The following is a 93,650-nucleotide window of genomic DNA, read 5'->3' as shown; positions in this document are numbered from 1 at the left end:
GGCCCAGATGGGCCGCCCGCTTTGGCATTTGTATGATTGGAAAAGCTGTGCTCTTATCTTGTAGAGAATGTGAGGACGAACATTGTTTGCCCGCGGACGTTGGCCGTATGCAGGGTGGAATATGTGGCAAGACCCGTCATGCGGGACGATGACGAGCATCGTCCCCTACAAATCATTTGCAGCGTTTATCACCATCGGCAAAGTTTTCCACAGTGCGCACACCCCTGCAGGCGTTCCATTAAACCACATCCCGTGTAATGATGGATTGCAAATTTGAAGTGAGAACACTTCCTTTGCGGGCATCTTACACAGAAAACAGGAATGGGCGCACACTGTGCGCCCCTACGGAACGCCTATCCGCGCTCAGTGGTTGAATTTATTCTGCGCTTCGCCCAGCTTGCCGGCCATCAACAGGCGGCAGGCGGCTTCCACGTCGGTGTGGCGGCCGGTCACAAGCTTGGCGTCATCGGGCGGGAACTTGCCCAGCACCCAGTCAGCCAGATCATAATCCGGGCGCGGCTTGGCGCCAACGCCAATGCGGATGCGGTAAAAATCCTCGCCGCCGGTGGAAGCGATAATGCTCTTTAGCCCGTTGTGCCCGCCAGCAGAACCGGAGGGCCGGATGCGGATGTGCCCCGGCTCCTGTGCAATGTCATCGCACAACACAATAATGTGGTTGCGCGGGATCTTGTAAAATGCCGCGGCGGGGGCGATGCTCTGGCCGCTCAGGTTCATGTAGGTCAGCGGCTTTAGCAGCATCACTTTGCGGCCGTCCACCTGGGCAATGCCGTAAAGGCCCTGCCATTTGCTTTTGTTGATCTCGCACCCCCAGGCTTCGGCCAACGCATCCAGCGCGGCAAAACCGGTGTTGTGGCGGGTGCCGTCATATTTCGGCTCAGGGTTGCCCAGACCGGCAATCAGCCAGTCTGCCCCGGAACCACCTCCAAATAGTCCCATAGTAAAAATCCTTATAGTAATTTTGTGATTTTAGTGTGCACCAGGGGCAAAGCGTTCCACTGTGTCCCGGATGGTATCCAGGAAGGATTCTGCACCTAAGGTGTTGACCTTGAAAAACACAGCCTGGCTGCCGCCGGATGTGATGGCGGAAAGCCGGATCTGCCCGTCAGCTTCCAGCAGGGTCAGGTTCATGGTAACACGGCCATTGCCAATGGCGCTGTAGCGTTCGTATACCCGCACGGCACAGCGGCCGGTGCTGAAGTTGAAATCACTGGAACCTTCCAGCGTGGCCGAAACACTTTGTTTTACAACAGCGTCCAGCTCGGTCAGGATGGTGGTAAAATCCCCGGTCAGGGTGCGTTCCAAAATGGCCATGGCAGCAATCCTCCTTGCAGCAGGTCAGGGGGCATCAGTCGTTTTTCTTTTCGGCTTCCAGCTTCTGTTTTTTGGCAACGTATTTTTCCAGCTTCTTGGCGCCCCAGGCGGCAACTTCGGTCTGCTTGGCGCGCTCAATGCCCAGGGCACCGTCCGGCACATCGTGGCCGATGGTGGAACCGGCAGCGGTAAAGGCGCGGCTGCCCACCTTGACCGGCGCCACCAGGTTGGTGTTGCAGCCGATGAACGCATAATCGCCGATGGTGGTGCGGTACTTGCCCTCGCCGTCATAGTTGCAGGTTACGGTGCCGCAGCCAAAGTTGCAGTACTTGCCCACATCGGCATCGCCAATGTAAGTCAGGTGGCTGACAGTGTTGCCCTCGGCAAAGTTGGCGTTCTTGGTTTCCACATAAGCGCCCAGGTGCACGCCCTCATCCGTCACGGTGCCGGTGCGCACATGGGTAAAGGGGCCAATCTTGTTGTTGGGGCCCAGATGGCTGTCATAACACTGGCTGGCGTTCACGGTGGAACCGGCCTCAACAATGGTGTTCTCCAATAAGGTATTGGGGCCGATGACGCAGTTTGCCCCGATGACGGTTTTGCCGCGCAGGATGCAGCCCGGCAGGATCACTGCGCCGGGTGCAATCTCAACTTCGGGGTCAATAAAAACCTGGTCGCTGATGAACTCCACACCGTTCTGCAGGTGCTTTTCAAAAGTTTCTTCAAAGGCCGCTTTGGCGGCAAGGTATTTGGCTTTCGCTTCGGACATAAAAATACCCCTTTCTGTTTTGGGCCAAAAGAGTATACGGCCCTACAAAAAAGCCCCGGAACAGGGCTGAAGCCTGCCGGGGCGGGATGAATTGAAAAAAGTGTTGCAGGATGTAATAAAATAAAGTTTCTCAGCTTCTCACCCATTATAATTTACCGCATTTTTGGTCAAATTGCAAGAGCCTGACCCCAAAACTTTGTGAGATTTTCGGCGAAAATATTCGCCATTTATTTAACAATGTACTGGAAATTCCGGGCTGAGTCTGTTATAATGGACTTTGCAAGAGAGAAGATTCTTATTTTGCGGGTGTGCGCGGCACACCGGGAAGAAACCGTAATTTTGTTGGAGGTAACCTATGAGCAAGAAGTTTTTGTATTTGTTCAAAGAGGGCCATGACGCATTTGGCGGCGACCAGACGACCATGAAGAACATTCTGGGCGGCAAGGGCGCTGGTCTGGCAGAAATGACCCATGCCGGCATGCCGGTTCCTCAGGGCTTCACCATCACCACCGAAGCCTGCACCCAGTACTATGCTGACAACCGTGAGATCAACGATGAGATCAAGGCTGACATCTTCAAGTACATGGGAATCCTGGAAGAGCAGACTGGCAAGAAGTTCGGCGATATCGAGAACCCGCTGCTGGTTTCCGTTCGTTCCGGTGCACGTCAGTCTATGCCCGGCATGATGGATACCATCCTGAACCTGGGCTTGAACGACCAGGCTGTTGAAGGTCTGGCAAAGAAGACTTCTAACCCCCGTTTTGCATATGACTGCTACCGCCGCTTCATCCAGATGTACTCTGACGTTGTCATGGAGCTGGGCAAGAGCTTCTTTGAAGAGCGTATCGACGCTATGAAGGAGCGCAAGGGCGTTAAGCAGGATATCGAGCTGGACGCTGAGGACCTGAAGGAACTCGTCAAGGAGTTCAAGGCCATCTACCTGGAGAAGCAGGGCGAAGAGTTCCCGCAGGATCCGAAAGAACAGCTGATCGGCGCTGTCAAGGCCGTCTTCCGTTCTTGGGATAACCCGCGCGCCAACGTTTACCGCAAGATGAACGAAATCCCCTACGAGTGGGGCACTGCTGTCAACGTTCAGCAGATGGCTTTCGGTAACTCCGGCATGCGTTCCGGCACCGGCGTTGCTTTCACCCGTAACCCCGCTACCGGCGAAAAGAAGCTGATGGGCGAGTACCTGATCAATGCTCAGGGCGAAGATGTCGTTGCCGGCATCCGTACTCCTTCCCCGATCAGCAAGCTGCACGAGGAAATGCCTGAGGTTTACGATCAGTTCGTTGAGATCGCAACCCGCCTGGAAAACTACTACAAGGATATGCAGGACATGGAGTTCACCATCGAAGATGGCAAGCTCTTTATGCTGCAGACCCGTAACGGCAAGCGCACCGCACAGGCTGCTCTGCAGATCGCCTGCGACCTCGTTGATGAGGGCGTTATCGATCAGCGCACCGCTGTACTGCGCGTTGAGCCCAAGCAGCTGGATACCCTGCTGCACCCGCAGTTTGACGCTGCTGCCCTGAAGGCTGCTGAAGCAATCGGCAAGGGCCTGGCCGCTTCTCCGGGATCTGCCTGCGGTCGCGTTGTCTTCAGCGCTGAAGATGCTGAAGAGAAGGTCAAGGACGAAGCTTGGAAGAAGGTCGTTCTGGTCCGTCTGGAAACCAGCCCCGAAGATATCGTCGGCATGCAGGTTTCTCAGGGCATCCTGACCGTCCGCGGCGGCATGACCAGCCACGCAGCTGTTGTTGCACGTGGCATGGGTACCTGCTGTGTTTCCGGCTGCGGCAATGATAACGATGTTGCTATCGATTACGATGCAAAGGTTATCACCATTAACGGCCACACCTTCCATGAGGGCGACTGGATGAGCATTGATGGCTCTACCGGCAACATCTACGAAGGCCAGATCGCTACCGTCGCTTCCACCGAGAACGCTAACTTCAAGCGCTTTATGAGCTGGGCTGACGAAGCACGCCAGATGAAGGTTATGACCAACGCCGATAACCCGCGCGATGCACAGAACGCTGTCGATATGGGCGCTGAAGGCATTGGCCTGTGCCGTACCGAGCATATGTTCTTCGCTGAGGATCGTATTGCTGCTGTGCGTGAGATGATCTGCGCACGTACCGTTGAAGAGCGCAAGGTTGCCTTGGCTAAGGTTGAGCCGTTCCAGGAAGCTGACTTTACCGCTATGTACCGCATCATGGGCGATCGTCCGATGACCATCCGTTATCTGGACCCGCCTCTGCATGAGTTCCTGCCCACCAAGGCTGAGGATATCGAAGCCCTGGCAAAGGATATGGGCATGACCACCGAAGAGCTGAACAACGTTGTTGTCAGCCTGCATGAGTTCAACCCCATGATGGGCCATCGTGGCTGCCGTCTGGCCGTTACCTATCCGGAAATTGCCGAGATGCAGACCAATGCTGTGATCAAGGCTGCCATCAAGGTTTCTGCTGAGACCGGCAAGATGATCACCCCGCACATCATGGTGCCCCTGGTTGGCGAAGTGAAGGAGCTGAAGTACGTCAAGGACGTCATCGTCAAGACTGCTGACAAGCTGATCGCTGACGCTGGCGTTGACATGAAGTACCAAGTTGGCACCATGATCGAGATCCCGCGTGCCGCCCTGACCGCAGGTGAGATCGCTAAGGAAGCTGACTTCTTCAGCTTCGGTACCAACGACCTGACCCAGATGACCTTCGGCTTCAGCCGTGACGATGCTGCTAAGTTCCTGACCGCTTACTATGATACCAAGATCTACGAGAGCGATCCGTTCCAGCATCTGGACCAGATCGGTGTTGGCAAGCTGGTTAAGATGGCTGCCCATGACGGCCGCGCAACCAACCCCAACTTGGGTCTGGGCATCTGCGGCGAGCACGGTGGCGACCCCTCCAGCGTTGAGTTCTGCCACAACGTTGGCCTGGATTACGTTTCCTGCTCTCCGTACCGCGTTCCCATCGCACGTCTGGCCGCTGCTCAGGCTGCTATTAAAAATCCGAGAGCATAAGGCTTTTATAGCGAACTATCGTTAAAAAACGAGCATAAAATAAGGCTCACCGTCAATTTTGGCGGTGGGCCTTATTTGTTTGCTCATGTATGAGATGAATTGCGTTTAAAACGGAGCTGCTTTCCAGAACCATCACAGATACACCTCCACGGTCAGGTCGGTTCACGCTGCACGGCGGAACTGGTGGGGCAGCTTGTTGGCTTCACGGTAACGCTTGGCGGTTTCAAAGTCGATTGCCTTAAATTTTTCTTAAAAGCAAAGATTATATCTTACGCTCAGCGTGTCGAAAAAATCTCCCTCTGCGAGACAGACTCCCCCGATACGGGAGAGGTGGCGCTTGCGCCAGAGGGGGAGCGGTGTCTCGAAGGGGCGGAGGGAGAGAACCTTGTCATAGCCCGAAATATTTCGGGCAGCCGCACAGTTCTCTCCCCCACCGCCTGCGGGCGGAGCCCTTCGGGCCCGGGCCCCTCTGCCGCTGGCGCGACATCTCCCCACACCGTGGGGAGTCACCCTCGCAGAGGGGGCCAAGGGGTGAGCACACCTTTTTCGACAGTTTACATCTTACGCTATTTCTTTTTCCATTGCCTTGTAGCCGATTAATACGGTCCACACGTATGCACAGGTTTTTGGAATCATCAGCATGCCGATCATCGGAATTACATCAGCCCACAGTACAACTGGAATATAGAATGCAAAGCTCAGGACGATTGTCAGCCACATCCAACGGAAAGCGCTATCATTATTTTCTTTTGCGCTTTTATAGAACAAAGCGATGATAATCAATCCCATCAGTGCAAACGGAATATTCCGATAGATTCCCCAGGAAAGCGGGGCGGCTGCACTGAGCCAGGCATTCTGGGGCATCATACACAGAACAATCCTTAACCCTGCAAGACCATAAATGGCTGCTGTAGTTGCTTTACAGCCTTTGATCTGATAACGCTCACGCCATATATGATAGAGTACGACATAAAAAATAGTCATAGTGATAGAGGTAATCCACTTGCCTAACCCCAGCTGTACGGTAAAGTTCTCAAGACCGGTTGTACAAAGCGCTACTGCACGAGGAACCAGATGGAATGCATCTCCGCTTCCTAAAAGAACTGCCATGATTCCAAACATGGTAAACTGACGGTTTCCTTTGCTTTTACGGATCATTAAAATCCCGATCGTGATTACCGAAAACAAATATACGGTATCAAATAAAGTTTCTACAATTGCCTGCATAATAAGCATCCTTTCTTATTCTGAAATTTTATATTGAACTATGTCTTGCTGCTAAAGCAGCTTTCACATAATTACAACCGGGTACAGCTTTAAACGCATAAGTGAACGCTGTTCACTTTGCTTAAAAAATTTCCCACAATCAAATGTGGGAGAATTTTAGGCAATACCGCACAATTCTAAGTGCCGATACGGCGAGCGAGGTGCGGCAGCTGCTAAGCCAAAAGCGCAGATAATACTTTGTGTATTATCGAGCATTTTGGCAACGCAGATGCCGTGCCGCAGCCGCCGAAGCGGTGCTTAAGCCGTAAGGCGGGAATTGTGCGGTGTTGCCTTTAATATAATGTCTTATTGATCAACATCAATATCGCAGACGGATCATAATCCTGACGAATCATTGATACTAATATTAAAGAAAATAATATATCTGCAAACTGCTTTTCTGTGAATTGCTGATCAAATACATCTGAACGAATCTTGGGATCATTCTTTAATATAACACACAATTCATGAAGAATATGTCCCCATGTCTGCAGCATTTTCTTCTTTCCATCCGTTTTTTCATCCTTCATAAATCCAAACGAATGCAGAGAAAAGAAGCCGGGGAATTGCTCATTTCCATATTCCAGTCTTTTATAAATCCATGAGATACAGGCAGCAACATCTTTAAAGACCTGCTCATCTTCAGAGCGGAAAAAGATTTCATGCCAAATACTCTCAATTGTATCCCCAAGCAAATCGGCCTTGGATTCATAGTAATTGTAGATTGTCCCAGCCGAAACAGAACATCGGGATGCAACAGCACGTATGCTTACAGCGGTCCATCCGCTTTCTTTGATTAGCTCTCTGCTTGCAGCTAATATGTCTTCTTTTGAGGTTGCAAGATGATTCACGAATTCACGCCTTTCCAATGTGCTGGCAGGTAGTTGCTTTGATAAATGAATGCTGTTCATGTTTAAAATATACATCGTTCATTTTGATGTGTCAATACCCTTTTTTCTATTTTTTACTGTGAAACATTTTGCATAAAGCGATAGCTATGTTAAATTATCAAGGCGTCAGTGGTTTGTATTTTCACTGTAGCTCTTTCGATTTCAACATAAGATTGTATAATATCACGCTATGTGTTCAAAGTACAAATTATGGGACAGGCCATGATTTATAATAGAAGTATCGAAGGGAACGGTTCCCTTCCCAAGTAGAAAAGAGGTAACTACTATGCTGAAGGATATGGATTTCGGGGTCTACGGTAAGGGCATTGACGGATATGTTCACTATTCTCTGGCAATAGATCGTATCCGGGAAGAAGAGGAAAACCGTAAGGCGCTCATGGATGAGTTCGATAACGATGAGGACAACTTCGATTCGGACGACCTTGATTCTGATGACTTTAGTTCAGACGACTTTGGTTCGGATGATTTCGGCGGTGATGATTTCTGACGGAAAACGTCACCGGTAAAATATCGTACATGACAGAAAGGACTTTACCATGAAAAAGACTATTTGGAAAAGAATTCTTTGCGCAGTGCTCGTTACGTTGACCGCCTGCGTCCTGTGCACCGGCGCATTCGCTGCCAAGTATACCTGTATCAAGAGTGGCTGCACCAGAGAGGCGGCTAAGGGCTTTGCCTATTGCTGGGTACATAAACCTACTAAGAGCAATTCCAGCGTCTCCGGCAGCGGCTCCAGACCGTCCAGCAGCAGCTCCAGCACAAAACATAAATACACCTGCATCAAGGACGGCTGCACGAGAGAAGCGGATAAGGACTCAGCTTACTGCTGGGTACATCGCCCTTCCAAATCTTCCACCAAGAGCAGCGCTTCTTACAGCTCCAAATCTTCGTACAGCAGTTCTTACACAAGCAACAAAAAATCCTACAAGACGTATGATTCCTATGACGATGGCTACGATGCCATCTATGATGATGACGACTACGATGAGGATCGCTACGACAGCGACCCGGACTACGCAGCAGGCGTAGATGACGCTATGGACGAGTTGGATTGGTAACACAACAGTTTATGCAAATGACAGGAGGTTCCCTATGAAAGCATTTATCACGATCACCGGATTGAAGTTCCATTTTGGCAGCAAGCCTTTTGAGGTCGGGCAAAAGGTCAAGCTGGTCAAAGAGCCTGACAATGAATATGACAGCGAAGCAATCAAGGCAGAGTTGTCGGGGCTTGGTTGCGCAGGTTAATCTGTTCATAAGATAATGATTCCCCAGCCGTGGGCAACGGCGGCAGGAAAATTTTTATGCCCGAACGATGGAAATACCGCGCTCCGATAAAATCACAAAACAAAAAGTGCCCACCCCACATGCGGCGGATGACATACCGTTGTGGGATGGGCACTTTTTGATTGTTGGCAAATGTTCTGAGGGAAAGGTGAGAAATGTGAAAAAATATTTTATTCATGCACCCGCTTGGAATGGCGGGCCTTTTCAAGAGCTTCCTGGCGGAGCTATTCTTAGGGCAACACCGCACAATTCCCGCCTTACGGCTTAAGCACCGCTCCGGCGGCTGCGGCACGGCATCTGCGTTGCCAAAATGCTCGATAATGTCGGGTTGCGGTACCCGCATCGTGCTTCGGGGGCAAAAGCCCCTCGCACTCTGCGACCGCTGCCCCTGCTTCGGTTCGCTGCATCCGCCACTGGCGGCGCTCACCTTTGCAGCATCCAGTATTATCTGCGCTTTTGGCTTAGCAGCTGCCGCACCTCGCTCGCCGTATCGGCACTTAGAATTATGCGGTATTGCCTTAAATCATCACATCGCCCACCAGCATAGAGCCGGAAGGTTCGATGGCGTAAACGGTGTACTTGCGCGGTTCTGCGCGGGTACCCGGCGGCGGGGGAACGGCCAGCCGGATACAGCCCTGTTCCGGGGTGACATAGTGGAACTGGCGGTGCGCAGTGGTGGCATGGGGGTGCTCATCCAATGTGGACCACGCCAGAATGCCGCCATGTACCGGTGCTGCCTGGGAGGCAGTCTCCTGCGGAACGGGGATTTCGGCCGGGGAATCTGGAGTATCCGGTGCATCGGTGGGGGCGGCATCTTCTGCCGGAGCTTCTTCCGGCGCGGCGGGTGCAGCTGGGGCAGGCAGTGCAGCGCAGAAATCATCCGGCAGAACGTGCTGGGTGCTGCCGATGTACATGGCAAACAGATCCGGTGCAACCTTGGGCACCCGGCGCAGCCAGGCGGAGGTGCGGGCAGGGCAGCCGGGCAGGGCACCGTCCGGGTCACGCTTGCGCATGCACAGGGCGGTGTTGTTCCAGGCAACCAAAAAGTCATCCAGCAAAAGCTCGGTTTCGGTGTCAAAATCTTCCGCTGCGGCATAAGGATCCACCAACAGGGCGGCAGGCTGTGCCCCCCGGCGAAATCCCCTTAGTGCCGCATAGCGCAGCGGCGGCATTCCAGCGGCCTGCTGTGCGGGGGTGGATTCCAGCCCCACGATCACGCCGTACCCAGCGCGTACCTCACTGCGCAGCAAGGCAAGGTTGCCCCAGCAGGCCCAGCAGGGGAACCCCCAGCACCCGGCGGCGGCGGCGGCAAAGCTTAAATTACGCTCAGCGTCAGTACTGCGGCAGTCTCGCATGGCAAGGGCAAATTCTTCGGGCAGGATATCTGCGCCCCAGCGGTTGGTCAGGCTGGCCAGGCAGATGGCAAGGTCCATAACGGGCTGCAGCGCCGGGGCGCGCCGCGCAACGGCATAGGGCATCAGGTGCAGGCGTGCGTTGATGGGCCGCCCGCCCGCGGGGATCACATCTACCGCTCGCACGCTGACCCCCACCAGGCTGACGGAAGGGGTGGTGTGTTCGTCTTTGGTATACAGGTAGATGCGCAGCTGGGCCTGGGTGGCGGTTTTGCTGTCCAGCACAAGGCTGTCCGGCAGCAGGTTTACAGCGCCTTTGGTCACGGGGGCTGCGCCTTCGCGCTCCAGATAGGGGCTCCAGCGGCCAAAGCTGGACCAGCTGGTCCAGTTGCCGTCCACCATCACGCGGGCCTGGGCTTCCACGGCGGTTCCCGGCGGGGTGCCGGCGTTCCAGCTCACGCGCAGGGCGTCAAAGGTGGGCAGCGGTACGGCGGGGCTGGTGTAGCACCCATAGGGCACATACCCGCCGGAGACAAGGTCCAATACAATGCGCCCGTGGGCAACGGTAACGTTATCCAGCTCGCCCCGCATAAACGCTTCGGTTTCATGCAGGATAAAAGTGTTCTTATTTTCCATAGGTTTGCCGCCTTATCTGGTTGGTATTAAACGGAAGTGTGCCCGTGCTGCTCCATCAGGTCGTTGATCTCATCCTCGCGCCGGGCGGTGATGGTCTTTTCCAGGTGGAACGCTTTATCCAGTGCCGGATAGATGATCTGCAAAGCGAGGGTGCAGGGCAGCCAGAAACCCAGAATCAACACCACCGGGATGGTGTAGGGCATCCAGGCAAGCATCACGCCCCAATAGATGCAGAGCACTGCCCCGGCTGCCAGGGTGCGCGGCAAAAATCCGATCATGAACAGCGCGGCGTTTTTCAGCCGCTCCGCCTGGGACACGCTGACCAGAACCACCTGCGCAAACAGATACAGGCAGAACACCAGCAAAAAGAAGATGCCAAGCACCATGCAGATCCATACCGAGATAGGCACGTTTTCCAGATCAGGCAGGGCGTACAGCAAAAAGGCCCACAGCCCAAGGCAAAACCCCGCCCCGGCACCGGGCAGCAGACTTTCGCGCCAGTTCTGCTTCCAGGCCATGCGGTAGGTGTGCCACCAGTAGCCGGGTTCATCGCGCAGAGCGCGCAGGATGGTATCCAGCATGCCGCAAAAAACAGGTGCGGCAATCAGCCCGCCTACAGCGCCGGACAGCAGGCACAGCGGCAGGCTGGCGGCCATAGCGCTGAACAAAACAGCGGCATAGCCGGGGGCGAAGCCCAGCACGCACAAAATACTGGCTTTATAAAACGGCCACAAATCGCGCCCCAGCAGCTCAAAAAAGCGGGCCGCGCCAACTTTGCGTCCGCGGGTTTCGGCCGCCTCCACAGCATCGGGCTGCACGGGGGTATTTTTGTCTTCCATTGCCATATTCAAAAATGACCTTTCTGTGTCTTTAAGGCAATACCGCATAATTCTAAGTGCCGATACGGCGAGCGAGGTGCGGCAGATGCCAAGCCAAAAGCGCAGATAATACTGGATGCTGCAAAGGTGAGCGCCGCCAGTGGCGGAAACAGCGAACCGAAGCAGGGGCAGCGGTCGCAGAGTGCGAGGGGCTTTTGCCCCCGAAGCACGATGCGGGTACCGCAACCCGACATTATCGAGCATTTTGGCAACGCAGATGCCGTGCCGCAGCTGCCGGAGCGGTGCTTAAGCCGCAAGGCGGGAATTGTGCGGTGTTGCCTTAATTGGGGGTAAGCGGACTGGGCGGCAGTGCGCTGCCGCAGCTTTTGCAGCCCTGCTTACAATATTACAAGTTTATCATAGCGTTTTTTAGCGGGTTATGCAAGGCAGCGGGCACGGGATGGTCAAAATAATTTTACAATTCCAACATGAATTTATGGTATAATATCACTTACGTTAAAAAGATTAGGAGAGTTTTTAAGATGGCATGGGTCACAAAAGACAGCGTTGAACAGTATGAAACGCCCGAATCGAAAAAAGAATATACCAAACAGGAAAAAGCTGCCAACTGGTGGTATTACCACAAGCTGTACGTTGGCATTGCGGTCATCGCCGTGGTGCTGGTGGTGTGGATGGTGCACGATGTTGTTACCCGGGTGCGGCCGGACTACCGCGTTGGCTATGTGGGCAGCAGCAACTTGCCGACAGATACGGTAACGGCCCTGGAAAACACGCTGGCCGCCTACTGTGATGACCGCAATGGCGACGGCAAGGTGGTAGTGGAGCTGGTGCAGTATAACCTGGATTTTGATTCCGAGAGCGAAAACACCGATGCATACACCCAGATGGCTGATGTGACCCGGCTTTCGGCGGATTTATCCAGTGAGGATGGGCCTTACATCTTTATCATGCAGGATACCGATTACGCGCAGCAGTTTGCGGAAACCACCGGCGATTTGCAGTACCTGGACGGCACCATGCCCGACACGGAGAATGTGGATGAAAATGATAATGTGATCGTGGACTGGACCAAGATGTTTTACCGCTGGACGGACTGCCCGGCTCTGACCGGTCTGGATTTGGGCACCTACACCGGCCTGACGATGGTGGATGACCTCCAGGGCGAAAACCAGGACATCATGAAAAACACCTACATAGGCCGCCGCGCGTATTATACCGACAAAACCGCGCTGGAAAGCGAAACCTATGATGCCCTGTGGAACATCTTGACCGCGGGTGCCGTTTCCACCGTGGGGCAGCAGTGATGCGCTACCGCCCAGTAAAAAAGCCGGCCCCCATGCCGGAAAACCCCTACCACCGCATCTTTACCCCCATGCCAAGCTTTGAGGATCTGGTGCGGAAGGCGAGGGAAGAGGAAAAGAAATTAAAAAGTAATAAAGAATAAAGAAAAATGAAGGTGTGCCTGCGGCACGGATTGAGATATTAGGCTGCGGGCACGCATAAAAGAATGGCAGGAAGCTTATGTTTTCTGAGCGGCGTTGCGCGCCGCGGTCCACCAAAATTATTCATTATTCTTTATTCACTATTCTTTCAATCAAAAAGCAGGGCTTCGGCCCTGCTTTTTTGCTTTTTTTGATGGTGCCCTATTGCGATACAGACCGTTTTATAGTATAGTAAAATATGAATAACCATGGAATGTGAGGAACCTGTCTATGGATCAGTTGCAGCAGGCCCGTGCGCAGATTGACGAGATCGACGCAAAGATGGCCGCATTGTTTGAACAGCGTATGCAGGCAGTGGGCCAGGTGGCACAGTACAAGGCGCGCACCGGCAAACAGGTGTTTGACCCGGCACGCGAAGCCCTTGTGCTGGAAAAGAATACCGCCCGCGTGCAGAACCCGGAACTTCAGCCCTATTACCGCGAATTTTTGAAAAAAGCGCTGGCGGTTTCCCGCGCGTACCAGCATGTTCTGATCGGGCAGGATGTTGCCGCCTACCAGGGGGTGGAGGGCGCGTGGTCCCACATTGCGCTGCGTCAGCTGTTCCCCTTTGCCAAGGCACAGGCGTACTCCACCTGGAACGAGGTGGTGGAAGCCGTGGAGCGGGGCGATGCTTACTGCGGCGTTCTGCCGTTTGAAAATTCCAACGCGGGCGATGTTTCCGCTGTGCTGGACCTGCTGTATGCCCACCCCGGCCTGAAAGTAGCCCGCATGTGCGACCTGCCCATCCGGCAGGACCTGCTGGCGCTGCCGGGCGCGCAGCTGAGCGAGATCAAAACGGTCATCAGCCACCAGCAGGCGCTGGCGCAGAGTGGGCCATTCTTGAAACTGCACCACTTTGCCACCAAAGCCTGGGGCAACACAGCGGATGCCGCCCGCTATGTGGCGGAACAGGGAGACCAAACCCTGGCAGCTATCGCTTCCGCCGAAACAGCCAAGCTGTACGGGCTGCAGATTTTGGCCGAGGGCGTGAACGAGGACGGCGACAACACCACCCGCTTTATCGTGATTGAAAAAGAGGGCGCCCAGCGGCAGCCGATCGCCGCCGCACCGGGGCAGCGGCTTTCGATGCTGTTTACGGTGGACCACAAGCCGGGGCGGCTGGCGCGGGTGATCCAGATCATCGGCGAGCGCGGCTTTAACATGGAAACCATCAAAAGCCGTCCGCTGCCCCATGTTCAGTTTGAATATTATTTTTATGTTCAGCTTGTCTGCCCGGCCAATGCTGCAACGGACGATTGCGCCAAGCTGGTGCATGAGCTGGAAAACGTGTGCCGCACGGTGCGGATACTGGGTGTATTTGACCTGTAAATGACGGAAAAACACGGGAGGAATTGTTATGAAATTGACCATGCAGCTTGGCAGCCGCAGCTATGATATCATCCTGAAAAGCGGGTGCCTGGCCAACCTGTACCAGTTTGCCAATGTTGCCAACCGCAAGGTGTTTATCCTGACGGATTCCGGCGTACCGGAGCAGTATGCCCAGACCGTGCTGGCCCAGTGCCCCAATGGAATGGTGTACACTGTGCCCCAGGGCGAAGCCAGCAAAAGCCTGAAAGTGTATGGCCAGGTGCTGCAGGCCATGCTGGAGTTCAACATGACCCGCAAGGACCTGCTGGTGGCCGTCGGCGGCGGCGTTGTGGGGGATTTGGGCGGGTTCTGCGCGGCATCTTATATGCGCGGCATTGATTTTGTCAACTGCCCCACCACCACCCTTTCCCAGATCGATTCCTCCATTGGCGGCAAAACCGCCATTGACCTGGGCGAAACCAAAAACATTGTTGGCGCTTTCTGGCAGCCCAAGGTGGTGCTGGTGGATTTTGATGCCCTGGCAACGCTGCCCCGCCGCCACTTTGTCAACGGCCTGGCGGAGGCCATCAAGGCGGGTCTGATTGCTGACCCGGAGCTGTTTGCCCTGTTTGAGTGTGAACACCCCGAAGAAAACATTGAGCGCATCATCTACCGTTCCCTGCGCGTGAAGAAGAACGTGGTGGAAAACGATGAGCACGAGCAGGGCCAGCGCGCCTGCCTGAACTTTGGCCATACCATCGGCCATGGCATTGAGGCTGTCAAGGGGGTGCGCGGCCGCCGCACCAACGGCCTGTTCCATGGCGAGTGCGTGGCGCTTGGCATGCTGCCTATGATCGAGGATAAATCCCTTGTGCGCCGCACCCGCGCCATCTACCGCACTTTGGGGCTGCCCACCCGCACGGGTGTGGACAAAAATAAGGTGCTGAGCTATATGCAGCACGACAAAAAGAGCGCGGGCAGCACCATTACCGTCATCAAGGTGCCCGGCCTGGGCTGCTGGCGCGCCGATAAGATCCCCATGACCGAACTGCCCGCCCTGCTTGGCATCAAGGAAAACGAGGACTGAGCCGATGAAAAATACCTTTGGCAATGCATTGGGCCTGACCATTTTTGGCGAAAGCCACGGTGCCGCCGTCGGCGCTGTGCTGGACGGCCTGGCCGCGGGGTTGCCGGTGGATGAAGCGTACATCGCCGAGCGGATGGACCGCCGCCGCGCCCGCGGAGATGGGCTTTCCACCGCCCGCACCGAGCCGGATGTGGTGGAGTTTTTGAGCGGTGTGGTCAACGGCCATACCACCGGCACCCCCATCACCATGATGATCCGCAACACCAACACCCGCAGCGGAGATTATGCAAAAACGGCGGATCTGCTGCGCCCCGGCCACGCGGATTACACGGCATATGCCAAATATGAAGGCTGGCAGGATGCCCGCGGCGGCGGCCACTTTTCCGGTCGCATCACCGCAGCCAGCGTGGCTGCGGGTTCGATCTGTGAGCACATTCTGGCACAGCGCGGTATTAAGGTGTATACCCACATTGCCCGCTGTGCCGGGGTGGAGGATGCTCCGCTTTCCAGCTCTGCCGGTTTGATTATGGCGGAACCACAGCCGGGCCATTTTGCCCTGTTGGACCCCGAAAAAGAAGCCCCCATGCAGGCAGCCATCCGCACAGCCGGGGCCGAGGGCGACAGCGTGGGCGGTATTCTGGAAACTGTCATTACCGGGGTGCCCGCGGGCATCGGCGAACCGTTCTTTGACAGTGTGGAAAGTGAGATCGCCCACCTGGCGTTTGCCATCCCCGCTGTCAAAGGCATTGAGTTTGGTGCGGGCTTTGCCTTTGCGGACCTGCGCGGCTCCCAGGCAAACGACCCGTTTACCATGCGGGACGGCAAAGTGGTAACGGCCACCAACAAAAATGGCGGCATCAACGGCGGCATTGCCAACGGCATGCCCATTGTGTTCCGCACGGCGGTAAAGCCCACCCCCAGCATTTATAAAGAACAGGATACCGTGGATTATATCGCCAAGGCAGATGCAAAACTGCAGATCAAGGGCCGGCACGACCCCTGCATTGTGCCCCGTGCTGCTGTGGTGCAGAACACCCTGGCAGCATTTGCCGTGCTGGACCTGCTGACCGTGCGTTACGGTACGCTGGGGCAAAAGTAATACAGCTGAAGCAAACAGAAAGGAAGCGCAACATGGAATACGGTCTGATCGGAGCCAAACTGGGCCACAGCTATTCCAAAATCATCCATGAGGCCGTGTGCGGCTATTCCTATGAGCTGCATCCGCTGCCCACGGAGGAAGAAGCCCATGCCTTTATGCAGGCAAAGGCGTTCAAAGCCATCAATGTTACCATCCCGTACAAAAAGCTGGTCATCCCATATTGCGATGAGGTGGAACCACGTGCGGCGGCCATCGGCGCAGTGAACACCGTGGTCAACCGGGATGGCAAGCTGTATGGCTATAATACGGATTATACCGGCTTTGCCTACCTGGCCCGCTGCCACGGCGTGAAGTTTGCCGGGGCTGTGGTGCTGGTGCTGGGCACCGGCGGCACCCACAACACCGTCACGGCTGTCTGCCAGGACGCCGGAGCCAAACAGGTGCTGACCGCCAGCCGCACCGGCAAGGACGGTGCCCTGACCTATGAGAAAGCCCAGCAGCACCCGGAAATCAATATCATTATCAACACCACCCCGGCGGGCATGTACCCCAACAACGGCAGCTGCCTGCTGGACCTGCATGCCTTCCCCAAGCTGGAAGCCGTGCTGGACTGCGTTTATAACCCGTTCCGCACCGAACTTTTGCTCCGTGCGGAGGAACTTGGCGTGCCCGCCTACTGTGGGTTCGAGATGCTGGTGGCGCAGGCAGTGTACGCGGCGGAGCACTTTACCGGCCAAAAGCTGCCGGAAGCTGTGATCGCTGACACCCACCGCAAGCTCAAGCGAGATCTTTCCAACGTGGCCATCATCGGAATGCCGGGCTGCGGCAAGTCCACCATCGGGCGTGCCCTGGCCAAAACACTGGGCAAAACCTATGTGGATCTGGATGAAGTGATCGAGAAAAACACCGGAATGCCCATCCCGGATATCTTTGCGCGTGAAGGCGAGGCATCGTTCCGCAAGTACGAATCTCAGGCTGTGGCGGAGATCAGCAAGCAGACACGGCAGGTCATCGCCTGCGGCGGCGGGGTGATCAAAACACCGGGCAACGCCCGCGCCCTGCGCCAGAACGGCCCTGTGCTGTGGGTGCAGCGCCCGGTCGAACGGCTGGCAACCGGCGGGCGGCCGCTTTCCACCGGGCTGGACGCCCTGCGCAAGATGGAAGCCGAGCGGATGCCGCTTTACCGCGCAGCATCCGATGCCGCGGTGGATAACACCGGCCGCCTGGAAAACACAGTAGAAACCGCCGTGCAGGCGTTTGAAACAACATTTGATGCCTGAACGGCACGAAAGAAGGGAACACCGTGGAAGCAACCGTTGCAGCCATTGAACCGGGCCGCCTGGCCGGAACCGCTGCCGTGCCGCCCAGCAAAAGCGCGGCACACCGCGCTGTGGTGTGCGCGGCCCTGGCCGCCGGTACCAGCCACATTGGCAATGTGGAATTTTCGCAGGATATTCTGGCCACGTTGGGGGCTGCCCAGCAGCTGGGGGCCAAGGTGGAGCGGGGCGAGCATGAGCTGACCATTACCGGCCGCGGCAATGCGGACGGTTTTGCCACCATTACCCGCCCGGTGTTCTGCAACGAAAGCGGCAGCACACTGCGGTTTATCCTGCCGCTGTTCAGCCTGACGGCCCAAAAAGTGCGCTTTACCGGCGCAGGCCGCCTGATGCAGCGCCCGCAGGAAATTTATGCCCAGCTGTTTGAGCGCCAGGGGCTGCGTTTTGAACAGAACGAACAGGGCATTACGATTTTTGGCCGCCTGTGCCCCGGTACCTTTACGCTGCCGGGCAATGTGTCCAGCCAGTTCATCAGCGGGCTGCTGTTTGCCACCCCGTTGATGGAAGCCCCTAGCACCATTGAGGTGCGCGCTCCCTTTGAAAGCCGCAGCTATGTGGACCTGACCACAGACGCGATGCAGAAATTTGGCGTTAAAGTTTCGGTCCGCGCCCGCAAGGATGGCTCCGCCACCTACAAAGTGGCAGCGCCGCAGCATTATGCGGCAGCAGACATGGATGTTGAAGGCGATTACAGCCAGGCGGCGTTTTTGGCCGTGCTGGGCAGCACTGTGGGCGGCATTACGATAACGGGTCTGCCCTCCGGTTCCCACCAGGGAGACCGGGTGATCCTGGATATCTTAAAGCAGTGCGGCGCAAAGTTTGAGCGCAGCGGCAGCCATGTGACCTTCCATCGCAGCCTGCTGAAGGCGGTGGAGATCGACCTGGCCGATTGCCCAGACCTTGGTCCGGTGCTCATCGCACTGGGGTGCTTCTGCAGCGGCACCACCATCATCCGCAACGCCGGGCGGCTGCGAATTAAAGAGTGTGACCGCATTGCCGCTATGCAGGAAGAGCTTGCCAAGATGGGCGGCACGGTAAAAGCGGACGGCGATACCCTGACAATTGAGGGCTGCGCCCTGCACAAGCCCACGGCGCCGCTGAACGGCCATAACGACCACCGCATTGTAATGGCAATGGCCGTTGCTGCCCTGGCCGCAGGCCAGCCGGCGGTCATCGAGGGGGCCAATGCGGTCAACAAAAGCTGGCCGGATTTCTTTGAGGTCATCAAGGGCCTGGGGGCCCATGTAACAAATCAGGGGTGAAAGCAAAATGGACGGGATGGATAAAAGCAAAACGTTTTTAATTGTGGGCCTGGGCCTGCTGGGCGGCAAATATGCCCAGGTGCTCAGCCAGAAAGGCTACCGCGTGACCGGCATTACCCACAGCCAGAGCACGCTGGATTATGCACTGGAACACGCCTATATCTGCGAGGGCCGCAACGAAAACTTTGACGACCTGGTGCAGAACGCGGATTACATCATCTTTGGCCTGTACCCCACTGTGCTGCTGGAATGGGTCAGGCAGTACGGCCACCTGGTCCGCCCCGGCACGCTGATAACTGATGTTTCCGGCGTAAAGCGCGGCGTGGTGGAGCCGGTGCAGCAGATGCTGCCGGAGGGCGTGGAGTTCATTGCCAGCCACCCCATGGCCGGCCGTGAGACCAGCGGCGTGGCCCACAGTGCCGAGGTAAACTTTGCCCCGGCAAACTTTATCATTACCCCCACCGAAAAAAACACCCCGGAAGCCATTGAATGGTGCCGTACCCTGGCCCGGACACTGGGCTTTGCCCGCATTAGCGTGCTCAGCCCGGCAGAGCATGACCACATGATCGGCTATGTCAGCCAGCTGTGCCATGCCATTGCCGTCAGCCTGATGTGCGCCAGCGATAACACCGAGCTTGCCAAGTATACCGGGGACTCTTTCCGCGACCTGACCCGCATTGCGCGCATCAACGATAAAATGTGGGCGGAGCTGTTCTTGTGGAACAAGGATAACCTGATTAGTGAGATCGATATGTTCAGTGATGCACTTGCCACCATGCGCCAGAAACTGGTGGATGACGACCGCGAAGGGCTGGAAAAAATGTTCCGCCTTTCCACCGAGCGCCGCAAGGCATTTGATAAAAAATAACTAGGAAGCCGGTCTGTTTTGCCGGAAGGGAGGCGGCCTTTATGCCCCGTAAAGAAGGACAGAAATTAAAGCTGCTTACGTTGTTGGAAATTTTTGTGCGGGAAACCGACGAAAAGCACCCCATCAGTGTGCCGCGCATGGTAGAACTGCTGAAAGAGCGCGGCATTGTGGCAGAGCGCAAAAGCGTGTATGACGATATCCAGACCCTGAACGAAATGCCGGATACCCCCTTTGAAATCGTGCAGCAGCGCGGCCGCGGGGGCGGGTATTATATGGTGGATACCCCGTTTGAACTGGCGGAGCTGAAACTGCTGGTGGACGCTGTGTATGCCAGCAAGTTCATCACCGCGCGCAAAAGCAAGGTGCTGATCGAAAAGCTGGGACGGTTCACCTCCCGCTACCGCCAGGAGGAGCTGGACCGCAAGGTGCTGGTTTCCGGCCGGGTGAAAAGCCAGGAGGAAAAGATCCTTTACAGCGTGGATACCCTGCACAGCGCCATCACCGCGGGCAACCAGGTGCGGTTCAAATACTGTGACTGGGACCTGCAAAAGCAGATGGTGCCCCGTCATGAAGGCCAGCTGTACACCGTCAGCCCCTGGGTGATGGTGTGGGAAAACGGAAACTATTATATGATCGCCTATACCGAAGGCCGTCTGAAGCACTACCGCGTGGATAAAATGCGCAAGGTGGAGCTGCTGCCGGATACCGAACGTGAAGGCGCTGAGGAATACGCCGAATTTGACGTAAACCAGTATATGCAGCAGATGTTTGATATGTTCAACGGCCCGGTGCGCAAAGTGACCATGCGGTGCGAAAACCGCCTGGCCGGGGCGATGATCGACCGGTTTGGCACGGGGGTTACCCTGGTGCGCAACCCGGATGGCGACCACTTTAATGTGGTGGTAAATGTGCAGGTCAGCCCCCGGTTTTACGGCTGGGTGGCCGGCTTTGGCACAGGGATCGAAATTCTGGACCCGCCCAGCGTGCGTGCAGAAATGAAGAAAAAGCTGGATGAGCTGGAGGGCCTTTACCGCTGATGCAGACAGCAAAACAAAAGCTCAAACGCGCAGCACCGTGGTTGTTTTTGCTGCTGGTGCTGGCCGGGCTTGCCGCAGTGCGCGGTCTTGCCGCCAATTATGAGATCGGGTACGAGATCATGAACGGTGACTTCCAGAATTATAACCCGGTGCGCCACCTGCTGGCCGGGCAGGTACCTTATCGTGATTTTACCGTCTACCTTGGTGCGGGCGAGCTGTACAGCGTGGGCGGTTTGCTGCTGGTGCTGGGCAACAGCTTTGGCCGCAGCATGTTTGCCACAAACTTTTGCACCTGGTTCTATTTTGAGCTGCTGGTGCTGGCGGTCTGCCTGGTGGTCATCGGCACTGCCCGTGCGGCCCGCGCGGCAGCGCTGGCGCTGTGCAGCGTGTTTTTTGCCTATGTGCAGGGGGCAAACCTGCCGTTTGCCGGTCAGGTGAACACCCTGCTGAGCTATGCCGCCGCCAACGGCAACAGCGCCCGCATGATGCGCTCCGCCGCTTTAACACTGGCGGTACTGGTCATCCTGCTGGGACTGCATTTCTGGCAGCAGGATACAAGCAGGCGGCTGTTGGCCCCGGCGGTGCTGGTGCCCTTTGCCGCAGGCCTTTTTGTGCCTTGGAGCAATGATATGGGCGGCGCTGCCTATATTTCCATTGCGCTGGGGTATGGGCTGTATCTCATCCGGCTGTATCGCAGTTCCATCGGTAAAATTGTGGTGCAGACACTGCGCTACATCGTTACCAGTGTGGTGGGGCTTGGCGTTTCGGTGCTGCTCATCAGCTGGGGGCACCCGCTGGCTTGGCTGCGCCAGACCCGCGGAACCAGCGCTTACCAGACTTGGTATTATGGCAATACCCTCAGCGACCGGGTGTGCAGCGTGGCAGACCTGCACTGGCCGGGCGCGGCAGTGTTCTGCCTTGCGGCGGCACTGGCGTTTGCCATCGGTATTTTTGTCTGCCGCAGCAAACGCTCTGCTGTGTTGGCGGCCGGGGGCTTTGCCCTGACACTGGGCATGGTGCTGTGGAACCTGCTGTACGGCATGGTCAGTGCCTCCAACAATGGGCCCACGGGCGGCGCGGCGGCACTGGCTGCCGTACTGGCCCCGGCGTGTATCATCAAAGCGGTGCTGCTGGTTTGCCAAAAGGTAAGCTTTCCGCAGGTTGCAGCGCGCATTGTGCCCGCAGGCTGTGCGGTGCTGGGGGCCGCTGTGCTGGCCGTCGGCATGGCCGGGCAGGTGCAGACCCGCATTGGCGGGCACGAGGGCTATACCTTTGTGCCGGAGCTGGGCGGCTGGATCGGCGACCAGGCCGAAAAGCTGGCAACCGAAAAGGAACTGACGGCGGGCAAGCGGCTGTTTGGCACCTATTCCAGCGCGCTGGAAGCCATGACTGGCCAGCTGCAGCCCACCGGCACGGATTACATCATCCATGCCCTGGGGGATCGCCAACGCCTGGCGTACCTGCAAACCTTCCAGCAGGGGGATTTTGACATTGTCGTGACCCCCAGCCCCAAGGTGGCCCCGCCGGAGCGGTGGAGCCGCAACGCCAACTGGTGGTTCTACCGGGAACTGTACCGTTACTGGCAGCCGGTGGCAAACACCTTCCAGTCCGGCGGCATGCACCTTTTCTGGGAGCGCACCGGAACCGATAACAATCTGAACGTGGAAACCACGACCGCTGCCACCCTGCAGGGAGATGGCACGGTGCTGGTGACCGTAACGGCGGCGGACGCGGATTTTTGCGGTGTGGCGGATGTAACGCTGCACTATGGGCTGGTCAGCTCTGACAGCATGGACCACCCGTTTGACCGGCAGTTCCTGCATGTGACCTGTGTGACGGAAAACGAACTCTGCGCCGCCGCGGAACGCGACACCAACCAGGGCGATTTCTACCTGCCCACCGACCGCGACAGTTACGAGGTGCCTATCACCATTTCCAACGGTGTGGGGCAAATTCTGCTGACGGCAAAATCCGGCAGCGGCACCGTGTACCCGCAGGTAAACGCAGTTGAAGTGAATGCGACGTATCAGGATTGGGAGTACTTCTTCGAGTAACGCGGAAAAAACTGCAGGTCCGGTAGCGGGAGTGGAAAGTTGTAAAATCTGCTTCAGCGCCGCAGCAAAACCGCCGTTGGTTGAAACCGGATGGATTTTATGATATACTAAAATGATTGAAATATGGCGTACAGAGAGGGGGCAGCAGGATTGCTCAGTGAAAATCAGCGTATCAGGGGCTTGATCAGCAGTGTGATTGATATTGTGCTGCTGATTGCCGCATACCTGCTGGCCAATTTCCTGCGCTTTAACTGGCTGCCTTTTTTTGAGGAGGGCGGCGCCGGCCCGGCACTGGATATTGCCCGCAGCCCTATGGTTGCCCTGGGGTGGGCGGGCTACGCCGTGGTGATGGTGCTGCTCTATTGGAGCCGCGGGCTGTATAACCCCTCCCGCCTGCGGGGGCTGTGGCAGCGCAGCACCACCATTGCGTTCGGCAACGCGCTGGGCGTGGTGGGCTTTATGGCGCTGCTCTTCGTTTTCCGCCTGCAAAACTTCTCCCGCGGGGTCATGCTGCTGCTGTACGGGTTCAGCACCGGCTTTTTGATCTTCAAGCGGATGATCAAGCGCTGGTATGACCGTGCCCGCAACCGGAAAGGGGAGGACCTGCGCCATATCTTGCTGGTCGGCGGCGGCGATATGGCTGCCAAGTACCTGCTGGCACTCGAACATAACCCGTATTATGGCTTCCATGTGGATGGCTACCTGGCGCCTTATGCCAACCCGGACCTGGATGTGCGCTACCTGGGCGGATATGACAAAATGGAAGTCACGCTGGATGAACCCGGCATTGACGAGGTGGTGGTGGCCCTGGATGCCGCCGAGATGCACATGCTGACCCGCGCCTTTGCCGCCTGCGATAAGCACGGCACCCGCATTACCATGGTGCCGTTTTATAACGATTACCTGCCCGCCCGCCCCACCATTGATGTGCTGGGCGATTGTAAGCTCATCAACATCCGGCAGACGCCGTTTGATAATATCCTGAACGCCTTTATCAAGCGCGCCATGGATGTGGTGGGCAGCCTGGTGCTGATCGTGCTCACCAGCCCCATCATGCTGGGGGTAGCCATTGGCGTCAAGCTGTCCAGCCCTGGGCCGATCATCTTTAAGCAGGAGCGCGTGGGGCTGAACAAACGCCCCTTTATGATGTATAAGTTCCGCTCCATGCGGGTGAACGCCGCCGAGGATTCGGCCTGGAGCACCAACAGCGACCCGCGCAAAACGCGGTTCGGCAGCATTATCCGCAAATTCAGCCTGGATGAACTGCCGCAGTTTTTCAATGTATTAAAAGGGGATATGAGCCTGGTTGGCCCGCGGCCAGAGATCCCGTTCCATGTAGAGCATTTTAAGGAAGAAATTCCCCGTTACCTGGTGCGCCAGCAGGTGCGCCCCGGCCTGACCGGCTGGGCGCAGATCAACGGCCTGCGCGGTGACACTGATATTGCGGAGCGTATCCGTTATGATATCTGGTACATCGAAAACTGGACCGTTGCACTGGATATCAAAATTTTGTTCCGCACCGTGTTTGGCGGCAAAATGGTCAACGATGAAAAGATCCAGTAACCAACCAAAGGAGGGCTGAGGATGAAAAACGGCAAGCCGAAGGTAGCCATTGTGCATGACTGGCTGGTGGCATACGCCGGTGCAGACCGCGTGGTGGACTGTATGCACCATGTTTTCCCTGATGCACCCATCTATACCCTCGTCTATGACGAAAACAACATGCCTGCGTGGTTCAAGGATTATGATATCCGCACCACCTATCTCCAAAAGCTGCCTTTTGCCACCAAGCTGTACCGTGCCATGCTGCCGTGGATGCCCCGCGCGTTTGAAGCACTGGATCTTTCGGAATACGATATGGTCATTTCGTCCTGCTCTTCCTGCAGCAAGGGCGTGATCACCCGGCCGGACGCCGTGCATATCTGCTACTGCCATACGCCCACCCGCTATGTCTGGGATTTTTATTATACCTACCGCAACAATGCCAACGCGCTGGTGCGGGCGGTCATGCCCGGCCAGATGCTCAAGCTGCGCCAGTGGGATAAGTGCGCCGCGGACCGGGTGGACTATTTTATCGCCAACTCGCATTATATTGCCAAGCGCATCAAAAAATATTACCGGCGCGACAGTGATGTGATCTACCCCTGCGTGCATATCAACGAAGAACCCTTTGTGCCCAAAGAGGATTTTTACCTTGTGGTGGGCCGCTTTACCTGGTACAAGCGGATTGACCTGGCTGTGGCAGCCTGCACCAAGCTGAACAAGCCGCTGATCGTGATCGGCGGCGGCGGCGAGGGCGACAAGCTGCGCGCCATGGCTGGCCCGACCATCCGCTTTTTGGGCGGCGGCCTGAGCGACGAAGAGGTGCGCGGCTATTATCTGCGCGCCAAGGCGTTCCTGTTCCCCGGCGAGGAGGATTTTGGCATTACCCCTGTGGAAGCCCAGAGCGCAGGCACCCCGGTGCTGGCCTTTGGCCGCGGCGGCGCCTGTGAGACTGTGCTGGACGGCAAAACCGGCCTGCTGTTTGACGAGCAGACACCCGAAAGCCTGGAAGCCTGCATCCAGAAGTTTGAGACCGAAGGCGTGGCTTATCCCCCACAGCAGATCCGGGAACACAGCCGCAGCTTCAGCGAGCAGCGCTTTGAGGACGAGCTGCGGGATTACTGCACCCGCCGCTATGCGGACTGGCAGCGTGAGCTGGAAGCCTGCTCTCACCACGAAACCGCCAAGGAGGCCGAAGAGTGAACCCCATTGTGATCAATGGCACAGTGCTGTGTGACCCCATCACGGGCATTCCGCGCTTTGTGTATGAAGTTGTGACCCGGCTGGACCCCCTGCTGGAGGGCACCGGCCTGGATGTGCGGCTGTGCTACCGGGACGATGGCCGCCCGCTGCACCTGCCCGAACTGAAAAACATCAAAATTGTTCCGCTCAAGGCCATTAAGTATAGTTACAATCTGGTGGTGCTGCCGCGCTACCTGCGCAAACACCACGCCTTTTACGTTGGCCTTGCCAGCGATATGCTCATGACCCGCCGCAGCGTGGTGGTGCTGCATGATATCCGCCCCCTGGTAATGAAAACCGACCGTGCGTTTTTCCGCTTCAAGTTCTGGTTCCACTGCCTTTCCACCAAATGGTTTGCCCGGCGGGTGTTCACCGTCAGTGATAACCAGCGCCACCTGATCAGCGAGCGGTTGGGTATCCCACTGGATAAGATCGGTGTGACCTATAACGGCTGGGAGCATCTGCAGAACGTCCAGCCGGACATGACGGTGTTTGACAAGCTGCCTGGCGTGAAGAAAAAAGAATACTATTACGCACTGGGAAGCCTGGCCGGGCACAAAAACTTTAAGTGGGTGCGCGAGGTTGCCGCCCGCAACCCGGATAAAACCTTTGTTGTGGCCGGCGGCAAGGACCTTGCTGCCTTTGGCAGCGCCGAAGCAGATGCTGCCCAAAACACCAGCAATATCTTTTACCCCGGCTATGTGACGGACGGCCAGAACAAAGCGCTGATGCAGAACTGCAAGGGCTTTTTGCACCCCGCTGTGTTTGAAGGGTTCGGCATTCCGCCGCTGGAAGCGCTCAGCCTGGGGGCACCCATCGCCCTGGCCCGTGCCAGCTGCCTGCCGGAGCTGTATGGCGATACCGCCCGCTACTTTGATCCCTATGACTATGATGTGGACCTTGACGCGCTGTTTGCCAAGCCTGCGGCCCCGCCGGACAAAGTGCTGGCCAAGTACAGCTGGGAGAAAACCGCACGGTTCTGGCTGGACGAGATCAAAAAGTGCGCGGAAGCGTAAGAGCAGTTGGGACAGCCCCCGAAAAATAGAAGCACATAACGGTTCGGCAGGGTGGGGCTGCCTCGCCCTGCAGGATAGGAAAATACCTCTTACGCAGGGGGACATGCGGTGCGCCCACGCTGTGCACAGATGTTACGTGCATCAAGCTGTATAACCCACCCCGCTGCATACCCCAAAATCACGCACCTGAAACACAAAAATCTACCCGCAAAAGGGAAGTGAATATCATTGGATAAAATAGCAGTTCTTATCCCCTGTTATAACGAATCTCAGACAGTACAAAAGGTTGTGATGGATTTCCGCCGCGTTCTGCCGGAAGCTACGATCTATGTGTACGATAACAACTCTACCGATGGCACGGCAGAGCTGGCCCGCACAGCCGGTGCCGTGGTGCGCCACGAATACCAGCAGGGCAAAGGCAACGTCATCCGCCGCATGTTCCGCGAAATTGACGCCGAAGCCTATATCATGGTGGACGGCGACGATACCTACCCGGCGGAAGCGGCCCCGGAAATGGTCAAAGCCGTCACCGAACACCAGGCTGATATGGTGGTGGGGGATCGGCTTTCCTCCACCTATTACACCCAGAACAAACGCCCGTTCCACAATTTTGGCAACGACCTGGTGCGGTTTTTTACCAACAACCTCTTCGGCGGCCAGATCAAGGATATCATGACGGGCTACCGTGCGTTCAGCTACCAGTTTGTCAAAACCTACCCGGTGCTGAGCCGCGGCTTTGAAATCGAGACCGAAATGACCATCCACGCCCTGCACCGCAACATGCAGGTGGAGAATGTGATCATTGACTATCGTGACCGCCCCGCAGGCAGCGAAAGTAAGCTGAATACCTATTCGGACGGCTTCCGCGTGCTGCGCACCATTGCACGGCTGTATAAAAACTACCGCCCGTTCGGCTTTTTCAGCACCCTGGCTGCGGTGCTTGGCATTATCAGCCTGTGCTTTTTGGCCCCTGTTCTGGGCGAATATTTTGCCACCGGCCTTGTGCCGCGCTTCCCTACGCTGATCGTGTGTGCCTGCGTACTGGTGGCGGCGCTTTTGCTGTTTATTTCCGGCGTGATCCTTTCCAGCCAGCTGACAAAGGATGACCGCGATTTTGAATTCCACCTGCAGCAGGTGCAGCAGTGGAAAAACCGTTCCGCTGATCCGTTCAGCCATTCTGCCAAATAACAAGGAGGTTCCCCATGAAACAGTATGATTACCTGATCGTCGGCGCTGGTCTGTTTGGCGCAGTGTTTGCACAGCAGGCTACCAAGGCAGGCAAAAGCTGCCTGGTGATCGATAAGCGCGACCACATTGCCGGCAATATCTACACCGAAAATGTTGAGGGCATCAATGTCCACCGCTATGGCGCACATATCTTCCATACCAACAATAAAGAAGTGTGGGACTATGTGAACCAGTTCGCTGTGTTCAACCGCTATACCAACTCTCCGGTGGCAAACTATAAGGGCGAACTGTACAACCTGCCGTTCAACATGAACACCTTCAACAAGATGTGGGGCGTTGTGACTCCCGCCGAGGCCGAGGCAAAGATCGAGGAGCAGCGCGCTGCCCACTTTACCGCCGAGCCCAAAAACCTGGAGGAGCAGGCCATCAACCTGGTCGGCACCGATATTTACGAAAAGCTGGTCAAGCACTATACCGAAAAGCAGTGGGGCCGCCCCTGCACTGAGCTGCCGGCGTTCATCATCAAGCGCCTGCCGGTGCGCCTGATTTTTGATAACAACTACTTCAATGCGCTGTATCAGGGTATTCCCAACGGCGGCTACACCCAGATGGTGGCCAACATGCTGCAGGGTGTGGAAGTTCGCCTGGGTGTGAACTACCTGGCTAACAAGGCTGAACTGGATGCTCTGGCTGACCGTGTGATCTACACCGGCCCCATTGACGCTTATTTTGATTATTCCCTGGGCACCTTGCAGTACCGCAGCGTTCGCTTTGAAACCGAAACGCTGGCCTGCCCCAACTATCAGGGCAACGCTGTCATCAACTACACCGATGCCGAAACCCCGTACACCCGCATCATTGAGCACAAGCACTTTGAGTTCGGCTCCACCGAGCCGGGCACCAAGACGGTCATCAGCCGCGAATACTCCGCTGAGTGGAAGCCGGGCGACGAGCCGTACTACCCGGTCAACGATGACAAGAACAGCGCCCTGTACGCCAAGTACAAGGCACTGGCCGATGCCGAGCCGCACGTTGTGTTTGGCGGTCGCCTGGGCGAGTATAAGTACTATGATATGGACAAGGTAATTGAAAGCGCGCTGGCCTGCGTTGCTGTGCAGATGGATAAGATCAACCAGTACAAAGCATAAGGCAGGCGTAAATCAGGATTTATAGCAAAACCGCATGATTCCAAATACCGCTGCGGCGGGAATGATGCTGTGCAATTTGAGATAAAGGACAAAGCAATGACGGAATTGAGTGTTTCCATCCTGTCTGCCGATCTGGCCAACCTTGCCGCCGAAACGGCCGATTCTATGGTGTGCGGTGCAGACATGGTGCATTTTGATGTGATGGACGGCCACTTTGTACCCAACATCACCTATGGCGCGCCGGTGCTGAAATGCCTGAAAAAGGCCGTGCCGGAAGCATTTTATGATGTTCACCTGATGATCTCCGACCCTGCACGCTATGCACAGGATTTTGCGGCAGCAGGGGCAAACCTGATCAATTTCCACATTGAAGCTGTGCCCAACCATGTGGGGCAGACCATTGCCGCTGTGCGGGAGACTGGGTGCCTGGTGGGCCTGACCATCAGCCCGTCTACCCCGCCGCAGGCAGTGTTCCCCTACCTGGATGAACTGGACCTGGTGCTGGTCATGGGGGTGGAGCCCGGCTTTGGCGGGCAGAAGTTCATCCCCACAACCGTCAGCCGTGTGGCAGCCATCAAGGCAGAGTGCAACCGGCGCGGTGTTTCCCCCCGCATTGAGGTGGACGGCGGCATTAACACCGAAACCGCCTCCCTGTGCGCCCAGGCCGGAGCCAGTGTGCTGGTCATGGGCAGCGCGTTCTTTAAGGCGCAGGACCGTGCCGCGCTGGCCAAACAGGTTCGGGCGCTGTAACCCCCAAAGGAGTATCCATGCCAAAACGTCATGATAGGATCACCAAAAGTGTAAACTATGATTATTATTGGGACATTTTGTTTTGCACTGTCCCGCTTTTGGCGGTCAGTTGTTTTTATTACGGGGCGCGCCCGCTGCTGATGATGGCGGCCGGGCTGCTGACTGCGTATGTGGCGGACTGTGTTGTTACCCCGCTGCATGCGGCGGGGTACCGCGCACATGAGCCTTCCAGCGAAGCTTTTGCTGCACTGATTGTGCTGATGATGCCGGCTTCGGCCCCGTATTATATGGTGGTCACGGCAACGATCATTGCCGTGCTTGTCAAAGAAGCGTTCGGCGGAGAGGGGCACTATCCCTTCCACCCGGCGGCGGTGGGATTGGTGGCGGCAACGCTGGCATGGCCGCGAGTCATGTCGTCCTACCCGGCACCGGGTACAGTGCTGGCACTTTTCAGCAGCACCGGAGTGGTGCTGACCCAAGGCAACAACACCACCCTGTCTGCCGGCGGCCTGCCGTCTGACAGTACCATCAACCTGTTGACCGGTAATGTGGCTGGGCCGCTGGGCTGCTGCGCTATTCTGGTCATTGTGGCCTGTGGGCTGTACCTGCTGGTGCGCGGCCACATGCAGCTTTCTACCTTTGTGCCGTACCTTGCGGTATGCGTACTGGTGCCCTGGCTGCTGCCCAACCTGAACGAACTTCCAGCCCTGAGTGCCCCATGGGAATATGTGCGCCAGCGCATCTACCTGGAAAAGTATATCCTGCTTTCCGGCAGCATGCTGTTTGGCGGGATATTCCTGGCGTGCGAGCCGGTGGTGCAGCCCAACCGCTGGAGCAGCCGTTTGATTTACGGCCTGTTCCTGGGCGCAATGGCAACGGCGTTCCGCTATTACAGCGTATACGAAACCGGCGTATGCTTCGCCATTGTATTGGCTGGTGCTTTCCCCGAATGGCTGGACCGCCTGGCCCAGCGCGCAGAAAGGATCAGATTCATGCGGAAGGAGGAAAAGCGCCTTGCCCAACACAGAGAACCGTAAGAACAGCAACAAAAAGCCGACCCTGCAGGAACATTCCCAAACCGTTATCATCCCCCAGCTGACCCCCGAAATGCTGGAACAGGCGCGCCGCGCCGCAGAGCAGGGCAAAACCGCCGAGCAGATCGAGCAGGAAGCCCTGGCCGCCGCCCAGGCGGAGCAGAAAGCGGTAGAAAGCAAGCAGGAAGCACCTACGGCCGAAAAGCCCAAAACGGTCCAGCCCGCCAATAAGCCCAAGACCCGCAAAGAGGCCGAGGAAGAGCTGGCCCAGAATATCCATGATGACCACCTGTGGCTGAATAACCCCGTTATGGTGCGCGGTCTGGGGCTGGCACCCATTGTGGCGGCTGCTGTAAGCGGCCAGAATGCCTGGATGCTGTGCGCTGCCGCCATTCTGCTTGTAACGGCAACCCGTATGTTGGCTGTGGCAATCTGCCACCTGACCGGCAACCGCTTCCGCGGTGTGGTATACTCTTACGCTGCCGCTATTGTGTATATCCCGGCTTATATCATTTTGTACAACCTGTTTGGGGCGGATCTTTCGCTGCTGGGGATCTATCTGCCCATGCTGGTAGTGGAGCCCGCCGTGATCAAACGTATGGAATCCAACGACCTGGAAACGGTGGGCGAGGCGTTCCGCCGCGGCATCAACAATACCATTGGTATCTGCTTTTCGGTGCTGCTGGTGGGGGCTGTGCGTGAACTGCTGGCGGAAGGCACCGTGTTCGGCAACGTGGTATTTCCCGTGGCGCCGCTGCCGCTGGCCGACCAGCCGGGCACCGGGTTTATCATCATTGGCCTGATTGCCGCCGTGTGGACCGCCATCGGCGGTGCCTATGTGCATTATAAGATCGAGGAGGTGCGTCATCTGTATGGCAATAAACGCAAGCGCTGAGCTTTCCGTTTTGCAGGCTGTGGCGCAGTTTCTGACCTACGCCGTCATGGCTGTGTTTGCGGAGAATGCAGTGTTCTTCCGCGCGCTGGGCGTTTCCCGACTGAACAAGCTGGTCAACGACCCCAAAATCAGCACATGGCAGTACTGCATTCCCATCATTCTGGTACAGACCATCAGCGCCCCCATGGGTTGGGCTGCCCAAAGCTTAGCGCTGCCCGCTTTGGCAAAGGTGCTGCCCGGCTGGCTGCCGGTCAACGCCCTGCGCCCGCTGGTGTTTTTGAACTGCTCACTGATCGCTATGGGCATTGTGTGGCTGCTGTTGGGCCTGTTCCCCAAAAGCCGCGATGCCTGCCGCGAACAGCTGCCCGGCGCAACCTTCAACTGTTGCGTGCTGGGCACCCTGCTGGTTGCAGCCAGCCAGAACTATAACCTGCTGCAGTCCATCGGCTTCGGCTTTGGCAGCGGCGTGGGCTACCTGGTCGCCGTGCTGGTGGTGGATGAAGGCCGCCGCCGGCTGCGCAGCAAAGATATCCCACATATATTCCGCGGCCTGCCCAGTGTGCTGATTTATATCGGCATTCTCTCGCTGGCAATTTACGGGCTGGTTGGCACTGTGGATTGAGCCGCGCCCGGACGTAAAAAACGGCATCCGTGAAAGAGGAGTGATTACCATGCAGAATTGTTTTATCCCTGCTGATATCCTGCTGCCCGGTGCAGCGACCCCGCTGGACCCGTGGGCCTGCATTGCGGTGGATCAGTTTACCTCCCAGCCGGAATACTGGCAGAAAGCGGAGGAACTGGCAAAGGGGAAACCCAGCACCCTGCACATTGTTCTGCCGGAAGCTTACCTTGGAACCCCGCAGGAAGAATCGCGCCTTGCGGCGATCCGTGCGGCCATGCAGGATTACCGCGATAACCTGCTGACCCGCTGTGTACATGGCTATGTGTATGTGGAGCGCACCCAGATGGACGGTACCATCCGCCAGGGTCTGGTGGGTGCTGTGGACCTGGAACAGTACAGCTTTAAAAAAGGCAGCAAGCCCGCCATCCGCCCCAGCGAGAGCACAGTGGTGGCGCGCATCCCGCCCCGGCTCAAGATCCGCCGCGGGGCCCAGCTGGAAACCCCGCATGTGATGATGTTGGCCGACGATGAAGCCTGTACCCTGATTGAACCCATTGCCGCCCATAAGGCGGAGCTGCCGCTGCTGTATGATGGCGCGCTGATGCTGAACGGCGGCCACCTGGCCGGTTGGGCCGTGGAGGACCCCGCGCTGGTGGAGCAGATCAACACTGCGCTGGCAAACCTTGGCGATGCCGCTGCTTTTGCCGCACGCTGGCCTGCCGCAGCCGGCCAGCCCCCCATGACGCTGGCGGTTGGTGATGGCAACCATTCCCTTGCCACAGCAAAAGCCTATTGGGAAGAACTGAAACCCACCCTGCCGCCGGAACAGCAGCAGACCCACCCGGCGCGCTGGTGCCTGGCGGAAGTGTGCAACGTGCATTCCCCGGCGATTGAGATTGAGCCCATCCACCGTGTGCTGTTTGGCGTGGACGCCAACACCGTTGCCGCAGACTTTGGCAGCTGGTTGGAACAGCACGGCGCAGCCCTCCAGGGCGGCGACCAGCATATCGTGCTGGCCGGTGCCGGTGCAGAGATCACCTTTGACGCTGCCAACACCCCGGACCCGCTGGCCGTGGGCACCACGGAACATTTTATTGGGGATTATCTGGCCCAGAACCCCGGCGTGACGGTGGATTACATCCACGGTGCCGCGGCTGCCCGCGCCATGGCTGCAGACCCCGCCAAACCGGCCACAGCCCTGCTGATGCCGGACTTTGCCAAAGCAGACCTGTTCAAAGGTGTTGTGCTGGGCGGCGTGCTGCCGCGCAAGACTTTTAGCATGGGCCATGCCGAGGAAAAACGTTACTATAATGAATGCCGCAGTCTGACCATGCCGGACTGACGATACAGGGAGCCAATTATGCCGAACAACGAAAAAAACGCTGAGCCCGCCGTGCGCGATGCTCAGTCCACAGCAGCGCGCCGCCGTCGCCGCCGCCACACCCCCCATGGGGATGCCCCGGCCCAGAACCCCGCCCCACGGGCCCCACAGCCCAAAGATGCATCCCGCCCCTGCCCGCCCCGGCAGGCAGCCCCGAATAACCGCAGCAATGCGGCAAAGCCCGCTGCCCTCAAACCGGCCCAGCGCCCTGCACGCCCCAATAACGCCAATCAGGCCCGCCCTGCGGCTCCGCAGCTGAACGGCCAACCCCCGCGCGGGCAGCAAAAGCCCCAGCCCACCCCCCAGCCGCCGCGCCGCCGCCCGCCGCAGGAACCTGTTGTGCAGCCCCCGCAGCGCAATGCTGCCCGCCGTGCCCCCGCGGCCCCTGCACCGGAACCGCCGCGCCCACCGCGGCGCGCCCCGCAGCCAGCCCCCCGCAGCCGGGTGAACCGTGAACCGCGAGAGGAAGATCCGGGCCTGGAGATGATTTCCCGCCGCCCGCCCAAACAGAAGTTTGCCAACTTTGAAGAGTATATGGCCGCCCACGGCGGAGCTACCGCCCCCATTGCGGGCGAAGGTCCGCTGCCGGAGCTGGTGCCAGAGTTCCACTTGCTGTCCGTTCCGGCGGAAAATCTGGTTCCGGCGGAGGATGACGAATGACCCCGCAGGCGGCAGCGGCCCTGCGCTGCCCGGTGTGCGGCGGCGCATTGATGCCGCTGGGAACCTCGCTGCGCTGCCCCCAGGGCCACAGCTATGATATGGCCAAGGAAGGGTATGTCAACCTGCTGGCCATCCAGAGGCGCCATGCGGCGGACCCCGGTGACGGCAAAGCCATGGTGCGCGCCCGCCGTGCCTTTTTGCAGGCGGGGTATTATGCCCCGTTCCAGAAAGCGCTGGCCGAGCTCTGCCTGGAATACGCACCCGAATGCGGTGAGACCCACCTGCTGGATGCCGGCTGCGGCGAAGGCAGTTATGACCGCGTGGTGTATGATGCCTTTGCCGCCCAGGGCCGTCCCTGCGTACTGGCCGGGTTCGACCTTTCCAAGGATGCCATCCGCCTTGCGGCAAAGCTACTGCCGGAAGCCGCTTTTGCGGTGGGCGGCAGCTTCAGCGCCCCGGTGCGGGATAGCTGGGCGGATGTTCTGCTGAACATCTTTTCACCCTTTGCCGGGCAGGAGTTCTGCCGGGTGCTGCGCAGCGGCGGTGTGCTGCTGTACGCAGTGCCAACGGCACGGCATTTGTACGGGTTGAAAGAAGTTCTGTACGATGAGCCGTATGAAAACGCAGAACAGCAGACAGAATACTCTGGCTTTACCCTGATCGGAGAGCGCACCGTGACGGATACCATCACGGTGGAGGGCGACCAGATCCGCAACCTGTTTGCCATGACCCCCTATTTCTGGAAAACCCCGCACGTCGGGGCACTCCGCCTTGCGGCAAAGCAGAGCCTGACGACCGAAATCGGCTTCCGCTTCCTTGCTTACCGCCGGGTATAATGGAACAAAAAGTAAAAACAACAGGCACAACCTTACGCGCCGCAATGCGGCAAAAGGCTGTGCCTGTTATTTTATGCGTGGTTACAGGTCGTCCTGGTCCTGGGTCGGCATTTCGTCCGCCTGGTCGGGAACGCCGGTCCAACTGCCAAGCGGGTCGTTGTGGCTGGCAAGGTTTTCGTCGTCAATGGTCTGCCGGTCCTGGTGGGCATCGGCAGGGGTATAAGGTTCCTGGGCGCTGCGAAGCACCGGGTTGACAATGCCGGGCTCCGGCAAAAAGTCGCTGTTCCGCGTTAGGTCGGTCCAAAATTCGGGGTCTTCACTTTCCGCGCCGCGTGGGCCGTAAGGGCGATGAAGCATGGGCAAACACTCCTTTGTTTTGCGTTGGGTTTAAGCTGCGTTCCGGCGGCCTAAACTGTAATTACAGTATGCGGCAAAGGAGTATGTTTTATGCGGATACGGTTATTTTTCAGCGCGTTGGCGCTTACCCTGCTGCTGTTGCTGCCCATGATTGGGCTGGTGGAGTATTTTGCCATGCAGCGCCAGATGCAGGAGCGCGTGCGCCGCGCCAATGCGGCGGGCACGGCAGTGCAGGTAGACCCGGCGTCCCGCTATATGGGCAGCCTGTTGTTGGCGGTGCAGAAAGAGGAACCCGAATTTATCCTGCTGCGCATGGATGCCCCTGCCGCCACGCTGACTCTGTGCGGCTTGCCCGGCAACATGCAGCTTGCCGCCCCCAGCGGCACCACAACGCTGGCCGCAGCTTATCTGGCGGCTGGCCCGGCACGGGCAGCTCAGCTGCTGGGGGATACCCTTGGTACCGCCCCACAACACTACCTTGCGGCCACGCCCAGCTGCTATGCCAGCTTTTGGGAGCAGGGCACCACCGTGCGGCTGGATATGGCCGCGTTGCAGGAGGATACAGACCCCCACCAGAACTTTGTGGCAGAAATCGAGGCTGCCACTGCCGAAACCGCTCTGCGTGATTTGGGGGCAGGGCAGACTGATGCCGGAGCAGCCCGGCTGTTGGCAGCTTACACCGCGGCCTTATTCCGCCAAAACCCCCAGCAGCTTGCCGCCCTGCCAGGCCAGGCACGGCAGGCCAGTGCCCGCATTTTAACGGATTTTCAGGCGCAGGACTGGAACACGCTGGAAAGTGTATTCAACTATTTCAGCACCGTCCCCGCGCTGGTAGTGGAAACCGCCCTGCCCAGCTTCACCAGCCGCCCCGAAGGGGAGCTTGCCCTGACAGAAAACGGGCAGCAGACGGTGCAGGAGGTGCTGAGGATGGGGGCAGGGGAATAACGCCGCAAATTGCCCGGTAGGGCGGGGTCACCTGACCCCGCCGTAGCTTGGCTGTATTGCCCGTGCAAAATTTATGATGTGCGAATAAATATTTGTAGGGGTCGGCGTCCCCGGACGGGCCTACATTGTATCGTGCCTATTAAATGATGGAGTGTGACATTTGCCGCCATGCCCGGCCCAACGCGGCCGCCGCGGCGGGAATGTCCTCCGCCTGCAGGCCGGAATAGCCCGCCACCACAGTATCGGGGCGGCAATGAGCGGCATCCTGCATATAATATTCGCTCAAGCCTTTCAGCCGCACCCCTTGTTTGGCCGCGGCCTGCACCATGGCCTGTTCGCCGCCCGCGCCCGGTAATGTGAGCAAAAAATGCAGACCGGAGTGTGCCCCCGCCAGCGTCAAATCCGGGTCCAGCCCGGCGTGCAGGGCGGCGGCAAAGGCTTCCATCCGGCGCTTGTAGGTCAGGCGCATCCGGGCAATATGGCGGGCAAAATAACCGTTGGCCATGAACTCACACAGTGTTTGCTGCTCATATCGGCTGACGGTGTTGGCGTACATGGAAAAATCGCTCTGGTAGCGTTCCAGTAGCCCCTGCGGCAGCACCATGCAGGCAATGCGCATGCCGGGGGCAAGGCTTTTGGAAAAGGTGGTCAGGTACACCACCGGCCCGTTGGCGCCGGACATGCCCTGTAAGCTGGGCAGTGGGCGGGTGGCAAAGCGGAACTCTGAGTCATAGTCGTCTTCTAGGATAAAGCGCCCCGGTTTGGCGGCGGCCCAGGCTAACAGCTGCGCGCGCCGGGGGGCCGGCATGGTAACGCCGGTGGGAAAGTGGTGGCTGGGGGTAACATAGCACAGGTTGGCTCCGCTTTGCTCTAGCGCGCGGATCGGCAGACCGCTTTCGTCAATTTCCACTGGTACGCAGGGGATGCCGTTGTTTTCCAGTACGGCGCGGGTGCGGCTGTAGCCGGGGTTTTCCACCGCGGCGGTGCTGCCCGCAAACAGGTGTGCCAGGCAGCCCAGCAGGTACTCCACCCCGGCCCCGACCACGACCTGATCCGCTGTGCAGTCCACGCCGCGGTATTCGCCAAGGTAGGCGGCAATCTGGGCGCGCAGGTTTTCATCCCCCTGCATATCACCCCGCTGCAGCAGCTCCGGCCGCTGGTACATCAGTTCCTTTTGGATGCGCCCCCAGCTGCGGGCAGGAAAGAGGGAAGTATCTATACTGCCGGTTGACAAATCGTATAAAATATCGTCTTGATTGCTGACTGTATTTTTTGGCGTGGCTTTTGGGGCGGGAACCACGCTGTGCTGCGGGCGGGTGTGCAGCATGCCGCCGGTTTCCTGAACAAAAAAGCCGCTGCGGGGCCGGGTGACAGCCAGCCCTTCCGCCGCAAGCATCTGGTAGGCAGTATCCACTGTGTTGGTGCTGATGCCAAGCTGGGCCGCCATGGTGCGCCGCCCCGGCAAAGCCTTGCCTGGCTGCAAGGCACCGGAGCGGATATCCTGCGCAAGTGCGTTATAGAGCTGCTCATACAGCGGCATTTTTTTTTCAGGATGCAGTTCAATCATGACGGTTCCCCCTTACGTTTTATAATCTGGCACCATAAAAAATAAATTTACTGGCTATTTATATCATGCCAGATAAGACTATAATAGAGCATATCCCAAGCGGTTTCCTTTGTCAAGTAAATAGACTACAAAGGAACGGGGAAAATAGCAAAATGAGGGGAAGTATCATCCATGTCTACTGCTGTTATGTGGCTCCTGCTGTTCGTTGTTGTGGCGCTCGGTATCCTGATCGCTGCACTCAGCAAAACCAAATTCACCACCCAAAAAATTGCAACCATCGGTATTATGGCTGCGCTCAGCTTTGTTGCGTATGAGTTTTTCCGCATTCCCAACGTGTTGGGCACCGGTTCTTCTTTCCACCTGGGCAACACCTTTACCGCACTGACCGCCCTGATGCTGGACGGCGTTTCCGGTGGCCTGGCTGGTGCCATCGGCCTTGCTTTGGCCGATATCATGGCCGGTGATCCGGGCTATGCCATCACCACCTTTATCCTTAAATTCATCATCGGCATTGTCTGCGGCGTGTTTGCTCACAAGGTGTTCAAGCTGCAGGATCTCAGCGCAGCGGACGGCGTTAAGTATTACGTTGCCGTTATCGGCTCTGCATTCAGTGGCCTGCTGGTCAATGTGTTCACCGACCCGTTCCTGGGCTACTTCCGTAACCGCTATATCTTTGGTCAAGAGGCTGACCTGGCTTCCACCGTGGCTAAGATCACCAGCGGCGTTACCCTGATCAACTCTCTGCTGTCCACCGTGTGCGCTGTGGTGCTGTTCCTGGCGCTGGTGCCCGCTCTGCGCAAAGCAAACCTGCTGCCCGCAGCCGATAAACCAGAATAAACGCAACCATGGAAAATAAGCGATAAAATATATTACCTGAATGGCACCTGCCGCAAATGGCAGGTGCCATTTTTGTGCAAAATATGAAAAAAACGGAAACCACTGGTGCTGAAGCGCAAAATGGTGTAAAATAGAACCTATGTATTGAGGTCAGAAAATACAAGGGCAATACCGCATAATTCTAAGTGCCGATACGGCGAGCGAGGTGCGGCAGATGCTAAGCCAAAAGCGCAGATAATACTGGATGTCTTATCGAGCATTTTGGCAACGCAGATGCCGTGCCGCAGCCGCCGGAGCGGTGCTTAAGCCGTAAGGCGGGAATTGTGCGGTGTTGCCACAAGGGCATTACACCCCTGATAGATACCAGGCAACCCTGCCAGGAACGGAAAGGAAATATCATGGCAAAACAAACGACCCGTGCCGGGATGGATGTAAAAGAAAAAATGTATCTGGTGTTGGTGCTGTGCTTTGCAGCGGTGCTCATCACCGTGGGGGCAGCGTTCTTTATTGTGCGCGGCTTGGGCAGCACCACACGGCAGAATGATAACACAGCGGATTCCGCCGCCACCCAGGAACCCCTTGTGGCGGACAGTAGCTATGATAAAAACCAGAATACGATCGATACCAACAAGTACAGCTCCACCATTCTGGAAGAAAGCGCCGATGCGGGCCAGAGCTATGTGGACGAAACACTCTTCCTTGGCGATTCCAACACCGCCCGCATGTACCGCATTTTCAATTATTGCAGTTATGATAATGCCATTGGCTCGGTGGGTATGTCCGGCAAATCCCTGGCAACGTATGCCTGCGTGCAGTTCCAGGGCTACAGCGGCTACAAGACGATGCCGGAAGCGGTTGCCCTGATGCAGCCCCGCCGCGTGATTCTGACCTTTGGCACCAACGATTTAAGCTCCAGCTACAGCGCTTCCAGCTTTGCCAGCGATTACGCCAAGGGCATCAAGGCTGTGCAGGATGCTTACCCCAGTGTGGATATCATTGTGAACGCTATTCCGCCGCTGGGCCAGCAGCATTCCAACCAGAACCTGACCCAGACCCAGGTAGATGAATACAACAAAGCCCTGGTGCAGATGTGCCAGGATAACGGCTGGAAGTTCCTGAACAGCGCCGAGGTGCTGAAGGACAGCTCCACTGGCTATGCCAAAAGCGGCTATGTGCTGAGCAGTGATGGTATCCACCTGACCGAGCAGGCCATGGATGCGCTGTTTACTTACATCCGCACCCACAGTTACATTACCGAGGATACCCGCCCGGCCCTGACCGCCGTGCCTACCCATACGGGGGATAAGGATGTTTCGGTTGGGAGCAACATTGTGTCCAGCACCACCGCTGCCATAGCGCCCGAAACCACTGAAGCTCCCGATGAAGATGCCAGCGACAGCAGTTCTTCCAATGGACCCGACTGGGCAGACGGCACCAGCGGCAGCTATGCCACCGCGACCCCGGACCCGGAATACACCTATTGGAGTGAGATCATCGCCCCCACCTGCACGGAGCAGGGCTACACCTACTACCACTGCAATGAGGATTCCAGCAAGGATTATAAGAGCGAGTATGTGAATGCCCTGGGGCATGACTTCCAGAACGGCTACTGCACCCGCTGCGGCGCACAGGACCCCAATGCTGCAACGCAGGAACCGACCCAGGAACCGACCCAGGAACCCACCGCAACGGAAGCTCCGGCCCCTGATGCGCCTGCAGATTCCGGCACCAGCGGATCGGGAGATACCCCCGACTGGGCATCCGAAAACAGCGATAGCACCCCCGAAGCATAATGCCGGAAAAACAAAGGCAATACCGCATAATTCTAAGTGCCGATACGGCGAGCGAGGTGCGGCAGATGCCGTGCCGCAGCCGCCGGAGCGGTGCTTAAGCCGCAAGGCGGGAATTGTGCGGTGTTGCCCAAAAGAACAGGAAATAACAAGAGCGCACGTACCTGTAATGATAGCAGGTACGTGCGCTTTCTCTTTATCATGTGCCTTAATGGGAAAGATATTCGCTGCTGAGCTTTTCCAGCGTGGCGCTGTCAATATACTGGTTAATGACCTGGTTCAGCCCTTCCCAAAAGCCCAGGGTCTCGCACTGGGCGCGGTGGGGGCAGCTTTCTGCGGAAGTGGCAAGGCAGGGAACGGGGACAATCTCGCCCTCCACCGCGCGCAGGATATCGCCCGCAGTGATCTGGGCGGCAGGGCGGCTGAGCCGGTAGCCGCCCTGGCTGCCGCGGCCGCTTTCTACAAGGCCGGCTTTGCTTAACGGGGCAACGATCTGCTCCAGATATTTTACGCTGATGCCCTGATTATCGCTGACTGCTTTAAGGGGCAGATACTCCCCCGGGGTGGCGCTGGCCAGTTCCACCATCAAAAGCAGTGCATAGCGGTCCTTGGTTGAAAACTTCACGGTGTTAATGCCTCCTGATGTCTGATGCCTTTATCATAGCAGATTTTTGCCCGTGCGGCAAGCCTTTGGCGCTGCCAGGCGGGGCGGGCCGCGGCGATTTTCTGACATATTGCAGATTTTACACTCTATAAACCTGCTAAACTTATAGGAAAATGCTGAAATGTACAAATACGCTTGACAACCGCGCCAAATGGGGCTATACTTGCGCCATAGCGAAAAACAAATGTGCCGCACCACAAAGGTGCTGGTTCAGCAGGGAAAGGAAGTGCTGTCAGAATGAAAACCACAGAACGCCGTGATGGTATGATGATGTGCATGTGCAGTTTGCTCCGGCAGCCTGTACCTGTTTTCCCTGCGCGCATTTAACAGCAGGGGTGCAGCGGCGGCGTGCCGGGAACGGTACGCCGCCGCTTTTGCTTTATATAAGGCAACACCGCACAATTCCCGCCTTACGGCTTAAGCACCGCTTCGGCGGCTGCGGCACGGCATCTGCGTTGCCAAAATGCTCGATAATACACAAAGTATTATCTGCGCTTTTGGCTTAGCATCTGCCGCACCTCGCTCGCCGTATCGGCACTTAGAATTATGCGGCATTGCCATAAATATTTTATCCCCGCGTTTATCTGGATAGAAAGGGTGGGTTACCAATGAAATACAGTCCCCGCTGTAAGCAGCCCGGTGTGCGAATGTGTTGCGCTGTTTGAGGGAACACCACAACATAACTTAAAACAAACACAAACCGGAAAAATAACCGTAACAAAAAGGAGATAACAACCATGAAAAAGCTGATTTCTACTGTTCTGGCCGCAGCCCTTACACTCAGCCTGGCCGCTTGCGGTTCTACTGCCGCTTCTTCCACCTCTGAGGCCGCTTCCGGCAGCGAAGCCGCCAGCACTGCTTCCAGCGAAACTGCATCGGATGCCTCCGATGCCGTCGATTTTACCGGTGATGGCTATGATGCTGCCGTTGACTATGCTTCACTGGCTGGCACCACCATCAAGGTGGCTGCTTCCCCCGTGCCGCATGCCGAGATTCTGAAAGTGGCTGGCGATATCCTGGCAAAGGCAGATATCACCCTGGATGTGGTTGAATATACCGACTATGTGCAGCCCAACCTGGTAACCGAGTCTGGCGAAGTGGATGCCAACTACTTCCAGCACGGCCCCTACCTGGAGGACTTTAACAAGGAGAACAACACCCACCTGGTAAGCGTTGCTGCCATCCATTACGAGCCGCTTGGCCTGTACCCGGGCAAGACCAAGAGCCTGAACGACCTGGCTGACGGTGCCAAGATTGCAGTTCCCAACGATACTACCAACGAAGCCCGTGCCCTGCAGCTGCTGGCTACCCAGGGCATCATTACCCTGAAAGAGGATGCTGGCCTGGCCGCCACCAAGAACGATGTTGTGGATAACCCCCACAACATTGAGCTGGTAGAGATGGAAGCTGCCCAGCTGCCCCGTACCCTGTCCGACGTTGACTTTGCTGTTATCAACGGCAACTATGCTGCCACGGCTGGCTTCTCTGCCAGCAAGGACGCCCTGGCCGTTGAGGATGAAACCTCTGAAGCTGCCCAGACCTACACCAACCTGCTGGTTGTAGAAGAAGGCAACGAGAACGAGCCCGCCATCAAGGCACTGGTTGCTGCCCTGACCAGCCAGACCGTGAAGGATTACATCGATTCCACCTATGACGGTGCGGTGGTTGCCGTTTTCTAAGGCAACACCGCACAATTCCCGCCTGACGGCTTAAGCACCGCTCCGGCGGCTGCGGCACGGCATCTGCGTTGCCAAAATGCTCGATAATACACAAAGTATTATCTGCGCTTTTGGCTTAGCATCTGCCGCACCTCGCTCGCCGTATCGGCACTTAGAATTATGCGGTATTGCCCTAAATAAAAAGTAAACTCTCATTATCCCCTGTGCCCACCTCTGGACACAGGGAATTTTGGGATTAAGGAGCCAGAAATTATGATCCAGATCCAACACCTGACAAAGCGGTTTGCCGCAGCGGGCGCAACGGTGGTTGCCCTGAACGACATCAACCTGGAAATTCAGGACGGCGATATTTACGGTATTATCGGCATGTCCGGCGCAGGCAAGTCCACGCTGGTGCGGTGCATCAATATGCTGGAACGCCCGGACGAGGGCAAGGTGATCGTGAACGGCCGCGAAATGATGCAGCTGAGCCCCGCAGAGCTGCGCAATGCCCGGCGGGAGATCACGATGATCTTCCAGCAGTTCAACCTGCTGATGCAGCGCACCTGCCTGAAGAACATCTGCTTCCCCATGGAACTGGCCGGTGTGCCCAAAGAGAAAGCCACAGCCCGCGCCAGGGAGCTGCTGGAGCTGGTTGGCCTGCCGGACAAGGCGGACGCTTACCCGGCGCAGCTTTCCGGCGGGCAAAAGCAGCGCATTGCCATTGCGCGTGCCCTGGCCACCAACCCCAAGGTGTTGCTGTGTGACGAAGCCACCAGTGCCCTGGACCCCAACACCACCCACGCCATTTTGCAGCTGATTCAGAAGATCAACCGCGAAATGGGCATTACGGTGGTTATCATTACCCACCAGATGAGCGTGGTGGAGGATGTGTGCAGCCACGTTGCCATTTTGGATAACGGCACCGTGGTAGAGCAGGGCAGTGTGCGGGATATCTTCTCGAACCCGCATTCCGACGCTGCCAAGCGGCTGGTGTTCCCGGCGGGCACGCCGGAGCGCGAGCTGCTGCCCGGCCGCAAAATGGTGCGTGTTGCCTTTAACGGCACCCAGACGACCGATAAGCCGCTGGTAGCCAGCCTTGCCATTGAGTGCGGGGCGCTGGTTTCGATTGTGGCAGCGGACACCCGCGTGGTAAACGGCCAGACGCTGGGCAGCATGCTGCTGGCCCTGCCGGAAGGCGAAGGCGCTGCCAAGGCGCTGGATTACATCAAGAATTATCCCGGCATTACCTACGAGGAGGTGGGCAGCAATGGCTGAATTTTTTGCATCGAAGGACTGGCAGACTTTTTTGGATGTTCTGCCTTCCATCCCGGCAGAAACCTGGGACACTTTTTACTCTACCGTGGTGGCCACCCTGTTTGCACTGGTCATCGGCCTGCCGCTTGGTGTGCTGCTGGTAACGGGTGAGCCCGGTGGTGTGCGCCCGCTGCCCCGCTGGGTCATGCGGCTGCTGAACGGCGTAATCAACCTGCTGCGCAGTGTGCCGTTCTTGATCTTGATGATCATTGTCATTCCGCTGTCCCGCTTGATCGTGGGCACTTCTATTGGCACGGTGGCATCCATTGTGCCGCTGGTCATTGCATCCTTCCCGTTTGTGTCCCGTCTGGTGGAAACCAGCATCCGTGAGGTGGATTCCGGCGTGGTGGAAGCAGCCCAGAGCATGGGGGCAACCCCGCTGCAGATCATCACCAAGGTGCTGATCCCCGAAAGCATGCCCAGCCTGATTGCCAACGCAACCATTGCTGCCACAACCATTCTGGGCTATGGCGCTATGGCAGGTGTGATCGGCGGCGGCGGCCTGGGCAAGGTTGCCATCAACTATGGCTACTACCGCTATAACCTGGTGCTGGAAATTTTTGCAACTGCGCTGCTGGTTGTGCTGGTACAGGTGCTGCAAAGCATTGGCACCCGCCTGGCCACCAGGTGCGACAAGCGCGTGCAGAAAACCAAAGGCTAAAATAAAACGATAAAAAGCGAAACGGCTGGCCGTACAGACAAAATCACCTGCACGGCCAGCCGCTTTTTGTGTGCTTTTGGGCTTATTGGCATCGCTTTTGCTTATTCAAAATTTGTTCACCAAATCTTACCAAATCGTTCAGAACTCCTTAACGAGGTTTCCATAATCTGCCCGTATAATAACAGTGTACTCGAAAGAGAGAAACAAAAACGTAAACGACGTTTTAAAACATCCACTGCGTCCTTCGCCATGCCAGACGCCCGCAGCAATCGCAGCGGCCGCCGACGAAGGCCAGACAACCAACAATGCCGGGCAACCGGCTTTACATACATTTCTCCTCCTTCTCCTTCCTTTCCAATTTGTTACGAAAAAAACATGCGCCCTTTGCAGCGGCCAAGGCTTCGCAGCCTGCCCAACGCAAAGGGCGCATCGTTTATTATTTCAGAATATACTTTATCATCACAGACTGGCAATATCCGCCAACAGGGCATCTACGTCCTCGTCACGGGTGGCCCAGCTGGTGCAGAACCGCACGGCAGTGTGCTCGGCGTCCGGCTTGGCGGTCAGGGTCATGGCGTACTTCTCGCTCAGGGCATTGTACCAGCTGTTGGGCAGGATGGGGAACTGCTGGTTGGTGGGGGAATCAAACAGCATGGCGCAGCCCTTTGCTTCAAACGCAGCGCGGATGCGCATGGCCTGGCGGTCTGCCTTAGCGGCCATAGTGTAATAGGGGCTGGAACCGGTGCCGTCCTCGCCGTTCAGCAGGGCAAGGAATTGCAGCCCCAGCAGGCGGCCCTTGGCCAGCATGGCGCCGTGCTGCTTGATGGCGTAGCGGAAATCCTGGTCCAGATCGGGGTTATTGATGACAACAGCTTCGCCAAACAGCGCACCGCACTTGGTTCCACCCAGGTAGAACACATCGCACAGGTTGGCGTAATCCTGCAGGTTCAGGTCATTGGCTTCGCTGGCAAGGCCGTAAGCCATGCGGGCACCATCCACAAACAGGTACAGGCCGCAGTCATAGCAGGTGGCGGAAAGGTCGGTCAGCTCCTCCTTGGTGTACAGGGTGCCGTCCTCAGTGGGGTTGGAGATATACACCATGCCGGGCTGGGCAATGTGCTCGTGGCTGGCATCGGCCCAGTGAGCGTCGTAAGCATCCCTCACCTGCTGGGCGGTAATTTTGCCCTGCACGCTGGGCAGGGCAAGGCACTTGTGGCCGGTGGCTTCCACCGCGCCGGTTTCATGTACATTGATATGCCCGCTGTCGGCACACAGCACGCCCTGCCAGGGTTTTAACAGGGCATCCACCACGGTAAAGTTGGCCTGGGTGGCACCCACAAAAAAGTGGACTCCGGCATCCGGGGCATCGCACAGTTTACGGATCAGGCCGCGGGCCTGATCGCAGTAATCGTCCATGCCGTAACCGGGGGTCTGTTCCAGATTGGTCTTTTGCAGCAGGTCCAGCACCGGCTGGGCGGCACCCTCGCCATAATCACATTCAAAGCGGATCATAAGATCGCTCCTTTCCGTTTTAACCGTTCGCTGCGGGCAGAGTACCCGACAGCATACTTATCCATTATAAAGTCTGTACCGTTTTTTGTAAAGGCAATACCGCATCATTCTAAGTGCCGATACGGCGAGCGAGGTGCGGCAGCTGCTAAGCCAAAAGCGCAGATAATACTGGATGTCTTATCGAGCATTTTGGCAACGCAGATGCCGTGCCGCAGCCGCCGGAGCGGTGCTTAAGCCGTCAGGCGGGAATTGTGCGGTGTTGCCTAAAGAAAGCACTGTGCAGAAAAGCCGCAGCAGCGGCGTACAGGGAGCAAAACAAAAAATCCGGACGCTTTTTGGCAAGCGCCCGGATTTTCAACAAGTTCAGCGGTTATCGTGGATAACTTTGCCCTTTTGCACCACGGCAAGGATGTTCAGGTCATCATCGGCCAGAACCACGTTGCCATAGCGCCCGGCGGCCAAAGAGCCATAATCAGCATCAACGCCAATGCTCCGGGCCGGGTTTTCGGTCGCGGCGCGCACCGCACTTTCCAGCGGAACGCCCATCTCGCACACAGCACGGCGCATGCAGTCATACAGGCAGGTAGCGCTGCCGGCGATGGTATCGGGGTGCTCGGTCAGGGTGGCGCGGGGGCCGCGCACCGTAACGGCCTGGCCGCCCAGGCTATAAGCGCCGTCCGGCAGCCCGCAGGCCATCATGCTGTCCGCAATCAGGATCACATGGTCATCCCCGAAGGTGTTAAAGGTAAAGCGCACCACGGCGGGGTGAATGTGAACATTATCGGTAATCAGCTCCACATCGGCACCGTCTTCCAGCGCGGCAATAATGGGGCCGGGGGCGCGGTGGGTGATGCCGGGCATGGCGTTATACAGGTGGGTCATGTGGCTGGCACCGGCGGCAAACGCAGCCTTGGCGGTATCATAATCCGTGCAGGTGTGGGCAATCGAGATGCACACCTCGTTGTGGCAGTCACGGATAAAATCCAGATTGCCGGGTTCTTCCGGGGCAACGTCCACCAGCTTGATCAACCCGCCGCTGCGTGCCTGCAGCCGGCGGAACATGGCGGCATCGGCCCCCTGCACATACTTGGGGTTCTGTGCGCCGATCTTTTTGGGGCTGATGTAGGGGCCTTCCATGTTGATGCCGACCAGGTCAGCACCCTGGCCGTTCTTGTGGGCGGCGGCCACATCCATAATGCCGTTCAAAATCTCCTCGCTGAACGTCATGGTGGCGGGGCAGATGGCCAACACGCCTTTGCTAGCCTCAAAATCGGCAATGGCCTGCAAACCGGCTTCATCGGCATCGCAGAAATCATGCCCGACAGCACCGTGGAAATGAATATCCACCAAACCGGGCAGAGCATAGGCACCGTTGGCATCCAGAACTTCTTCGCCCTCCAGCGGGGGCGCACCAAAGGCAATGCGGCCATCCCGGATGGTCAGATCCCCTGTTTTGAAGGTATGTTCCGGCGTATAAATTCTTGCATTTTTGATAATCATTGAGAAATTCCCTCTTATCAGTTATGCAGTAAGGGCTTGAGCGATACGCTTAGTCCAGCTTGGAAGCAGCTTCGGCATCCAGCACCAGGGTGAAATCCGGGTGCATCTGCAGGATGGAAGCGGGAACTTCCGGCGTGACGGGGCCGAAGAAAGCTTTCTTAATGATGTCAGCCTTGCCAACGCCGTTGGCAACCATCAGAACCTTGCGGGCCTGCATGATGGTTTTGATGCCCATGGTGTAGGCTTCTTTCGGGACCAGATCTTCGTTGTTGTCAAAGAAGCGCTTGTTGGCCTCAATGGTCTCTTTGGTCAGGTGGACACAGTGGGTGCCAAGCTCAAAAGCGGCACCCGGCTCGTTAAAGCCAATGTGGCCATCGTGGCCAATGCCCAGCAGCTGCAGATCCACGCCGCCCAGATGCTGGATGATTTCATCATAGTGGGAGCACTCGGCAGCAGCATCCATGTTGGTGCCGGCAGGCATATGGATGGCTTCGGGGCGGATGTTGACCAGGTCAAACAGGTTGCGGTGCATGAAGGACCAGTAGCTTTCGGGATGCTCGCGGGGCAGACCGCGGTATTCGTCCAGGTTGACGGTGTTTACTTCCGCAAAATCAAGGTCGCCCTTGTTGTACCATTCAACCAGCTGTTTGTAGGTGCCAACGGGGGTGCCGCCGGTTGCCAGGCCCAGCACGCAGTTGGGCTTCATGATGACCTGTGCCGAGATGATATTGGCCGCTTTGCGGGACATATCATAATAATCTTTTGCACGAATAATTTTCATGGGGAACATCTCCTTATTCTTTTTTTGTGCGCGGACAGCCATTACCTATAGTATAGCACAAACACCACAAAGAAACTAGAGATTGTAGAAAAAAGAGAGAAAAAACAAAGAAATATTTTAGGAAAATATAACAAAAAATCCTGGCTCCGGAAGCCGGAACCAGGATGGGGAACGCTGCCTTACAACAGCTTTTGCAGTTCTTCGTAAACAAAGCGGACCTGCGTGCCAAGAATGACCTGGCAGGCCGTGGGGGTGGAGCGGATCACACCGGAAGCCCCGGCGGATTTGAGTGCCTTTTCATCCACCTTAGCGCCGTCTTTCAGCTGGAAGCGCAGCCGTGTGGCGCAGCAGCTGGCTTTTTGCACATTGGCCTTACCGCCCAGCGCAGCCAGAATGTTGGCGGCGATGCCGGCATGGTCAAGGTCGGCTTTTACCACACCCTCGTTTTCCGCCTCTTTCTTTTTTTGCAGCGCGGCCTTGCTGGTGGAGCGCGCCACAAAGAAGCAGATAACCGCGGCCACAGCCAGCAGCACGGGGATCACGATCCAAACCTTGGGGGCGGCGGGGGCCAGGGCAACGCCGCCGGCAATCACGGCGGCGCACAAAATCAGGGCCAACACCAAAAAAGCAGGCGACCGGCAGATGCGTTGGAATGAGTTCATGTTACAAAGTACCTCCTTGGGTAGTGTATTTTTGCCGCTGCGGCAAACCCGCAGGAGGCATTTATAGTTCTGATTTTAACATAATCAAGCAAGAAAAGAAAGAGTTAAACGCCAGCTTTTGCCCACCAAAACAAAAAAGCCGCAGGCAGGGCCATGGCGGCCAGCCTGCGGCGTGGAACAAAGGAACCAGAACCCTTGCCCTTGCTGTTACTTAAATTACAGCATCTTCTTCAGTTCATCGAACACGAACTGAACCTGAGGCCCGATGACAACCTGGCAGGAAGTCTTGGACGGGCGGATGACACCGGCAGCACCGGCAGCCTTGACAGCCTTTTCATTCACAGCGGAAGAATCTTTCACTTCAAGGCGCAGGCGGGTTGCGCAGTAGTCAGCACCGGTGATGTTCTCCTTGCCGCCGACAGCAGCCAGAACACCGGTAGCAATCGCAGTGTAGTTGTTGTTGGAAAGCTTGATGTTCTTTTCGCTTTCTTCCACATCGTCGTCCTCACGGCCGGGGGTCTTGAGGTCAAACTTGGTGATAGCGAAGTAGAAGACAAAGTAGAACACAAGAAAAGCGGCAATGCCCAGAGGAATGATCATCCAAGTCTTGGCAGCTGCGGGCAGGGAAGCGGAGAAAACCAGGTCCGTTGCGCCTGCGGAGAAGCAGAAGCCAGCGCGGAAACCGGAGTAGTAGGTGATAATGGTGAAAATGCCGTACAGAGCAGCATAAACAACATACAGGGGGAAGCACAGGAACATGAAGCCGAACTCAAACGGTTCGGTAACGCCGCAGACGAAAGCGCAGATAGCGGCGGAAACAACCAGACCGATAGCAGCCTTCTTGTTCTTGGCGGTGCGGACCATAGCCAGTGCAGCGCCGGGGATACCGAACATCATGCAGGGGAAGAAGCCGGACATGTACATGCCAAGGTCCCAGCCCACGTCAGCGCTGGTCTCGCCAGCCCAGAAGTGTTTCAGGTCGCCCAGGCCGATGGTGTCAAACCAGAACACGTTGTTCAAAGCGTGGTGCAGGCCGGTGGGGATGAGCAGACGGTTCAGGAAAGCATAGATACCTGCGCCGATGCCGCTCAAACCGGCAATGCCGTTGCCCAGAGCAACCAGAATGCCGAAGATAACGGGCCAGACGAACAGCAGGATGACGGAAACCACGATGGAAACCAGGGCGGTCATGATAGCAACGCTGCGCTTGCCGCTGAAGAATGCCAGCCAGTCAGGCAGCTTGGTGCTCTTGAACTTGTTGTAGCAGGTGGCGCCGATGACAGCAGCCAGGATGCCGATGAAGGAGTTGCCGGCGATCTTGCTGAAAGCAATGTAATCAACGGTGCCCTCTTCCAAGGTGGAACCAACAGCAGCGCGGATGGTGCCCACAACACCGGGGCTGAGCAGCTGCTGCATCATCAAAAAGCTGACCAGACCAGCCAGACCGGCGGTGCCGTCATGGTCGTCTGCCAGGCCGACAGCTGCGCCGATGGCGAACAGCCAAGCCATGTTATCGATCAGAGCGCCGCCGGCCTTGACCAGCAGGAAGCCGACCGTGTAAGCAGCACCGGTAGTAGAACCTTCAGCACCCATAACGGCGGGAGCCAGAGCGTAGCCAATACCCATCAGAATACCACAGACGGGCAGCGCGGCAACGGGCAGCATCAACGCCTTGCCGAGCTTTTGCAGCCATTTCATCATAAGATACATTCCTCCTAATACGGACGTATTTTGCCGGGGTGAAGCTAATGCCCCCGGTGGGGATTGCAAAACCGCTCTGGTTAGCAAAATTCCCGTTCATGCAGTGGTAAATAGGAACATTGTTTGCGGTGTAACAATCTGTTAAATCTATTTTAACATATTTTCAATAAATTGCAAATGTATTTTGTCAAAATAGCACAATGCCGAAAAAACAAAGGCGACTTTGGTTATATTGCTAAAAATATAACGCATTTTGACCGAAACTTGAAAGAAAGACAGGTGCCCCGGCGCTTTAACGAAACAAAGAGATAGATAAAGATAACATAAAGTGAGCGTTTTTTGCTAAAATATTGCAACAAAAATACATTTGAAAAAACTGTACAAAAACGCATTTCTGTAATAGTTAGCAGCTGAAACGGGCAGCTGCTGGTGCAGGGCAAAAAACGTGCGGTGCGGCTGGCGGGCGGGGCGGAAAATGTGATGTCTGCCATGGTAAAACTTTTGTGCAGCAGGTACGGGCAAATCAAGAAAAAAGGAAATAAAAAATCCTGGGACGCCGTAAAAACGGCACCCCAGGCAAACGGAGTTGAAAATGGCAAAATCAGTTGTTGGCGCTGAACAGCTGGGGCGCAGCCTTGTACAGCAGCACCACGGCGATGGTGGTCATAATACCTTCCGGCAGCATGTAGGAGCCGTTGTAAGTCAGGCTGTAGATCCACGCGGGCAGACCATCGCTCAGGTTGCCCCAGATCAGCACGCCGGACAAAAAGCTGCACAGGAAACGCAGCACGCACACGGCGGCGGAGCCCACGGCCACGCCGACCAGCTTGTTTTTGAACGGCTTGGCAAACACGCAGGCAAGCCCCAGAAAGGAGAAGGCCAGCACATAATCCAGCAGGATCATGCCCACCAAAGGCAGCAGGCCGGGCGCCGGGGGCGCATAAAAGCCCAGCAGCATCTGCAGCAGGCTGTTCACAAAGCCGGTGAACAGGCCCCACTTGACCCCGTGGCGGAAGGATACCAGAATGAACGGCACCATGCTGAACAGCGTGATGGAGCCGCCGTTGGGCAGCTCATAGATTTTGATGTTGGCCAGGATGGTGCCCAGCGCAATCATCAGGGCGCATTCTACCATAATGCGCGTTTTGGTGTAAGAGGATGACATATACATACCACTCCTGAAAAATAGTACATAAAAACAAGAAAAGCGCCCGCAGGTACAGCGGGCGCCAAAAGCGTTGTGAGCAGTATATAACCACAGCAAAACTTCCTACGCCGGCATTACCCGGATCAGGTATAGGGTGCTCAAAACACAGTTGCTTTGATCTCAGCCGGAGATGCCCCCCAGCGCCCCTGTTCTTATGTCCGGTTCCCAGTATAGCAGGAAATGCCGGTTTGTCAAGGCGGAAAACTACTCGATCTGCCAAATTCCGCCGCTTAACGGTGCAAGGTCCAGCGCCAGCCATCCGTTGGCAATGGGGCGGGGAGCATTATCCACCCAGCCCGCGGCAAACAGCGGCAGGGCACAGCTGCCCCAGCCCGGCTTTAGCCCAAACCCCTGTACGGCCTGTGTGCCGGTGTTCAGGGCGCACAAAAGTGTTTCACAGCCGGCCTGCAACGTAAAGCCCAGCACGCCGGTGCCTGCATCCTGCGCGGTCCAGGCAAAGCTTTGGGGCGCATACAGCGCCGGGTGTGCCAGGCAGAAAGCATTCAGCGCCTTACTGTAATCAGCCAGGGCGCGGTGCCCGGCGTCCGCCAGCATAGCCCAGTTCGGCTCCCGGCCATCGGTAAAGGCATCCGGCTGGCCGAACTCCACCCCCGCAAACAGCAGGCTTTTGCCGGGGCGGGCGGCCTGTAATAACAGCAGCAGCCGCATCTGGGCCAGCTTTTCTTCTACATTGCCATACAGGCGGGTGAAAATGCTGGCGGGGTGGTTTTCATCGTGGCTCAGCGCGTTGATGCCCTGCACCGCGCCAAAGGGGCCAAAGCTGCCGCACAACTGCCGGAACAGAGCGCTGCGCCCGCCGAACGGCGCGGCAAAATAGGCCAGCGTATCCTGTGTCCAGCCGATCTCCCACACATAGTCAAAGCCCAGCCCGCCGCTGGCGGCATCGGAGGTGGCGTTCATGGAACCGGCGCTGTCCTCTGCCACCAGCATGCAGCCGGGGAACCGCGCGTGCAGCCCAGCTGTCAGCGTTTTGAAAAACTCTGCTGCCTGCCAGCCGTTGGGGCAGTGGTACAGCGCGTTGCCGATGGCATCCACCCGCAGGCCGTCGCACCGGCACACCTGCAGCCAGAACGCCGCCGAACTGAGCAGAAAGCTGCGCACCGGTGGGCTGGCCAGATCAAAGTTCAGGCTGCCCCAGTCGCTGGGGCCGGATTCAAATAAAGGCGCACCGTCAAAACAGGCCAGGCGGTCGGCATCCGGCGCAAAATGGACCGGCACAAAATCCATCAGCACGGCAATGCCTGCGGCGTGCAGGGCATCCACCAGCGCGGCAAAGCCTGCAAACCCGCCAATGCGCTGGGTGGGGGCAAAATACCCGCACCCCTGGTAGCCCCAGCTGCCGTCAAACGGGTATTCTGCCAGCGGCAAAAACTCCACATGGGTGTAGTGGTGCTCCACAAGATAGGGCACCAGACTTTTTGCCAGCTCCGGCCCGGTGTAATAGCGGCCGTCCCAATGGCGGTGCCAGCTGGCGGCGTGCAGTTCGTAAATCAGAACGGGAGCATCCCGGCGGGCACCGCGCAGCAAGGGAGCGGCGAACGGGTAATTAGGCTCCGCCAGGCGGGAAGCCGTGCCGGGCAGAGCTTCAAACGCAAAGGCAAACGGGTCTGCCCGCAGCTGCCAGCTGCCGTCCGGCCCCTGAATGTTATACTTGTACAGCTGCCCAAGCTGCGCCTGGGGCACCCGCCCGCGCCACAGGCCGTCCTCACAAAAGGTGAGCTCGGCGGCGGAATAGAGATCCCAGCCGTTCCAGTCCCCCAGCAGCTGCACGCGGCGGGCGTGCGGCGCCCACAGGGTAAACAGCCAGCCGCGCCCCGGCCCCACCGGGTGGGAACCCAGCAGGCGGTAAGCGTCAAAGCTGATGCCGCAGAAAAACTCTTCCACATCCGGCCGCATAGCTCTGCCCCCTTACCCTGCAAAATTGAACGTGTGTTAAGGCAATACCGCATAATTCTAAGTGCCGATACGGCGAGCGAGGTGCGGCAGCTGCTAAGCCAAAAGCGCAGATAATACTGGATGTCTTATCGAGCATTTTGGCAACGCAGATGCCGTGCCGCAGCCGCCGGAGCGGTGCTTAAGCCGTAAGGCGGGAATTGTGCGGTATTGCCTTAAATAAACTTATTATAACATAGGCACGGCCCTTGCGCAAACAGGGGGGCGGCCCGTATAATAAAATGGTGTGTCTGAAACGTCGAAAATATCGTCTATTTCTACAAATATGGCGGGATTTTGTGTTAAAAGGTCTTGAAATCCACAAAGGATTTCTGCGGCTCTTTGCCTTACATCCTGCTTGTGTTTGCGAAATATCCGTCATTTTCTTTGTTTTCAGATACACCAGATACACCTTAGAAAAATTATGAGATAAAAGTTGCGATAAATAGGGGAAAACAAGATGCAGAAAAAAGTATCAGCCGCCGTGCGTGCGTTTGGCCGCGCCCACAAAGCCGGGCTGGCCCTGCTGGGCGGTGGGGTGGCGGCACTGGGGGTGTTCTGGGCCGCACGCCGCAGTGCCGCGGCCATGCAGTGGTGGGTGGAGTATGTTTCCATGCCGGTCAAGCGGTTTGTTTCTGCGCTGGTGGAGCCGCTGCCCTTCAGCTTTTGTGAGCTGGCTGCCACGGCGGCCATTCTGATCTGCCTGGTTCGGCTGGTGCAGCGCATTGTGCGGGCTATGCACCGCAAACAGGCAGGCTTTGCCGCCTGGGTGCTGCATGTGGGCACCGCGGCGGTGTGGATCTATGCCGGGGTGTGCGCTTTGTGGGGCACCCAGTATTATGCACCCAGCTTTGCCGCGCAGGCCAACATGCAGGCCCCGGCCCTGAGCGTGGAACAGCTGGCCGCCACCACCGTGTGGTTTGGCGAGCAGGTGAACGCCGCCGCTGATACCGTCCCACGGGACGAAACCGGTCTGTTCGCCGTGAGCAAGGAGAAAATTTTGCTGAACACCGGCCATGTGTATGACGGCATTGTGGCGGAATATCCCTTTTTGGCCGGGCCGCACCGCAGCCCCAAACCGGCGTTTTATTCCAAGCTGATGAGCGCGGCAGGCTTTACCGGCTACCTGTGCCCCCTGTTTGGCGAGAGCACCCTGAATGTGGACTGCCCGGCGGTGTTTTTGCCCGCCACCATTGCGCACGAGTTCAGCCACCAGCGCGGCGTGGCGGCCGAGCAGGAAGCAAACTTTGTGGCGATCCGGGCTTCCACCACCTGTGGTGATGCGGCATATGAATATTCCGGCTGGCTGATGGGTTACCTGTACCTTTCCAACGCCTGGTACAGCGCTGACCCGCAGGCCGCCAGCGAAAATTACCGCACCCTGTGCGATGCTGCCCGCACCGACCTGGCCGACAACAACGCCTATTGGGCCAAGTGGGAAGGCCCGGTCAAAGAGGCAGGCAGCACGGTGTATACCGGTTTTCTGCGCGGGTATGGCCAGACCCTGGGCATGAAAAGCTATGGGGCCTGCGTGGATTTGTTGGTGGAGTATTATTATCCGATGGCGCAGGGGGAATAAGTTTATAGTGCGATAACAGAAAAAGCATATGCCGGGCGCGGAATGCGCGGGCATATGCTTTTTGTGATGATGGAAATTTAAGCGGGCGACGGAGTTTGAGATGGGGGGATTAGACAGGGCCCGACATGCGGGACGATGCAAGCATCGTCCCCTACAAATGGTTTGCATCGTTTGTTGCAATCAGCAAGGTTTCTCCGCGGCAGGATGAGGGCATCCCGCCCTACAGCACATTTATTGGCAGGCAGCACATAATAAAATGCTCTGTAGGGAACGGTCAAGACCGTCTTCTGCGAATGTTGTATCCTGTGCTACAATCAATTACACGGATTCTGCAATTTTGCCGCGGAACCGCCGCGGGTCTGGCCGGAGCCGTGGATGATATATTTGTAGCTGCACAGCTCGGCCAGGCCCATGGGGCCGCGGGCATGCAGCTTTTGGGTGCTGATGCCCATTTCGCACCCCAGGCCAAACTCTCCGCCATCGGTAAAGCGGGTGGAGGCGTTGACATACACGGCGGCGCTGTCCACACAGGTGGTAAAGCGGTCTGCGGCGGTATCGTCCGCCGTGATGATGGCCTCACTGTGGTGGGTGGAATGGCGGGCAATGTGGGCAATGGCAGCATCCACATCATCCACCACGGCAATGGCCAGGATGTAGTTCAAAAATTCAGTGTCAAAATCCTGCTCGCCGGCGGGTGTTCCGGGAATGATGGCGGCGGCGCGCTCATCCAGCCGCAGATCCACCGGAACCAGCCCGGCAGCTGCGCGGGCATCCACCAGGCGGGCTTTCAGCAACGGCAGAAACCCTGCGGCAACATCCTTGTGTACCAGGCACACTTCCTCGGCATTGCACACGCTGGGGCGGCTGGTTTTGGCGTTCTCAATGATATCCACCGCCATGTTCAGGTCGGCGGCTTTGTCCACATATACATGGCAGATGCCGGTCCCGGTCTGGATACAGGGCACCGTGGCGTTTTCCACACAGGCGCGGATCAGCCCGGCACCGCCGCGGGGAATCAGCAGATCCACCAGACCGTTTGCCGTCATCAGCTCGTTGGCGGAAGCGTGGGTAGTGTCCTCAATCAGGCTGACGGCACTTTCCGGCAGGCCGGCACGGGCCAGACCGCAGCGCAGAGCGTTGACAATGGCATGGCAGCTGGCCCAGGCATCGCGCCCGCAGCGCAGCACACAGGCGCTGCCGGCTTTCAGGGCCAGCGCGGCGGCGTCGGAAGTTACGTTGGGGCGGCTTTCATAAATAATGGCGATCACGCCCATGGGCACCGAGGTTTTTTCAATCAGCAGCCCGTTCGGCCGCACAATTTTGCGTAGCACGGCACCCACCGGGTCCGGCAGGGCGGCAACCTCACGCATGCCCTTGGCCATGGCGGCCAGCCGGGCAGGGGTCAGAGCAAGACGGTCCAGCATTACATCGCTGATGCGCCCGCGTGCGGCGGCCAGATCCTGTTTGTTGGCGGCCAGAATTGCATCACTGTTTTCCACCAGGGCAACTGCCATGGCTTCCAACGCAGCGTTTTTGGTATCGGTATCCGCCAGCGCCAGCGGCAGCTTTGCCGCCTGCGCCGCTAACAGAATTTCATGCGTAGTCATAGCAGAACTCCTTTGGTTGTAATTAAGAATGAATAAAGAATAGAGAATAATGGTTGAGTGACGCCCGCGGCGTCACATTTCAATTAGGGCTATTTCTCCGGTAAACCAATATCCTAACCGGAGCTGTCCGCCTATTTTATCCGCGCCGCCGCGGGCGGCGCACCAACATTATTCTTTATTCATTATTATTTATTATTTTTTCCAACAAATCTCGTCCCCACATCCTTGCCGTCCACAATGTCGTACAGCACATTGGCGTTGGCACCGTTGGCGATGACCATGTCAACACCGGCACCGGTGGCAATTTTGGCGGCGGTCAGCTTGGCGGACATGCCGCCGGTGCCAAGGCCGCTGTTGGAGCCGCCGCCCAGTTGCTCAATTTCGGGGGTAACGCTCTCTACCCGGTGGATCAGCGTGGCTTCCGGGTGGGTATGCGGGTCGGCGGTGTACAGGCCGTCAATGTCGCTCAGCAGCACCAGCAGGTCGGCGTGGGTGTATTTGGCAATCAGGGCACCCAGGCGGTCGTTATCGCCCAGGGAGTATTCCTCGGTGGAAATCGGGTCGTTTTCGTTGATGACCGGCACAGCGCCCAGCTGGATCAGGCGCTCCAGCGTGTTTTGCAGGTTGTTCAGCCGGTGGGGATGGTCAAAGTCCTCCCAGGTCACCAGCAGCTGGGCAACGGTGTGGCTGTATTCGGCAAACAGCTTGTCGTAAGTATACATCAGCTCGCACTGGCCCACGGCTGCGGCGGCCTGCTTTGTCACCATATCTTTGGGGCGGGAAATCTGCAGCTTGCCCACGCCAAGGCCGGTTGCGCCGGACGATACAATAATCAGCTCGTGCCCGGCGTTTTTGATGTCGCTCCACACTTTTACCAGTGCTTCGGTGTGGCGGATGTTCAGCCGCCCGCCCGGATGGGCCAGCGTGCTGGTGCCGATCTTGACAACAATGCGCATCAGTTTTTCCCCATTTCCTTTGTTTTGTCATAGGCGGCCAGGACGGCATCGGTCACTGCGCCGCGGAACGCGTGCTCTTCCAGCACGCGCACACCCTGAATGGTGGAACCGCCGGGGCTGCACACAGCATCTTTCAGTACGCCGGGGTGGCTGCCGCTTTCCAGCACCATGCGGGCGCTGCCCAAAAGGGTCTGGGCGGCATATTCCTGGGCTTTGGCGCGGGGCAATCCGGCAGCAACGCCGCCGTCGGCCAATGCTTCAATAAACTGGTATACCCACGCGGGGCCGCAGCCGGAAACACAGCAGGCGGCGTCAATCAAATTTTCCGGGATGGCATCCAGCCGCCCGGCCGGGGCCATGGCACCCAAAAAGGCGAACATCTGGTCATCGCTCACGCCGTCAGCGCAGTACTGGATCATACCGGCCCCCAGCGAAACCGGGGTGTTGGGCATGATGCGGATGATTGGATATGCACCGCCGGCCATCTCGCGCACGCGGGCCATGCTCAGCCCGGCAGCCATAGTAACCAGGACAAAACGCCCGCTGCGCTTTGCCAGAATGGGGGCGATGCCGGCCAGCATATCGGCCATCATCTGCGGCTTTACGCCAAGGAAAATTACATCACAGTCCTGCGCGACCACATCGTTGGTGGCGGCGCGGCAGCCAAGTGCTTCGGCCAGGGCTTCAGCCTTGGCCGGGGTGCGGTTGGCCAGCACAACATTTTCCGGCCCAACGCCGCGGCACACTGCGCGGGCAACCGCACCGCCCATGTTGCCGCAGCCGATAAAACCATAACGCATAGGAATTTCCTCCCTCTACTATAACGTGCGTATCCTTTATAATGTACCAACAAATACCCAATGAATAGTCTAATCCTAACGCACAGCAGGTGTAAAGTCAATAAAAAACTGCCAAAAAACGTGACAAGTAAAGCCTTGCCTGCTATAATAGTGATACTTTGCACAACCGTCCAGGCGGGGCAGGGCACCCCCGCCGCAAAAAGGGAGAATGAAATATGCAGTATGTTGATTTTGGCCGCACCGGGCTGCGGGTTTCGCGCCTGGGTTTTGGCGGCATTCCGGTGCAGCGCATTGATGAACCTGGCACCCGCGCCATGCTGAAAGCCGCGCATGAGGCGGGCATCAATTACATTGATACCGCCCGCGCTTACACCGTCAGCGAGGAGTGGATCGGCCAGGCGCTGGAGGAACTGGGCCTGCGGGATGAATTTATCCTTGCCACCAAGTGCCGTGCGCTGACCAAGGCAGAGATGGAAGCCGAGCTTGCCGCCAGCCTGAAAAACCTGCGCACCGATCACATTGACCTATACCAGTTCCACAACCCCAGCCCGGAGAACCTGGATAAAATCCTGGCCCCCGGCGGCGCCATGGAAGCCCTGCTGGAAGCCAAGGCCAAGGGCGTTGTGGGGCACATTGGCATTACCGCCCACCTGAGCCAGACGTTTGAAAAGGCGCTGAAGGTGGAGGAGATCGAAACCATTATGTTCCCCTATAATATTGTGGAGCAGCAGGGCAAAGAGCTGATCGACCGCTGTGCGGAAAAGGGCAAGGCCTTTATTGATATGAAGCCGCTGGCCGGTGGTGCCATTGAGGATGGACGGCTGGCGCTGCGGTATGTGCTTTCCAACCCGGCAGTCACAGTATCCATCCCCGGCATGGCCGCGCCGGAAGAATTGGAACAGAATGTGGCGGGCAGCGCCAACACCGCCCCGCTGACCCCGGAGGAGAAAGCCGCCTGCCAGAAAGTGCGGGATACCCTTGGCACCCAGTTCTGCCGCCGCTGCAATTACTGTGCCCCCTGCACGGTGGGCATCCAGATTCCCAGCTGTTTCTTGTTCCATGGCTACCTGGAGCGTTATGGCCTTGCGGGCTGGGCGCACGAACGGTACGATACCCTGACGGTGAAAGCCGGTGCCTGCATTGGCTGTGGCAAGTGCGAGACCCGCTGCCCGTATAACTTGCCCATCCGGGATATGCTCAAAAAAGTGGCACAGGATTTCGGCGAATAAAGGCAACACCGCACAATTCCCGCCTTACGGCTTAAGCACCGCTCCGGCGGCTGCGGCACGGCATCTGTGTTGCCAAAATGCTCGATAATGTCGGGTTGCGGTACCCGCATCGTGCTTCGGGGGCAAAAGCCCCTCGCACTCTGCGACCGCTGCCCCTGCTTCGGTTCGCTGTTTCCGCCACTGGCGGCGCTCACCTTTGCAGCATCCAGTATTATCTGCGCTTTTGGCTTGGCATCTGCCGCACCTCGCTCGCCGTATCGGCACTTAGAATTATGCGGTATTGCCTTATATTTTAGAATTAAGGAGTACCCCTGCATGAAACAACAGCCCCCCGAACGCACCAAGCGCCTGGCCGTTATTGCGGCAGCAGCCGTAATTCTGGTTATGGTGCTGCTGATTATTGAAACATTCCGCCTGCTGTTGCCGGGGTTATGGACTGCATTTTCCAGCGGGGACGAACAGGCTCTGAGCGATTATTTGACAAGCGAGGGGCGGCTGCGCAGCTTTTTGACGCTGTGGTTCCTGGCGTTCGTGCAGGTGGTATCGCTGGTAATCCCGGCCATGCCGGTCCAACTGACGGCGGGGATCGCCTATGGGCCGTGGAAAGGCTTTGTGACCAGCTTTTCGGCATCGGTGGCGGCAAATTTTCTGGTGTTTCTGCTGGCGCGCCGCCTGGCAAAAGTCATTGAACTGCTCACAGCGAACAGCCCCAAGGCGAATAAGTTGCTGAACAGCGTGCGCAACAGCAAGAACCCCTGGTTTTATACCATTCTGGCGTTTATCACACCGGGGCTGCCCAACGGCATCATTCCCTATGCCGCCGCTCACGCCAACATGAAGCCGAAACAGTTCTTTGCGGCTGTCTGCATCAGCATGCCGATCCCCACCCTGCTGACCTGCCTGGCAGGCAGCTACCTGGTAACGGGGGACTGGCTGTTTACTGTATTGATCGAGGGCGGTATGTTTGCCGTGGTGGGCCTGCTGTTCCATAAGCGCAGCGCCGTAATCGGCCACGCCCACGAAGTAAAGGACCGGCACACAAGATAACACAAAAGAAGCCTCTCCGGCGTGCGGCCAACCCCGCACGCCTTTTTTGTATGGCGCTACTTGTGTTTTGCGGGTGTGGTGTGTATAATTTACTATGTATTACTATGGAAAAGAGCGAAGAAAAATAATAAAGAAAAAAGAATAATGAATAATGGCTGTGTGATGCCCACGGCATCACATTGAAAACAGGTTCGGCGCTCTGGCAGGGCTGTTGCATGCCAGAGTTTGCTGCCTGTTTTATCTGCGCCGCCGCGGGCGGCGCACAAACATTATTCTTTATTCATTATTCTTTTTTAATTTGATTTAATTTTACGCGTAGCGAAACGAGGCTTTCTCATGCTGTTGGACCCTGAACTGCATTATCTGGATAATGCCGCAACCACCATGGTGGACCCGGAGATTGCGGGTGCCATCCATGAAGCATTATTAAAGGATTGGGCGAACCCTTCCAGCCTGTACGAACCGGCGGTAGAAACCCATGAAGCCCTGACCACGGCCCGCGGGCAGATTGCCCGCACCCTGGGCTGCCAGGCCAAGGATCTGTATTTTACCTCCTGCGGCAGCGAGAGCAACAACCTTGCCGTGCAGGGCCTTGCCATGGCACGCAAAAACTGGGGCAGCAAAATTGTGGTTTCCGGTTTTGAGCACCCCAGCGTGCAGCGGCCCATCCGTGCACTGAAAGACCGCGGCTTTGAGGTGGTGGAAATCCTGCCCGAAGCAGACGGTCACCTGGATGTTGCCAAACTGGCTGCCGAGGTGGATAAAAATACCGTTCTGGTCAGCTGCATGGCGGTCAATAATGAAACCGGCACTTTGCAGGATATTGCCGCTCTTTCCACAGCCGTCAAGGCCAAAAACAGCCGCTGTGCGGTGCATGTGGATGCCGTGCAGGCATGGCTACGCATCCCTATTGACCTGAAAAAGTGGAAGAACGTGGATACTCTCTCGGTATCCGGCCATAAAGTGCATGCCCCCAAGGGAATCGGCGCTTTGTTCATCCGGGACAGCGTGCGCCAGACGCTTTGCCCGCCCTACCTGGGCGGCCATCAGGAGCGCGGCCTGCGCCCCGGCACCGAGAATACCCCTTATATCGTTGGCCTTGGCCTTGCTGCGGCAAAGGGGGCAAAAAACCTGAGCGACCGCAATGCGCATATCCGCGCCCTGAACGCCCAGCTGCGCACCGGGCTGGAAGAGCTGGCCCAGCAGGCACCCATCACCCTGAACTCCCCGGCGGATGCCGTGCCGGAGGTGCTGAACTTTTCCACCAACTGTGTCAACAGCCAGACCTTTATTGAATATTTGAGCGGGCGGCACATTTATATTTCCGGCGGCTCCGCCTGCGATAAGGGCGAGCCGAGCCACACCCTGATGGCGATGGGCGCGCCGGACCTTGCCGTGCGCACGGCGCTGCGCGTCAGCTTTTGCGGGGACAACACCCCCGAAGATGTGCAGGCCCTGCTGGATGGCCTGAAAGACGGCCTAAAAGAGTTGCAGCACATCTGAAAAGATAAGGCAACACCGCACAATTCCCGCCTTGCGGCTTAAGCACCGCTCCGGCAGCTGCGGCACGGCATCTGCGTTGCCAAAATGCTCGATAATGTCGGGTTGCGGTACCCGCATCGTGCTTCGGGGGCAAAAGCCCCTCGCACTCTGCGACCGCTGCCCCTGCTTCGGTTCGCTGTTTCCGCCACTGGCGGCGCTCACCTTTGCAGCATCCAGTATTATCTGCGCTTTTGGCTTGGCATCTGCCGCACCTCGCTCGCCGTATCGGCACTTAGAATTATGCGGTATTGCCATAACGCTATTGAATGAAACCATAACACCAGACACGAAAGGTTTGCCATAAACATGAAAGAAATCATCCTTGCCTATCAGGGCGAAATGACCCTGAAAGGCCTGAACCGCAGCAAATTTGAAGCCCGCCTGGCCAAAAGCATCCGCTACCGACTGGAAGACCTGGGCAAATTCAAGGTGACCCAGGCGCAGTCCACCGTGTTCATTGAGCCACTGGAAGATGACCTGGACATGGACGAAGCGTTCCGCCGTATTTCCAAAATTTTTGGCATTGTCAAAATGAGCCGCGCTGCCTGCTGCAGCAAGGATTTTGACGAGATCTGCGCCACGGCGGAAGCTTATCTTGGCGAAACGCTGCGCGGCATCCGTACCTTTAAGGTGGAAGCCAAGCGCGCGGATAAAACGTTCCCGATGAAAAGCCCGGAGCTGTGCCGCGAACTGGGCGCTTACCTGCTGGGCAAGCACCCCCACCTGCGGGTGAACGTGCATGAGCCGCAGCTGGAAATCATGGTGGAAATCCGCGATAAAGGCGCATATATCCATGGCCCCAAGGTGGAAGCCGCGGGCGGCCTGCCCGTTGGCACCAGCGGCCGTGCGCTGAACCTGCTTTCCGGCGGCATCGACAGCCCGGTAGCAGCTTATTGCATGGCGCGCCGCGGGCTTGCACTGCACCACATCCACTTTGCCAGCCCGCCGTACACCAGCCTGCGTGCCAAACTGAAGGTGCGCGCCCTGGCCCGCGAACTGGCAGAATATACCGGCAACTGCCAGCTGTTTGTGGTGCCCTATACCAAGCCGCAGGAGTATATCCGCGATAATGCGCCTGATGTGTTGTTTACCGTGCTCATGCGCCGTAGCATGCTGCGCATTGCCAAACTGGTGGCCGACCAGAGCGAGATGGAAGCTTTGATTACCGGCGAAAGTCTAGCACAGGTTGCCAGCCAGACCATGCAGGCCATTGCCTGCACCGACGCCGCGCAGAACCTGCCGATTCTGCGCCCGCTGATCGGCATGGATAAGACCGAGATCATTGCTATTTCCCGCAAGATCGGCACCTTTGATACCTCCATTGAGCCGTATGAGGATTGCTGTACCATCTTTACCCCGCCGCACCCCAAAACCAAGCCCAGCCTGGCGGAGATCGAAGCCGCCGAAGCCGGAATGCCCGGCCTGGCAGAGCTGGAACGGATTGCGGCGGAAACTGTGGAGAAAATCCCCATCCGCATCGGGGATGACCCGGAGTTTTAACAGCGCCAGATAAAAATTACCCTTGGATAAAGGACGGAACAAACCATGACTGCGGAGATCATTTGTGTAGGAACCGAGCTGCTGCTTGGCGATATTGTCAATACCAACGCCCAGTTTTTGAGCCGCGAACTGGCGGAACTGGGCATCAGCGTGCTGCACCAGCATGTGATTGGGGATAACCCTGGCCGCCTGCGTGATTTGGTAAAGGAAGCCAAAAGCCGCAGCGATCTGCTGGTGTTTTCCGGCGGGCTTGGCCCCACGGAGGACGACCTGACCAAGGAGACCGTGGCCGAAGCCTTTGGCGATACCCTGCACTTTGATGAAGCAGAATGGCAGAAGATCGTGGACTTTTTTGCCCGTACCGGCCGCGGCGGGCGCACCCCCACGGCCAACAACCGCAAGCAGGCCATGGTGCCCACCAAGGGGCACAAGCTGCCCAACGCCCATGGCACCGCACCCGGTGCCTGGTTCGAGGATGACGGCTGCATTGCCGTGCTGATGCCCGGCGTTCCACGCGAGATGAAAGCCATGTGGGCGGAGGATATCCGCCCGGTACTGCTGCAGCGCCAGAACTGTACCATCCACTCCAAAACGCTGCGGGTGCTGGGGGGCGAAAGCAGCATTGCCAGCAAGGTTTCCCCGCTGTTCGCCAGCGAAAACCCCACGGCAGCCATTTATTGCAAAACCGGCGAGAGCGAGATCCGTGTGACCGCCCGCGCCGCAACCGAGGCGGAAGCCGAAACGGCCTGCGATGCCCGCATTGCGGAGTTCCGCAAGATTTTGGGCCCCAATGCGTATGATGTGGATGTGCCGGGGCTGGAATACACTGTGGTGCACCTGCTGCAGCAAAAAGGGCTGCATGCTGCCACCGCGGAAAGCTGCACTGGCGGCCTTGTGGCAGAAAAAATCACCAATGTGCCCGGCTCCAGCGAGGTGTTCGGCTATGGCTTTGTGACCTATGCCGAAGCCGCCAAGGCAAAGCTGCTGGGTGTTGACCCGACTTTGATTGAACAGTATAACGTGGTTTCCGGCCCGGTGGCCGTGGCGATGGCTTACGGCGCTTTGCGGGCATCGGGGGCAGATCTGGCCGTGGGCATTACCGGCATTGCCGGGCCCGGCGGCGCACTGCCGGGCAAACCGGTAGGTACCGTCTACCTGGCCGGTGCGGATGCCCGCAGCGGCAAAGCCTGGCTGATGCGCCTGGAACTCGGCGGCTATGCCGAGCGCAGCATCATCCGCACCCGCGCCGCCCTGTACGCCCTGGACCTTCTGCGCCGCATGGCCCTTGATATCCCTCCCGAAAACGCCCATCCCGTCCCCTCCAAAGATGTCAAACCCGAAACCCTTGATATTTAAGGCAACACCGCACAATTCCCGCCTTACGGCTTAAGCACCGCTTCGGCGGCTGCGGCACGGCAAAACTCCGAACTCCTCCCTCCTGACTCCTAACTTCAACTTTCCACCAAAGGGGTGTTTTAATGCTGCAAATCCAAATGCGAATCCTGCGTGTGTTTGGGCTTTCCAAAGCGGAGATGAACTCCATCATTGAGAACGCCCAGGCCGAGGGCAGCCCCAGCCTGCGCCTGCAGGAGCGCGATGGTGAATACCTTGTCTGCGTGCAGGCATCAGCCCCCACCCAGGCAATGGCGGATGAATACTGCGAAAAGTGGGTGCAGAAACTGCGCACCCGCTTTGGCGATGCCTGCTATGGCTTTGAGGATACCACCCTGGCCCAGGCCGCGCTGGATGCCCTGCTGAAAAAGCGCCGCCTGCTTGTTGCGGCGGACGAAGCCACCGGCCGCCTGTTGGGCAACGCCCTGCGCGGCCTGCAGCACAGCGAAGCAGCGTTCGATTTTGGCAACCAGACCTACCTGAACTCGGCGAACGCCCGCCGCATTGCCGCGCCGGAAGCTCTGCTCAAAAAGTTCCCCGGCGATATGGTTCAGGCCGCTGCAGGCCGCGCTCAAAGCGCTTTGCTGCTGGCCAATGCGGATTATGCCGCCGTGTATATGCCCGCAACAGTGGGGCAGGCGCCTTTTGTGCTGCTGTGCAGCCGCATCGGCGCGGCAGCCTGTGCCCTGAGCCCCGAAATCTCCGATATGGCAATCGCCAACCATATTCTGGACTTGGCCCGCCGCCGTGCATTGGGGATGCACCTGGGACCTTCCGCTATTACCTTCAAGCCGGGGCGGGAGCGCCCGCTGCTGCTGGTCAGCGGCGAAGGCCAGCCGAGGCCAGGTTTCCGCTTTACGCTGCGCCGCAAGGCTGCCCCGGCCAAACCGGCGGTTAAGCCCAACGCCCCGGACAGCTACGATGCAGAACCGGTCCCCGATTACGATGCGCAGCCCACTGAACCCAAACCGCAGGCTACCCCCACCGGGACCATTACCTTTGAACGCCCCATCGCCCAGCCTGCCGCGCCGCAGCCAACACCGGATCCGCTGGACCTGCGCACCGCAGGCCCGCAGGCCGCCGCCGAAGCGCGCGCCCGCCGCGCCGCAGAAAGCGAGCTGGACCCAGACCTGGAACTGTGTGCCACCCGCACCATCAAAATTTCCCGTGCAGATTTGGAGCAGGCCATGGCGGCCCAGCAGGCAGCAAAGCAGCAGGAGCAGCCCAACCCGGAACTGCCCGCTGCACCGCAGCCGGAACCCCTGCCGGAGCCGGAACCGCCCGCCAACCTGCCGAAACCAAAAGCTTCTATCCTGGATGATGATATCCCGGATTTTTCGGCAGGGTTGGACCCCGCCGCGCTGGAAGCAGCCCGCAAGGCGGACGAAAAAGCCCCGCCGCGCAGCACCGATGAATTCCAGCGCGCCGCCAGCCAGTTGTTTGAAGACGATGAGGATGACGGGGAGGATGACGGGGAGGATGACGGGGAGGACGAAGAGCCCACCATTACCTTCCCTGGCCACAGCAAAGCCAAACCGGCAGTGCCGCGCCCCCTGGCAGCAAAGCAGGAACCCAAACAGGATGCCATCCACAACCGCAGCCTTGCCATGATCGAGCGTGCCGAGCGCCGCCACCGCCGCAAAGCGATTGCCGCAGTGGCTGTTATTGCCCTGCTGGTTCTGGTGGGTGCTGCGGTGCTGCTGGGGCTGACCCGTGGATGCACCGTGAAAGCCCCTGCCTATAAAAATTACGGCACAGAGCAGTTTGATACCCAGGCGCAGGCATATTTGAAATCCGCTGCGGCAGAAAACGAAAAAATTATCGGTTATCTTGCGTTCCCCGGCCAGAACGGCCAGCTGGTGTACAGCGGCTCCCAGCCAGGCGATGGCGCTGCCATCAGCGGCACCAACTACCTGAACGCTTCCATGCCGTCCAACACGGTGCTTTCCTGCGCGGATGCCTCGCTGGCAAGCCTGACGGACCAGACAAACTTCAGCCAGAATGCCGAGTTCACCCTGTACCTGAGTGATGTGACCTACCATTTCCGTGCTGTGGCAGTGTATAATACCGATGCCGCAGGCACCGAGAATGCCTTTACCCCCGCCAGCTATGGGGAACTTTCGGATTATTACAGCTATGCGGAGTTCAGCCAGAGCATTAAGGAACGCAGCCTGTTTGATACCGGCAATACCCCCGGTGATAAGGAAACCTTCCTGACCCTGATGAGCACCGGCGGCACAAACGGCACGTTTGTCTGTGTGACCGCTGTTCTGTTGCCGGATCAGGCCCAGTAAGATTGGATATACCCAGGAATGATTAAGCCCCCGTTCCCGTACATATACTAGGGTGTGGCGGAATAAACCGCTGCAAGCTGGATGGGGAAGGGGGTTTTTGGATTGAAAGAAGAAGCGGCACTGGCCCGTACGGTCATCAAAAAGCGGCTGGCCGGGCAGCCGGCACCGGATATCTGGTTTTTGATCATTTTGATGCTGCTGGTGTGCTATGGTTTGGTGATGCTGTTTTCAGCCGGGTATGCGGTGGCGCTGTACCGGCGCGGGGATGCTTATACCTACATCCGCCCCCAGCTGTTGTTTGCGGCGTTTGGTGCGGTGGCCATGTACGCGGCCAGTCTGGTGGATTACCACATCTGGCACAAACTGGCGTGGCCAATCATGGGGGTATCGCTGGCGTTGCTGGCAATCGTGCTGTTCATGCCGGAATATAACGGCTGCAAGCGGTGGATCGTGCTGCCGGGGCTGGGCACCTTGCAGCCCAGCGAGATCGCCAAGTTTGCGGTAGTGCTGGTGTTTGCCCACATCATCTCCCTCAACCATGACAGGATGCAGACCTTTGCAACCGGGGTGCTGCCCTTTATGGTTATCCTGGGGGCGGTTACGGTGCTGATGCTGCTGGAGCCGCATCTGTCCGGCACGCTACTGATTTTGGGCATCGGCGCGGTGCTGATGTTTGTGGGCGGCACGGGCTTAAAGTGGTTTGCCCTGGCAGGCATTGCCGGGGCCGGGGCCATTGCGGCGGCGGTGGTGCTGCTGCCGGAGCTGGTGCCCTATGCCATGGGGCGGCTGTCCTCCTGGCGGGACCCCTTTGCCGATCCGCTGGGCGAAGGCCACCAGACCATCCAAAGCCTGTACGCCATTGCATCTGGCGGCGCGGCCGGGCTGGGGCTGGGCAACAGCCGCCAGAAATACCTCTATGTGCCGGAACCGCAGAACGACTTTATCTTTTCGATTCTGTGTGAAGAACTTGGCTTTGTGGGCGCGGCTCTGACGGTGGTGCTGTTCCTGCTGCTGTTTTTGCGCGGCATGTCCATTGCAGTGCGCGCGCGGGATAAATTCGGTGCGCTGCTGGCCGTTGGCTTTGTGGTGCAGGTGGTGCTGCAGGCGGTGCTGAACATTGCCGTTGTTACCAACACCATCCCCAACACCGGCATCAGCCTGCCGTTTTTTTCTTCCGGCGGTACCAGTTTGATGATGCTGCTGGGCGAAATGGGCATTGTGCTCTCCGTTTCGCGCCAGGCGGACGCCCGGTAACGGGAATGTGCAAATTTTGTGATGGGGATTTCACAACTTTCGGCAGTTCTGCGCTATTGAAACTGGCGGAATAATACGGTATAATAACCAAAAAAGATTTGTAACTTTTTTGCAATCTTCCCAAAAGAAAAGGAATGCTATGCAGGAAATCAAAACAAACCCAACGGTGCGGCACACCACGCCCCTGCAGCTGCTGGCGGCGTTTGCAGCCACGGTGGCAGTGCTGTTTGTGCTGCTGCTGGGGGCGTGCGCGCTGCCGGCCCAGCCGGTGCTGGAACATGTGTATGATTCAGCCCAAACCATCCAGCAGGAGGGGCTTTACCCTGAATATTTCGGCTTTAAGCTGTTCCAGATGGATAACTATACCGATACCATCATGCTGTTTGAAGCGGCCGCCATGGGCGAGCAGGATCCCTTGACCGCCATGATGACCGCAACGGCCTATAACGTGGATAACTTTGAAACGATGGCCGGTGACCTTGCTGTCTATTGCGAGCGCACCATTCCGCTGGCCACCGGTGCCCAAAAAGCAGTGCAGCTGGTGCCGTTCTCCTATGCGCGGTACTGGCACGGCTACCTGATCTGGCTGCGGCCGCTGCTCTGCGTTATGTCCATCACCGGTGTGCGCGTGGTGCAGTATTTGGTGCTGTTTGCGCTGCTGGCGGTTATTTTGTGGCAGCTGCGGCGGCAGTGTGGGCTGCGGGCCATGGTGTGGTTTGCCGTCAGCCAGCTGGCGGTTACCGTGTTCTGGGTGCCGCATCAGGTGCAGTATTTTACCACTTTCTGTATTGCGTATGCGGGCTGCGCGTGGGTGCTGGCCAGGCCGCGCCGCGCAGCGCAGCTGAGCATTGCCCTGGTGGTGCTGGGTACCTGTACGGCGTTCTGTGATTTGCTGGTCACCCCCATCATCACGCTGGGGCTGCCGGTGGCGGTGTGGCTGTGCTGCCTGCCGCAGCGGGCGGCATCCGGTGCCAGGCAGTGTCTGCCGGTCATCGGCGGCAGCTTGTGCTGGGGGGCAGGCTATGCCATGTGCTGGGGCCTGAAATGGGTGCTGGCCACCCTGATTACCGGGCAGGATATCATCGGCGATGCCATCCACCAGGCCGGGGTGCGCACCACGGCGGATACCTGGCACGGCATGGAGCTGAGCTGGGGGAACATCTTCCGCTTTGTGGGGGATACATTAAGCCAGCGCGGGCTGTTGTGGCCGGTGGTGCTGGTGGTTATTTTGTGCATTGCGGCGTTTTTGCTTTGCCTGCGCAATAAGGAAGCTTTGCTGCGCGCGCTGCCCATTGGCCTTACCGCCCTGATGGCACCGGTGTGGCTGGCGCTGCTGCGCACCCATTCTATCCAGCACGGGTGGTTTACCTGGCGCAGTTTAACGGTCAGCATTTTTGCGGGGCTGGCTTTTCTCTATTATTCCTGTGGGATACGGACGGGCCTGCGGCGTTTGCGCGGCCAAAAACAACAAGGGTGAAAGTAGTTATGAAGGACGAAGAAAACAAGATGCAGTCTGCTGCCCCGGAGCAGCAGGCCCAGCCGGAGCAGACGCAGCCGGAAAGCGAACCGGCCGCGGATGCGGCCCAGCCGGGAACTGAAAACGAACCCAAGGCGGAAACCACAGCACCGGAAACGCCGGACAAAAAGAAACGTCCCCTGTGGCTGAAACTGCTGGCGGTGTTTGCTGCGGCGCTGGCGGTGCTGGTGCTGCTGGCGGTGCTGTACATTAACGGCAAGTTGGATCTGATTCATTACGATGACGGCACGGTGGACAGCGTTGGCACCGTTGATGCCGAGGAGGACCAGGACCTGGATACCACCGGCCTGACCCAGGCCACAAATGACGAAATGGAAATGCCGGAGGGCAGCCCCTTTGCGGACGAAGATGTGCTGAACATCTTGTTGGTCAGCACTGATGAACGCACCGATGCCGTGAACGACTGGGATGCATTTACCCATCTGAACGAGCTGGACGGAACAAAAGCCACCACGGAGTTCAGCTCCGATGCCCGCGCGGACAGTTTAATTCTGTGCTCCCTGAACATCAAGGACGATACCATCAAACTGGTTTCCATTGAGCGCGGCACCGGTGTGCCGATTCTGCTGGATGGGTACGAGGGCCAGTACGACTGGATCACCCACACCTTCCGTTACGGCGGTGTCCGCCTGACGATGGATACGGTGGAAGACTGCTTCAACGTGCAGGTGGACCACTATGTGCGGTTCAATTTTAACTCCTTTGTTCAGATTGTGGATGCCGTGGGCGGCATCGACCTGAACCTGACTGAGGACGAAGCCAAGGCGCTGAACTGGGAGGTTCCCTCCAACTCGATGCTGATCGCCAAGAAAGTGGAACCAGGCTGGAACCACTTTGACGGCTATACCGCATTGCAGTATGCCCGCCTGCGCGCCATTGATGATGACTGGCACCGCGTGGCCCGCCAGCGCACCGTCATCCAGGCGGTGCTGGACCGGATCAAGAGCGCTTCGGTCACCGAGCTGAACGACCTGCTGGACACCGCCCTGCCGGTGGTGCAGACCAACTTTACAAAAACTGAGATCGCTGCCTTGATGGTGCAGCTGCCGAGCTTTTTGGGCGTGACAGCAGACCAGATGACCATGCCGGTGCAGGGCACCTATGGCGTGCGCAACGGCATGGATGACCGCCCCATGATGGATCCTGATTGGGCTGCCAACATTGCGGTTTTGCAGAACTTTTTGTATACTGATATGACGGCAGAGGAAGCCATTGCCGCCGGTACCGCTACCCCGGAAACGGCTGACGGTGAGGAAACCGCTGTGCCCGAAACCGTGGAAGTGCAGAGCAAAAAGAATGACGCCGTCCACACCTACCTGAAAGACAACACAACACCCATTTACTGGGATTATCCGCTGGAAGATGCCGATTTTGGTAATGCGGATTACCGCGTGTTTCTGGCCGGAGAGACCCGCGGACAGCCGCAGAACACTGCCATGCGCAAGGCGCTGTTCCAGTACCTGCACGAACAGCAGGGGGTGAATGTTCAGCTGGTGGAAACCGGCGTGGGCGAAACCCAGGTGCTGGAGCAGTACCTGCGCACGGGCGATGAAAACTGGCTGAACCACTACCTGAAGCTGCAGGGCAGCTGTGCGGATGCGGAAGCCGAATACTGGCGCTGGCTGTACCAGTATAACCGCCAGCAGGGCGGCACTATCCATGTGGCAGGGCTGGGAACCGAGCGCAATACCGTGGTTTCGATGTATGGCCTGCTGGCTTTGGCAGATACGGAGATCGAACCGGCAGAGAGCATTGCGGACTTTGTGCAGGCCCTGCGGGATGAGGATATGACGACTGCTCTGCAGCTGTTCAAGACCGCTATGGAGGAACAGCCCGATGCGATGGCAGACTATTTTGGCGATGCCTATGCCCAGGTACAGCAGCTGTATGCCAACCTGCAGGTGAACACCACCTATAAGGGCAGGCTGGACCGCGACGACCTTGCCATGATGGACAACATGAACTTTGTGCTGCGCCAGTACCCGGACGATAAATTCTTTGGCCAGCTGAGCAACGGCCATGTGACCCAGAGTGCCTGGAAGGACGGCAATTATATTGCCAACTACAGCCGTTTCGGCATGCTGCTGAACGGCGAAGGCTCCCCCGTGCAGGGCGAAGTCTGCTCCATGCTGACGATCTATACCCAGCGCGGCAGCAGCGGCCTGCTGGGCGATGATGCCGAGAACGACTATTACGATCTGAACGCGCTGGCGGAAGCTGCGGGCAAAGAATTTATTGCCACAGGGGCGGATTTGTTCCTGGCGCTGGACAACGAGGACACCCCTTACACCGAGCAGAACGGCCTGATCAAGCCCGAAGTGCAGGCCGAAGAAAAGCCGCTTATGGATTATTACCAAAAACTGATTGTACTTTTTGACACAGAAAATTAAAATTCCCCGTTGACAAGGCCGCGCCTTTGTGCTATAAATACTTTAAACCAATGAAGCGAAAGTAAAACCACAGGCGCACGCACAGAGAGCCCCCGATGCTGGGAACGGGGTGGTAAGCGGAGTGGATAAATGGTTCGCCGAGGGCACGGGGAAAAGCTGGGCTGAGTATCCGTTGACGGAAGCCTCCGTTACAGGGCAGGGGAATGTTAGTTCTCCGCAGAGCGGCTGTGCAGTTTATGGCACAGCAAGCAAGGTGGCACCACAGATTATTTGATTGATCTGCCCTTGCACAGAAAGCTATTTCTGTGCAAGGGCTTTTGTTATACCCGGCACAGACCACAAACAGGAGTAACACCATGAAAAAGCAAAGCATTACCACCATGCGGGAGCGATGGCGCCGGGCAAACTGATTGCCCGCCCCGGCACTGCCGGGAACAAACCGCCGATACACCTTAAATGTGAATGATAAAAAGGAGCTTTTACCATGAAAAAGTTTGTTGCTGTTCTGTCCGCCGCCGCTATGCTCGCCACCCTCGCCGCCTGCGGTTCCACCGCAGCCACCACTTCTACCGCTGCCTCTAGCGCCGATACCGCAGCAGCTTCCAGCAGCGAAGCTGCTGCCGCAGATGATACCGCAAAGTCTTACAAAATTGCGGTGGTCCAGCAGCTGGATCACGCCAGCCTGGATGAGATCCGCACCGCTGTGGAAGCAGAGCTGGACGCCAAAGCCGCCGAAAAGGGCATTACCATTGAGTATAAAGATTTTAACGGCCAGAACGACGCTACCACGCTGAACCAGATCGGCACCCAGGTGGTTTCCGATGGATATGATGCGGTGGTGCCCATTGCCACCCTGGCAGCCCAGTGCATGGCCAATGCCTGCGCCGAAGATCAGATTCCTGTTGTGTACGCCGCTATCAGCGACCCTGCCGCTGCAGACCTCACCGGCCTGGATTATGTCACCGGTACTTCTGACGCGCTGAACACCCAGTTCATCCTGGATATGATGCTGGCAATCAACCCGGATGTCAAGACTGTTGGCTTGCTGTACTCCAATTCCGAAGCCAATTCCACCACCCCCATTGCCGAAGCAAAGGCTTACCTGGATGAAAAGGGCATTGCTTATGTGGAAGGCACCGGCAACACCAACGATGAAATCATGAGCGCCGCCGCCAATATGGTGGGCAAGGCTGACGCTGTGTTTACCCCGACCGATAACGTGGTTATGGCCGCCGCAGCTGCTGTTTCCGAGACGCTGACCGAAGCGGGTATCCCGTTCTACACCGGTGCCGACAGCTTTGTTACCGCCGGTGCCTTTGCAACCTGCGGAGTCAACTATTCCGAACTTGGCACCTACACCGCTGATATGGTGCTGGATATCCTGGAAAGCGGCAACGTTCCTGAATACCATGTAATGGATGGCGGCATCATCACCGTCAACACCGAAACTGCCGCCGCTCTGGGCATTGATTACGCCGCTTTCAGCGATATGGCCAGCCAGGTTGTGGAAGTTACCACCCAGCAGTGATAAAATGAATAGAGAATAATGAAAAAAGAATAATGCAGGTGTGGTGCCTGCGGTACCACAATAAAGCAGGAAATGCAGCTCCGGCAAGCGAAAACGCCCGCCGGAGCTGCATACCTGATTAAAAACGCCGCCGCGGGCGGCGTACAGCCATTATTCATTATTCTTTATTACTTATTATTTATACGCAAAGGAGCAACGCTTATGTTTACCCTTGCCATTGTGCAAAGCGCATTGGAGCTGGGCTTTATTTACGCCCTTGTGGCCATGGCACTGTTTTTGAGCTTCCGTGTGCTGAATATTGCCGATATGACTACCGATGGCGCGTTCACCCTTGGCTGTGCCGTGTCGGCTACCGCCGCAGTGGCGGGGCATCCGTTCCTTGGTTTTGTGCTGGCCATGCTGGCCGGTGCCTGCGCCGGGTTTGTCACCGCGTTCCTGCAAACCCACCTGGGCGTGCCGTCCATTTTGGCGGGTATTATTACCAATACCGGGCTTTACACCGTAAACCTTGCCATCATGGGCTTTTCTTCCAACGTTCCCATGCTGAAAACTGAGACAGTGTTCACTATGGCCCGCGCCCTGTTTGGCGAAAAATCTCCCTATAAACTCATTGTTGCCGTCACGGTCACAGTCGTGGCCTGCGCGCTGCTGATTTTATTCCTTGGCACCCGGCTTGGTCTTTCCATCCGCGCTACCGGCGATAACCCGGATATGGTGCGCGCTTCCTCCATCAACACGGCGTTCACCATCACGGTGGGCCTTTGCGTTTCCAACGCCATGACCTCGCTTTCCGGCGCAGTTCTGGCTCAGTACCAGAAATCCGCCGATATCAACCTGGGCACTGGCATGGTGGTCATCGGTCTGGCTTCGCTGATTATTGGCGAAACGCTGTTTGGCCGCGGCGGTATGTGGGTCAAAGCGGCTGCGGCTGTGGCGGGCAGCGTGATCTACCGCTTTATCATTGCGTTGGCCCTGCGTGCCAATGTTCCCAGCGAGTGCCTGAAGCTGATTTCTGCCGTCATTGTGGCGCTGGCCATTGCGGCCCCGGCCCTGAAAAAGAACCTTGCGCTGCGCCGCCGCCGTGCCGTCAGCCAGAAAGGGGGCAAGACCCATGCTTGATCTGAACCATGTCAGTATGACCTTTAACCCCGGTACGGTGAACGAGAAAAAAGCGCTGACCGATATCAATCTGCATATGGAAAGCGGCGAGTTCGCTACCATTGTGGGTTCCAACGGCGCGGGCAAATCCACCTTGTTCAATGCCATTGCAGGCAGCTTTATTCCGGATACCGGCAGCATTCTGCTGGATGGGGTGGATATGACCTTCCAGCCGGATTTCCGCCGCTCCAAGGCGATTGGCCGCCTGTTCCAGGACCCGCTCAAAGGCACTGCCCCCAACATGACCATTGAGGAAAATCTGGCCCTGGCCTATCTGCGCGCTTCCACCCATACTTCGCCGTTTTCCCGCATTACCAAGGCGGACCGCGAACTGTTTACCGATCGGCTGGTCCAGCTGGGCTTGGGGCTGGAGAACAGGATGAAACAGCCGGTCGGCCTGCTTTCCGGCGGCCAGCGCCAGGCGCTGACCCTATTGATGGCCACCCTGGTTACCCCCAAATTGCTGTTGCTGGACGAGCACACTGCGGCCCTGGACCCCGCCACCGCAGATAAGGTGTTGGAGCTGACCAAGAAAATTGTGGCCGAAAACCACATCACCTGCCTGATGATTACCCACAACATGCACGCCGCCCTGGAATTGGGCAACCGCACGCTGATGATGGATTCCGGCCACATTGTGCTGGATATCAGCGGGGAAGAACGCGCCAACACCACGGTGGACGGCCTGCTGGATCAGTTCGCCAAAAATGTGGGCCGCCGGTTGGATAATGACCGCATCCTGTTGAGCAGGCAGGAAGAGACGGCCCAGTAAAATAATAACAAAAAGCAGCCCCCGCGGGGGCTGCTTTTTGTCATATACAATCAGGGAAAAAATCAACCGGCGATTGCACCAAAAGCGGAAATGCCCAAAGTGCTCAGTACGCCCATAATACAGCCTGCCAGCAGAACGCCGCCCATGCAGGCCAGAACGCTTTCCTTGAAATCCATATCCAGTAGGCTGGCGGCCAGGGTGCCGGTCCATGCGCCGGTGCCGGGCAGGGGAATGCCCACAAACAGCAGCAGAGCAATAAAAAGGCCGCGGCCGGCGGTGGCTTTCAGCTTTTGGCCGCCCTTGTGGCCTTTTTCCAGGCAGAAAGTGAAAAACTTGCCGATCACCGGTTTGTCAGCGCCCCATTCCAGGATCTTGCGCGCAAACAAAAAGATGAACGGCACCGGGATCATGTTGCCGATGATGGCAATGATGTAGGTGCTCCACAGCGGCAGACCAAAAATTACGCCATAGGGGATTGCGCCGCGCAGTTCGATCAGGGGAACCATCGAAACAAAAAATACAGTCAGGTATTTCTTAAGCATTCCAGTACCTCGCAGTTGATTGATGTCAAATTTGCATACAAATTTTATTATACAAGAATCCGCGATATGCCGCAAGACCTGCACCACAGGTTTTGTGTAAAATTTATGTCAAGCGGGCAGGATGCCGGTTTCCGCCATAAAAAGGGTGCAAAGCCCTGCGGGATATGGTATAATTACAACATACATGCCCACAGAATAAGAAAAAATGACGGAACCACAACAGCAGGAGGAGGCACAGGATGCAGCGTATAGAAGCCATAGATGAATACAACCGCGCTCAAAGATTGGGCATGCGCGATTACCGTGAAAAGACAGCGGCAGGCAAATACCCCTATCTGCCTGCATTGGATGAACTGCTGGAAAAAACAGATACCGAAAGCCAGATACCGCTTGGCACCATTGAAATACCGTTGGATTATGTGGTAGGCACCAAAACCACCGGCCGCACCATGGCGTTTGCTTCCAACTTTATGCCGCTGCTGCCCGAAGACACTGAGTTTGCCAGCAAGTGGCTTTCCCTGTGCATGGCCCATATGGAAGAGGGCATCCACGATGCCATTAAAGCATATGAGTACATGGGCCGCTTTTATGTCCAAGAGGGCAACAAACGTGTCAGTGTGCTGAAATATTTTGGCGCGGATTCTATTTTTGCCACCGTTACCCGCGTTGTGCCGCGGTTCAGTGATACGCCGGAAATTCGTGAATATTACGAGTTCATGGAGTATTACCCTTTGTGCGGGCTGTACCGGCTGCACTTTACGCAGGAGGGCAGCTTTGCCCGCTTGCAGAAAGCGCTGGGCAAAGCGCCGGATGAAAAGTGGACCGCAGACGATAAGGCGGAAGTTGTCAGCCTGATGAACTGGATCACCAAGGCTTATAATGCCCACGGCGGCGATAAAATGCGCACCACCCCGGCGGATGTTATGCTGCTGTTGCTCCGCTTGTATAAGTTGGATGAGCTGAAAACCTATAGTCCCGCCCAGTTTGCCGCAGCTATTGACGCTGTGTGGGATAACGTTCTGGCGCTGGAGCGCCCGGAACCGGTCAAGCTCAGCACCCAGCCGGCCGCCCCGGCCAAAAAGAACAGCCTGCTGGACCGCATCCTGCCGGGGATCCGCAGTGAGCCCAGCCACTTGAAAGTAGCGTTTGTCAACGAGCGCACGCCGGAAACTTCTACCTGGACCAGCCAGCACGAGTTTGGCCGTACCCAGCTGGACCAGGTGTTTGCCGGCAAGGTGGAAACCGTGGCTTATCATGGCGCAGAGCCGGGCAAAAATGCCGATGAACTGGTGGAAAAAGCCATCCAGGACGGCGCGAATATGGTGTTTACAACCTCGCCAAAACTGGTGGGGGCTTCGCTGCGCGCGGCGCTGCGCCACCCGGATGTGCGCATCCTGAACTGCTCGGTCGATATGCCGTATGCTTCCATCCGCACCTATTACAGCCGCGTGTATGAGGCAAAGTTCATCACCGGCGCCATTGCTGCCGCTGTGGCGCGGGAGGACCGCGTGGGCTATGTGGCGGATACACCCACCTTTGGCGTTCCGGCCAACATCAATGCGTTTGCCCTTGGCGCGCGGATGGTCAACCCGCGCGTTAAGGTCAGCCTGCAATGGTCCTGCCTGCCGGGGGACCCGATCCAGGCCTTCCAGAAGCAGGGCATCACGGTGATCTCGGGGCGCGATACCCCCACGCCGTTCCGCCCTGCGCGAGAGTTCGGAACTTTCCGCATCAGCCCCGGCGGCACGCTGATGGATCTGGCTTCGCCGTTTTGGCATTGGGGCCAGTTTTATGAAAACGTGGTGCGCACCGTGCTGGATGGCGGCTGGACCCGCGATAAATCCGGCACCGACGGTACTGCCGTCAACTATTGGTGGGGCATGAACAGCGGTGTGATGGATGTGCTGCTCAGCCGCGAGCTGCCCCATGATGTGCGCCACCTGGCCAACATCCTGCGCAGCGGCATTATTGCGGGCAGCATTGACCCGTTTGCCTGCTATATTACCGCGCAGAACGGTACTGTGATGAACGAGGGCCGCACCGGCTTTACCCCGGAGCAGATCCTGCATATGGACTGGCTGTGCGATGCAGTGGAGGGCCACCTGCCGGAATTTGACGAACTGATGGACTGTGCCCGCCCCATGTACCGCATGCAGGGCATCCACCGCGACCGGCTCCCTGCAGAGAAAGAGGCTGATCTATGAAAATTCTGGCAGTGGCAGACGAAGAGAGCAAGTACCTGTGGGAATACTATGAGCCCAGCAAGCTGCGCGATATCGACCTGATCATCGGCTGCGGGGACCTGAGCCGGCATTATATGAACTTTTTGTCCGATGCAGCGCCGGTTCCGGTGCTTTATGTACACGGCAACCATGATGCCAGCTATGATAGAGAACCGCCCCGCGGTGCGATCTGCATTGACGATGACCTGTACTGGTACAAGGGCTACCGCATTGTGGGCCTTGGCGGCAGCTGCCGTTACCGCGCCGGTGCCTGGCAGTTTACCGAAGCGGAAATGAAACGCCGCATCAGCCACCTGCGCAGCAAGATCCAGCACGCGGGCGGGGTGGATATCCTTGTTACCCATGCGCCGCTGCACGGCTATGGGGATTTCAGCGACCTGCCGCACCGCGGGTTTACGGTGTTCAATGAAATTTTGGATACCTATCACCCGGCTTTGATGCTACACGGGCATATCCACCTGACCTATGGAGCCAACATCCCGCGGGAGCACCAGTACGGCCAGACACGCATTGTGAACTGCTATGAGCGCTTTACGCTGGACCTGCCGGATAAGCCGGATCCGCGCCGCCACTCTTTGATTGAGAGGTGGAAACAGTTTAACCGCACGGGGCACTTTTAAGGTGTAGCTTGAAGGCGTACCTGATACCATAGGCAACACCGCACAATTCCCGCCTTGCGGCTTAAGCACCGCTCCGGCAGCTGCGGCACGGCATCTGCGTTGCCAAAATGCTCGATAAGACATCCAGTATTATCTGCGCTTTTGGCTTGGCATCTGCCGCACCTCGCTCGCCGTATCGGCACTTAGAATTATGCGGTATTGCCCATAAACGATTGGAGAACAAATACGATGACCAAAACCAAAATCGGTGTTCTGGGTGCCGGAACCTGGGGAACCGCGCTGGCACGCATGCTGGCAGGAAACGGCTGTGACGTTACCATGTGGAGCGCCCTGCCCGATGAACTGAAAGCCATGAGCGTGACCCATGCCCACCCCAACCTGCCCGGCATGTGCCTGCCTGCCGATATGCACTATACCGCGGATATTGAAGAAATCTGCGGCGACCGTGATGTGCTGCTGTTTGCGGTGCCCTCGGTTTTTGTGCGTTCCACCGCCCGCAAGGCGGCACCGCATATCCCGGATGGGCAGCTGATCGTGGATGTGGCCAAAGGCGTGGAGGAAAAAACGCTGATGACGATGTCCGAAATCATTGAGCAGGAGCTGGCCGCGGATGGCAAACACACCCACTGCAATGTGGTGGCGCTTTCCGGCCCCACCCATGCGGAGGAAGTGGCCCGCGATATGCCCACCTTGATCGTGGCGGGCAGCCCGGATGAAGCCGCCGCACGCAAGGTGCAGCAGATCTTTACCACCCCCACCTTCCGCGTGTATACCAACACCGACCGCCGCGGCGTGGAGCTGGGCGGCGCTGTCAAAAATGTGATCGCGCTGGCTGTTGGCATTGCGATGGGCCTGGATTACGGCGATAACGCCAAGGCTGCCCTTATCACCCGCGGCAACGCCGAGCTGGCCCGCCTGGGTGTGGCCATGGGCTGCAAGGCCGAAACTTTTGCCGGGCTTTCCGGTATGGGCGATCTGATCGTGACCTGCACCAGTATGCACAGCCGAAACCTGCATGCCGGCATGCTGATTGGCCGCGGAAAGGATGTGGAAACCGCCAAAAAAGAGGTCGGTCAGGTGGTGGAGGGCATCAATGCCCTGCCCGCAGCCTGCAAGCTGGCGAAAAAGTATAAGGTAGAAATGCCCATCGTGAATGCGGTGGATGATATTCTGTCCGGTCGGTTGGCCGCCCGCGATGCGCTGGCTACAATGATGGGCCGACAGCTGAAACAGGAATAATAACATGGAAAACAGAGATATTCGCATTGCTTTTTTTGATATTGACGGTACTCTGCTGCCGCCGGATCACCACCTGCCGGAATCCACCGTGGCGGCGCTCAACATTCTGCGCGCCAAAGGGGTGCAGCTTTACCTGGCAACCGGCCGCCCGCCGTACCACCTGCATTACCTGAAAAAGGATCTGCCGTTTGAATTTGACGGCATGGTGATGATGAACGGCCAATATTGCCGGGATAAGGACGGCTGCTTTTACGCTCACTCGCTGCCGCAGGAGGGACTGCGCGAGCTGCTGCCCTGGCTGGAAAAAACAGATATTGCGGTTTCCTTTGTGGAAGCGGATACCGCTTACATGAACCGCACCAATGCCCTGTGTGAAAACTTTTTGAAAGAGATCCCGCAGGAAACCATCGATCCGGCCCAGCGCTGCTTTACCTACCCGACGTATCAGCTCAGCGCATTTTTGAGCAGCGAGCAGGAACCGGAGTTCATGACTCACGTGCCCGGCTGCCGCGCTGTGCGCTGGAGCGAAGAATTTGTCGATATCCTGCCCGCAACCGGCGGCAAGGTGAACGGCTTGCAGGAAACGCTCAATCATCTGGGTCTTACGCGGGAAAACAGCATCGCCTTTGGCGATGGCGGCAACGATACCGAGATGCTTGCTTTTGCCGGGATCGGGGTTGCCATGGGCAACGCCTGGCCAGATGCCCGTGCCGCGGCGGATTACATTACCACCGATGTGGATAAGGACGGCATCTGGAATGCGCTGGAACATTTCGGGCTGCTGAAATAACCAATAAAAACAAGAGCATGTGCGTTTTTGGGGAAAGCCCGAAAAACTGCACATGCTTTTATTTTATTTCTTTAGGCAATACCGCACAATTCCCGCCTGACGGCTTAAGCACCGCTCCGGCGGCTGCGGCACGGCATCTGCGTTGCCAAAATGGCTCGATAATGTCGGGTTGCGGTACCCGCATCGTGCTTCGGGGGCAAAAGCCCCTCGCACTCTGCGACCGCTGCCCCTGCTTCGGTTCGCTGCATCCGCCACTGGCGGCGCTCACCTTTGCAGCATCCAGTATTATCTGCGCTTTTGGCTTAGCATCTGCCGCACATCGCTCGCCGTATCGGCACTTAGAATTATGCGGTATTGCCTTTATTATAATGGCTGTTCAACCGCAGGGCAGTGTCTCGCCTTCCAGCACCGCCTGCACCAGGGTATCGCCGTGATAGGTTAGCTCCAGATGGAAAAACGGTGCGCCCTCCGCCAACAGCCGAAGGAAAATTTTGTCCCCCTGCCAGATCGGCAGGTTCTCTACTTCGGGTTTGGGCACCCATTCCAGTGTGCCCTCGTTACAGTCGGTCAGCGTGCCGGTAAAATCGGTGCAGGTGTACAGGTGCATCCGCTCGGCGGGCCATGGCTCGCAAGTAAAATCCACAATGCCGCGGTAGGCGGGGGATTGCATCGTCAAGCCGGTTTCCTCCCACACTTCGCGCAGGGCACAGGCTTCGGCAGTTTCGCCGGGGTCAAGCTTGCCGCCCACACCGATCCATTTATCGTGGTTGACGTCGTTCTTCTTTTTAATGCGGTGCAGCATCAGATAGCAGCCGTTTTGTTCCAGGTAGCACAGAGTGGTTTGCAGCAGTTCAGCCATAGCGGAGCCTCGTTCCCTGTGTGCGGGGCACACAAAATATATTGGTATCAGTATACCACCCGGATAGTACAGGCGGCAAGGCTGCAGACAATGTGCGGGTGGCTATTTGGTGGGCAGGGAACCAATATCCTGAAATTTACGCGGCGCTCCGTTATAATATCTCCAAAATGGAGATGGCTTTGAGGGGAGCCGCAAAAAGGTGTTTGAAGCAGGCGTGAACGCCCACATTGCCAAGCCGTTCAGCGTGATGCCCTGCTGGCAGGGCTGGATAAAGCACTAACAAAAAACAGGCACGAACCATACATAAACCGCCGCACTTTCCATATAATAGGTATATTGTACAGAATATGGAAGGGCAGGAGGGTACCCCAATGAAAGCAACAGGAATCGTGCGCAGGATTGATGAGCTGGGGCGGGTGGTCATTCCCAAAGAGATCAGGCGAACCCAGCGCATCCGCCAGGGCGATGCACTGGAAATTTTTACCGCTGCCGATGGGCAGGTGGTGTTCAAAAAATATTCCCCGCTGGTGGAGCTGGGCGAACTGGCCGGGGTGTATGCCGAGGTGCTGGCCAAAAACCTGGGCCGCCCTGTGCTGATATGTGACAGGGAAAGCATTGTGGCCGCCACCGGCACGGGCAAAGGGCAGCTGCTGGGGCGGCAGATCAGCGATGCCGCCGCCCGGCTGCTGGCCATGCGCGGCCCTTACACCGCGCCGGAAACCGCTGCCCGCCGCATTACGGCCTTTGACAAAGGGGAAACGGTGCTGCTGTGCGTCTGCCCCATTGTGGTGCAGGGGGATGTGGAAGGCGGTGTGTTGCTGACCGGCCGCCCGCAGGATGCAGCCCCTGATACCGAGACCGCCCGCGCAGTAAACATTGCCGCGGCATTTTTAGCAAAGTGGATGGAAGAATGAACCGTTGGCCGGCATCACCCTGCTGTCTGGCGGGCAGCAAAACAAGGGCAACACCGCACAATTCCCGCCTGACGGCTTAAGCACCGCTTCGGCGGCTGCGGCACGGCATTTGCGTTGCCAAAATGCTCGATAAGACATCCAGTATTATCTGCGCTTTTGGCTTAGCATCTGCCGCACCTCGCTCGCCGTATCGGCACTTAGAATTATGCGGTATTGCCCAAGATAAAATAACAGAAAAACGCCGCGGCGGAGGGCAAAAACCACCCTTTGCCGCGGCGTTTGTGTCAAATCTGTTAAAGTTTGAAACTTTTTATGAAAAGGGCTTGACAGAACAAAGAGTTGGGATATAATAAATTTAGCACTCAGGAAGAGAGAGTGCTAAACAAGAAAAAGCAAACAAGGAGATGAGGGCAGCATGACGATGGATGCACGCAAGCAGCGCATTCTGGAAGCGATTGTTGCCATTTATTCTACCGGCGGCGAGCCGGTCGGCTCCGGTTTGCTGGCCAGCCACTTTGACATGGCACTTTCCAGCGCAACGCTCCGCAACGAGATGGCCGCGCTGACAAAGCTTGGCCTGCTGGAGCAGCCGCACACCAGCGCAGGCCGCGTGCCCAGCCCCAAGGGGTACCGGTACTACCTAGACCACCTGCTGGAAGCCCCCGCCGCCATAGCACTGAGCGCAGCGGACCGCGAAAACATTGACCGGCTGTTTGCCGATATGGACGTTGAGCCCGAAAAGCTGGCGCAGAGCGCCGCCCGCGCACTGGCCGATTATACCGGCTGTGCCGCAGTGGCTACCACCCCGCAGGCCGAGGATCTGTGCATCGCCCATTTTGAGGTCGTGCAGGTCGGGCGGTATTCCGCCGCAGTTTTGGCGGTTACCAGCTCCGGCGGTGTGCGCACCCGTGTGGCGCGTATCCACACCGGCTTGACGCGGGAGGATGCCGATGAGATGGCCCGCCTGCTGAACAGCAGCCTGACCTTTGTGGCACCGGAGGATCTGACCCCGTCGCTGACGGCAAGCCTGGTGCTTTCCGCCGGGCGCAGGCTGGCGCCGGTGGTGTTCGCCGCCGAAGCGCTGGTTCGCACCCGCCCGCAGTTTTACCTGGAGGGCGTGCAGTACCTGGCCAAGATGCCGGATGTGCGCACAAACCTTGGCGCGCTGCTGGAAGTTTTTTCTGACAACGAAGCGGCCCGCGCCCTGATCGAACCGGGCAGCGGCAAAGTGACCGCTACGTTGGGCGAGGATATCGAGCCCGCCATGCCGAACCTCTGCATCGTCAGCAAGCGTTACCTTGCGGGCGGCGGGCTGTACGGCACGGTGGCGGTGATCGGCTCCAACCGCATGGAGTACGAACACTTGATCCCCGTTTTGAATTATTTTGCAATTAAGTTAGGACAGTCAATGTCCGGTAAAAAGGAGGAGCAGACATGAGCGAAGAAACAAAGAAGCAGCCTGAAACTGAACAGGAACAGGCCGCTGCTGAAACAAAAGCGCCCGCGGCAGAATCCGATAAGCAGGAAGCTGAACCCGCTGCAGAAAAGACCGAAAAGAAAGACTGGTTCGGCAAAAAATCCAAAGAGCTGGAAGCCGTAAAGGCAAAGCTGGAAGCCGCCGAGCAGGCCAACACAAAGCTGAAAGACCAGATGCTGCGCACCGCTGCAGAGTATGACAATTACCGCAAGCGTTCCGCCCGCGAAGCTGACCAGAAGTTCAACGATGGTGTTTCCCACGCGGTCAACCAGATCCTGGCAATTCTGGATACGCTGGATATGGCAGCCAATGCCGAATGCACCGACGAAAACTATAAAAAGGGCGTTGTGATGACGCTGGACAAAGCCGAAAAAGCTCTGAAAACGCTGAACATCACCGAGATCGAATCCATGGGCAAGCCCTTTGACCCCAACTTTATGAACGCTGTTCAGCAGGTTCCGGCAGAGGATGGCCAGGAAAGCGGCACTGTGGTGCGCGTGTTCCAGAAAGGCTACATGATCGGCGATAAGATCATCCGCCATGCAACCGTGGTTGTGGCCGAATAACAAAGCATGAACCGGGCGCAAAAGCCCGTTCAGATATAGATTAAGACATTCACATTTCCATGTTTCCTGAAAGAGGAATATGAAAGGAGTTTTATATTATGAGTAAGATTATTGGTATTGACCTTGGTACTACCAACAGCTGCGTAGCTGTTATGGAGGGCGGCGAGCCCGTTGTTATCCCTAACGCTGAGGGTGCCCGTACCACCCCGTCTGTTGTCGGCTTTACCAAAACCGGCGAGCGTCTGGTAGGCCAGGTTGCAAAGCGTCAGGCTATCACCAACCCCGAAAACACCATCTCCTCCATCAAGCGTAAGATGGGCACTGCCGAGAAGGTTCACGCCGGCGGCAAGGATTACACCCCCGAAGAGATCAGCGCTATGATCCTGGCAAAGCTGAAGGCTGATGCCGAAGCTTACCTGGGCGAGCCCGTTACCGAAGCTGTCATCACCGTTCCCGCTTACTTCAACGACAGCCAGCGTCAGGCAACCAAAAACGCCGGTACCATTGCTGGTCTGAACGTAAAGCGTATCATCAACGAGCCGACCGCAGCTTCTCTGGCTTACGGCATTGATAAGGAATCCGACCAGAAGATCATGGTTTACGACCTGGGCGGTGGTACGTTCGATGTTTCCATCATCGAGATGGGCGATGGCGTTACTGAAGTTCTGGCTACCAATGGTGATACCCACCTGGGCGGCGATGACTTCGACCAGCGCATCATCGACTGGATGGCTGAGGATTTCCAGAAGGAAAACAACATCGACCTGCGCAAGGATAAGATGGCTGCACAGCGCTTGAAGGAAGCTGCTGAAAAGGCAAAGATCGAGCTGTCCAGCGCCACTTCCACCAACATCAACCTGCCGTTCATCACCGCTGACGCCAACGGCCCCAAGCACTTGGATATGACCCTGACCCGCGCAAAGTTCAATGAACTGACCGCTGATCTGGTTGACCGCACCATGGCCCCTGTCCGCAAGGCTTTGGCTGATGCAGGCCTGAAGGCTTCTGACCTGGCTAAGGTCCTGATGGTCGGTGGCTCCACCCGTATCCCCGCTGTCTATGACGCTGTCAAGAAGGAACTGAACTGCGAGCCGTTCAAGGGCATCAACCCCGATGAATGTGTTGCTGTCGGCGCTTCCATCCAGGGCGGTGTTCTGCAGGGCGACGTTAAGGGTCTGCTGTTGCTGGATGTTACCCCGTTGAGCCTGGGCATTGAGACTCTGGGCGGCGTTTGCACCAAGATCATTGAGCGCAACACCACCATCCCCACCAAGAAGAGCCAGATCTTCTCCACTGCTGCTGACAACCAGCCCAGCGTTGAAGTCAACGTTCTGCAGGGCGAACGTGAGTTTGCCCGCGACAACAAGAGCCTGGGTACCTTCCACCTGGATGGCATCGCTCCGGCTCCGCGCGGCGTGCCCCAGATCGAAGTTACCTTTGATATCGATGCCAACGGCATTGTGCATGTAAGCGCTAAGGACCTTGGCACCGGCAAGGAGCAGAGCATTACCATCACTGCTTCCACCAACATGAGCAAGGATGACATCGACAAGGCCGTTAAGGATGCCGAGCAGTATGCTGCTGAGGATAAGAAGCGCCGCGAAGATGTTGATACCCGCAACAACGCCGACCAGATGGTGTTCCAGACCGAAAAGGCTTTGGGCGAGCTGGGCGACAAGGTCTCTCCGTCCGAGAAGAGCGAGTGCGAAGCTAAGCTGAACGCCCTGAAGGAAGCCCTGAAGGGTACCGATATTGAGGCCATCAAGGCAAAGCAGGACGACCTGCAGAAGGCTTTCTACGCCATCAGCGAGAAGGTTTACCAGCAGGCTGCCCAGCAGCAGGGCCAGCAGCCGGGCGCTGACGCCCAGCAGGGCCCCACGGGCAATGCCGGTTCCGCCCCGAAGGATGACGGTGCTGTTGACGCTGACTTCCACGAGGTGTAAGATAACAGAATAAACAGGGGAACATCCCTGTAACCCAAAAGGCCGCCGCCAGGCAATTCCGGCGGCGGCCATTGTGGGGTTAAGCCCACAAAGCTGCGTCCCGTCCGTAGGGGCGCACAGCGTGTGCCCGCAGTGAAATCACGTTGTCGCTTGCAGGCACAGGCTGTACGCCCTTACGGACAAAGAACCGGCTGTTCCCATAGGGGAAAGGAATAAAAGTCAACTTACTTCAACACATAAAGGTGTGATCATATGGCAGAAAAAAGAGATTATTACGAGGTGCTGGGCATCGGTAAAAACGCCACGGATGCCGAGATCAAGAGCGCCTACCGCAAACTTGCCAAAAAGTACCACCCTGACCTGAACCCCGGCAATAAAGAAGCCGAGGAAAAGTTCAAAGAGGTCAACGAAGCCAACGATGTGCTTTCCGACCCGCAGAAACGCCAGCGCTATGATCAGTTCGGCTTTGCCGGCGTAGACCCCAACTATGCGGCTGCCAACGGCGGCGGTGCAGGCGGGTTCGGCGGTGGTTTTGGCGGCGTGGACCTGGGTGACATCTTTGGCGATATCTTTGGCGGCGGATTTGGCGGTGGATTTGGCGGCTTTGGCGGCGGTTCTTCCACCCGCACCGCCAATGCACCCCGCAAGGGCCATGATATTCAGGCCAGCGTGATCCTGACCTTTGAGGAAGCCGCCCACGGCTGCTCCAAGAAGATCACCATCAACCGCCAGGATACCTGCCCCGACTGCGGCGGCACCGGTGCGGCCAAGGGTACCAGCCCCGAAACCTGCCCCGACTGCGGCGGCCGTGGTTATGTTGTAACACAGCAGCGCACCCCCTTTGGCGTAATGCAGAGCCAGCAGCCCTGCAGCCACTGCGGCGGCCGCGGCACCATTATCCGCAACCCGTGCAAGACCTGCCGCGGCACCGGCAAGACCGCCGCGCGCAAGAGCCTGGAGATCAATATCCCCGCTGGTATTGATGATGACCAGAACATTGCACTGCGCGGCCAGGGCGATGCCGGTTCCAACGGCGGCCCGGCCGGCGATGTGATCGTGCATGTTACCGTTAAGGCCGACCCGATGTTTGAGCGTGACGGGTACGATGTTACCATCCATGTGCCCATCACCTTCAGCCAGGCTGTGCTGGGCGATGACGTTGAGGTGCCCACCGTGGATGGCCGCATTGTGCAGCATATCCCCGAAGGCACCCAGAGCGGCACCAAATTCCGCCTGCGCGGCCAGGGCATCCAGTACCTGAACGGCCGCGGCCGCGGCGACCAGTATGTGATCGTCGATGTTGAGATCCCTAAAAAGGTCACCCGCGCCCAGCGCGAAGCCCTGAAAGCTTTTGAGGACAGCATGAAAGAGGATAACTACGAAAAGCGCAAGGGCTTCTTCAAGAACCTGCGCGACCGTTTCTCGTAATGCAATAACATGCCCCCGCCTGGTAATGCAGACGGGGGTGTTTTTGTATCAGTTAATTATAGCAATATCACGACCTCTTTATGTGATTTTTACATAGATGGTATCATTCTCTAGCCTAAAAGCTAGAGGGAAAATGAGAAAAGTAAAGTGCAGTAAGGCTAATATTGCACTTTCGCCAATCATCATGTATAATAAAACTGTCTGTAAGCAACCTAAAGCAGGGGAGGGCTTCATGCAAAAAATCAAAGATTTCTGCAAGCGGCACCGCCTGCTGTGGCTGACTTTGCTGGTGGCGCTGGCTGCCGCCGCTGTGGCCGCGTGGGCCGGGTTTGACCTTGGCCAGCGGGTGGATAACCAGCCGGTGTATGAAATCGTCAACGATGATTATACCCGTACCGTTGTAATTCCTGCCACGGCGGACGCTGCAACGCAGGATGACGGCACAACCGGGTTGTACCTGCCCGTTCCGCTCAAAAGCGGGCAGCGCATTTACGGGGTTCGACTGGACCTGACCACCCATAATTGGGCGTTCCGGCAGGGCACCCTGTACGCTGCACTGCTGGATGCCGATGGCAACGCCGTGGCGAACGGTGAGCTGGACTGCATTACCATTAAAGATGACACCTTTGCGGCCATCACGTTTGATGCGCCCTATACCGCCCCCGGCACAGCCGATGCCGAAGCGGATTATGACCTGGCAAACCCCAACATGACCCTGCGTCTGTGGTATACCCCCGGCGATGACTGGGATGTGTACCACCTGCTGGGCCTTTGGACGGATGCCGACACCAGCCAGCAGATGACCCGCCGGAATGCAAACGGCACAACGGATTCCATCGTCGGGCATCCGGCATTGCAGTATGTCGTCAATGATTCCGGCAGCTGGTCCCATGTGATCTCCCGCCTGCTGGGCGTGCTGACCTTTGCGGCGGTGGTGGCGGGCTTTATCCTGCTCACCCACCGCGCCAAGCTGTGGCAGGTGGTGCTGGTGTGCGGTGCGGTGCTGGGCGTGGCGTTTGCCTTTTTAACGCCGCCCCTTGTCGGCCCCGATGAATACACCCACCTGGCCAAATGCTACCGCCAGTCCAGCACATTGCTGGGCCAGCCGGTGGCGGACGATGATGATATGCTGCTGGTGCGCAGCTGCGATGCTCCTTATTTCAAAAATCATACCGGTGATATCGGCATTTACGCTTACAAGGAAATGCTGGAACACCTGGGAGATGCGGGCTGCAGCGGTGAAACGACTGTCAGCTCCGATACCTATGTAACGGCGGACCCCATCAATAATACGCTCTACCTGGGTCAGATTGCCGGCATTACGCTGGCGCGCATGATGGGGCTTGGCTTCCATGGCATGCTGCTGTTGGGACGGCTGTGCAACCTGGCGCTGTACCTGGCATTGGCTGCGGCTGCGGTCAATATTGCACCCCAGCGGCTGCGCGGCATTTTTGCCGGTGTGGCACTGCTGGCCCAGCCCTTGCAGCTGGCGGGCAGTCTTTCGGCGGACGCCGCCGTGCTGGGGTATCTCTTCTGCTTTACTGCGCTCTGCCTGACCCTGCGCACCCGCCCGGCCCGCTGGCCGGAAACGGTGGCTGCTGTGGTGCTGGCGGCGCTCATCGGCCCGGCCAAGGCAATTTATCTGCCCGCCGTGCTGCTGATCTTTATGATTCCCGATGCCAACCTTGCCTTGCCCGGCAAGCGCTGGCCGGTTGGCCCCATTGCCAAAGTTCTGGCGCTGGTGCTGGCCGCTATCGGCTGGGTGCAGGTCAATATGGGCGCTGCTTTGTATGCAGCCCGCGATGTGGATACCGTGGGCATCCTGCGCGCCGGTGGTGCCGCCGCGGCTGGTGCCGCTTTGCTGGCGCTGCTGTACTGGAAAATCCGCCGCGACCCCAAAAAGAAGAAAATCTTTTTGGGTGCCATTGCCGCGGTTGTGGTGCTGGCCATCCCGGTTGGGCTGTATAAGCTGACCCACATGTGGGGCGGCTTAACGCCGGAACAGCTGGTTGGCTCCATTCAGGAAAACGGCGATTCCATCTACACCTATTCCGCCGGGTATATCTGCCGCAACCTGCCCAACACGGCCAAACTGCTGCTGCGCTCTTTCAGTGCGCAGGGGGCGCAGTGGGTGCAGGGCGTGCTGGGCACTGCCCTAGGCGAACCCATTGTGTATACCGTGGATGCCAGCTGGGTGCTGGGGGTTGGCTTTATCCTGGCTTTGCTGGCCGCGGCGCTGCCGCAGGCGGGTGAGACCGTACCTCTGGGCCGCCGCACCAAAGCGGGCGTTTGGGGTATTGTTCTCTGCGTGATTGCCCTTTCGTTCGTCACGGCGCTCAACTGGACCCCCATCAATTACACCACTATTTTTGGCCTGCAGGGGCGCTACTGGCTGCCCGTGCTGCCGCTGGTGCTGGCGCTGGTGCACCACAACCGCACCTTTGCCGTGCAAAAGCCCGCAGAGCGCAAGGCGGTATTTGCCATGCTCTGCCTGACATCGTTCGTCATTCTGCAAGGCGCGGGTTTGTACGCGACCTTCCAGATGCCGTCATAAATTATCATTTTATACGTTTTGTATAATGCAGAAAGGAACATTACCATGACTGTTACCCGTAATACCATCATTGCCGAAATCCTGCAGAACGATCCTTCCCAGGGCTGCGTGCCCATCTTTTTGAACACGGGTATGCACTGCCTGGGCTGCATGGCTGCCCATGGTGAGACCGTGGAGCAGGCCTGCATGGTCCACGGTGTGGACCCCGACGAACTGTGCGCCGAACTGAATGACTACTTTGCACACCTGTAAGCCTGTGCCGCACCTGGATGCGCGGCTGGCCGCCGCGGCTGCCTATGTGCGGCCCGGCCATATTGCCGCCGATATTGGGTGTGACCATGGAAAACTCAGTGCATGGCTGGCGGGCAGCGGTTGCTGCCCGCTTGTTTTTGCATGTGATCTGCGGGAAGGCCCGCTGCAAAAAGCCCGCATGACCTGCGCCCCCTGGGCGGATAAGATCCAGTTCCGCCTCGGTTCCGGCTTGAGTGTGCTGCAGCCGGGGGAGGCAACGGAGATCATCATTGCCGGCATGGGGGCCGAAACGGTGCTGGAAATCCTGGATGCCGCCCCCTGGGTGAGGAACGAACAGTATAACTTTGTTTTTGTACCCGCCACCAAGCACAGCGTTTTGCGCAAGGGCCTTGCCCAGCGCGGCTTTGCCTTAAAAAGCGAGACACTGTGCCGTGCAGCCGGGCGGCTGTATACCGTGATCAACGCGCAGTATACCGGCCGGGCAGCGGAGCCCACCGGCCTTGCATGCCTGTGCGGCAAAACGCAGGGCCAGCCCGAAGCCCAGGCCTACCGTGAACAGCAGCTGGTCAAACTGAAAAAATACCGCCTGGGCCTTGCACCCGGCCCGCAGGCGGATGGGGTGGATGCCCTGATACAGGAAATGGAGGATGGACTATGGCCGTAAAAGTACAGCAGGTACTGGAAATTCTGGAACAGATCGCCCCGCCGGAGCTGGCTTGCAGTTGGGATAACGTGGGCCTTTTGGTGGATGCCGGACGCCCGGTCACCTCCATTATGACGGCGCTGGATATTACCGCCGATGTGGTGCGCGATGCCGCCGAAAGCGGGTGTGAGCTGATTGTAAGCCACCACCCGGTCATCTTTGACCCGCTGCGCCGCGTGACGGCGGAGGATGTGCCCGCAATGCTGCTGCAGAACGGCATTTCGGCCATCTGCATGCACACCAATCTGGATGCCGCTCCCGGCGGTGTGAACGATGTGCTGGCAGACTTGCTGCGCATTGAGAACCGCCGTGATTTCGCCGATAACTGCGGCCGCATCGGCACGCTGAACGTGCCCACCACGGCCCAACAGCTGGCCGAAACCTGCAGCCGGATGCTGCACACCCACTGCAAGTTTGTGGAAGCCGATCACCCGGTAGAAAAGCTGGCCGAAGTGAGCGGCGCAGGCGGCAGCTATTTGCAGCAGGCCATTGACGAGGGCGCAGACTGCCTGGTGACAGGCGAAGCCGCCCACCACATTGCCATTTTGGCAAAGCAGAAAGG

81 protein-coding genes and 1 riboswitch (1 of these 82 only partly in view) are annotated in these 93,650 nt (G+C 57.6%); of the genes, 59 read left to right on the top strand and 22 right to left on the bottom strand.

Going from position 1 to position 93,650, the window contains the following annotated elements; translation table 11 throughout:
• Nucleotides 1–363 precede the first annotated feature (363 nt).
• The 3 genes from pth to PG062_RS03045 are packed head-to-tail and all read right to left on the bottom strand — an operon-like array spanning nucleotide 364 to nucleotide 2,101.
• Nucleotides 364–957 carry an aminoacyl-tRNA hydrolase gene (pth, locus tag PG062_RS03055; protein ID WP_114000773.1) on the bottom strand — a complete coding sequence of 198 codons (594 nt, stop codon included), beginning with the start codon at nucleotides 955–957 and terminating at the stop codon, nucleotides 364–366.
• 30 nt (nucleotides 958–987) lie between these two features.
• Nucleotides 988–1,332, bottom strand: a complete 345-nt coding sequence (locus PG062_RS03050; protein ID WP_270751073.1) for a DUF6054 family protein — start codon at nucleotides 1,330–1,332, stop codon at nucleotides 988–990.
• 34 nt (nucleotides 1,333–1,366) lie between these two features.
• Nucleotides 1,367–2,101, bottom strand: a complete 735-nt coding sequence (locus PG062_RS03045) for a UDP-N-acetylglucosamine diphosphorylase (RefSeq protein WP_270751072.1) — start codon at nucleotides 2,099–2,101, stop codon at nucleotides 1,367–1,369.
• A 355-nt stretch (nucleotides 2,102–2,456) separates the two neighbouring features.
• On the opposite strand from PG062_RS03045, the gene ppdK reads away from it, so the two are divergent.
• Nucleotides 2,457–5,123, top strand: a complete 2,667-nt coding sequence (gene ppdK / locus PG062_RS03040; RefSeq protein ID WP_114000770.1) for a pyruvate, phosphate dikinase — start codon at nucleotides 2,457–2,459, stop codon at nucleotides 5,121–5,123.
• Between the two features lie 561 nt (nucleotides 5,124–5,684).
• Here the strand turns inward: ppdK and PG062_RS03035 are convergent.
• Complete coding sequence (locus PG062_RS03035) at nucleotides 5,685–6,350, bottom strand: hypothetical protein (protein ID WP_270751069.1); 666 nt, start codon at nucleotides 6,348–6,350, stop codon at nucleotides 5,685–5,687.
• A gap of 332 nt (nucleotides 6,351–6,682) precedes the next feature.
• The gene (locus PG062_RS03030; protein WP_270751067.1) at nucleotides 6,683–7,300 is read right to left on the bottom strand and encodes a TetR/AcrR family transcriptional regulator; all 618 of its coding nucleotides are present in this window, start codon (nucleotides 7,298–7,300) and stop codon (nucleotides 6,683–6,685) included.
• Between the two features lie 265 nt (nucleotides 7,301–7,565).
• Between PG062_RS03030 and PG062_RS03025 the strand changes: the two genes are divergently transcribed.
• From PG062_RS03025 to PG062_RS03010, 4 genes are all read left to right on the top strand, one after another.
• Nucleotides 7,566–7,787 (top strand): hypothetical protein, encoded by a 222-nt coding sequence (locus tag PG062_RS03025; protein ID WP_270751066.1) that lies wholly within the window; start codon nucleotides 7,566–7,568, stop codon nucleotides 7,785–7,787.
• 49 nt (nucleotides 7,788–7,836) lie between these two features.
• Nucleotides 7,837–8,358 carry a hypothetical protein gene (locus PG062_RS03020; protein WP_270751065.1) on the top strand — a complete coding sequence of 174 codons (522 nt, stop codon included), beginning with the start codon at nucleotides 7,837–7,839 and terminating at the stop codon, nucleotides 8,356–8,358.
• A gap of 34 nt (nucleotides 8,359–8,392) precedes the next feature.
• Nucleotides 8,393–8,548, top strand: coding sequence for an HIRAN domain-containing protein (locus PG062_RS03015; protein WP_270751064.1), 156 nt, complete (start codon nucleotides 8,393–8,395; stop codon nucleotides 8,546–8,548).
• Nucleotides 8,549–8,615: 67 nt separating this feature from the next.
• Nucleotides 8,616–8,855, top strand: a complete 240-nt coding sequence (locus tag PG062_RS03010; protein ID WP_270751063.1) for a hypothetical protein — start codon at nucleotides 8,616–8,618, stop codon at nucleotides 8,853–8,855.
• 250 nt (nucleotides 8,856–9,105) lie between these two features.
• On the opposite strand, the gene PG062_RS03005 is transcribed toward PG062_RS03010, so the two are convergent.
• Complete coding sequence (locus tag PG062_RS03005) at nucleotides 9,106–10,575, bottom strand: hypothetical protein (protein ID WP_270751062.1); 1,470 nt, start codon at nucleotides 10,573–10,575, stop codon at nucleotides 9,106–9,108.
• Nucleotides 10,576–10,601: 26 nt separating this feature from the next.
• The gene (locus PG062_RS03000) at nucleotides 10,602–11,420 is read right to left on the bottom strand and encodes a hypothetical protein (protein ID WP_270751061.1); all 819 of its coding nucleotides are present in this window, start codon (nucleotides 11,418–11,420) and stop codon (nucleotides 10,602–10,604) included.
• 515 nt (nucleotides 11,421–11,935) lie between these two features.
• Between PG062_RS03000 and PG062_RS02995 the strand changes: the two genes are divergently transcribed.
• The 21 genes from PG062_RS02995 to PG062_RS02895 all read left to right on the top strand — a co-directional run bounded on the left by PG062_RS02995 (nucleotide 11,936) and on the right by PG062_RS02895 (nucleotide 35,261).
• A complete protein-coding gene (locus tag PG062_RS02995; RefSeq protein WP_270751059.1) occupies nucleotides 11,936–12,718 on the top strand; it encodes a hypothetical protein in 783 nt (260 codons plus the stop codon).
• A gap of 408 nt (nucleotides 12,719–13,126) precedes the next feature.
• Complete coding sequence (locus PG062_RS02990) at nucleotides 13,127–14,224, top strand: chorismate mutase (RefSeq protein ID WP_270751058.1); 1,098 nt, start codon at nucleotides 13,127–13,129, stop codon at nucleotides 14,222–14,224.
• Nucleotides 14,225–14,252: 28 nt separating this feature from the next.
• A complete protein-coding gene (aroB, locus tag PG062_RS02985) occupies nucleotides 14,253–15,290 on the top strand; it encodes a 3-dehydroquinate synthase (protein ID WP_270751056.1) in 1,038 nt (345 codons plus the stop codon).
• 4 nt (nucleotides 15,291–15,294) lie between these two features.
• A complete protein-coding gene (gene aroC, locus PG062_RS02980) occupies nucleotides 15,295–16,389 on the top strand; it encodes a chorismate synthase (protein ID WP_270751055.1) in 1,095 nt (364 codons plus the stop codon).
• A gap of 32 nt (nucleotides 16,390–16,421) precedes the next feature.
• Entirely contained in the window at nucleotides 16,422–17,669 is a 1,248-nt protein-coding gene (locus PG062_RS02975; RefSeq protein ID WP_270751053.1) for a shikimate kinase, read from the top strand.
• Nucleotides 17,670–17,692: 23 nt separating this feature from the next.
• Nucleotides 17,693–18,988, top strand: coding sequence for a 3-phosphoshikimate 1-carboxyvinyltransferase (gene aroA, locus PG062_RS02970; protein ID WP_270751052.1), 1,296 nt, complete (start codon nucleotides 17,693–17,695; stop codon nucleotides 18,986–18,988).
• A gap of 16 nt (nucleotides 18,989–19,004) precedes the next feature.
• Nucleotides 19,005–19,856 carry a prephenate dehydrogenase gene (locus PG062_RS02965; RefSeq protein ID WP_408611388.1) on the top strand — a complete coding sequence of 284 codons (852 nt, stop codon included), beginning with the start codon at nucleotides 19,005–19,007 and terminating at the stop codon, nucleotides 19,854–19,856.
• Between the two features lie 41 nt (nucleotides 19,857–19,897).
• Nucleotides 19,898–20,893, top strand: coding sequence for a helix-turn-helix transcriptional regulator (locus PG062_RS02960; RefSeq protein ID WP_114000159.1), 996 nt, complete (start codon nucleotides 19,898–19,900; stop codon nucleotides 20,891–20,893).
• The gene (locus tag PG062_RS02955; protein WP_270751049.1) at nucleotides 20,893–22,947 is read left to right on the top strand and encodes a hypothetical protein; all 2,055 of its coding nucleotides are present in this window, start codon (nucleotides 20,893–20,895) and stop codon (nucleotides 22,945–22,947) included. Before PG062_RS02960 ends, PG062_RS02955 begins: the two co-directional genes overlap by 1 nt.
• A gap of 150 nt (nucleotides 22,948–23,097) precedes the next feature.
• Nucleotides 23,098–24,510, top strand: a complete 1,413-nt coding sequence (locus tag PG062_RS02950; RefSeq protein WP_270751048.1) for an undecaprenyl-phosphate glucose phosphotransferase — start codon at nucleotides 23,098–23,100, stop codon at nucleotides 24,508–24,510.
• Between the two features lie 21 nt (nucleotides 24,511–24,531).
• Nucleotides 24,532–25,692, top strand: coding sequence for a glycosyltransferase (locus PG062_RS02945; RefSeq protein ID WP_270751046.1), 1,161 nt, complete (start codon nucleotides 24,532–24,534; stop codon nucleotides 25,690–25,692).
• A complete protein-coding gene (locus tag PG062_RS02940) occupies nucleotides 25,689–26,747 on the top strand; it encodes a glycosyltransferase family 4 protein (protein ID WP_114000163.1) in 1,059 nt (352 codons plus the stop codon). Before PG062_RS02945 ends, PG062_RS02940 begins: the two co-directional genes overlap by 4 nt.
• 228 nt (nucleotides 26,748–26,975) lie before the next feature.
• On the top strand, nucleotides 26,976–27,935 hold the full coding sequence (locus PG062_RS02935) for a glycosyltransferase family 2 protein (RefSeq protein WP_114000164.1): 960 nt from the start codon (nucleotides 26,976–26,978) through the stop codon (nucleotides 27,933–27,935).
• A gap of 14 nt (nucleotides 27,936–27,949) precedes the next feature.
• Complete coding sequence (gene glf / locus PG062_RS02930; RefSeq protein ID WP_270751045.1) at nucleotides 27,950–29,083, top strand: UDP-galactopyranose mutase; 1,134 nt, start codon at nucleotides 27,950–27,952, stop codon at nucleotides 29,081–29,083.
• A gap of 96 nt (nucleotides 29,084–29,179) precedes the next feature.
• The gene (gene rpe / locus PG062_RS02925) at nucleotides 29,180–29,833 is read left to right on the top strand and encodes a ribulose-phosphate 3-epimerase (RefSeq protein ID WP_270751044.1); all 654 of its coding nucleotides are present in this window, start codon (nucleotides 29,180–29,182) and stop codon (nucleotides 29,831–29,833) included.
• Nucleotides 29,834–29,850: 17 nt separating this feature from the next.
• Nucleotides 29,851–30,870 (top strand): RnfABCDGE type electron transport complex subunit D, encoded by a 1,020-nt coding sequence (locus PG062_RS02920; protein ID WP_270751043.1) that lies wholly within the window; start codon nucleotides 29,851–29,853, stop codon nucleotides 30,868–30,870.
• Complete coding sequence (locus tag PG062_RS02915; protein ID WP_270751041.1) at nucleotides 30,848–31,762, top strand: Rnf-Nqr domain containing protein; 915 nt, start codon at nucleotides 30,848–30,850, stop codon at nucleotides 31,760–31,762. Before PG062_RS02920 ends, PG062_RS02915 begins: the two co-directional genes overlap by 23 nt.
• Nucleotides 31,740–32,384 carry an Rnf-Nqr domain containing protein gene (locus PG062_RS02910; RefSeq protein ID WP_114000169.1) on the top strand — a complete coding sequence of 215 codons (645 nt, stop codon included), beginning with the start codon at nucleotides 31,740–31,742 and terminating at the stop codon, nucleotides 32,382–32,384. Before PG062_RS02915 ends, PG062_RS02910 begins: the two co-directional genes overlap by 23 nt.
• Nucleotides 32,385–32,433: 49 nt before the next feature.
• Complete coding sequence (locus PG062_RS02905; protein WP_270751039.1) at nucleotides 32,434–33,726, top strand: DUF1015 domain-containing protein; 1,293 nt, start codon at nucleotides 32,434–32,436, stop codon at nucleotides 33,724–33,726.
• Nucleotides 33,727–33,744: 18 nt separating this feature from the next.
• Nucleotides 33,745–34,425 (top strand): hypothetical protein, encoded by a 681-nt coding sequence (locus tag PG062_RS02900; protein ID WP_270751038.1) that lies wholly within the window; start codon nucleotides 33,745–33,747, stop codon nucleotides 34,423–34,425.
• Nucleotides 34,422–35,261, top strand: coding sequence for a putative RNA methyltransferase (locus tag PG062_RS02895; RefSeq protein WP_270751037.1), 840 nt, complete (start codon nucleotides 34,422–34,424; stop codon nucleotides 35,259–35,261). The genes PG062_RS02900 and PG062_RS02895 overlap by 4 nt, the downstream gene beginning before the upstream one ends.
• 81 nt (nucleotides 35,262–35,342) lie before the next feature.
• Here the strand turns inward: PG062_RS02895 and PG062_RS02890 are convergent, their stop codons facing one another.
• On the bottom strand, nucleotides 35,343–35,618 hold the full coding sequence (locus PG062_RS02890; protein WP_270751036.1) for a hypothetical protein: 276 nt from the start codon (nucleotides 35,616–35,618) through the stop codon (nucleotides 35,343–35,345).
• A 90-nt stretch (nucleotides 35,619–35,708) separates the two neighbouring features.
• Between PG062_RS02890 and PG062_RS02885 the strand changes: the two genes are divergently transcribed.
• Entirely contained in the window at nucleotides 35,709–36,563 is an 855-nt protein-coding gene (locus tag PG062_RS02885) for a hypothetical protein (RefSeq protein WP_270751035.1), read from the top strand.
• Between the two features lie 139 nt (nucleotides 36,564–36,702).
• Here PG062_RS02885 and pdxR read toward each other — a convergent pair whose 3' ends face one another.
• Complete coding sequence (gene pdxR, locus PG062_RS02880) at nucleotides 36,703–38,130, bottom strand: MocR-like pyridoxine biosynthesis transcription factor PdxR (protein WP_114001155.1); 1,428 nt, start codon at nucleotides 38,128–38,130, stop codon at nucleotides 36,703–36,705.
• Between the two features lie 171 nt (nucleotides 38,131–38,301).
• Here pdxR and PG062_RS02875 point away from each other — a divergent pair, with 171 nt between their 5' ends.
• Nucleotides 38,302–38,967, top strand: a complete 666-nt coding sequence (locus PG062_RS02875) for an ECF transporter S component (protein ID WP_242979619.1) — start codon at nucleotides 38,302–38,304, stop codon at nucleotides 38,965–38,967.
• A gap of 398 nt (nucleotides 38,968–39,365) precedes the next feature.
• A complete protein-coding gene (locus PG062_RS02870; protein ID WP_270751033.1) occupies nucleotides 39,366–40,760 on the top strand; it encodes an SGNH/GDSL hydrolase family protein in 1,395 nt (464 codons plus the stop codon).
• Between the two features lie 205 nt (nucleotides 40,761–40,965).
• Here the strand turns inward: PG062_RS02870 and PG062_RS02865 are convergent, their stop codons facing one another.
• Entirely contained in the window at nucleotides 40,966–41,382 is a 417-nt protein-coding gene (locus tag PG062_RS02865) for an RrF2 family transcriptional regulator (protein WP_114001283.1), read from the bottom strand.
• Nucleotides 41,383–42,158: 776 nt separating this feature from the next.
• Between PG062_RS02865 and PG062_RS02860 the strand changes: the two genes are divergently transcribed.
• The 3 genes from PG062_RS02860 to PG062_RS02850 all read left to right on the top strand — a co-directional run bounded on the left by PG062_RS02860 (nucleotide 42,159) and on the right by PG062_RS02850 (nucleotide 45,057).
• Complete coding sequence (locus PG062_RS02860) at nucleotides 42,159–43,100, top strand: MetQ/NlpA family ABC transporter substrate-binding protein (RefSeq protein ID WP_270751031.1); 942 nt, start codon at nucleotides 42,159–42,161, stop codon at nucleotides 43,098–43,100.
• 252 nt (nucleotides 43,101–43,352) lie between these two features.
• A complete protein-coding gene (locus PG062_RS02855; protein ID WP_270751030.1) occupies nucleotides 43,353–44,357 on the top strand; it encodes a methionine ABC transporter ATP-binding protein in 1,005 nt (334 codons plus the stop codon).
• Nucleotides 44,350–45,057: a methionine ABC transporter permease gene (locus PG062_RS02850; RefSeq protein WP_270751029.1), complete on the top strand. Its 708-nt coding sequence runs from the start codon at nucleotides 44,350–44,352 to the stop codon at nucleotides 45,055–45,057. Before PG062_RS02855 ends, PG062_RS02850 begins: the two co-directional genes overlap by 8 nt.
• A 459-nt stretch (nucleotides 45,058–45,516) precedes the next feature.
• On the opposite strand, the gene PG062_RS02845 is transcribed toward PG062_RS02850, so the two are convergent.
• The 7 genes from PG062_RS02845 to PG062_RS02815 all read right to left on the bottom strand — a co-directional run bounded on the left by PG062_RS02845 (nucleotide 45,517) and on the right by PG062_RS02815 (nucleotide 54,337).
• The gene (locus tag PG062_RS02845) at nucleotides 45,517–46,569 is read right to left on the bottom strand and encodes a threonine aldolase family protein (protein ID WP_114000757.1); all 1,053 of its coding nucleotides are present in this window, start codon (nucleotides 46,567–46,569) and stop codon (nucleotides 45,517–45,519) included.
• A 363-nt stretch (nucleotides 46,570–46,932) separates the two neighbouring features.
• Nucleotides 46,933–48,069 carry an N-acetylglucosamine-6-phosphate deacetylase gene (gene nagA / locus PG062_RS02840; RefSeq protein ID WP_270751028.1) on the bottom strand — a complete coding sequence of 379 codons (1,137 nt, stop codon included), beginning with the start codon at nucleotides 48,067–48,069 and terminating at the stop codon, nucleotides 46,933–46,935.
• A 49-nt stretch (nucleotides 48,070–48,118) separates the two neighbouring features.
• A complete protein-coding gene (gene nagB / locus PG062_RS02835; RefSeq protein WP_114000759.1) occupies nucleotides 48,119–48,850 on the bottom strand; it encodes a glucosamine-6-phosphate deaminase in 732 nt (243 codons plus the stop codon).
• Between the two features lie 179 nt (nucleotides 48,851–49,029).
• Entirely contained in the window at nucleotides 49,030–49,512 is a 483-nt protein-coding gene (locus PG062_RS02830; protein ID WP_114000760.1) for a PTS sugar transporter subunit IIB, read from the bottom strand.
• A gap of 216 nt (nucleotides 49,513–49,728) precedes the next feature.
• Nucleotides 49,729–51,213 (bottom strand): PTS transporter subunit EIIC, encoded by a 1,485-nt coding sequence (locus PG062_RS02825; protein ID WP_270751026.1) that lies wholly within the window; start codon nucleotides 51,211–51,213, stop codon nucleotides 49,729–49,731.
• 601 nt (nucleotides 51,214–51,814) lie between these two features.
• Entirely contained in the window at nucleotides 51,815–52,378 is a 564-nt protein-coding gene (gene thiT, locus PG062_RS02820; protein WP_114000763.1) for an energy-coupled thiamine transporter ThiT, read from the bottom strand.
• 85 nt (nucleotides 52,379–52,463) lie between these two features.
• Nucleotides 52,464–52,578, bottom strand: a riboswitch (TPP riboswitch).
• A gap of 46 nt (nucleotides 52,579–52,624) precedes the next feature.
• Nucleotides 52,625–54,337 carry a 1,4-alpha-glucan branching enzyme gene (locus tag PG062_RS02815; RefSeq protein ID WP_270751025.1) on the bottom strand — a complete coding sequence of 571 codons (1,713 nt, stop codon included), beginning with the start codon at nucleotides 54,335–54,337 and terminating at the stop codon, nucleotides 52,625–52,627.
• Nucleotides 54,338–54,833: 496 nt separating this feature from the next.
• Here PG062_RS02815 and PG062_RS02810 point away from each other — a divergent pair, with 496 nt between their 5' ends.
• The gene (locus PG062_RS02810) at nucleotides 54,834–55,952 is read left to right on the top strand and encodes a DUF3810 domain-containing protein (RefSeq protein ID WP_270751024.1); all 1,119 of its coding nucleotides are present in this window, start codon (nucleotides 54,834–54,836) and stop codon (nucleotides 55,950–55,952) included.
• Nucleotides 55,953–56,266: 314 nt separating this feature from the next.
• Here PG062_RS02810 and PG062_RS02805 read toward each other — a convergent pair whose 3' ends face one another.
• The 3 genes from PG062_RS02805 to proC form a co-directional block, all read right to left on the bottom strand.
• Nucleotides 56,267–57,589 (bottom strand): glutamate-5-semialdehyde dehydrogenase, encoded by a 1,323-nt coding sequence (locus PG062_RS02805; protein WP_256359665.1) that lies wholly within the window; start codon nucleotides 57,587–57,589, stop codon nucleotides 56,267–56,269.
• A gap of 155 nt (nucleotides 57,590–57,744) precedes the next feature.
• Nucleotides 57,745–58,515, bottom strand: a complete 771-nt coding sequence (proB, locus tag PG062_RS02800; protein ID WP_114000256.1) for a glutamate 5-kinase — start codon at nucleotides 58,513–58,515, stop codon at nucleotides 57,745–57,747.
• Nucleotides 58,515–59,315 (bottom strand): pyrroline-5-carboxylate reductase, encoded by an 801-nt coding sequence (gene proC, locus PG062_RS02795; protein WP_114000257.1) that lies wholly within the window; start codon nucleotides 59,313–59,315, stop codon nucleotides 58,515–58,517. Before proC ends, proB begins: the two co-directional genes overlap by 1 nt.
• Nucleotides 59,316–59,530: 215 nt before the next feature.
• On the opposite strand from proC, the gene PG062_RS02790 reads away from it, so the two are divergent.
• From PG062_RS02790 to PG062_RS02735, 12 genes are all read left to right on the top strand, one after another.
• Nucleotides 59,531–60,544 (top strand): aldo/keto reductase, encoded by a 1,014-nt coding sequence (locus tag PG062_RS02790; protein ID WP_270751023.1) that lies wholly within the window; start codon nucleotides 59,531–59,533, stop codon nucleotides 60,542–60,544.
• A gap of 315 nt (nucleotides 60,545–60,859) precedes the next feature.
• The gene (locus PG062_RS02785) at nucleotides 60,860–61,591 is read left to right on the top strand and encodes a TVP38/TMEM64 family protein (RefSeq protein ID WP_270751022.1); all 732 of its coding nucleotides are present in this window, start codon (nucleotides 60,860–60,862) and stop codon (nucleotides 61,589–61,591) included.
• Nucleotides 61,592–61,927: 336 nt separating this feature from the next.
• Nucleotides 61,928–63,094, top strand: a complete 1,167-nt coding sequence (locus PG062_RS02780; RefSeq protein WP_270751020.1) for a cysteine desulfurase family protein — start codon at nucleotides 61,928–61,930, stop codon at nucleotides 63,092–63,094.
• 345 nt (nucleotides 63,095–63,439) lie between these two features.
• Entirely contained in the window at nucleotides 63,440–64,633 is a 1,194-nt protein-coding gene (gene thiI / locus PG062_RS02775) for a tRNA uracil 4-sulfurtransferase ThiI (RefSeq protein WP_114000261.1), read from the top strand.
• Nucleotides 64,634–64,678: 45 nt separating this feature from the next.
• On the top strand, nucleotides 64,679–65,989 hold the full coding sequence (locus PG062_RS02770) for a competence/damage-inducible protein A (protein WP_270751019.1): 1,311 nt from the start codon (nucleotides 64,679–64,681) through the stop codon (nucleotides 65,987–65,989).
• Nucleotides 65,990–66,111: 122 nt separating this feature from the next.
• The gene (locus tag PG062_RS02765) at nucleotides 66,112–68,319 is read left to right on the top strand and encodes a hypothetical protein (RefSeq protein ID WP_270751017.1); all 2,208 of its coding nucleotides are present in this window, start codon (nucleotides 66,112–66,114) and stop codon (nucleotides 68,317–68,319) included.
• Nucleotides 68,320–68,421: 102 nt separating this feature from the next.
• Nucleotides 68,422–69,573, top strand: a complete 1,152-nt coding sequence (locus PG062_RS02760; protein WP_408611384.1) for an FtsW/RodA/SpoVE family cell cycle protein — start codon at nucleotides 68,422–68,424, stop codon at nucleotides 69,571–69,573.
• A 139-nt stretch (nucleotides 69,574–69,712) separates the two neighbouring features.
• The gene (locus PG062_RS02755) at nucleotides 69,713–71,050 is read left to right on the top strand and encodes a hypothetical protein (protein ID WP_270751016.1); all 1,338 of its coding nucleotides are present in this window, start codon (nucleotides 69,713–69,715) and stop codon (nucleotides 71,048–71,050) included.
• Entirely contained in the window at nucleotides 71,047–73,500 is a 2,454-nt protein-coding gene (locus tag PG062_RS02750) for an LCP family glycopolymer transferase (RefSeq protein WP_270751015.1), read from the top strand. The genes PG062_RS02755 and PG062_RS02750 overlap by 4 nt, the downstream gene beginning before the upstream one ends.
• 484 nt (nucleotides 73,501–73,984) lie before the next feature.
• Nucleotides 73,985–75,028: an ABC transporter substrate-binding protein gene (locus PG062_RS02745; RefSeq protein WP_270751014.1), complete on the top strand. Its 1,044-nt coding sequence runs from the start codon at nucleotides 73,985–73,987 to the stop codon at nucleotides 75,026–75,028.
• A 201-nt stretch (nucleotides 75,029–75,229) separates the two neighbouring features.
• Entirely contained in the window at nucleotides 75,230–76,147 is a 918-nt protein-coding gene (locus tag PG062_RS02740; protein ID WP_114000268.1) for an ABC transporter permease, read from the top strand.
• Complete coding sequence (locus tag PG062_RS02735) at nucleotides 76,140–76,958, top strand: ABC transporter ATP-binding protein (RefSeq protein WP_270751013.1); 819 nt, start codon at nucleotides 76,140–76,142, stop codon at nucleotides 76,956–76,958. The genes PG062_RS02740 and PG062_RS02735 overlap by 8 nt, the downstream gene beginning before the upstream one ends.
• Nucleotides 76,959–77,020: 62 nt before the next feature.
• On the opposite strand, the gene PG062_RS02730 is transcribed toward PG062_RS02735, so the two are convergent.
• Nucleotides 77,021–77,500, bottom strand: coding sequence for a COG2426 family protein (locus PG062_RS02730; RefSeq protein ID WP_114000270.1), 480 nt, complete (start codon nucleotides 77,498–77,500; stop codon nucleotides 77,021–77,023).
• A gap of 239 nt (nucleotides 77,501–77,739) precedes the next feature.
• Here PG062_RS02730 and PG062_RS02725 point away from each other — a divergent pair, with 239 nt between their 5' ends.
• From PG062_RS02725 to PG062_RS02710, 4 genes are all read left to right on the top strand, one after another.
• A complete protein-coding gene (locus tag PG062_RS02725) occupies nucleotides 77,740–79,704 on the top strand; it encodes a BMP family ABC transporter substrate-binding protein (RefSeq protein WP_270751011.1) in 1,965 nt (654 codons plus the stop codon).
• Nucleotides 79,701–80,363 (top strand): metallophosphoesterase family protein, encoded by a 663-nt coding sequence (locus PG062_RS02720; protein ID WP_270751009.1) that lies wholly within the window; start codon nucleotides 79,701–79,703, stop codon nucleotides 80,361–80,363. The genes PG062_RS02725 and PG062_RS02720 overlap by 4 nt, the downstream gene beginning before the upstream one ends.
• Nucleotides 80,364–80,591: 228 nt before the next feature.
• Nucleotides 80,592–81,602: an NAD(P)H-dependent glycerol-3-phosphate dehydrogenase gene (locus PG062_RS02715; protein WP_114001291.1), complete on the top strand. Its 1,011-nt coding sequence runs from the start codon at nucleotides 80,592–80,594 to the stop codon at nucleotides 81,600–81,602.
• A gap of 4 nt (nucleotides 81,603–81,606) precedes the next feature.
• The gene (locus PG062_RS02710) at nucleotides 81,607–82,392 is read left to right on the top strand and encodes a Cof-type HAD-IIB family hydrolase (RefSeq protein ID WP_270751006.1); all 786 of its coding nucleotides are present in this window, start codon (nucleotides 81,607–81,609) and stop codon (nucleotides 82,390–82,392) included.
• 376 nt (nucleotides 82,393–82,768) lie between these two features.
• On the opposite strand, the gene PG062_RS02705 is transcribed toward PG062_RS02710, so the two are convergent.
• Nucleotides 82,769–83,251: an NUDIX hydrolase gene (locus PG062_RS02705; RefSeq protein ID WP_270751005.1), complete on the bottom strand. Its 483-nt coding sequence runs from the start codon at nucleotides 83,249–83,251 to the stop codon at nucleotides 82,769–82,771.
• A gap of 371 nt (nucleotides 83,252–83,622) precedes the next feature.
• Here PG062_RS02705 and PG062_RS02700 point away from each other — a divergent pair, with 371 nt between their 5' ends.
• From PG062_RS02700 to PG062_RS02655, 10 genes are all read left to right on the top strand, one after another.
• Entirely contained in the window at nucleotides 83,623–84,165 is a 543-nt protein-coding gene (locus PG062_RS02700; protein WP_270751003.1) for a stage V sporulation T C-terminal domain-containing protein, read from the top strand.
• A 122-nt stretch (nucleotides 84,166–84,287) separates the two neighbouring features.
• Nucleotides 84,288–84,515 carry a hypothetical protein gene (locus PG062_RS02695; protein ID WP_270751001.1) on the top strand — a complete coding sequence of 76 codons (228 nt, stop codon included), beginning with the start codon at nucleotides 84,288–84,290 and terminating at the stop codon, nucleotides 84,513–84,515.
• A gap of 65 nt (nucleotides 84,516–84,580) precedes the next feature.
• Nucleotides 84,581–85,603, top strand: coding sequence for a heat-inducible transcriptional repressor HrcA (gene hrcA, locus PG062_RS02690; protein WP_270750999.1), 1,023 nt, complete (start codon nucleotides 84,581–84,583; stop codon nucleotides 85,601–85,603).
• Entirely contained in the window at nucleotides 85,600–86,208 is a 609-nt protein-coding gene (locus PG062_RS02685) for a nucleotide exchange factor GrpE (protein WP_270750997.1), read from the top strand. Before hrcA ends, PG062_RS02685 begins: the two co-directional genes overlap by 4 nt.
• Nucleotides 86,209–86,306: 98 nt before the next feature.
• On the top strand, nucleotides 86,307–88,151 hold the full coding sequence (gene dnaK, locus PG062_RS02680; RefSeq protein WP_270750996.1) for a molecular chaperone DnaK: 1,845 nt from the start codon (nucleotides 86,307–86,309) through the stop codon (nucleotides 88,149–88,151).
• Nucleotides 88,152–88,403: 252 nt separating this feature from the next.
• Complete coding sequence (gene dnaJ / locus PG062_RS02675) at nucleotides 88,404–89,579, top strand: molecular chaperone DnaJ (RefSeq protein WP_270750994.1); 1,176 nt, start codon at nucleotides 88,404–88,406, stop codon at nucleotides 89,577–89,579.
• 232 nt (nucleotides 89,580–89,811) lie between these two features.
• Nucleotides 89,812–92,133, top strand: coding sequence for a DUF2142 domain-containing protein (locus tag PG062_RS02670; RefSeq protein WP_270750993.1), 2,322 nt, complete (start codon nucleotides 89,812–89,814; stop codon nucleotides 92,131–92,133).
• Nucleotides 92,134–92,178: 45 nt separating this feature from the next.
• Nucleotides 92,179–92,385, top strand: a complete 207-nt coding sequence (locus PG062_RS02665; protein ID WP_113999691.1) for a DUF1858 domain-containing protein — start codon at nucleotides 92,179–92,181, stop codon at nucleotides 92,383–92,385.
• A complete protein-coding gene (locus tag PG062_RS02660) occupies nucleotides 92,363–93,049 on the top strand; it encodes a class I SAM-dependent methyltransferase (RefSeq protein WP_113999690.1) in 687 nt (228 codons plus the stop codon). Before PG062_RS02665 ends, PG062_RS02660 begins: the two co-directional genes overlap by 23 nt.
• Nucleotides 93,040–93,650, top strand: partial view of a Nif3-like dinuclear metal center hexameric protein gene (locus tag PG062_RS02655; RefSeq protein ID WP_270750989.1) — the 5' portion only. The gene runs 142 nt beyond the window's last position; the window shows 611 of its 753 coding nt (coding positions 1–611); its start codon is at nucleotides 93,040–93,042; its stop codon lies beyond the right edge, outside the window. The genes PG062_RS02660 and PG062_RS02655 overlap by 10 nt, the downstream gene beginning before the upstream one ends.

The organism is Gemmiger qucibialis (genome assembly GCF_027689445.1).
Taxonomy (GTDB): domain Bacteria; phylum Bacillota; class Clostridia; order Oscillospirales; family Ruminococcaceae; genus Gemmiger; species Gemmiger qucibialis.
This window is presented reverse-complemented; position numbering and strand designations above follow the sequence as displayed.

Excerpts from the sequence above, each read along its gene's own strand:
- pth (WP_114000773.1), bottom strand. The coding sequence starts at position 957 with ATGGGACTATTTGGAGGTGGTTCCGGGGCAGACTGGCTGATTGCCGGT.
- PG062_RS03050 (WP_270751073.1), bottom strand. The coding sequence starts at position 1,332 with ATGGCCATTTTGGAACGCACCCTGACCGGGGATTTTACCACCATCCTG.
- PG062_RS03045 (WP_270751072.1), bottom strand. The coding sequence starts at position 2,101 with ATGTCCGAAGCGAAAGCCAAATACCTTGCCGCCAAAGCGGCCTTTGAA.
- ppdK (WP_114000770.1), top strand. The coding sequence starts at position 2,457 with ATGAGCAAGAAGTTTTTGTATTTGTTCAAAGAGGGCCATGACGCATTT.
- PG062_RS03035 (WP_270751069.1), bottom strand. The coding sequence starts at position 6,350 with ATGCAGGCAATTGTAGAAACTTTATTTGATACCGTATATTTGTTTTCG.
- PG062_RS03030 (WP_270751067.1), bottom strand. The coding sequence starts at position 7,300 with ATGAACAGCATTCATTTATCAAAGCAACTACCTGCCAGCACATTGGAA.
- PG062_RS03025 (WP_270751066.1), top strand. The coding sequence starts at position 7,566 with ATGCTGAAGGATATGGATTTCGGGGTCTACGGTAAGGGCATTGACGGA.
- PG062_RS03020 (WP_270751065.1), top strand. The coding sequence starts at position 7,837 with ATGAAAAAGACTATTTGGAAAAGAATTCTTTGCGCAGTGCTCGTTACG.
- PG062_RS03015 (WP_270751064.1), top strand. The coding sequence starts at position 8,393 with ATGAAAGCATTTATCACGATCACCGGATTGAAGTTCCATTTTGGCAGC.
- PG062_RS03010 (WP_270751063.1), top strand. The coding sequence starts at position 8,616 with ATGGAAATACCGCGCTCCGATAAAATCACAAAACAAAAAGTGCCCACC.
- PG062_RS03005 (WP_270751062.1), bottom strand. The coding sequence starts at position 10,575 with ATGGAAAATAAGAACACTTTTATCCTGCATGAAACCGAAGCGTTTATG.
- PG062_RS03000 (WP_270751061.1), bottom strand. The coding sequence starts at position 11,420 with ATGGCAATGGAAGACAAAAATACCCCCGTGCAGCCCGATGCTGTGGAG.
- PG062_RS02995 (WP_270751059.1), top strand. The coding sequence starts at position 11,936 with ATGGCATGGGTCACAAAAGACAGCGTTGAACAGTATGAAACGCCCGAA.
- PG062_RS02990 (WP_270751058.1), top strand. The coding sequence starts at position 13,127 with ATGGATCAGTTGCAGCAGGCCCGTGCGCAGATTGACGAGATCGACGCA.
- aroB (WP_270751056.1), top strand. The coding sequence starts at position 14,253 with ATGAAATTGACCATGCAGCTTGGCAGCCGCAGCTATGATATCATCCTG.
- aroC (WP_270751055.1), top strand. The coding sequence starts at position 15,295 with ATGAAAAATACCTTTGGCAATGCATTGGGCCTGACCATTTTTGGCGAA.
- PG062_RS02975 (WP_270751053.1), top strand. The coding sequence starts at position 16,422 with ATGGAATACGGTCTGATCGGAGCCAAACTGGGCCACAGCTATTCCAAA.
- PG062_RS02965 (WP_408611388.1), top strand. The coding sequence starts at position 19,005 with ATGGATAAAAGCAAAACGTTTTTAATTGTGGGCCTGGGCCTGCTGGGC.
- PG062_RS02960 (WP_114000159.1), top strand. The coding sequence starts at position 19,898 with ATGCCCCGTAAAGAAGGACAGAAATTAAAGCTGCTTACGTTGTTGGAA.
- PG062_RS02955 (WP_270751049.1), top strand. The coding sequence starts at position 20,893 with ATGCAGACAGCAAAACAAAAGCTCAAACGCGCAGCACCGTGGTTGTTT.
- PG062_RS02945 (WP_270751046.1), top strand. The coding sequence starts at position 24,532 with ATGAAAAACGGCAAGCCGAAGGTAGCCATTGTGCATGACTGGCTGGTG.
- glf (WP_270751045.1), top strand. The coding sequence starts at position 27,950 with ATGAAACAGTATGATTACCTGATCGTCGGCGCTGGTCTGTTTGGCGCA.
- rpe (WP_270751044.1), top strand. The coding sequence starts at position 29,180 with ATGACGGAATTGAGTGTTTCCATCCTGTCTGCCGATCTGGCCAACCTT.
- PG062_RS02920 (WP_270751043.1), top strand. The coding sequence starts at position 29,851 with ATGCCAAAACGTCATGATAGGATCACCAAAAGTGTAAACTATGATTAT.
- PG062_RS02910 (WP_114000169.1), top strand. The coding sequence starts at position 31,740 with ATGGCAATAAACGCAAGCGCTGAGCTTTCCGTTTTGCAGGCTGTGGCG.
- PG062_RS02905 (WP_270751039.1), top strand. The coding sequence starts at position 32,434 with ATGCAGAATTGTTTTATCCCTGCTGATATCCTGCTGCCCGGTGCAGCG.
- PG062_RS02900 (WP_270751038.1), top strand. The coding sequence starts at position 33,745 with ATGCCGAACAACGAAAAAAACGCTGAGCCCGCCGTGCGCGATGCTCAG.
- PG062_RS02895 (WP_270751037.1), top strand. The coding sequence starts at position 34,422 with ATGACCCCGCAGGCGGCAGCGGCCCTGCGCTGCCCGGTGTGCGGCGGC.
- PG062_RS02890 (WP_270751036.1), bottom strand. The coding sequence starts at position 35,618 with ATGCTTCATCGCCCTTACGGCCCACGCGGCGCGGAAAGTGAAGACCCC.
- PG062_RS02885 (WP_270751035.1), top strand. The coding sequence starts at position 35,709 with ATGCGGATACGGTTATTTTTCAGCGCGTTGGCGCTTACCCTGCTGCTG.
- pdxR (WP_114001155.1), bottom strand. The coding sequence starts at position 38,130 with ATGATTGAACTGCATCCTGAAAAAAAAATGCCGCTGTATGAGCAGCTC.
- PG062_RS02875 (WP_242979619.1), top strand. The coding sequence starts at position 38,302 with ATGTCTACTGCTGTTATGTGGCTCCTGCTGTTCGTTGTTGTGGCGCTC.
- PG062_RS02870 (WP_270751033.1), top strand. The coding sequence starts at position 39,366 with ATGGCAAAACAAACGACCCGTGCCGGGATGGATGTAAAAGAAAAAATG.
- PG062_RS02860 (WP_270751031.1), top strand. The coding sequence starts at position 42,159 with ATGAAAAAGCTGATTTCTACTGTTCTGGCCGCAGCCCTTACACTCAGC.
- PG062_RS02855 (WP_270751030.1), top strand. The coding sequence starts at position 43,353 with ATGATCCAGATCCAACACCTGACAAAGCGGTTTGCCGCAGCGGGCGCA.
- PG062_RS02850 (WP_270751029.1), top strand. The coding sequence starts at position 44,350 with ATGGCTGAATTTTTTGCATCGAAGGACTGGCAGACTTTTTTGGATGTT.
- PG062_RS02845 (WP_114000757.1), bottom strand. The coding sequence starts at position 46,569 with ATGATCCGCTTTGAATGTGATTATGGCGAGGGTGCCGCCCAGCCGGTG.
- nagA (WP_270751028.1), bottom strand. The coding sequence starts at position 48,069 with ATGATTATCAAAAATGCAAGAATTTATACGCCGGAACATACCTTCAAA.
- nagB (WP_114000759.1), bottom strand. The coding sequence starts at position 48,850 with ATGAAAATTATTCGTGCAAAAGATTATTATGATATGTCCCGCAAAGCG.
- PG062_RS02830 (WP_114000760.1), bottom strand. The coding sequence starts at position 49,512 with ATGAACTCATTCCAACGCATCTGCCGGTCGCCTGCTTTTTTGGTGTTG.
- PG062_RS02825 (WP_270751026.1), bottom strand. The coding sequence starts at position 51,213 with ATGATGAAATGGCTGCAAAAGCTCGGCAAGGCGTTGATGCTGCCCGTT.
- thiT (WP_114000763.1), bottom strand. The coding sequence starts at position 52,378 with ATGTCATCCTCTTACACCAAAACGCGCATTATGGTAGAATGCGCCCTG.
- PG062_RS02815 (WP_270751025.1), bottom strand. The coding sequence starts at position 54,337 with ATGCGGCCGGATGTGGAAGAGTTTTTCTGCGGCATCAGCTTTGACGCT.
- PG062_RS02810 (WP_270751024.1), top strand. The coding sequence starts at position 54,834 with ATGCAGAAAAAAGTATCAGCCGCCGTGCGTGCGTTTGGCCGCGCCCAC.
- proB (WP_114000256.1), bottom strand. The coding sequence starts at position 58,515 with ATGCGCATTGTTGTCAAGATCGGCACCAGCACGCTGGCCCATCCGGGC.
- proC (WP_114000257.1), bottom strand. The coding sequence starts at position 59,315 with ATGCGTTATGGTTTTATCGGCTGCGGCAACATGGGCGGTGCGGTTGCC.
- PG062_RS02790 (WP_270751023.1), top strand. The coding sequence starts at position 59,531 with ATGCAGTATGTTGATTTTGGCCGCACCGGGCTGCGGGTTTCGCGCCTG.
- PG062_RS02785 (WP_270751022.1), top strand. The coding sequence starts at position 60,860 with ATGAAACAACAGCCCCCCGAACGCACCAAGCGCCTGGCCGTTATTGCG.
- PG062_RS02780 (WP_270751020.1), top strand. The coding sequence starts at position 61,928 with ATGCTGTTGGACCCTGAACTGCATTATCTGGATAATGCCGCAACCACC.
- thiI (WP_114000261.1), top strand. The coding sequence starts at position 63,440 with ATGAAAGAAATCATCCTTGCCTATCAGGGCGAAATGACCCTGAAAGGC.
- PG062_RS02770 (WP_270751019.1), top strand. The coding sequence starts at position 64,679 with ATGACTGCGGAGATCATTTGTGTAGGAACCGAGCTGCTGCTTGGCGAT.
- PG062_RS02765 (WP_270751017.1), top strand. The coding sequence starts at position 66,112 with ATGCTGCAAATCCAAATGCGAATCCTGCGTGTGTTTGGGCTTTCCAAA.
- PG062_RS02755 (WP_270751016.1), top strand. The coding sequence starts at position 69,713 with ATGCAGGAAATCAAAACAAACCCAACGGTGCGGCACACCACGCCCCTG.
- PG062_RS02745 (WP_270751014.1), top strand. The coding sequence starts at position 73,985 with ATGAAAAAGTTTGTTGCTGTTCTGTCCGCCGCCGCTATGCTCGCCACC.
- PG062_RS02740 (WP_114000268.1), top strand. The coding sequence starts at position 75,230 with ATGTTTACCCTTGCCATTGTGCAAAGCGCATTGGAGCTGGGCTTTATT.
- PG062_RS02735 (WP_270751013.1), top strand. The coding sequence starts at position 76,140 with ATGCTTGATCTGAACCATGTCAGTATGACCTTTAACCCCGGTACGGTG.
- PG062_RS02730 (WP_114000270.1), bottom strand. The coding sequence starts at position 77,500 with ATGCTTAAGAAATACCTGACTGTATTTTTTGTTTCGATGGTTCCCCTG.
- PG062_RS02725 (WP_270751011.1), top strand. The coding sequence starts at position 77,740 with ATGCAGCGTATAGAAGCCATAGATGAATACAACCGCGCTCAAAGATTG.
- PG062_RS02720 (WP_270751009.1), top strand. The coding sequence starts at position 79,701 with ATGAAAATTCTGGCAGTGGCAGACGAAGAGAGCAAGTACCTGTGGGAA.
- PG062_RS02715 (WP_114001291.1), top strand. The coding sequence starts at position 80,592 with ATGACCAAAACCAAAATCGGTGTTCTGGGTGCCGGAACCTGGGGAACC.
- PG062_RS02710 (WP_270751006.1), top strand. The coding sequence starts at position 81,607 with ATGGAAAACAGAGATATTCGCATTGCTTTTTTTGATATTGACGGTACT.
- PG062_RS02705 (WP_270751005.1), bottom strand. The coding sequence starts at position 83,251 with ATGGCTGAACTGCTGCAAACCACTCTGTGCTACCTGGAACAAAACGGC.
- PG062_RS02700 (WP_270751003.1), top strand. The coding sequence starts at position 83,623 with ATGAAAGCAACAGGAATCGTGCGCAGGATTGATGAGCTGGGGCGGGTG.
- PG062_RS02695 (WP_270751001.1), top strand. The coding sequence starts at position 84,288 with ATGCTCGATAAGACATCCAGTATTATCTGCGCTTTTGGCTTAGCATCT.
- hrcA (WP_270750999.1), top strand. The coding sequence starts at position 84,581 with ATGACGATGGATGCACGCAAGCAGCGCATTCTGGAAGCGATTGTTGCC.
- PG062_RS02685 (WP_270750997.1), top strand. The coding sequence starts at position 85,600 with ATGAGCGAAGAAACAAAGAAGCAGCCTGAAACTGAACAGGAACAGGCC.
- dnaK (WP_270750996.1), top strand. The coding sequence starts at position 86,307 with ATGAGTAAGATTATTGGTATTGACCTTGGTACTACCAACAGCTGCGTA.
- dnaJ (WP_270750994.1), top strand. The coding sequence starts at position 88,404 with ATGGCAGAAAAAAGAGATTATTACGAGGTGCTGGGCATCGGTAAAAAC.
- PG062_RS02670 (WP_270750993.1), top strand. The coding sequence starts at position 89,812 with ATGCAAAAAATCAAAGATTTCTGCAAGCGGCACCGCCTGCTGTGGCTG.
- PG062_RS02665 (WP_113999691.1), top strand. The coding sequence starts at position 92,179 with ATGACTGTTACCCGTAATACCATCATTGCCGAAATCCTGCAGAACGAT.
- PG062_RS02660 (WP_113999690.1), top strand. The coding sequence starts at position 92,363 with ATGACTACTTTGCACACCTGTAAGCCTGTGCCGCACCTGGATGCGCGG.